Genomic DNA, 108,260 nt, shown 5'->3' with positions numbered 1-108,260 from the left:
ATATGCTCGCGGTCGTGGTCGACGACCACGACATGGGGGTCACGCACGTGATCCGTGGCGACGACCATCTCAACAACGCCTTTCGCCAGCTGCCGATCTACCGCGCGATGGACGCGATCGCCAAGGAAGCCGGCGGGGAGGGATGGCCCGATCCGGTCTACGCGCACATCCCGCTGATCCACGGCAGCGACGGCGCCAAGCTTTCCAAGCGCCACGGCGCGGTGGGCATCGAGGCCTATCGCGACGAGATGGGCATCCTGCCCGAGGCGCTCGACAATTACCTGCTGCGGCTCGGCTGGGGGCACGGCGACGACGAGATCATCGCGCGCGAGGACGCGATCCGCTGGTTCGACCTCGACGCCGTGGGCAAGTCGCCGAGCCGGTTCGATCTCAAGAAGCTCGAGCATCTCAACGGTCATTATATCCGCGCCAGCGACGATTCGCGGCTCGCAGAGCTAGTGGCGGAGAAGCTCGACTTCGACCGTGACGACACGCGTCGCATCTCGCTCGCCGCGGCGATGCCCGCGCTCAAGCCGCGCGCGGCCAACCTCAACGAGCTCGCCGAGGGTACCGCGTTTCTGTTCGCAACGCGTCCGCTGGCGATCGACGCCGATGCCGCGCCGCTGCTCGCCGGCGAGGCGCCCGCGCTGCTGGAACGCCTGCACGCCGCGCTTGACGCAGTGCACAACTGGGATACGGAGACCACCGAAGCCGCGGTGCGGCAGGTGGCCGAGGCCGCCGGAGTCAAGCTGGGGCAGGTCGCCCAGCCGCTCCGCGCCGCGCTCACCGGGCGCAAGACCTCGCCCGGCATCTTCGACGTACTCGTCCTTCTAGGGCGCGACGAGAGCCTGGCTCGGATCGCGGACCACAAAGCCTGACAGGAGATCATCCATGACCGAAGCAGCCCAGTTCGCCCTGTCGGGCAAGGAGCTCGAATATCCGGTGCTGTCGGGCTCGGTCGGCCCCGACGTGGTGGATATCCGCAAGCTGTACGCGCAGACCGGCGCCTTCACCTATGATCCCGGCTTCACCTCGACCGCCTCGTGCCAGTCCAAGCTGACCTATATCGACGGCGACGAGGGCGTGTTGCTCCACCGCGGCTATCCGATCGGCGAGCTGGCCGAGCAGTCGACCTTCATGGAGGTCTGCTACCTGCTGCTCAACGGAGAGCTCCCGGACCAGGGCGAGCTCGACCATTTCAGCCACACCATCACGCGCCACACCATGGTGCACGAGCAGCTGGCGCAGTTCTTCCGCGGCTTCCGTCGCGACGCACACCCGATGGCGATCATGTGCGGCGTCGTCGGCGCGCTGAGCGCCTTCTACCACGACTCGACCGACATCCACGATCCGCAGCAGCGCATGATCGCGTCGCATCGGCTGATCGCCAAGATGCCGACGATCGCCGCGATGGCGTACAAGTACAGCGTCGGCCAGCCCTTCCTCTACCCCGACAACTCGCTGAGCTACACGGGCAACTTCCTGCGCATGACGTTCGGCGTGCCGGCCGAGCCCTATGAGGTGAACCCGGCGGTCGAGCGCGCGATGGACCGGATCTTCATCCTCCACGCCGATCACGAGCAGAATGCCTCGACCTCGACGGTGCGGCTCGCCGGCTCGTCGGGCGCCAACCCCTTCGCCTGCATCGCGGCGGGCATCGCCTGCCTGTGGGGTCCGGCGCACGGCGGCGCCAATGAGGCGGCGCTCAACATGCTGCACGAGATCGGCACGCCCGAGCGCATCCCCGAGTTCATCGCGCGCGCCAAGGACAAGAACGACCCGTTCCGGCTGATGGGCTTCGGCCACCGCGTCTACAAGAACTACGACCCGCGCGCGACCGTGATGCAGAAGACCGTGCGCGAGGTGTTCGAGGCGCTCAACGTGCAGGACCCGCTGTTCGAGACCGCGCTGCGGCTCGAGGAGCTGGCGCTCAGCGACGACTATTTCGTCGAGAAGAAGCTGTTCCCCAACGTCGACTTCTACTCGGGCGTGATCCTCTCGGCGATCGGCTTTCCGACCAGCATGTTCACCGTGCTGTTCGCGCTGGCGCGCACCGTCGGCTGGGTGGCGCAGTGGAACGAGATGATCACCGACCCCGACCAGAAGATCGGCCGCCCGCGTCAGCTCTACACCGGGCCGACGCAGCGCAGCTACGTGCCCCTGGCGCAGCGCTGAGCCGATGCGCCTCCGGCCGGTCCTGATCGTGCTCGGCGCCCTGATGGCGCTGATGGGTGTGCTCTGGATCGGCCAGGGGCTGGGCTACATCCATTGGCCGCGGTCGAGCTTCATGCTCGACCAGCGCGTGTGGGCCGATTACGGCAGCGCGCTCGCGGTCGCCGGGCTGCTGCTGATCCTGCTGGCGCGGCGACTGCGCCGACCCTGACGCGAGATCCGGCACTACCCACCTCGGGTCACTGCTCCCAGCGCAGGTCGCTCCATGGCTGACAGGATAGATATCGGGGCGCCTGGGCTCGAGCGACGTGTCGGCCCAGATCCTCCCGAGGTCGCGCGGGCGGCGCTGGTCGCGCATGTAGCGCGTGAACGCCTTGGCCAGCGCCAGCTCGACGCCCGCGACGCTTTTATCGTCGCCGCGCTGGCGCGTATCGGCGAGGTGGGCGCGACGCTCACGCGCGCCATACGCGTATCCGGCCGGTCGAGCGCGCGCCTGATCGCCCTAGAAGGGCGAGATCGCCTCGATCACTTGCTGGCCCCAGCGCGGCTGCTGCACGTCGGTGATCTGGCCGCGACCGCCGTAGCTGATCCGGGCGTCCGCGATCTGGCTGCTGAGCACGCTATTGTCGCGCGCGATATCCTGCGGGCGGACGATCCCGCTGACGAGCAGCTGGCGCAGCTCGAAGTTGACCCGCACCTCCTGATGGCCGCGGATCACCAGATTGCCGTTGGGGAGCAATCCCACCACCGTGGCCGCGACCACGGTGTTGATCTGCTCGCTCCGCGACGTATTCCCCGTCCCGGTACTGCCCGAGGCATTCTTCGTGTCGATCAGCGAGGCCGGGTTGGCGCCCGACGGCAGGACTTTCTTGAGCGTACTCTCCAGCCCAAGGAAGTTGGGCAGGCCGACGCTGTCGTTGCCGCTCCGCGCGCGGCTCGACTTATTGTCGAGCGTCGCACTGTCGGCGATGCTGATCCGGACGGTGAGGATATCGCCGACCTGCGAGGCACGCTGGTCGTGGAAGAAGGCGCCGGCGCCGGTGCGGAACAGGGAGGCGCTGCCGTCCGGTTCCGTCATCGTCGCCGGGTCCCGACCATATCGCGCCCGGTCGCCGAGCGAGGGCGTGACCGTCGGCGCGACCGGGGTCTCCGACGGTTCGATCTTCGGCGGCTTGCCGATCGCCTTGAGCCGCCCGACCGAGCCGCAGCCGCCGAGCAGCGGCACGATGGCGGCGAGTAGCAGGACGCCGCGGCAGGGCTGCAGTCTCATCACATTGTTCCTTCTATCAACCGGCGACCGCGACGCGACCTGGCGCCTCGGCACGTCCCGAGAGCGTGCGCTTGGTCGAGTCGCAGAGGACACGGACCGGCTCGCCTCGCGCGGCGGCGTTGAGCGCCTGGCCCTGTGTGCTGATCGTCAGCGCACCGCTGCGCAGCACGACCGTCACCGGCTCACCGCGCTGAATCACCAGGGGCACGCGCACGTCGCCCTCGCGCACCACTGCGCCGGCGGGGAGCCGGCGCGCCGCAGCGCGGCCGACGATGTTCGCCGCCGCCAGCGCGCCCCGCATCGGCGGCGAGTCCCCCGCTCCCCACGGACGCAGATCGTCGGCGCCGATCACCGCTCCGGCGGCGACCGGCTGGACCAGCACCACCGGCGCGGCCGGCGCGACCGACTGCGCCACCGAGGGCGCGCTCGTTAGCGGTAAGAGGACGACGACGAGGCCAGTGACGCGGACTCGCATCACCGTCACCGCAGCTGAGTCGTGGTCGCGAGCATCTCGTCCGCGGTCTTCACGATCCGGCTGTTCATCTCATAGGCGCGCTGCGCGCTGATCAGCGCGGTGATCTCGGCGACCGGGTTGACGTTCGACGCCTCGAGATAGCCCTGTTTGAGCGACCCGAAACCCGGCTGACCCGGGTTGGCGACGGACGGCTGCCCCGATGCCTCGGTCTCCTGGAACAGGTTGGAGCCGAGCGCCTCGAGCCCCGCCTCGTTGACGAAGGTGGCGAGATCGAGCTGACCGACGTCCTGCAGCTGCACCTGGTCGGCGAGCTTGACCTGGACGAGGCCGGTCGGGCTGATCGAGACATCGGTGGCGCCGTTGGGGATGGTGATGTCGGGCTGGACGCGATAGCCGTCGGTCGTCACCACCTCGCCCTGGTCGGAGAGCTTGAACGCGCCCGATCGCGTATAGGCGACCTCGCCGTTGGGCAGCGCGATGCGGAAATAGCCCTGGCCCAGGATCGCCACGTCGAACTTGCTCTTGCTCTCGGTGGTCGCGCCCTGCTCGAGCACGCGATAGACGCCTGCCGCGCGCACGCCGCTGCCGAGCTGGATGCCGGCGGGGACGCGCGTGCCGTCGGCGCTGGTCGCCGCGCCGGGCCGGCTCACCTGCTCGTACAACAGGTCCTCGAATTCGGGCCGCTGCCGCTTGAACGCGGTGGTGTTCATGTTGGCGATATTGTTCGCGATGACATCGACGTTGGTCTGCTGTGCCAGCATGCCGCTGGCAGCGATCGACAGGGAGCGCATCATATTATCCTGTTACAAGGGTGGCTGGTCGGTAGGTCAGTCGGGCTTGGCAAGTCGCGAGATCGCCAGTTTGCGCAGCGAGTCGATGTTGGCGGCCGCCTCGCTGGTGCGCTGATACGCGCGCAGCACCTCGATCATGTTGGTCGTCTCGATGATCGGCTGCACGTTCGAGCCTTCGACGCCGCCGCTGCGCAGCCGCGTCTCCGTCGCGGCGAGCAGCCGCCCACCGGCACCGGTGAGCAGGCCGTCGCCGCGTTCATTGACTCGCATCTCGTCGAACTGGGTCACCGCTAGCCGTGCGATCGGCCCGGAACTGGCGGAGACGGTGCCGTCCTCGGCGATGGCGAGGCTGCCCTGCTCCTCCGCGGGCACCGCGATATGTCGGCCGTTCTCGTCGAGCAGCGGCGCGCCCGCAGGTGTGCCCAGCTCACCGTTGGTGAGCAAGGTGATGAAACCCGCCCGCGTGTAGGCCGTCGTTCCCGTCGCGTCCTCGACCGAGAGATAGCCCGGTCCGTCGATCATCACGTCGAGCGGGTTGCCGGTCGGCTGGAAGGCACCTGCGCGGCTATCGTGCACCTGCCCGAAATCGAGCACGAACGACAATCGCCTCGCATCCTCGATCGGGGCGCGGCGGACGCGCTCGACGTGCTCGCGGAACACCTCCTGCTCGCGCTTGAAGCCCACCGTGCTGCTGTTCGCCATATTGTTGGCGGTGACGTCGAGTTGACGCCGCAGCGCGGCCTGGTGGCTCAGCAGTACATAGGTGGATACGTCGGATCCCATCCGTCTCTCTCGCCCGTCAGTCCATGTCCGGACCCCGTCCCGCGGCCGCCGCGGCTGGTGTCGCTGCGAACATCGCACCAAAAACCAGCGCGTCGCGGCAACCGCCCGAGGCTCGCCCCTATAATAGGACCAACCGCGCCGGTTGGTGGCGCACCTCTCGAAATTGCGCGGCCAAGCAAGAGGTATGACGTGGCAGAACGAGCCGACGTGTTGAGATTCGACCGGTCCCGCGGCACGGCGGCGCCGGCGACGGAGCCGCGCGACGAGCGACGGCGCGTGCTACTAGCCGCGATCGTCGCGTTGGCGGCTCTGCTGGTCATCGGAGGCGGGCTCGCGCTCGCCGGCGTGTGGCCGTTCAATGGCACCGACGACGCGGCCGATCATCCGACCGGCCAGGCGGCGAGCGCGCGCTACGTCGACGTGCCGCCGATGGTGGTGACGTTGCGCAGCGCCGATGGCCGGCAGCATTTCCTCAAGCTGCACTTCGTCATCGTCGCCGCCGACGCGTCCCAAGTGGGCCGGATCACCGCCGGAATGCCGCTGATCCTGGACACGCTACAATCATTCCTACGCGAACTCCGGCCGGAGGATCTCAGTGGCTCGGCCGCGGTGTTCCGAGTGAAGGAGGAGATCCTGGTTCGGCTGCACGAGGCGCTCGGCCGCGACGGAGTGAGCGAGGTGCTGATCCAGGACCTGATCGAGCAATGACGCGCACGACCGACGGCCGCGACGACCGCCCCACCCCCACGCGCGCAGAGCAACCCGTCCCGGAGCGTTCCGCCGCATCGTCGCCCCGACCAGGCAGCGCGCCCGCGGCCCTCCGCCCAACGCCGACGGACAAGCCCGCGCCCGCGGCGAAGGGGCCGGCGGCGCGGGGCGTGACGCCACCGCCGGCGCCCGGCACGACGGCGCAAGGCCCCTCCCCGGCGGGCGCGAGAGCGACCGACCCCGCGCCGCCGCCTGCTCCGCCTCAGCCCGTCGATGCCGTTGCAGCGCTCGCCGCGGACACGTCCCGCGGCGACGACGCGTCGGACACGTTCGACCAGGCGAGTATCGACGCCCTGTTCGGCATCGAAAGCGCGCCGCGACCGACCCGGCGTACCGGACTGCGGGCACTGATCGAGGCGGACGTCGCCAATCACGAGCGGCTGCCGATGCTGGAAGTGGTCTGCGAGCGCATGGTGCGCACGCTCGGCACCAGCATGCGCAATCTGACGGCGGACTCACTCGACGTGCACGCCGAGCGCGTCAACACGATGCGCTTCGCGGAGTTCATGAACCACCTGCCGCTGCCCGCGATGATCGGCGTCTTCCTCGCTAAACAATGGGGGAATTACGGGCTGATGACGGTCGATTCCTCGCTCGTCTACGCCGTCGTGGATTCCCTGCTCGGCGGGCGGCGCGCACCCAGCGCGATGCGCATCGACGGGCGCGCCTTCACCGCGATCGAGACGCATCTCGTCGGGCGGATGATGCAGCAGACGCTCGACGATTTCGCCCAGTCGTTCGAGGCGATCGAGCCGGTCGACTTCGCGCTCGAACGAGTCGAGGTCACGCCTCGCTTCGCCGCGATCGCGGCGCCGACCAACCTCACCGCGGTCGCGAGCTTCCGGATCGACATGGAGGGTCGCGGCGGTCGCTTCCACCTCGTTCTCCCGCACGCCACGATCGAGCCGGTGCGCGACAAGCTGATCGAGCGCTTCGTCGGCGAGAAGATGGGGCGCAACACGATGTGGGAGAGCCACATCGCCGAAGAGCTGCTCCACACCGAGATCCAGGTCGACGCGGTGCTGGGCGAGCGCGAGCTGCGGATCGAGGAGTATCTCGCGCTCACAGAAGGCAAAACGATCACGCTCGATCGCGCTCCCGGCGACGCCGTCGCGATCGAATGTAGGGGCGTCCCGCTGGCGACCGGTACGATCGGCACGCATAGCGCGCTCGCCGCGATCCGGCTCAACACCGAGATCGGTCAGGTGGCGTCGTGATCGACCTCTCCTTCATCACGAACGTGATCACCTCGCTGTTCTGCGCCGCGGTGCTGGTGCAGACCGTACGGCTCTCGCGCGCGGTGCACAAATTGCGCCACGCCGGGCTGATCGAGGTCGTCGCCTCGCTCGAGTCCGCCACCGACACGTCGCAGCGGGCGCTCGGTGAGCTCACCCAGGTATTGCAAACGGGGGGCCCATCGCTCGACGCCGCGGTGCGCGGCGCGCGCGACCTGCGCGCGCAGCTCGTCACCTTGCGCGACGAGCTGTCGCTGATGATCGATATCGGAAACGGCGTCGCCGAGCGGATCCTTGCAGCGGCGAACGACGCGCGTGGCTCGGCCGGCGACGCCCGTGGGATGGTGGCCAATGACGCGGCGGCACCGAAGCCTGAGAGCGCTTGCGTGCCGGCAGGCAGGCACCGCCGTGACCACCCAGGCTCGCCGGGTACGGCCGCCCGCGCGCTGCCCGGCGAACCAGCGCGAGCCGAAACTCTCCCCGGTTCGAAAGGCGGCGAGGTGGAAGCGGTCACCAGCGGCACCGGCGTGCCGGCTGCCGTCGTCTCCAGCGACGACGTACGGGAGGCGCCATTCTCCGCGGACATGCCGCTCAGCGCCGCTGCCAAGGATCCTCAGTCGTGACCCAAAAGACAATTCCCATCTCGGCGGGCGCGGGTAGCGCCGCTTCAAACACCCTTGCCCCTTCTGGCGCGGCTCCGACGTCTCCGCGCGGCTGGACCAAGCGGCTGATACGCCCCTCGCTCCTGACGCTCACCGCCGGCGCGGCCGCGGCATCGACGATCGCGCACGCTCTGGCGGGCACGGCGGCACCCGAGACGGTGAGCGACAATCGCTTCGGCAACGCGATCGCGCAGAGCATCAGCGAGCGTGATCAGGCGATCGCGCGACGCACCCGCGCGGCGGAGCTCCGCGAGCAGAGCGCGCTCGCGCTGGAGCAGCGCGTTCAGGCGCAGCTGGGCGCGCACCGCGGCGGTGTCGCGCGTGACGACCAGGCCGGCGGCTACAGCGACACGCCCCAGCCGATCGAGGATCTCGCGCGTGTCTATCAGACGATGAAGCCCATCCGTGCCGCCCCCGTCTTCGCCGCGCTCGATATCGACCTGCAGGCTCAGGTCGCGCGACGGATGCGCGGGCGCTCGTTGGCGCTGATGATGGGAGCGATGACGCCCGCTGCCGCGCTTCGGCTCAGTACCGCGCTCGCCGGGCGCGCCGCGCCCGAGATGCCGGTGGCGCAACAGCGCGTCGCGAGCGCGGCCGGTCTCGTGCTCCCCTCCGCCGGCTCGCGTCCTCCGTCACCGCGGCCGGTGCCCGCCACGCCGTCGCCGGCCGCGCGAGCGGAAGCGGCGCGACCTGGATCGGGCACGCCGCGCGTGAACGTGCCCCGTATCGCGGCGCCGCTCGTCGCGCCCGGTGACACCCTCACCCCGTCTGGCAGGTCAACTGGCCCGGTGTCACGACCCGCCAGCTAGTGTAGCATCCCCTGTGCTTGTTCCAGCCAGACAGCGCGGTGGAACCTCGTCGCTGCCAAGCATCGCCTGATCAAGAGTCGCGTGATCAAGGGTCGCGTGACGGGGCCGCACAGTTGAGCGATCGGCAGACGTCGTCACGTGGACCGATCGATCGTTGGGCAAGCCGCGACCGACACTTTGCCATGTGCCGCTCTGGCCGCGCATGCGACGGTGCCGACACAGGAACCAGCGGACGGGACCAGCGGCACATGGCAGGAAGAGAGCCTGACTCGTCGCGGTGAAAACGCGACGGGCGCGAGCTGGACAAGCGGGAGCCGCTCGGCCCTCACTCTACAGTGATCGTGTCTGTCGCGATTCTCAGCCGCGGCGTCGTGATGTCGCTCGTCGCCACTCGCCGGAAGTCGCCGTCGCCCCCGCCTCGATTTGCCGACCTCATATACCCGGCGAATCTGAACCACCGGCAGATCCGACCAACCGCGGTCGGCGGATCGCTCGGTCAGATCGGTTCGCTGGTTACTTCCAGGATCAAGACCTGACGCGCATCGGTCATACCGGCGCGCTGGAGCGCGCGATTGACCACTCCGCTCATTCGCTCGACATTGATCGGCACCAGCGGGGCGCACTCGGCACGGTCGAAGTCGACCAGTGCGATGAGCAGCGCCGACCGTGCCTCGGGCCGCTGCAGGTAGAGCCGCAACGCAGCGTCGCTATTGGCCGCCTGAAGAGCCAGCCGAACCCGCACTCGCCCCGCGATCGTGCCGCCCTCGAACAGCGGCAGCTCGATGGGATCGACGTATACGATCGGACGATCGGTGATGTAACCGCGGATCTCGGCGCCCCGATCGGCCGCGACCAACAGGAGCGGCAGCAAAGCTTGCAGCAGCGAGCGTCTCACGCGATCCTCCGAAAGCGGGGCGGCGCGACCACGCACCGCCTATCCGCTCCTATGATAGGACGACCAACTCGATGGATGCGTCAATGACCGGTCGAAACCTTCCACCACGTTACCGGGTCATCACCCGCGACAGTGAGGCCGCATCGCCGCCGGTCGGGCCAAGCGATCGGCGGTGGGACGATGGAGCGTACGACGGCGAGCCGCTACCGGACGCACGCGACATCATCGAGGATCGCCCGTCCTGGCCGCTCATCGGCTTGTTTCTCGCCGCTACCGCGGCCGGCGGCACGGCTGTGGCGCTGCTCGGCCTGATCCCGGACGTGCTGTCGTGAGGGCGCGTCTCGGCGCCGCGCTCGCACTGGCGCTCGCCGCTGGCGGTGCGACCGCACAGACCGGTGGCGCGACTTTCGCCCCGACGCTCGCGCGGCTGCCGTCACCCAGCGGCAAGGCCGCCTGGCCCATCGTCGCCGACGCGGAGTCCTGGCACGCGCTGAGCGTGTCCGCCAGCGAGCGGCAGCCGGCGCGCTGGGCGTTCGCGCGCAGCCTGATCGGGCAAAACCGCGGCGCCGAGGCGGTCGGCGTGCTCGACACGATGCGCCAGGACGAACCCGATCTGCTGCTGCTCGACTCCTTTCGTCTGGCCTATGGCGCCGCGCTGACGCTGACGCATCACGACGTCGAAGCGCTGGTCGCTCTCGCGCCGCGGGCGGGCGGGACAGGTAGCCCCAGCACCGAGCGCTGCGCATGGCGTCTTCGCGCGCTGGCGGAGCTGCGCCAATATGAGGCGGCGCGGTCGCTGATCGGCTGCGCGACCCCGGCGCTGATGGAACGTCCGGTCGCGGCGAGGTCTCCGTTCACGCTCGCGATCGCGACGATCGCGCTCGAGACGGGGCGGCCCGAGGCCGCGGCCGCGGTGCTCGCGGGCATGCCACCCGACCATGCGGGCGCCACGCTGCTGCGCGCGCGCGCTCAGGCGCAGCTCGGCCAATATGCCCCGGCGAAGACGCTGTTCGGTAAGGTCGAGCGTGAGGGCTCTGCGGTCGATCGCGCCGCGGCGCGGCTGGGCCTGATCGAGGTCGGCCTGGCCGGCGGCGAACTCGCCCCCGACGCGGCGATCAGACAGCTCAACACGCTCACCTTCTCCTGGCGCGGCGACACGGTGGAGGAGCGCGCGCGCGCGCTCACCTTCCGGCTCGCGGCGGAGCGCGGTGACCACGCCGGCGCCTTGGCCGCGGGCGCGGCGCTGCTCCGCTATTTCGACGTGACCCGCCGACCGACCGCTTTCCGCGACGCGGTGCAGCATGAGCTCGAGGCGCTGATCGATCCCGGCGCCACCATGCCGCTGCCGCGCAGCGCGACCCTGCTATGGGACTATCGCGACATCGTCCCGTCGGGCGCGAGCGGCAACCAGCTGATCGAGCGCTTCGCACAGCGGCTGATCCAGGCGGGCCTCTACCAGCAGGCCGCCGACCTGCTCGCCTATCAGCTGCGCTACCGCACCAGCGACATCGCGCAGGGGCCCTTGTCCGCGCGCGTGGCGACGCTGCAGATCCTCGCCGGCAAGGCCGGTGAAGCGGTGACGCTGCTGCGGACCACCGCGCGCGGCGACTACACGCCCGCGATGATCTCGGAGCGTCAGCGTATCCAGGCGATCGCGCTGGCGCAGCTCGGGCGGGTCGACCAGGCCGTGGCGATCCTGGCCGAGGTGCCGAACAACGCGGCGCTGCGCAGCGAGATCCTGTGGAAGCAACGGCGCTGGGCGGATCTCGTCGCCGCCGACGAGTCGCTGCTGCCGCGCACGACGGGGCCGCTCAGCGAGGTGGAGCAGACCATCGTGCTGCGGCACGCCATCGCGCTGGCGATGCTAAGTCGGATGAGCGACCTGGATACGCTGCACCAGCGCTACGCCGCTGGTTTCGAGGCCAAGCCGAGCGGCCAGGTCTTTCGCCTACTCAGCGGACCGCTCGGCGGGGGCAGCGGGCCACGGTTGGAGGAGGCGCTCGCGGCGCTGCCGAGCGTCAGCCCCATCGACGCGCTCGCACCGCTGCTGGACGCGTCGGTGGCAACGGAGGCGCCGACGACCTGACGGTCACTCTCGCGGCGCCGACCGTGAATCTGGGTCAGTGCCGGCGCAGCGGAGATACGTGGCGAGCGGACGAGACGCCCGGTCTCGGCCTTCGCGCCGCGCTGCTGGCGCCTGCGTCCGCGCGCAGGCGGGCGAGCGCGACCTGTCGACAGGCGAGCACGCTCAGCCGGGGCGCTCGCTCGTCACCGATTTAGCCCCGCGCGGCTACCCCGCCCGCGCGGCGCCGAGCCGGTCCTCCACCGCCAGCGCGCCGAGCAGCACCGCGCCGAGCGGGCCAGCATTGCCGCCGAGCGCCGCCGGGACGATGAACGTGTCCATGTCCGTCACCTCGGGCAGCGCGATATAGCCGTTCAGATTCGCCGCGGTCGCCGCGCGAAGCCGTGGGAGAAGCCAGGGGTTGCCCACCATCACTCCACCGCCCAGCACGATGCGGCGCGGTACGCCGGTGAGCGTCAGCGTCGCGAGCAGCGTCGACAGCGCACCCACCACCGTGTCCCAGGCGGGATGGTCGGCGCCGAGCTCCTCGCCCTTGACACCCGTGCGCGCCGCGATCGCCGGACCGGCGGCGAGCCCCTCGACGCACGCGCCGTGATAGGGGCAAGCGCCGATCCAATCGTCTCCGGCGACGCGCGGCGGCCGGATATGGCCGAACTCGGAATGAGTCAGGCCGTCGACCGGGCGGCCGTGCGCGATCATGCCGGCACCCACGCCGGTGCCGACGGTGACATAAGCGAGGTCGGGCAGCCCCTGACCCGCGCCCCAGCGTGCCTCGGCCAGCGCGGCGCCGACCACGTCGCTGTGGAAGCCGACGGGCACGTCGTAGCGCGCGCCCAAGCGACGGGCGACGTCGGTGTTGGCCCAGTGCGGCTTGGGGGTCGAGGTGATCCTGCCATAATCGCCTGAGTGCGGGTCGATCGAGACCGGACCGAAACTCGCTACCCCGATCGCCGCGAAGCCGCGCCACTGGTCGAGCGCCGCCTCGAGCGCCGGCAGCGTCTCCTCCGGGCGCGTGGTCGGCACGCGTATCTCCTCCAGGATCGCGTCCGGCCCGCGCGAGAGCACCGCGATGCACTTCGTCCCGCCGAGTTCAACGCCCGCGATCAGCGGCAATTGCGCCATTCAACTTTCCTCCTGCACCGCGGCGTCGACCCGCCGCAGCATGTCCGTGAACTGCTCGAGCTCGGCCGGGGTGAAGCGGCCGAAGATGCGTCGCTCCAGCGCCTTCGCCTCGGGCGCGACCTGAGCGTAGAGCGCCTCGCCGGCCGCGCTCAGTCGCAGGTGGTGCGAGCGCCGGTCGGTGTCGTTGGGACTGCGCTCGAGCAGCCCGCGACCGGTCAGCGCGATCGCGGCGCGGCTCACGGTCACCTTGTCCATCCGGCTGCGCTCGCCCAGCTCCACCTGCGTGATCGGAGCGTGCTCCGCGATCAGCGTGACGAGCCGCCACTCCGGGATCGATAGCCCGAACAGCGCGTCATAGGCGCGCGCGATGCGGTCGCTCACCCGGTTGGAGGTGACGGACAATAGGTAGGGCAGGAAGCGATCGAGATGGAGGCGGTCGGCCATGAACATGCTGCGCTAACACGGGACGGCGTCGAGCGGAACCGGAATGGAAATGTTGCATTCACGTGACGATGGTATGACCGCCATAAGTAGGATGATGGGCGGCGCCTCGGGAGGTGCGTGACGACGGAGTGAGCGATGACGCTGGTGCGGGCGAATGGGATCGAGATCGACGTGGAGGAGAGCGGGCCGCCTGACGGGCCGGCGGTCCTGCTGATCATGGGTCTGGGCGCACAGCTGGTGCGCTGGCCGCCCGCGATGGTCGAGGCGCTCGCCGCGCTGGGCTATCGCGTGATCCGCTTCGACAACCGCGACGTCGGCCTCTCCACCAAGTTCGATCATGCCGGCGTACCGAGCATCGTCTGGACGGTGATGCAGAAGCAGTTCGGCCGCGTGCCGCCCGTTCCCTACACGCTCACCGACATGGCGGCCGACGCGATCGGCGTGCTCGACTCGCTCGGCGTCGAGCGAGCGCATCTCGTCGGCGCCTCGATGGGCGGGATGATCGCGCAGCTGGTCGCGGCGGGCTGGCCCGAGCGCGCTGCCTCGCTCACCTCGATCATGTCGACCACGGGCCATCCGGGTTGCTCGCGGCCGTCGATGCGCGCCACCGCGCTGCTGCTGCGCCACCCGCGCAGCGACGACGTCGAGGCGATCGTCGCGCATGGGACGCTGGCGGGACGCGCGGTAAGCGGTCGCTTCCCGATGGAGGACGCGCTGATGGCGGAGCGGATCCGTGCCGAGACGCTGCGCAACCGCTGCCCGACCGGCTTCCTGCGCCAGATGGCCGCGATCGTCGCGGACGGCGATCGGACGGATCGGCTGCGGGCGATCGAGGCGCCGACCTTGGTGATCCACGGCAGCGACGATCCGCTGGTCCCGCCCGCTGGCGGGCGCGAGACCGCGCGCGCGATCCCGGGCGCGCGGCTGCTCGAGATCGAGGGCATGGGGCATACGCTGCCGCCCGAGCTGATCGATCCGATCGTCGCCGCCATCCACGACCATGTGCGTACCGGCGCCACGCCGCGGGTCGCTCGCGCCGCCTGAAGCGCGAGGCCGTTGACGGCACCGCCCCGTGCGCGTCAAGGCACGAACATGTCGCTGAACTTTTCGCTGATCGAGGCGCGCCGGATCGCGCTCGCGGCGCAGGGTTTCGGCCGGCGGCTGCCCGACCGTCCCGGCGCGGCGCAGCTGCGCGGCACCGCCGAGCGGCTCGGCCTCTTCCAGATCGACAGCGTCAACGTGCTGACGCGCGCGCATTATCTTCCTGCCTTCGCACGGCTCGGCGGCTATGATCGCGCGTTGCTGGAGCGCGACGCCTGGGGGCCGCCGCGCCACCGGCGCCTGTTCGAGTATTGGGCGCACGAGGCGTCGCTGCTGCCGCTCGAGCTCCATCCGCTGCTGCGCTGGCGGATGGCGCGCGCCGAGCGCGGCGAGGCCGGCTATGTGCGGCTGCGCCGCTTCGCCGGCGAGGATCGCGCCCAAGCGATGGCGGTGCTCGAACGCATCGCCGGCGAGGGACCGCTCACGGCAGCGGACTTCGAGAATGGCGCGAGCCGGAGCGGCTGGTGGCAGTGGAGCGACACCAAACACGCGCTCGAATGGCTGTTCTGGTCGGGACGGATCACCACCGCGACCCGTCGCGGCAGCTTCGCGCGCGTCTATGATCTGCCCGAGCGTGTGCTTCCCGCCGCTCTGCTGGCGCTGCCGACCCCCTCCGCGGAGGGCGCGCAGGCGGGGCTGATCGAGCGCGCCGCGCGCGCGCTGGGTGTCGCCACCGTGGCCGACCTGCGCGACTATTATCGGCTTCGCCCGGAGGAAGGCGACCATGCCATCGCCACCTTGGCCGAGGCGGGCGTCCTGCTGCCGGCGCGGGTCGAGGGTTGGTCGCAACGCGCGTGGCTTCACCGCGACGTCGCACCGCCGCGGCGGGTGCGACGCGCGGCGCTGCTCGCGCCGTTCGACCCGCTGGTGTGGGAGCGCGCGCGCACCGAGCGGCTGTTCGGCTTTCGCTATCGGATCGAGATCTACGTGCCGCAGGAGCGCCGACAGCACGGCTATTACGTCCTGCCCTTCCTGCTCGACGAGGCACTGGTGGCGCGGGTCGACCTCAAGGCCGAGCGCGCCGCGGGCGTGCTGGTGGCGAAACGCGTGACGCTCGAGCCGGGCGCGCCCGTCGACACGATGCCGCGGCTGCTCGTCGAACTGGAGCGGATGACGGCGTGGCTCGGGCTGGAGCGCGTCGTGGTAGGCGAGGTGGTGAGCGGCGACTGAGCCGGTGGGGTGGACAGCCCCCGCCCTCACCCCGGCCGTCATCCTGAGCTCGTCTCAGGATCCACCGTGCCGCGGACCCAGGTGCGGCAGCCCCGGCGAGGCCGTGGATCCTGAGACAAGCTCAGGATCACGCCGGTGGTGAGGGCAGGACGAGGTGGCGAGACATCACCGTTTCTGCACATGCCGACACTCAGCGACCGCCTCACTCCACCGTGACGCTCTTGGCCAGGTTGCGCGGCTGGTCGACGTCGGTCCCTTTCGCCACCGCGACGTGATAGGCGAGCAGCTGCACCGGCACCGCATAGACCAGGGGCGCGATCAGCGGGTGAACCTTGGGCATGGTAATCGTCGCGACGCAGCCCTCGCCCGCCGCCTCGACGCCGTCATAGTCGCTGATCAGCAGCACCTTGCCGCCGCGCGCCTGGACCTCCTGCATGTTGCTGACGGTCTTGTCGAACAGCGGTCCGGTCGGCGCGATCACCACCACCGGGACATGCTCGTCGATCAGCGCGATCGGGCCGTGCTTCATCTCGCCCGCGGCATAGCCCTCGGCGTGGATGTAGCTGATCTCTTTCAGCTTCAACGCGCCCTCGAGCGCGAGCGGATAGTCGGTGCCGCGCCCGAGATAGAGCACGTCGCGTGCGCCCGCGACCGTGCCCGCGATCGCCTCGATCGACTCGTCATAGGCGAGCGCGCCGTTGATCGCGGCGGGCGCCTCGGCGAGTTGGCGGACGATGTTGCGCTCCTCCGCCTCGGTCAGCCGGCCCTTGGCCTTGGCGAGGTTGGCGGCGAGCGCGGCGAGCACCGCGAGCTGGCAGGTGAAGGCCTTGGTCGAGGCGACGCCGATCTCGGGGCCGGCATGCGTCGGCAGCAGCAGGTCGGCCTCGCGCGCCATGGTGCTGGTTGGCACATTGACGACCACCGCGATCACCTGCTTCTCGGCGCGCGCGTGGCGCAGCGCGGCGAGCGTGTCAGCGGTCTCGCCCGACTGGCTGATGAAGAGCGCGAGACCGCCCTCCTCCATCACCGGCGCGCGATAGCGGAACTCGCTCGCGACATCGAGGTCGACCGGCACGCGCGCGAACTGCTCGAACCAATATTTGGCGACCATCCCGGCGTAGAAGCTCGTGCCGCACGCCACGATCGTCACCCGGCGGATGCCGGAGAGATCGAAGTCGGGGATCGGCAGCGTGATCCGCCCCTCGAAACGCTGCAGATAGCTGCGCAGCGTCTGCGCGACCACGATCGGCTGCTCGTAGATCTCCTTCTGCATGAAGTGGCGGTGGTTGCCCTTGTCGATCAGCGCGCCGGTCACGCCCGAGATCGTCACGGGCCGCTCGACCGGCTTGTTCTCCCGGTCGTACACCTGCGCGCCGTCGCGCGTGCAGACGACCCAGTCGCCCTCGTCGAGATAGGCGATCCGCTGGGTCAGCGGCGCGAGCGCGAGCGCGTCCGAGCCGAGATAGGTCTCGCCGTCGCCGTGGCCGACCACCAGCGGCGAGCCGAGCCGCGCGCCGATCAGCAGCTCGGGATGGCTGCGGAACAGGATCGCCAGTGCGAACGCGCCGTGGAGCCGCGGCAGCACCTCGCGCACCGCGTCCTCGGGCGCGGCACCAGCCTCGACCTTCTCGCTGATCAGGTGCGCGACCACCTCGGTGTCGGTCTCGCTGGTGAAGACGCGGCCGCGCGCGATCAGCTCGTCGCGCAGCGCCTTGAAGTTCTCGATGATACCGTTGTGCACCACCGCCACCTCGGCGGTGGCGTGCGGGTGCGCGTTGTTGGTGGTCGGGCCGCCGTGCGTGGCCCAGCGCGTGTGCGCGATGCCGGTATGGCCGGGCAGCGGATCGGCGGCGAGTTCGCGCTGCAGGTTGATCAGCTTGCCCGAGGCGCGACGCCGCGCGATCGCGCCGTCGACGACCGTGGCGATGCCCGCCGAGTCATAGCCGCGATACTCGAGCCGCTTGAGCCCGTCGAGCAGGCGATCGGCCACGTCGTCGTGGCCGAGGATACCGACGATACCGCACATCTTATTGGCCGCCCTTCTTCGCCTTCATCGACGCGCGGAAGCGCGCCGCCCAACCCGCGCGCTCTTCCTGCCGACCTCGCGCCAAGGCAAGTGAATCCTCCGTAACATCCCGGACAATAACGGAACCTGCCGCGACGATGGCGCCGTCGCCGATCGTCACGGGGGCGACCAGCGCCGAGTTGGAGCCGACGAACGCCCCTGCCCCGATCACCGTCCGGTTCTTGAGATAGCCATTGTAGTTGCAGGTGATCGTCCCGGCGCCGATGTTGGCCTTGGCGCCGACCTCGGCGTCGCCGATATAGCTGAGGTGGTTGGCCTTGGCGCCGGCGTGCAGCACCGCGTTCTTCACTTCGACGAAATTGCCGACCTTGGCGCCGGGTTCGAGCACGGCGCCCGGCCGCAGCCGCGCGTACGGGCCGACCTCGACCCCGCCCGCGACCTGAGCCCCCTCGATATGGCTGAAGGCGTGGATCACCGCGCCGTTGGCGACCGTCACGCCGGGGCCGAAGACGACGTTCTGCGCGATCGTGACGTCGCGGCCGATCACCGTGTCGTGCGAGAACCACACCGTCTCGGGTGCGAGCAGGGTCGCGCCCTCCGCCATCGCGCGCGCGCGGCGCGCCTGCTGCCACGTCGCCTCCACCGCGGCGAGCTCGGCGCGGCTGTTGACCCCCGCGACCTCGTCCGCCCCCGCCTCGATCACCGCGGCCCGCCCCGACAGTTCGACCACGTCGGTGAGATAATATTCGCCCGCCGCATTGGCGTTGCCGAGCCGTCCCAGCAGCGCGAACAGCCGCTCACCGCGCACCGCCATCAGCCCGGTGTTGCACAGGTCGACCGCGCGCTCGGCGGCGCTGGCGTCCTTATATTCGACGATCCTATCGAGCCGGTCGCCGTCGGCGGCGACGATCAGCCGGCCGTAGGCGCCGGGGTCGGCGGGGCGGAAGCCGAGCACCACCACCTCGGGCGAGTCGGCGGCGTGGAGCCGGTCGAGCATCGCCCGCATCGTCTCCGCGCTGACCAGCGGCACGTCGCCGTAGAGGAGCAGCACGTCGCCCGCGAAGCCCGCCAGCGCCGCCTCCGCCTGCATCACCGCATGCCCAGTGCCGAGCTGCTCGGCCTGGTGCGCGGTCGCGGCGCCGAGCGGTGCCACCGCTGCCTCGACCTGCTCGCGCCCCGCGCCGACCACGACGACGGTGCGCTCGGGCGCGAGCATCGCGGCGCTGGCGAGCAGGTGGAGCAGCATCGGCCGTCCCGCGATGGGATGCAGCACCTTGTGCAGATCGGACTTCATCCGCGTGCCCTTGCCCGCGGCAAGGACGACGATCGCGACGGGGGCGACGGGGGCGACGGGCGGCTGGCTCGACATCACCGTGCCCTGCCACCCTTTGCTTGCCAATTCCAGTACGAGGCGGCAACGCGGCGCGCGCATGACCTCCTTCCCTTTCCCGATCGTCGGCTTCGACCTCGACGGCACCCTGCTCGACACCTCGGGCGACCTCGCCGCGGCGACCAACCACGCGCTCGCCTCGGTGGGGCGGCCGACGCTCAGCGTGGAGCAGGTCAAGCCGATGATCGGTGGCGGGGCGCGTCACATGCTCGCGCAGGGCATGGCGGCGACCGGCGGCTGCTCGGAGGAGGAGCTGGCGGTGCTGCACCGGCGGCTGCTCGACTATTATGAGGCGCATCTCACCGTTCATACTCAGCCCTACCCGCGCGTGATCGAGACGCTCGACGCTCTCGCGGCGCGCGACGTGCGGCTCGCGGTGGTGACCAACAAGCTCGAGCATCTCGCGCGCCAGGTGCTCGACCAGCTCGACCTGACCGATCGCTTCGTCACGATCATCGGCGGCGACACGATGGGGCCGGGCAACGGCAAGCCCTCGCGGCGACCGATTGACGCGATGGTGGAGCGCTGCGGCGGCGGGCGCGCGGCGTTCGTCGGCGATTCGATCTACGACATCCAGGCCGCGCACGCCGCCGGACTGCCCGCGGTGGCATGTCGCTTCGGCTTCCTGATGCAGCCCATCGAGGAGCTCGGCGCCGAGGCGATCATCGACGGCTTCGACGACCTCATCCCCACGCTGGAGCAGCTATGACCGAGACCACCTCCCTGGCACAGGTGCGCCCGCTCTTCCTGCTCGCGCTGATCGCTGCGACGATCGGTGCGGTCACGCTCGCGCTGATCCCGCATCCGCCGCAGGTCGCCGATGTCAGCGACAAATGGCAGCATATGTTCGCCTTCGGCACGCTCACGATCCTCTCGGTGCTGACCTTCCCGGCGACCTCGCTGCTCCGGATCGGCGAGCGCCTCTCCTTCCTCGGCGCGCTGATCGAGGTGTTCCAGTCGATCCCCTCGCTTCACCGCGACTGCGACGTCATGGACTGGCTCGCCGACACGCTGATCATCGTCGCGGTGCTGACGGTGATCGTGGTCGCTCGCCGTCTCGGCGCGCGCGCGCCCGCTGCCCAGCCGCGACGAACTGCGCTACACCGGCGCGCGTGATCGACGAGATCCCGCTCCGAACCTGGCTGGCGGTCGCGATCGCGGTCGCGACCGCCGCGGTCGTGCTCGTGCTCGCGGACGACTATCAGACCGCGCTCGCCGCGCTGGCGGGCTGCGCCGCGCTGGTGGTCATCATCGCCACCATCCCCGAGGAGCTGCCGGCCGACGTCGTGCCCGAGCCGACCCGCGCCGAGGTCCCCTATGAGGCCGCGCTCGAGGCGATCGCCGAGCCGGTGCTGGTGCTGCGCGGCGGGCGCGTGGTGGTGGCCAACGCCGCCGCGCGCGCGCTGCTCGGCCAGCATATCCTGGGCGAAGACGCGCGAGTCGCGATCCGTCATCCCGGCGCGGCCGAGCACCTCGCCGAAGGGGCGGAGCATCCCGTCGACCTGGTCGGCATCGGCACGCTCGATCAGCGCTGGCAGATGCGCACCGCCGCCCTTGGGCCCGAGCTGCGGCTGGTCCATCTCGTCGACCAGACCGGGCAATATGCCGCCGAGCGGATGCGCGTCGACTTCGTCGCCAATGCCAGCCACGAGCTGCGCACCCCGCTCGCCTCGATCCTCGGCTATGTCGAGACGCTCGCCGACGCCGCGGGCGAGGATCCCGGGCTGCGCCAGCGCTTCCTCGGCATCGTCTTCGACGAGGCGCGGCGAATGGAGCGGCTGGTCGAGGACCTCATGAGCCTATCGCGGATCGAGGCGGAGAAGTTCCGCCTGCCGCGCGCCGAGGTCGACCTCGCCGAACTGGTGCAGGACGCGTGCGACACGCTCTACACCACGCACGGCAACCGCGGCGACGACATCCGGCTGGAGCTGGCCGAGGACGTGCCGCGCGTCATCGGCGACCAGGCGCAGCTGTCGCAGCTGGTCCACAATCTGGTCGGCAACGCGATGAAATACGGCCGCGCCGGCACGCCGGTGGAGGTGACGCTGAGCGGCATCGACCGCAATGTCTGCCTCGTCGTGGCGGATCAGGGGGAGGGCATCGCGCCCGAGCACCTGCCGCGCCTGACCGAGCGCTTCTACCGCGTCGACCCCGGCCGCAGCCGCTCGCTCGGCGGCACCGGGCTCGGTCTCGCGATCGTCAAGCATGTCGTCGAGCGCCACCGCGGGCGGCTCGACATCGCCAGCCAGGTCGGGATCGGCACCCGCGTGGCGGTGACGCTCCCTGCCGCGGCACCGTCGCCGCTCAACTGAGGGCGACACCGGCGCCGCTGTCATCAAGACGTAACTGTCGTGTCACATTGGCGGCGTCACCGGGGTCGCCGTGTCGGCCGCCCGCTCGGGGGAATGATGTCGCGCCTCGTCCACGCGCTCGCGGCCAGGAGGCCGGCGACGCTGCCGCACCTCGTGCTGGCGGCGATGGCGCTCGTCGGGCTGGGCGGCTGTGTCGACCAGGCCGCGGGCGGCGCGGCGGGGTCGCGCGACCAGATCCGCATCGTCGGGTCATCCACCGTCTACCCCTTCACGACGCTGGTCGCCGAGCAGTTCCTCGCCAATATGCCGGGCGCCAAGGCGCCGGTGATCGAGTCGACCGGCACCGGGGCGGGCATGAAATTGTTCTGCGCCGGCCTCGGAGCGGCGCACCCGGACGTGGAGGACGCGTCGCGGCGGATGCACCGCGCCGAATATGAGACCTGCGCGCACCAGGGCGTGGGCGCGGTGCTCGAGGTCCAGGTCGGCATCGACGGTATCGCGCTGGCGGAGTCGCTGCGCGGGCCGGGCATGGCGCTGACCGCGACCGACCTCTACCGCGCGCTCGCCGCCGCGCCGGGCGGCCGCCGCAACACCGCGAGGCTGTGGCGCGACGTCGATCCGGCACTGCCCGCGATCCCGATCCAGGTCTACGGCCCACCGGCGACCAGCGGAACGCGCGACTCCTTCGTCGAGCTGATCATGGCGCCGGGCTGCGAGGCGGTGGAGCCCGACACGCGCGCGCTGCGCGAGCGCGCGGCCGAGCTGTTCGCCGCGCGCTGCCACCGGCTACGCGACGACGGCGCCTATATCGACGCGGGCGAGAACGATAATCTGATCGTCCAGAAGCTGCGTGCCAATCCCGACGCGATCGGCATCTTCGGCTATGCCTATCTCGAGGAGAATGCCGGCGCGGTGCGCGGCGTGACGCTCGGCGGGGTCGCGCCCAGCTACGCCAGCATCGCCGACGGCAGCTATCCCGGTGCACGACCGCTCTACCTTTACGTGAAGAAGGCGCACCTGCGCGCCATCCCCGGGCTGCGCGCCTTCCTGCGCCAATATGCTGCGCTGTGGGGCCGGCAGGGCCCGCTGGTGCGACGCGGGCTGATCGCCTCGCCCGAGCCGGTACAGCGCCGCGCCGCCGCGGTGATCGCGCAAGAGATCGCGCTCGATCCGGCGGAGCTGCGCTGATGTCGCCGCTCGCGCTCGCCTTCGTCATCACGGCGCTGGCGCTGATCGGCTGGGTCACCGCGCGCGCGCGCGCCGCGCGCTTCCGCCGCGGCACCACACGCCGCTTCAGCTCGCTGCCGCAGCATCACGGCTGGTTCGTCGCGATGGGCACCCTACTGCCGGCGCTGCTCTTCCTCGCCGTCTGGCATCTCACCGCGCCCGCGCTGGTGACGGAGGCGGTGCTCACGACGCCCGGCGCCGCGACGCTGCCACCGCCGGGGCTCGACCGCGTCGCGATCCTGGCGGAGGCGCGCAACCTCGCTGCTGGGCGCAGCTATGGCGCCTTCCATCCGCTGTCCGAGCAGCTCGCCCCGGCCTATGCCGCCGCTCAGAGGCGCTACGACTGGATCGCCACCGCGGTGGCGCTGCTGCTCGCCTTCGTCGGCGGCGCGCTCTCCTTTCTCCGCGTGCGCCCCGGCTTCTCGGCGCGCACGCACGTCGAGCGGGTCATCATGGGGGCGCTGCTCGGCGCCTCGCTGATCGCGATCGTCACCACGATCGGCATCATCGTCTCGCTGCTGTTCGAGAGCGCGCGCTTCTTCCACGTCGTGCCGATCAGCGACTTCCTCCTCGGCACGCACTGGAGCCCGCAGGCGATCGACCCGCGCGATCCCGGCGCCTCGCTCGGCGCGGTGCCGTTGTTCTGGGGCACCTTCTTCATCGGCGCGGTGATCGCGATGGCGGTGGCGATCCCCTTCGGGCTCATGAGCGCGATCTACCTCACGCAATATGCACGTCCCGCGACGCGGCGCTGGGTCAAGCCGATGTTGGAGATTCTCGCGGGCGTGCCGACCGTCGTCTACGGCTATTTCGCCGCGCTGACGGTGGCGCCGGCGGTGCGCGACCTCGGCGTCGCGCTCGGCGTGAGTTGGGCTTCGTCCGAGAGCGCGCTCGCCGCGGGTGCGGTCATGGGTGTGATGATCATCCCCTTCGTCTCCTCGATGGCGGACGATTCGCTCGCCGCGGTGCCCGCGGCGATGCGCGACGGCAGCCTGGCGATGGGCGCGACCAGCTCCGAGACGATCCGACAGGTCCTCCTCCCCGCCGCTTTGCCCGGCGTGGTCGGCGGCGTGCTGCTGGCGGTGAGTCGCGCGATCGGCGAGACGATGATCGTGGTGATGGCGGCGTCGGGCGTGGCGACGCTGACGCTCAACCCCTTCGCCAGCGCCACCACCGTGACCAAGCAGATCGTCGACCTGCTCACCGGCGAGGCGGCGTTCGACTCTGCCAAGACGCTCGCCGCCTTCGCGCTGGGGCTGACGCTGTTCGTCATCACCTTGCTGCTCAACGTCGTCGCGCTGATCGTGGTACGGCGCTACCGCGAGGCTTATGAGTAAGTCGCTGGTCCCCGGAGCGCCGGTGAGCGCCGCCGCGCCGGCGGAGCGGCGCCCGACCGACTGGCGCACCGCGTCGATGCAGCGGCGCGTGCGGCAGCGCTATGCCGCCGAGCGACGCTTCCGCCTGCTCGGGCTCGCCGCGGTGGTCGCCTCGGCCGCCTTCCTGCTGTTCCTGCTCGCGTCGATGCTGGCGCGCGGCGCCGGCGGCTTCGTCGAGACGCGAATCGCGCTGCCGCTCGACCTCGCCCGCGCCGGGCTGAGCGTGACCCCAGCGCAGCTGCGCGGACCGCGCGCCGACCTCGCGCTCGCCGGCGCCGGGCTGGAAAGAGCGGTCGATGCCGCGGCGGGGACCGTCTTCCCCCGCGCGGGCGGCGCCGTGCTGCTGTCCGACGCGGCCTGGCTGCGCGTGCGCGAGGCGGTGAAGCGCGACCCGAGCCTGCTCAGGCGCCGCGTGACCATCGAGGTGCCGGTCGCCTCTCGGCTCGACATCGCCTTCAAGGGCGGGGGCACGCGCGCCGAGCGCGCGCTCGCGCGGTCGCTCGCGCCGCATCTCTCGCGCGGGCTCAACCGCGACTTCCTCGGCGGCGCGGACTCGACCGACCCGACCCGCGCCGGCATCTGGGGTGCGCTCAAGGGATCGCTGCTGACGATGCTGGTAACGCTGCTGCTCGCCTTCCCGATCGGCGTGCTCTCCGCGCTCTACCTCGAGGAATATGCGCCGCGGAACCGCTGGACCGACCTGATCGAGGTGTCGATCAACAATCTCGCCGCCGTGCCCTCGATCATCTTCGGGCTGCTCGGGCTGGCGGTCTTCCTCGGCACCTTCCACATGCCGCGCTCGGCCGCGCTGGTCGGCGGGCTGACACTGGCGCTGATGACCACGCCGGTGATCGTGATCGCCGCGCGCAACGCTGTCGGGGCGGTGCCCCCCTCGATCCGCGACGCCGCGCGCGCGCTCGGCGCCTCGCCGGTGCAGGTCGTCTTCCACCACGTGCTGCCGCTGGCGCTGCCCGGCATCCTCACCGGCACGATCATCGGCATGGCGCGCGCGCTCGGCGAGACCGCGCCGCTGCTGATGATCGGCATGCGCGCCTTCATCGCCGCCCCGCCCGAGCGGCTGACCGACCCGGCGACCGTGCTGCCGGTGCAGATCTTCCTGTGGTCCGACGACGTGCAGACCGGCTTCATCGAGAAGACCTCGGCCGCGATCATCGTGCTGCTCGTCTTCCTACTGGCCATGAACGGCCTCGCCATCTACCTCCGCAACCGTTTCGAGACTCGCTGGTGATGAGCAACGCCCCGCCGAAGATGACCGCGAGCGGCGTCGACGTCTTCTACGGCGCGAAGCAGGCGATCCGCGACGTCAGCATCGACGTGCGCCAGGAGGACGTCACCGCCTTCATCGGCCCGTCGGGCTGCGGCAAATCGACTTTCCTGCGCACGCTCAACCGGATGAACGACACGATCCCGGGCGCGCGCGTGTCAGGCGACATCCGGCTCGACGGCGAGGACGTCTATGCCAAGGCGATGGACGTGGTGCAGCTGCGCGCCCGCGTCGGCATGGTGTTCCAGAAGCCCAACCCCTTCCCCAAGTCGATCTTCGAGAACGTCGCCTACGGCCCGCGCATCCACGGTCTGGCGCGCTCCAAGGCCGATCTCGCGCAGATCGTCGAGCGCTCGCTCACTCGCGCCGGCCTCTGGAACGAGGTCAAGGACCGGCTCGGCGACTCGGGCACCGCGCTGTCGGGCGGGCAGCAGCAGCGGCTGTGCATCGCGCGCGCGATAGCGGTCGACCCCGAGGTGATCCTGATGGACGAGCCGTGCAGCGCGCTCGATCCCGTCGCCACCGCGCGGATCGAGGAGCTGATCCACGACCTGCGCGGGCGCTACGCGATCGTCATCGTCACGCACAACATGCAGCAGGCGGCGCGGGTGAGCCAGCGCACCGCCTTCTTCCACCTCGGCCAATTGGTCGAATATGGCGACACGTCCGACATCTTCACCAACCCGCGGGAGGAACGGACGAAAGACTATATCACCGGGCGCTACGGCTGAGAGACGGGACAGGACGGATGGCGAACAGCCAGGAACATACGGTCAAGGCCTTCGACCAGGACATCGGGCAGCTGCGCGGGCTGATCTCGCAGATGGGCGGGCTGGCGGAGCGCGCGATCGCGGAGGCGATGGTGGCGCTGCAGCGCGGCGACGCGGAGCAGGCCGCACGCGTGGCGGCGGGCGACCGCCAGATCGACGCGCTCGAGGCCGAGGTGGAGCGCACCGCGGTGCGCATCATCGCGCTACGCGCGCCGATGGCGGACGACCTGCGCGAGGTGGTCGCCGCGCTCAAGATCGCGGGCGTGGTCGAGCGCATCGCCGATTATGCCAAGAACATCGCGCGCCGCGTGCCGCAGATCGAGAGCGAGCATCGCATCGACCCGATCTCCACCCTACCCGCCATGGCCAAGATGGCGTCCGGGATGGTGCATGAGGTGCTCGACGCCTTCGCCGCGCGCGATCCCGACAAGGCGATGGCGGTGTGCGAGAGCGACCGCGCGCTGGACGATTTCTACGACAGCATCTTCCGCACGCTCGTGACCTATATGGTCGAGAATCCGAAGACGATCAGCCAGTGCGCGCACCTGCTATTCGTTGCCAAGAACCTCGAGCGGATCGGGGATCACGCCACCAACGTGGCGGAGATGGTCTATTTCGCGGCGACGGGGACGCGACTGACCGAGCGCGACAAGCTTCATCACGGGGGAACCATCTGATGGCCAAGGCCCGCATGCTGCTGGTGGAGGACGACGCCAGCCTAGCCGAACTGCTCGTCTGGCATTTCACACGCGAGCATTTCGCCGTCCAGCACACGATCGACGGCGAGGAGGCGCTCCTCATGGCCAAGGAGACGCCGCCCGACATCGTGCTGCTCGACTGGATGGTCGAGGGCATCTCCGGGATCGAGGTATGCCGCCGGCTGCGCCGCGCCGCCGAGACGCAGAACGTGCCGATCATCATGCTCACCGCGCGCGGCGAGGAAGAGGATCGCGTCCGCGGGCTGGAGACGGGCGCGGACGATTACGTGACAAAGCCCTTCTCGCCGCGCGAGCTGGTGGCGCGCGTCGGTGCGGTGCTGCGCCGTGTCCGGCCCGCGCTGGCGGGCGAGCAGCTCACCTATGCCGACCTCGAGATGGACACGGTCGGCCACAAGGTCCGCCGCGGCGGCGAGGTGGTCGCGCTCGGGCCGACCGAGTTCCGCCTGCTCAAGCATTTCCTCGAGCATCCCGGCCACGTCTTCTCGCGCGAGCGGCTGCTCGACAGCGTCTGGGGGCATGACAGCGACATCGAGAGCCGCACCGTCGACGTCCACATCCGTCGTCTGCGCAAGGCGATCAACGAGGGTGGTCGGCCCGACATCATCCGCACTGTCCGCTCGGCCGGCTATGCGCTCGATACGGGACATTGACGCACAATTTCCGGTAGTTGTAGCGAAAAAGCTCGTATTCCTGAGAGCGCAGGAGACCAGGGCGGTGGAGCGCCGCACCGTCGACCCGGGGTTCGTGGGTTCGCTGGAACACGCGATCTCAAAGGTCTCGCCGGCGCCTCTTCTTCGGTGCGCCGGCGCAACGAGGGACCTTTTCTCGTCGCCAGTTCGTTGCCCGACCCGCGTGACTTAACGCGTTTCTGACCGAACGCACGGCAGGAGAGAGAACATGAAGACGATCCTTCTGGCAGCAGCCGCCATCATCGCCGTCCCCACGGTGGCGATCGCCCAGGACACTCCGCAGCAGACGCCGCAGACGGGCACGATGCAGCCCGACACGACCACCGCGCCCGACGCGACCGCGCCGGCCGACGCTGCGCCGGCGCCGTCGGCCGACACAACCGCCGACCCGGCGATGAGCCAGCAGCAGGCGCCGATGCAGAGCGCACCCTCGACCGGCGATGCCGCGATGCCGCCCTCGGCCAGCCCCGCCTCGCCCCAGCCCGCGATGGGCGGCGCGGCCGGTACCGAGACGGCGGGCGGCTACCAGCCGTCGCAGCCAGCGCTGTCGGGCACGCCGCAGCCGGGCGCGACCGTACGCTTCCAGCCCGCCGCCTCGCCCGACCAAGCCTATCCGGCGCCCGCGGCCAAGTCGGAATATCCGATCTGCAAAAAAGGCCAATATGACGGGTGCATGCAGGCGAGCGACGCTGGCGGGAAGAAGCGGATGCGGGCGCGCCGTCGCTGATATCTGAGGTTGCCGGCTTCTCGCCCGGGCCCGCATGTGACTAGGAGAGGCGCTCCGTCGTACGAGGGAGCGCTCTCTCACCTCCATTCGCTTCGATGACCGCGCCGCCATCGTCACCGGCGCGGGGGTGGCCTCGGCCGCCACGATGAGCTCGGGCCCGCTCGACGTGGCGCGCGATCGTCGGTGCCGGCGCGGGCGTCTTCCAGGCCAGCCACATCACGCTGTCGCAGGGCGTGCTGCTCGAGGGCGAGTCGCTCTCACCTGAGGGGAGGCGGCGCATCGGACCGCGATCACCGACCGCGCCGGAGAGATAGGGCCGGGCCGGGTGCGGCGCCGGCGCTGCTGATCGGGGCGCAGCTCACCCGCGAGTGAGCGACTTGTCTGCTCTCGCGCGGCTGGGCCCGATCATGCCGATTGTTGAGGGGGAGCGGGCATCACTTCGCTCGAGGCGACACGCCTTCCGGTCGCGACGCTGATCTACTCCTCCACGAGCTTCATCAACCGTCGCTCCACCGGCGCGAGCACCGGGCCGAGCTCATGCCCGCGGCGGATCACCTGCCCCGCCTCGCCCACCAGTGCCCACATGCCCTGGCGGTGCCGCAGCGCGGGGCGCTTCTCGACACGGAACTCGGGCCGCTCGGCGGTGCGGCGGAAGGCGCTGAATATCGCGGCATCGCGGCCGAGATCGATCGCGTAGTCGCGCCAGTGGCCGGCCGCGACCATGCGGCCGTAGAGATCCAGGATACGGTTGAGCTCGAGCCGATCGAATCCGATCTGGCTCGGGCGCGCGGCGCCGGGAAAGGGCGTGACGATCCCCATCAGGCGCGGTCACGCTCCGGCACGTCGCCGCGCTCGGCGATCAACGCGTCGAGCCGTTTCTTCATCGCTTCCAGCTCACAGCGCAGGATCTCGACCTTCTGCGTCGCGGGGTCGAACACCTCGCTGCACGGCGTCCCATAGGGTACGAAGCGCGGCTCCGGGGCAGCGCCGCCCTCCACCATCGTCGGCCGCGCCGGGATGCCGACCATCACCGCGCCCGCGGGAACGTCGCGCGTGACCACCGCATTGGCACCGACCCGCGCGCGCGGGCCGACCAGGATCGGGCCGAGCACCTGCGCGCCCGATCCGATGATCGCGCCCTCCGCGATCGTCGGGTGCCGCTTCCCCGCGACACCATTGTCGGGGCTGGTGCCGCCGAGCGTGACACACTGGTAGATGGTGACGTCGTCACCGATCTCCGCGGTCTCGCCGATGACGACGAAGCCGTGATCGATGAAGAAGCGCTTCCCGATCCTGGCGCCGGGGTGGATGTCGATCGCGGTAAGCAGACGCGAGACATGGTTCACCACGCGGGCGGCGAGGAACCAGCGGCGACGATACAATCGATGCGCGACACGGTGGAAGCCGAGCGCCCAGACCCCTGGGTAGGTGAGGATCTCGAGCCGCGAGTGCGGGGCGGGATCGCGCGCGCGGATCGAGTCGAGATATTCGGTCAGTCGCGCCATCCGTGTCCCCGCCGGCTCCCCTTGACGCCGGCGGAGCCGACGATCGAGCATGATTGTCCGCCACAGATAAGGCCAAGCGGCGGCGGTTTCCATAAGCAGTGCTGGGGCGCACCGAACTCGAATTCCCTATCGCGGTTGTAGACGATCGTCCAAGTCCTTAGCATCGGCCTCACAGCGGGCGCGATCAGGAAGGTGCATGCAGTTACTCTCTCAGCTGGATGTCGCCGGCCTAATCCCGTTCATCGCCGTCGGTTTCGGTGCCCAGCTGGTCGACGGCGCCCTCGGCATGGCCTTCGGCGTGATCTGCAACACGCTGCTGGTGGCGGTGATGGGCGTCGCGCCCGCTCGCGCCTCGGCCAACGTTCACATCGTGGAGACCTTCACCACCGCCGTGTCGGGGATCAGTCATGCCCTGCACGGCAACATCGATCGCGGGCTGTTCCTGCGGCTGCTGATCCCCGGGGTGATCGGCGGGGTCACCGGCGCCTATCTGCTCACCAACCTCGACGGCAACACGGTCAAGCCATTCGTTCTCGGCTATCTCATCGCGGTCGGCGTCTACCTGCTGATCCGCGGGCTGGTCTTTCCGCCCAAGGTGAGCAAGCCCAAGGTGGTCGAGCCGCTCGGGCTGATCGGCGGCTTCATGGACGCCGCGGGAGGCGGCGGCTGGGGGCCGATCGTCACCTCGAACCTGCTGGTGCAGGGAGTTGAGCCGCGCAAGGTGGTCGGCACGGTGAGCGCGGTGGAGTTCTTCCTGACCGCGGTGGTCTCGGCGACCTTCATCTACCATCTCGGTGTCAAGGACTTCGCCACCGCGACGACCGGCCTGCTGATCGGCGGCGTGTTCGCGGCCCCGCTCGGCGCGCTGTTCGCAAAGCGCATCCCGATGAAGGTCATGCTGGTGCTGGTCGGCACCGTGCTGACGATCACCAGCACCTACGGCTTCGTGCGCGCCGTCCTGATGTGAGGTCGTCGCCCCGGCGCGTCGGTAACGCCGGGGCAACAGGTCAGGCGCTGACCGCATGGACGGTTCCCACCGCCTTCATCACCGAGGCGACCCGCACCGCGGACTGGATCACCTCGGCGGTGACTCCCGCCTTCTTGAGCACCTGCTCGTGGCTGTCGATGCACATGCCGCAGCCGTTCATCGCGCTGACCGCGAGGCTGAACAGCTCGAAGTCGACCTTGTCGATGCCCGGCGCGGCGATCACGTTCATGCGCAGCTTGGCGGGCATGCGCTGGTATTCGTCGTTACCGGCGAGGTGGGTGAAGCGGTAATAGACGTTGTTCATCGCCATCACGGCCGCGGCGGCGCGCGCCGCGTTGGCCGCCTCGGGCGACAGCTTGCCGGCCACCTCGGCCTCGGTCGCGTCGACCAGCGGCTTGTGCCCCGAGCCGTGCGCGCAGGCGAGCAGCAGACCGTATTTGCGCTGGTCATTGAGGACCGTCTCGTTGAGCAATGAGCCGACGTTGAGCCGGATGTCCTTGGCGAAGTCGGGCAAGGTGCCCGCGAATTCCTTGAGTGCCATGTCTCTCTCTCGGACGTGAGTCGCCCCGGCGCGACCGGCCCTCGCGAGGTCGCGAGGGGTCAGCCGCCGCCGGGGCGACGGATTTGTGAAGGAGGCGGGACGCGAGGCCCTGCCCCCGGATCGATCAGGCCGCGACCTGGAGGACGTCGTCGCCCTTGTTCCAGTTGCACGGGCACAGCTCGTCGGTCTGCAGCGCGTCGAGCACGCGCAGCGTCTCGGCCGGGTTGCGGCCGACGTTGAGGCCGTGGACCTGCACCGCCTGGATCACGTTGTCCGGATCGACGATGAAGGTGGCGCGAAACGCGACATGCTCGTTCTTGTCGAGGATGCCGAGTGCCTCGGCCAACTTGGCGCCGTTGTCCGCCAGCCAGGGGAAGTCGGCCGCGGCGAGATCCGGGTCCGACTTGCGCCACGCCAAGTGGACGTGCGCGGTGTCGGTCGAGGCGCCGATCAGCACCGCGTCGCGGTCCTCGAAGTCACCCTTGATCTGGCTGTAACCGACGATCTCGGTCGGACACACGAAGGTGAAGTCCTTCGGCCAGTAGAACAGCACCTTCCACTTGCCGGGATGGGCGGTGGTGAGGTCGAGCGTCTCGCCGGCCGGGAGCGCGCTGGTGCCCTGCTGGACGGGGACGGTGATGGCGGGGAAGGTGTCGCCGATGGTCAGCATGGAAGCCTCCTGATAAGAAAGGGAGTTCCAGCCATCCTCTCACGCGCGGGCGGTGGGCCGCCTCTCGTTGACCCGTCAGTAAGGGGGTTCGCGTGATCGATCAAGTCGGTTATTGCGAAGCGGTTGATCGATCGAGGCGATAAATGGCGGCCATCTACCTTCCCACGCTGAAGCAGCTTCAGTATCTCGTGGCGCTCAAGGATCACGGCCATTTCGGTCGTGCCGCCGAGGCCTGTTTCGTCACCCAGTCGACGCTGTCGGCAGGGTTGCGCGAGCTGGAGACGCTGATCGGCGTGACCTTGGTCGAGCGTACCCGGCGGGTCGTCCGCTTCACCCCGCTGGGCGAGCAGATCGCGGGCAAGGCACGTACGGTGCTGCGCGAGGCCGAGGAGCTCGGCGACATGGCGCGCGCGGCGGGGCGACCGCTCTCGGGCGAGATGCGGATGAGCGTGATCCCGACGATCGCGCCTTTCCTGCTGCCGCGCGTGCTGCCGCGGTTGCGGCGCGACTATCCCGATCTCAAGCTGTTCCTGCGCGAGGAGCCGAGCGGCCCGGCGTGCGAGGCGCTCCACAACGGGCGCACCGACTGCGTCCTGCTCGCTCTGCCCTATAGCTGCGGTGAGGTGACGACGCTGCCACTGTTCGACGACCATCTCTTCCTCGCTTTCCCCGAGGGTGAGATGCCCGCGACGCCCGCGGCGGTGAGCCCGGCCGAGATCGACGAGACGCGGCTGCTGCTGCTCGAGGACGGCCACTGCCTCAAGGATCACGCGCTCGCCGCGTGCAACCGGGCCGAGCTGCGCGCCGAGGCGACGATGCTGGGCACCTCGCTCCACACGATGGTGCAGATGGTCGACAATGGGCTGGGCGTGACGATGCTGCCCAAGATCGCGCTCGACGCGGGCATCCTCGAACATACCAACGTCGCCGCGCGCCCGCTCGACGCGGCGCATCCGGTGCGCACGCTGGCGCTGGTGTGGCGCCGGGCGTCGCCGCGCGAGCGCGACTTTCAGCTGCTCGGCGAGGTGCTCAAGGCGGCCGGGTGAACCGAGCCCTCCTCCGTCATCCTGGACTCGTTTCAGGATCGACGGTGCCGCTCACACTGACAGACCGGATCGTGCGGCACGGTGGATCCTGAGACGAGCTCAGGATGACGCTATATCGTAGGTGATCCTGTCCCACTTCTCGCCCAGATCGGGTCGAACCATGGATTGACCGATCTCCCGCTGAGGCGCAGCGTCCATGGTCCGGAGCTCGCCGATGGTCGGGCAAGATCGCCGCCACGGCACTCCAGGTTGGAGGGTTGTCGCATGGCTTATGCAGACCGGGTCCCCAGTTCGAGACGCCTCACCACCCTCGCCGCGGTCGCCGCGATCCATGGCCTGATCGGCTATGTGTTCGTCAGCGGCATGGCGGCGAGCTTCGTCCGCGAGGTCACGACCGAGTTGACGATCCGCAACATTCCGGTGGAGACGCCGCCGCCGCCTGATCCGGCGCCGCAGCCGACGCAGATCGCGTCCAAGCAGCAGCCGACCCAGACGATCGTCACGCCCGAGCCGGTCGTTCAGACCGCGGTCGACACGTCCTTCACGGTCGAACCGGTCACGCCCATCATCCCGATCACGCCGATCATCGGTGGTGGCAGCGGCACCGTGGCGATCACCCCGCCCCCCCCGCCGCTGAGCAAGGCGAGCGGCGTCCGCGCGCGCGGCGATCGCACGCAGTGGATCTCGACGGAGGATTATCCGCCCTCCTCGATCCGCGCCGGCGAGCAGGGGGTGGTCTCGATCGCGCTCCAGGTCGACGCCGCCGGCAAGGTCAAAGCGTGCAACGTCACCGCCACGAGCGGACATGACGCACTCGACCAGGCGACGTGCCGGCTCTATCAGCGCCGCGGCCGATTCACCGCGGCGCTCGACGACACCGGCACCCCGGTCGCGGCGACCTACACCGACCGGGTCCGCTGGGTGCTGCCGCGGTGAGGTGAGCGGAAGCGGGGGCGTTTCACAAGACTGTTCCCCGGCGCAGGCCGGGGTCCAGCCGAGAAGGCGTAAGCGGGTTCTCCCAGCGTCTCGCAACTGGGCCCTAACCTTCGCCGAGGCGCTAGCGGCAGTGGAACGACCTCTACTCCCAGCGCGCCGCCGCCTCCCCGTCGCCGTGGCGCGCCTCGACCCAGCGCGCCGCACCATTCACCGTCTCGCGCTTCCAGAAGGGTGCGTCGGTCTTGAGCCGATCGATCAGATAGGCGCAGGCCTCCAGCGCCGCGCCGCGATGCGGTGCGCAGGTGCCGACGAAGACGATCCGCTCGCCCGGCGCCATCGCCCCGACGCGGTGAACGATCGTGGCCGCGCTGAGCGACCAGCGCGCGCTCGCCGCCGCGGCGAGCCGCTCCAGCGCCGCCTCGGTCGCTCCCGGGTAATGCTCCAGCTCGAGCGTGGCGACCCCGTCGTCGCCGCGCACCAGCCCGGTGAAGCTCGCCACCGCGCCATCGCGCTCGAGCGCCGCGAGCTCGGCCGCGACCTCGATCGCGGCGGTCGAGACAGTGACGCGGATCACCCGCCCGTCACCGGCGGGAAGATCGCCACCTCGCGCGCGCCCGCGATCGACGCGTCCATCGGCACGAACGCCTGGTCCACCGCGGCGCGCAGCCGCGCCGGTTCGCCGAAAGCGGTGGCGTGGCGCTCGCTCGCGGCGGCGAGCCAGGCGACGAGCTCGGCCACGGTCGTCACCGACGATGGCGGCGTCACCTCCTCCTCGCCGATCCCGACCCGCTCGCGCACCCAGGCGAAATACAGCAGCCGCATCGCGCTCAATCCATGTGCCGCAGGCCGACGCGGAGATAATCCCACCCCGTCACGATCGTCAGCGCCGCCGCGCCCCAGAGGCTGGCGAGCCCGACCTGATGGACCCACACCGCCGCGGGTACCGCACCCGAGAGGATCAGCGCGCCGAGCGACACCAGCTGCAGCGTCGTCTTCCATTTCGCCAACCGGGATACCGGCAGCGACACCTGCAGCCCGGCGAGGAACTCGCGCAGCCCGCTCACCGCGATCTCGCGCAGGAGGATCACCAATGCGGCGATGATGTGGACGCCCGTGATCACCGCGACATCGTCGTGGCGCGTCCCGACCAGCATCAGGATCACCGCCGCGACCATGATCTTGTCCGCGATCGGATCGAGGAACACGCCCAGTTTCGAGACGGTGCCCTGCGCGCGCGCCAGGTAGCCGTCGAAATAGTCGGTGATCCCCATGAGGCAGTAGAGGCAGAAGGCCACCGCGAAGCCGGCCTGCCAGCTCGGCCACCACAGGAAGGCGACGAGCAGCGGCACCATCACGATCCGCGACAGGGTCAGGAGATTGGGCAGCGACAGCATCGCCCGCCGACGTGGACCGCGCGCGCTCCCGGCGCAACCCGCGCCCGCGAAAAACAGCGTTTGGAACGCGCGCCCCCAGAGGCTATGGCCGCGACAGATACCAACTATCCGAAGGGCCTGGTCCCGCGTCATGATCAATGCCCTCGGGCTGCTCAAGCGGCGGCGCTTCCTGCCGCTGTTCACCACCCAATTCCTCGGCGCCTTCAACGACAATCTGTTCAAGACCTCGATGGTGCTGTTCGCCACCTACGAGATCTTCGCCGATGAGACGCAGGAGAGCTTCTTCAACGCGCTGAGCGCGGCGCTCTTCATCCTGCCCTTCTTCCTGCTCTCGGCGCTGGCCGGACAGCTCGCCGACACGATGGACAAGGCGCGGATCATCCGTATCGTCAAGACCGTGGAGATCGCGATCATGGCGGTCGGCACCGCCGGGCTGATGCTGGCGCGCACCGGCGCGGTGACGCTGCCGCTCGTGCTGATGCTCACCGCGGTGACCGGACTGGGCGTCCACTCGACCTTCTTCGGCCCGATCAAATACGCGATCCTGCCGCAGCATCTCGACGAGGACGACGTGCTGGGCGGCACCGGGCTGGTCGAGGCGGGAACCTATCTCTCGATCCTGCTCGGCACGATCGTCGCGGGCTTCGTCTATCGCTCCACCGCGCTGGTGGCCGCGCTGACGATCGCGGTGGCGCTGCTCGGCTGGCTCACCGCCCGCGCGGTGCCGGCGGCGCCGCGGCTCGGGCCCAAGCTGGCGATCGACCTCAACCCATTCCGCGCCTCGTGGCGGCTGATCGCGGGGACGATGCACATCCCCCGGCTGTTCTTGGCGATCTGCGCGATCAGCTTCTTCTGGACGATCGGCTCGGTGCTGATCATCGTCTTCCCGCCGCTGGTGAAGAACGTGCTGACCGCCGACGCGAGCGTCGCCAGCCTGGTGCTGGCGGTCTTCTCCGTCGGCGTCGCGATCGGCTCGATCGTGATCAACCTGCTGCTGCGCGGCCAGATCTCGGCGCGCTACTCGCCCGCCTCGGTGATCGCGATGGGGCTGGCGGTGCTCGGCTTCCGCTGGGTGGTGGGGCTGTGGACGCCGGCGGCGCCCGGACACCTGTTCGACATGGCTGGATTCCTGCACCAGCCCCATGCCGCGCTGGTGCTGCTGGCGCTGCTCGGCGTGGCGATCTTCGGGGGCATGTTCGTCGTGCCGCTCTACGCCTTCCTGACCACCACCGTGACCAAGGACCATACCGCGCGCACCGTGGCGGCGAACAACGTCGTCAATGCCGGGGCGATGACGATCGGGTCGATCGTGGTAGCGGCGATCACCGCCATGGGCGTGACGCCGGCGCAGCTGTTGCTGGTGGTCGCGGGCATGTGCGTCGTCTCGGCCTGGATCGCGCAGCGGCTGCACCGCGCCTGCGACTGAGGCGGGGCCGTCCCGGCATCACTCAACGTTCGCTGGACATGACGGTCGACGCGAGCACAGCCTCGCGAGCGATTTGTCGAGGTGGCGGACAACTGTTCTCACCTGCCTGCTCGGCGGGGCTGGCGGACGCGCGAATGTTGCGAATGTTGCGAATGTTGAGTCACTCGCGCGGTGCTCGCGAATGTCGAGCCACGCATGAGCATGCGCGTGACAGGTTCGATCTCGGCACCGGCGTGGGTCGGCGCGCGCGGGCGTCGGCGATGAGAGAGAGAGAGCGCGAGCGAACAGACTGACACGGCGCGCGCGTGTAGGACAGTGCGGCTGACCGGGCTCGCGAAGCCGAAGCGCTGTGGGTCGAACGACCCCACCTCATCCGCTGCCGTCATCCAGAACTCGTTTCAGGATCACCCGTCCCGCGCACTCGCGCGGTGAGGCGCTGTCGGGTTGATGGACACCGAAACGAGTCCAGGATGACGCCAGCTGAAAAGGCGTCAGCACCAGCGAAGGGCAGCGCGCGGCCCGCCGCTTGTCGCGCCCTCCATAATCCGCTATATGACAGAGGTCCGGTGGGCTGGGGCTCGCGGAGGCATGGCGCGACAGGCACGTCCTCTCGCGCCTTTTCGCTTATGGGCGGCGTCTCCTCGCACCTCGTGCCGACGCGGATGTCGCGCGCGGCATGCGGCCGCCGCGACGGTGATGGCCAAGACCAGCGGACACAACCGCTTGGCCGGAAACACGACTAGGACGAACAATTTTATGGCCTCTACGGCAACTCCCTCGCGCGATGAATTCGCGGCGCTGCTCGATGACATGTTCGGCGGTGCCGACAGCTTCGAGGGCCGCGTGGTGCTCGGCACCGTGACCGGCATCGAGAACGACCTGGCGGTGATCGACGTCGGTCTGAAGAGCGAGGGCCGCGTGCCGCTGCGCGAGTTCGCGCCGGCGCCGGGGCAGAAGGCCGAGCTCAAGGTCGGCGACGAGGTCGAGGTCTATGTCGACCGCGTCGAGAACATGCATGGCGAGGCGATGCTCAGCCGCGATCGCGCGCGCCGCGAGGCCGCCTGGGACAAGCTCGAGCTCGAGTTCAGCAAGACCGCGCGCGTCGAGGGCGTGATCTTCGGCCGCGTCAAGGGCGGCTTCACCGTCGACCTCAACGGCGCGGTGGCGTTCCTCCCCGGCTCGCAGGTCGACATCCGCCCGGTGCGTGACGTCACGCCGCTGATGGACATCCCGCAGCCGTTCCAGATCCTCAAGATGGACCGCAAGCGCGGCAACATCGTGGTGTCGCGTCGCGCGGTGCTGGAAGAGACCCGCGCCGAGCAGCGCTCGGGCCTGATCCAGTCGCTCCACGAGGGCCAGATCATCGACGGGGTGGTGAAGAACATCACCGACTATGGCGCCTTCGTCGACCTGGGCGGCATCGACGGCCTGCTCCACGTCACCGACCTCAGCTACAAGCGCGTCGGCCATCCGAGCGAGATGATCAACATCGGTGACACCGTGAAGGTGCAGATCATCCGCATCAACAAGGACACGCAGCGTATCTCGCTGGGCATGAAGCAGCTCGAGAGCGATCCGTGGGACGGCGCGTCCTCCAAATATCCGGTCGGCGCCAAGCTGTCGGGCCGCGTCACGAACATCACCGAGTACGGTGCGTTCGTCGAGCTTGAGGCAGGCATCGAGGGCCTCGTCCACGTGTCCGAGATGTCGTGGACCAAGAAGAACGTCCATCCGGGCAAGATCGTGTCGACCTCGCAGGAGGTGGACGTGGTGGTGCTCGAGGTCGACGAGGACAAGCGTCGGATCTCGCTGGGTCTGAAGCAGGCGCAGAACAACCCGTGGGAGGCGTTCGCCGCCGCGCATCCGATCGGCTCGACCGTCGAGGGCGAGGTCAAGAACGCGACCGAGTTCGGCCTGTTCATCGGCCTGGACAACGATGTCGACGGCATGGTCCACATGTCCGACATCGCCTGGGGTGTCTCGGGTGAGGACGCGCTCAACCTCCACCGCAAGGGCGAGACCGTCCAGGCGGTGGTGCTCGACATCGATCCGGAGAAGGAGCGCATCTCGCTCGGCATGAAGCAGCTCGAGCGCGGCGGCCCCGTCGCGGCGGGCGCAGGCGATCGCCTGGGCAAGAACCAGGTCGTCACCGTCACCGTGCTCGAGGTCCGCGACGCGGGTCTCGAAGTGCAGCAGGGCGACGACGGCGCGACCGGCTTCATCAAGCGTACCGACCTCGGGCGCGACCGCGACGAGCAGCGTCCGGAGCGCTTCCAGGTCGGGCAGAAGTTCGACGCGATGGTCACCGGCTTCGATCGCTCGAAGAAGCCCACCTTCTCGATCAAGGCGATGCAGATCTCCGAGGAGAAGCAGGCGGTGGCGCAGTACGGCTCGTCCGACTCGGGCGCGTCGCTGGGCGACATCCTGGGCGAGGCGCTCAAGGCGCGCGACACCAAGAAGTAAGCCATGTCCGGCACCGCGAGGTGACGTGCGAGGGGATCGGCCGCGAGGCCGGTCCCCTTTCTCGTGGGATGGTAGCGCTCAACCGTCCGGCACTGACCCATAATGCTAAAAACGACCAGATCGGTGCTATCGCGCATGGAGGCTTATCTGTATCAGCCCGGCTCGATTGGTATACGCCGGAAGTGGACGCAGGATGATACGCTCTGAGTTGGTGCAGCAGTTGGCCGCCGGGAATCCGGAGCTGGCGCAGCGCGACGTGGAGGCGATCGTCGCCACCTTCTTCGACGAGATCACCGCGCGGCTGGCGAGCGACGGCCGGGTCGAGCTGCGCGGCTTCGGCGCCTTCTCCACGCGCGCGCGCGACGCGCGAGTCGGCCGCAACCCGCGCACCGGCGAGACCGTCGAGGTCGACGCCAAGCGTGTACCCTTCTTCAAGCCAGGCAAGGAGATGCGCGTCCGCCTCAACGTCGGCGAGTGACGCGCCGGGTTGACGCGGTCCGTCGCAACCGCTTCGTGGGCGACGATGGGCGGACGTGGCGGAATCGGTAGACGCTGGGGACTTAAAATCCTCTGCCATCGGCGTGCGGGTTCGAGTCCCGCCGTCCGCACCATCCTCGGGCGAGCGAGCGCGGCGGCGCTGCTGTTCACGACGGCGAGCTGCGGGCGGCGCGCCGATGTCGGGCCTGTCGTCGTCAGCGTCATCGGCGGTGCCCCCCGGCTCGCTGGACGCGACCGCACGCGCCTGACCGAGCCCGACCGGTTGCTCACCGACTCGCTCGCCGAGGGCCTCGTCCGGCTCGACGCCGCGGGACAGGTCGAGGCCGGCGCGGCCGAGCGCTGGATCGTCACCGACGAGGGGCGCAGCTACATCTTTCGCCTGCGCGACGCGCACTGGCCCGACGGCGCGCCGGTACGTGCGGCGCAAATGGTGGCGCTGCTGCGGCGCGAGATCAACCCGCGCTCGGGCAACCGGCTCGCTCCCTATCTCACCGCGGTGTCGTCGATCGTCGAGATGACCCCCGAGGTGATCGAGGTGGAGCTGGCGCGACCCAGGCCCGACCTGCTGAAGTTGTTCGCCCAGCCCGAACTCGCGCTGGTGCGCGACCGGCCACGGCCGGCGGGCGGCGCGGGTCCGTTCCGCCAGCGTCGCGACCGCGGGGGCGGGCTGCTGCTCACCCCGGCGCTCGATCCCGATCGCGACCCGGAGGAGCCGGGCCCCGCTCCCGAGGATAACGTGCTGCTTCGCGGCGAGCGCGCGGCTACCGCGATCCTGCGCTTCGTCGAGCGCCAGTCCGACCTCGTCTCCGGCGGCACGATCGCCGATTGGCCGCTGCTGCGCGCCGCCAACCCAGCGCCGATCAACGTCAAGATCGACCCGGCCGCGGGGCTGTTCGGGCTGGCGGTGCTGCGGCGCGACGGCTTCCTCGCCGATGCCGCCAACCGCGGCGCGGTCGCCATGGCGTTCGACCGGAGCGACCTGGTGGCGAGCGTCTCGACCGACTGGGCGACGCGCGAGACCCTGCTACCCGAGCAACTCGACTCCGCCGCCCCTCCCGCTAATCCCGCGTGGAGCACCGTCCTGCCCGAGCAGCGTCAGACGGCGGCGCGCGCGCGCGTGAGCGGTTGGCGGCTTGCCAGCGGCGCGGCACCGACGCTGCGGCTCGCGCTGCCGGGCGGTGCGGGTGGCACCTTGCTGTGGGCACGGCTCGCGCGCGACCTCTACGCGATCGGGGTGCGCCCGATCCGCGTCGCCGCCGACGCGGCAGACGCCGACCTGCGTCTGATCGACGCGGTCGCGCCTTATGACAGCGCGCGCTGGTACCTCGGCGAGTCCTGCGTCGCCTGCTCGGACGAGGCGCGCGGGGCGATCGAGGCGGCGCGGCTCGCCGACACGCTGGATGCGCGCGCGCGCGCGAGTGCCACCGCCGACCGCCTGCTGACCGACGACGTCGCGTTCATCCCGCTCGCGCGGCCGTTCCGCTGGTCGTTGGTGGCGCTGCGGCTGCGCCAGTGGCAGACCAACGCGCGCGCCTGGCACCCGTTGAACCGGCTGCGCGCCGACACCAACTAAGTTCCATGAACGCTCGCCCCACCCCGCTCACCGCGCCGCTGCTCGATTCGCTGCCGACCGGGAGCGATCCCGCCTCGGTGCGCCGCCGCGTCGAAGCGATGGAACAGCTGCTCGAGGGCCTGTTCGTCATTCCGGGTATCAACCGTCGCATCGGGCTCGACGCGATCGTCGGGCTGGTCCCGGTGGTCGGCGATCTCATCACGGCGGCGATGGGCATGTGGATTGTCTGGGAAGCGCGCAATCTCGGGATGAGCCGCGCCGCGCTGTTGGGCATGACGGCCCGGATCGGCTTCGACACCCTGCTCGGCGCGGTCCCGCTGATCGGCGACGCGGCCGACCTGATGTATCGCTCGAACACGCGCAACGTGAAGCGGATCAAGCGCTACCTCGACAAGCACCATCCGGCGACGGTGACGGTCACGCGCTAAGGCTCAGCGCGGTCGCGGGCGGAACACCGTTCCACCGCACAGCGGGCGCGGTGCGCCGGTGGTGCCGGGGAAGCTGATCGGCAGACCGTGCAGCGTGCGCACGGCCATGAAGGCGAAACCCTCCGCCTCGAGCGAGTCGCCGTTCCATCCCAGCACATCGACGGGCTCGACCGGCAGCCCGGTCTGTTCCGCGATCATCCGCATCAGTGTCGGGTTGAGTCGGCCGCCGCCGCCCACCAAGAGCCGCCGCGGCGCGCGCGGCAGCAGCCGCAGTGCCACCGCGACGCTCGCCGCGGTGAAGGCGGTCAGCGTCGCCGCGCCGTCCGCCAGGCTCAGCCCGCGCGCCGGCTGGATCGTGAAATCGCTGCGGTCGAGCGACTTGGGATAGGACGCGTCGAAGAAGGGGTGATCCAGCATCGCGCCGAGCACGCTCTCGTCGACCCGCCCGGCCGCGGCGGTGGCGCCGTCGCGGTCGAAGCGTTCGCCCGCCTCCTGCTCCATCCAGCTGTCGATCAGCCCGTTGGCGGGACCGGTGTCGAACGCGGCGAGCGGGGTACCGTCCACCACCAGGGTGATGTTGGCGACGCCGCCGAGGTTGAGCACCGCGACCGGCTCGTCGAGCGCGGCGGCGCGCGCGGCGTGATAGACCGGCAGCAGCGGCGCGCCCTGTCCGCCCGCGGCGACGTCGGCGGAGCGGAAGTCCCCCACCGTGGCGATGCCGGTGACGTCGGCGAGCGTCTGGCCGTCACCGATCTGCCAGGTCCAGCCGCGGTCGGGGCGATGCGCGACGGTCTGCCCGTGGAAGCCGATGACCTCGACCTCGCCCGCCGTGACCCCGGCGTCGCGCAGTAGTTTCTGCACTGCCAGCGTGTGCGTTCGCGTGATCAGCTCGGTGGCGGCGACGATCGGCGGGCTCGCGCGCGGGCGCTGGAAGCCGAGCGCGAGCTGGGTCGCGGCGGCGAGCTGCGCGCGCGCCGGATCGGAATAGGGCTCGCCGTGGAACGCCACCAGCCGCGCGGCGCGCTCGCCGTCGGTCTCGATCAGCGCCGCGTCGATGCCGTCGAGCGAGGTGCCCGACATCAGCCCGATCGCCAGCATCCTGTCTGTCTCCCGCCCGTTCACTGCGCGCTCCTATCGCCACGTCAGCGGTGCTGGCAAATCGGGCCGTCGCGCATTATGTGCGCGGCGTCTCATGGCAACTCTACTCCCCTCCCCGCCGCGCGTCGGCATGGTCTCGCTCGGCTGTCCGAAGAATCTGGTCGATTCCGAGCGGATTCTGACCCAGCTGCGCGCCGACGGCTATCAGATGTCGCCCGATTATGCCGGCGCCGACGTCGTGCTGGTCAACACGTGCGGCTTCCTCGACTCGGCCAAGGAGGAGAGCCTCGAGGCGATCGGCGAGGCGATCGCCGAGAATGGCCGCGTGATCGTCACCGGCTGCATGGGCAAGGAGGCGGAGGCGATCCGCCAGCGCTTCCCCGACGTGCTCGCGATCACCGGCGCGCACGAATATGAGCAGGTGGTCGAGGCGGTCCATGCCGCCGCGCCCGCCGCGATCAGCCCCTATGTCGATCTGATCCCCGACGCCGGTCTCAAGCTGACGCCGCGCCACTACAGCTATCTCAAGATCTCGGAGGGCTGCAATCACCGCTGCTCCTTCTGCATCATTCCCTCACTGCGCGGCGACCTGGTCAGCCGCCGCCCCGACGCGATCCTGCGCGAGGCCGAGAAACTCGTAGCGGCGGGGACGCGCGAGCTGCTGGTGATCAGCCAGGACACGTCCGCCTACGGCATCGACATCCGTGACCAGCCGCGGCGCTGGAAGGACCGCGAGGTGCGCCCGCACATGACCGATCTCGCGCGCGAGCTCGGCCAGATCGCGCCCTGGGTTCGCCTCCACTATGTCTATCCCTACCCGCACGTCGATCAGGTGATCCCGCTGATGGCGGAGGGGTTGGTGCTGCCCTATCTCGACATTCCCTTCCAGCACGCCGCGCCCGCGGTGCTGCGACGCATGAAGCGTCCTGCCAACGACGCCAAGGTGCTCGGCCGCATCCGTGGGTGGCGCGAGACCTGCCCCGACATCGCGATCCGCTCGACCTTCGTGGTCGGCTTTCCCGGCGAGACCGAGGCCGATTTCCAGTATCTGCTCGACTGGCTCGACGAGGCGCAGCTCGATCGCGTCGGCGCCTTCCGCTTCGAGTCCGTCGCCGGGGCATCGGCGAACGACCTCCCCGACCCGGTACCCGAGGCGGTCAAGGAGGAGCGCTACGCCCGCATCATGGAGAAGACCGCGGCGATCTCGGCGGCCAAGCTCGCCGCCAAGATCGGGCGCACGCTCGAGGTGATCGTCGACGCGGTCGACCCGGCGAGCGGCGGTGCTACCGCGCGCTCACAGGCGGACGCGCCCGAGATCGACGGGGAGGTGCAGCTGCGCGACGCCGGCCACCTTGTCCCCGGCGATATCGTCCGCGTCGCGATCGAGGACGCCGACGAGCATGATCTGTACGGCGTGCCGGTTGCGGCTTGACGGCACCGCGCGCACTGGTATGAGGCGCCCTCGCTTCGGCGAATGCCCTTGGGGCGGAGTAGCTCAGCTGGTTAGAGCAGCGGAATCATAATCCGCGTGTCGGGGGTTCAAGTCCCTCCTCCGCTACCACCATAGTCGCCGATATCGCACAATGCAGAGCTCCCGTCGCCGCCGTTGGCGCCGGGTGAGGTCTCGCATGGGCGGGCGTCATCGCGCGCCGCCTGTCGCTTCGTCCCTACCGTCGAACCTCGCGGCTGACATCGCCGCGCAGCCTCTCACCTGTCCGGCCACCGTCGGCTGCTATAGTGCGGGAAGGTCGCCGCCGATCTCGTCCGTCGCATAGCCGAGCGCCGCGGCGACGCGATCCACTGCGGGCTCCCATTCGAGTAGCGCCGCGGCGTAGCGATCGGCGCGGTCGGCCCGTACCGCGACATGGGGATTCGTGAGCATCGTCGATGCGGCGAGGTAACGCCGGCGCAGCCTCCGACTCTGCTCCCTTCCCCGGCACGATCACCTATCGCAGCGCCGCGTTCGAGCGGATCTGGGGCATCCCGCTCGACCAGGGCAAGACCCTGATACGAGAATGGCTGGAGGACATCCATCCGGACGACCGTGCACAGGTCGAGCATGCGCTCGCCACCGTGGCGCGGGGCGAGGTCGTCCAGTTCGAGTATCGGCTGATCCGTCCGGGCGGTGGAGCGCTGCGCTGGCTTCGCGACACCAGCTCCCCGATCCTCGACGAGACCGGCGGCGTGCGCCAGATCGGCGGCATCACCGAGGATTGGACCCAGGGAGATGTCCGTCACGTCTACATCGTCTCGGGCCGCCCCGCCGATGCGCGCCAGCTCGGCGGGATCGTGCGATCGCTCGGTCTGCACGCGCGCACCTTCGAGAATGCCACCACGTTCCTCGACTTCGCCGCGGTGCTGACACCGGGCTGCGTGCTCGTCGACCTGCGCCATGCGCGGAAGGAGTGTCTGGCCGTGCCGCGCGAGCTGAAGGCACGGTCGATCGCGCTGCCGACGATCGTGCTCGACTCGCCCGATGCCGACCGCGATGCCGTGCTCGCGGCGATGAAGGCCGGTGCCGACGATTATCTGATCCTCGACGACGAGGCGGCATTCCGCAGCGGGCTCGAGGCAGCGCTCTAGGAGGTACGCGGCATCGCTCGCCCGAGCGGGGCCGACGAGACCGCGAGCGCGCGGCTGGGCCGGCTTACTCCCCGCGAGCGCGAGGTGCTGGGCTGCCTGGTCGACGGTAACACCAACGAGATGATCGGCCAGCGGCTCGGGATCAGCCCGCGGACGGTGGAGCTGCATCGCGCCCAGGTGATGAGCCGGCTGAACGCCGGCACGCTGGCGGAACTCGTCCAGATCGCGATGGGCGCCGGGATGACCTCGTCGACCTCCTGCGCGGAGACGAGACGGATTTCTACCCAGGGTTCGTCCGGGTTACGGCTTCGACCTCGCTCGGCCCAGATCGGTGCCGTCGTCATCCGAGAGCGAGGTCTGACATGAGTTCCCCTGACGCAGAAGCCGCCGCAGAGTACTCCATGCGATCTGCGGCTTATGAGAAGCCGCGTTCGCTGTCGCGACGGTCCATTGTAACAAGTCTGCCGCGACCATCGAGCGCGAGAGCGACGGACCGATCCGCACGATCGTCTCGCGCCGATGCCAGGCGTTCAATGAGACGGCGCGGCGTGATCGGACGCGTTAGCGACAGTCCGCGATGCACCCTCATACCAGGGGGCATAAGGGGTGTTTCGGGCCATGCGCCTGGTATAGTCGGGCGCGCCGTCGTCCCACCACACTGGGCCCCGCTCGCCGAGAGCAACTTTCGCGGCCTGAACGCTCGCGCGCGCTGTCCCGAGCCCGCCCTGATCGCCGGACCGCAACGCGGCGGCCACCGCGCGCCGAGCCGCCATCAAGGCGTCTGCGGAGCGTCGGCGCGTCGGCTCGGCGAGGCGTGGGTCGGTGCGGCGCCACAATCTCCCTCGCACCACGATATAGCGAAGGTCAGGCGTCACGAGCGGCGGCGTGTCCGCGCCCATTCCCTCCTGCGGTGACCTGGGCTCGCGTGGACGCGGATCCCGCGCTTTTCTCACTGCGACGACCGCCGACAATTCGTTCCGATCATCAACTGCCTCCCACCGTCAACGACGCGCGGCTGTCGTCGGACTTACCCGTGAGTCCGGGTACTTCATCCAGCTGCCGCAGGTCCGTGAACCGGCCCCGCTCCTCGCGGTATCGCACGATCTCGAACCCATGCCCCCTGAGACCAGGCACGCCGTCGAGTTGGTCAGCCGTGGCTGTGTTCAGGTCGAGCGGGTCACGACTGGTCATGGAAGGCGCAACGCCGCGCCACGGTTTTCGATGCGCCGTGCCCTCGCTCGCCGTCACATCGACGCTCATGATCCGCTCCGCGCTGGTCGAGCCATCCTAACGGCGCACGGCGCTCCCCGGATCCCGGCGCGCGCTCAGCCGCCCTCGACCGTGTGCGAGACGACCACGGTAACGTGCACGACACCGGCGCTCGTGCTCGCCTCGTCGCGCACCGTGACCGTCGCGGTGAGGGGATCGTCGAGCTTGCGGGTGTCGAGCAGGATGCCCACCGCGGAACGTGCCCCGGACTGGCGGGCGGCGTGAATGTTCGCGTGGTGCTCGACCCCTGTTGCAGGCTCACCACCGTCGTGAACGGTTATACGATAGTTTGGCGTAGGAATGGTCTAACAAGGAGTACGCCACCCATCCGCGATCCACAGCAAGGCGCCGGTCGAAGTGTCTAGATCGGGATCAGCCCCGGTCGGTCGCGGCGGCGCCCGGACGTCAGCCGGCGTTCGCGCCGGTTCGCGAGAGAACTCGCCGGCGTGGGCCTGCGACCCGCCGAGCGCGTGAGGTCGTAGCGGCCTCCGCATCCTTGCTCGGCGAGTCGCTCCCGGACGATGGGACCGTGGGTCACACCGGCTCGCTCGGCGCCCAGGGGTCGCGCGCACCGAGCAGCCGCTCGTCGACGTCGAGCACGATCGCGAGGTGACGGCGCTCGAACTCCGGGAGCCGCCGGGGCGTCCCCCGCGCCACGAAGCGCGATAGATAGCTTCGACCGCGCCCTACCTTGAGCGACAGCTGCGCCAGCGTCTCGCCGCGCTGGGCGGCGACTCGGACGAGGGTCTCGCGGGCGCTCATCGCCTTCAGATGGCGGAAACTTCCGAGCCGATCCAGACTTTTCGTTCGCCCTATGTTCCGGCATGCTGGAGGGATGGTTGCCCCGCCCACGACACTCCACGATCTCCGTCGCGTCGAGGGCTCGGTGCGCGTGACGTGCCGTGCATGCGGCGCGGTCAAGCAGCACGACCTCGAGGAGCTGATCATGGATCGCCGCTTCCGGCGCCAGTCGATGGGATGGAGGGCGGTGCGGCGCACGATGATGTGTCGCGAATGCGGCGGGGCGGACACGCGGGTCGACGGCGTGCCCTTCGGCCAGGACGACCTCGAGCGACGCGCACGCCGATCGCAGGCGCTGCTGATGAACCTCGCGCTGGCCGTGCTCGACGACGCCAGCCGGCGCGCGCGGGACGAGGACGTCTGCGTACCTGCGACCCGCCTGGCCCTGCGCGTGCTGCGGCCCTACCTGCCCGACCGCGAGCTGCTGGTGACCTTCTGGATCGCGGCGGAGACCGGGCGCGGCAAGCCGCACGGCCCGGCGCTACAAGCGATGCGCTGGATCGTCACGAAACTGGTCGACGCCGGGCATCCAGTGTGGGCGGAGTTTCGATGAGACACACTACGTCACTGGCATCGAGAAATTAATCACCCGATAGAGAAGCGGCCGCGCCCATCCGTAAAGGACCAGCTGCTGCTGCCGTATTGGGAAGAGCCGGGGCGGTTTACTCCGATCTGGGCGCGGCAAAGCGAGCGATGCCTCAGCATTTCGGGTCAATGAGCGTACATCGCTGAAGAAGCCGAGGGTGCCGTGGGAGCGTCAGGCTCGCCGTTCCCAAGCTTATGCTAGCTGCTCCATGGCGTCCGCCAGACGTACGTGTCTCTCGCGGAAGTCGGCTGTGACGTCGCGCGTCTTTTCGTTGCCGCCCGCCATCTGATATCGCGCTTCGTCGTCGATTACTTCGACGATCTGACGAGCCTGATCGCTATGCTGACGATACGCCGCGACCCGCTCTTCGTCCGTCATCGTGCCCCTCCAGAAGGGACCAGCGCTCGGCCCGATCTCGGCCGCGATCATGTCCTTCGCCCGGTCGCCCAATCTCGACGTCGTCTTCATTCACTCGGTGAGCAGCTCACCGATCGCAGCCGGCTATCAGTCGCCCAGTCGTGTTACAGGCGCCGTTGATGCGCGCGACCCTGGTGCGGACATAGGCGATCTGCTTACCGGTGAGGGCGCCCCCGCCCGCGGCCAGCATCTGATCGACCTCTGCTCGTAAGGCGTTCGCAGCCTCGAGCCGCTGACGCCGCTGTGTCGGCGTTACCGTGTTCGTCGGGATCTCTCGGCCGCCCGGAACGATCGAGGGGATGTACGGCGGCTCCACGATCCCAGCGGGGCTGCGCCACTGAGCCGACGCTGGCACGGCGAGGAGACTGGCCACCAAGCCACAAATGAGAACGCGCATCGCCCACTCCGTCAAACCGAGTCGCCCCCGCTCATCGGTAGCATGAACGGCAGCGTCGCTGTCCTTCATCTCATCCGAAATGGCGTCATACTGCCTGCACGCCGACGCAGTCGCACCGCGCGAAGTCGTCGTAAGCTTCTGATCTCGCGGACTTGCGGACGTGTGCGCCGGCATGGCACCTGAGCGCATGTGCAATCGCTACCGCATGACCGAGACGCAGATCGCGCTGGCGACGCGCTACGGCGTCGCGGTGCCCTTCCCGCCCGACCTCGAGGTGCCGCCGCCTGAGCTCTTCCCCGACCGCGCCGCCTATGTCGTGCGCGAGACCGACGCCGGCCGTGCGCTCGACGCCATGGCCTGGGGCTTCCCGCACCAGGTGCCGGGCAAGCGCATCGACAAGGCCACCGGCAAGCCCGTGCTGCTGACCAAGAAGATCACCAACGTTCGCAATTACACCTCACCCTTCTGGCGCTCGGCGCTCGCCAACCCGCGGCGGCGCTGCCTCGTGCCCTTCACCGCCTTCAGCGAGTATGGCCAGCATCGCGGCGCCGACGGCAAGCTGCCGCTCCACTGGTTCGACGTGCCGAGCCGCGCGATCGTCAGCTTCGCGGGCGTATGGCGCCCGACCGAGCAGGGCGCGGTGTTCGCCTTCCTGACCTGCGAGCCCAACCCGCTGGTCGCGCCGATCCACCCCAAGGCGATGCCGTTGCTACTGCACGAGGAGGACGAGGAGCGCTGGCTCAGCTGCCCGTTCGACGACGCGGTGGCGCTGGCGCAGCCCTATCCGTCGCAGCTGATGGCGGTGGATCGAGTCGAATGAGCCGCACCGCCTCCGCGGCCGCTCAACCGTCGAACAGGTGGCGCGACAGCGGCTCCCACGGACCGCCGCGGTACCAATAGGTCGCTAGCCCGGCGATCACCACCGGCCGCGCCACGAACTCGGCCTTGAGCCGCTCGATCAGTGCGCGCGCCTCGCCCGGATCGACCTTGTTCTGCACCGTCACGTGCGCGCGCCAGCCGGCCTGGTCCTGCGGCGTCAGCAGCCCGCGGAACGAGTCGGCGAGACGCCCGCGGATCGCCTCCAGCGCCGGGCACTCGATGCGATAGGCGACGCCGCGCCCCAGCGAGATCACCCCGGCGAGGCGCGCGCGCGGCGGCGCCACGCCGCGCGTCTCCGCCACCAGCCGCTGGCGCAGCTCGGCCGCGCCACTGGGCGGGAGATGGTGGAACATCGTCAGATGCGCGGCGAGCTGGTTGCGCTCGGGCGGGAAGAAAGCGCGCCGCTGCGAGTCGAGGAAGGCCTGGTCCGCGGCGGCGAACAGGGCGGTCACGATGATCGGCGCTTGAATGGGGGTGGCGGACCCGGTCAAATCTCGATCTGACTGCCCAGCTCGACTACGCGGTTGGTCGGCAGGCGGAAGAACTCCATCGCGCTCTCTGCGTTGCGCAGCATCCAGCTGAACAATTTCTCGCGCCAGATCGCCATGCCCGGACGATCCGACGCGAGCAGTGTCTGGCGACTCAGGAAGAAGCTGGTGTCCATCATGCGAAACTCGGCGCCGCAGCCGTCATAGGAGCGCAGGTGCGCGGGCACGTCGGGCTCCTCCATGAAGCCGTAGCGCAGCACGACGCGGTGGAAGCCCTGCCCCAGGTTCTCGTGGAGGAAGCGATCCTCCTCGGGAAAATAGGGCATGTCGGTGACGCGCACCGTGAGCAGGATGACGCGCTCGTGCAGCACGCGATTGTGCTTGAGATTGTGAAGCAGCGCGTGCGGCACGCCCTCGGGCGTGGAGGTCATGAACACCGCGGTGCCGGGCACGCGCGTCGCCGAGGTGGCGGCCGAGTCGATGAAGATCTTGATCGGCATCGCCGCCTCGCGCATCCGCTCGAGCATCAATTTGCGCCCCTGTGACCAGGTGGTGAGCAGCACGAAGACGATCACCGCGACCAGCAGTGGGAACCAGCCGCCGTCGGGCACCTTGGTCAGGTTCGAGGCGAAATACAGCCCGTCGATCGAGAGGAAGGTGATCTCGAACAGGGCGGTCGCCCAGATCGGCCAGTGCCAGACGCGGCGGATCAGCACACCGACCATGCAGGTCGAGATGAACATCGTCCCAGTGACCGCGATGCCATAGGCCGCCGCGAGATTGGACGACTCGCCGAAGCCGAATACCAGCAGCAGCACCATGATCATCAGCGCCCAGTTCACCGCCGGGATGTAGATCTGGCCCGCCTCCGACGCGCTGGTGTGGGTGATACGGATACGAGGCATCAGCCCGAGCTGCACCGCCTGCTGGACCACCGAATAGGCGCCGGTGATCACCGCCTGGCTGGCGATCACCGTCGCCATCGTGGCGAGGATCACCAGCCATAGCCGCCAACTCTCCGGCGCCATCAGGAAGAAGGGGTTCTCCGCCGCGGCGGGGTTCTCCAGCAGCAGCGCGCCCTGACCGAGATAGTTGATCATCAGCGCGGGCAGCACGAAGCCGAGCCAGGCGTAGGAGATCGGCTTGCGCCCGAAATGCCCCATGTCGGCGTAGAGCGCCTCCGCGCCGGTCACCGCCAGCACCACCGAGCCGAGCGCGAGAAAGGCGAGCGTCCCGTCGTTCGCCGCGAAGCGGACCGCGTACATCGGGTTGAGCGCGTAGAAGATATCGGGTCGCGCGACGATGTGGATACCGCCCATCACCGCGAGCACGACGAAATAGACCAGCATGATCGGCCCGAACAGCCGCCCCACTTTCTCCGTGCCGATCGACTGCATGTAGAAGAGCGCGATCAGGATCGTCACCGCGATCGGCAGCACGAACGAGTCGAAACCCTGCTCCACCGTCGCCAGGCCCTCGACCGCGGACAGCACCGAGATCGCGGGCGTGATCATGCAGTCGCCGAAGAACAGCGCGGTGGCGAGCACGCCGAGGATGACGAGGCTCGGTCCCCAGCGCTTGCCCGCGCCCGAGCGTCGCTGGATCAGTGCGAGCAGCGCGAGGCTGCCGCCCTCGCCGTTATTGTCGGCGCGCAGCACGATCAGCACGTATTTGAGCGTGACGATCAGCATCAGCGACCAGAAGACCAGGCTGATCACGCCGAAGATGTGCAGTGGGTCGACCGCGAGCGGGTGGTGTCCGACGAACACCTCCTTCATCGCGTAGAGCGGGCTGGTGCCGATGTCGCCGTACACGACGCCGATCGCGCCGAGTGCCAGTCGCGCGAGCCCGTCGCCCGCGCCGTGATGGTGACCCGACTGGGCCTGCGCCCGGGTGGCCGGGTCGTCGGTGTTCACGCTCATGCGTTGCCGACCGTGCTCGAGGCGTCGCCCGCGTGTGTACCCATGGTGATGGCGCGCCTAGCACGCGCATCGGGGGCCGGCAACGCGGAACAGATATCGAACGGCGGGGTTGTCGACACGCTACAGGAGATGGTGATGAGCGACGACAACCCCAAGACCCACCCCTTCTCGAACGCCGAGAAGAATCCCGACGACTGGACCACCGGCGACGAGCCGATGACCGGCGCGCAGGCGAGCTACCTGAAGACGCTCAGCGAGGAGGCCGGTGAGTCGTTCGACGACACACTGAGCAAGGCTGACGCGTCGAAGAAGATCGACTCGCTGCAGGAGCAGACCGGGCGCGGCAAGGCCGACTGACCCGATCGCGCGGGCGTCACCCTCCGCGCGAGGGGTCGACGCCCGCGGCGATGAACTGATCGAGCACCAGCACGCGCCGGACCAGCTCACGGCGGTAATCGGTGCCCGGCGCGGAGAGTGCGACGGCGCGCAGCCACAGCGTGCGTGCCTGGGCGAGCTGCCCCGCCCTCAGATAGGCCATGCCGAGATAATATGGCGGCGCCGGATGCTCGGGCGCGAGCCGTGCCGCCTGCCGGAAGGCGAGCAGCGCCGGCGGCGAGAGCCGGTCGCCCGCGTCGGCGGCGAGCGTCACACCCGCCCAGGTCCACAGGATGAAGCTCTTGGGGAGCTTGGACAGGCCGCCCATCACCACCCGCGCGGCCGCGCGGCTGTTGCCGCTGCGAGTCATGGCGTCGGCGGCGACGAGATAGGCGGTGTCCGCGGTGTAGCGGCCGAGCAGGCCGTCCCTCAGCGCGATCTCGTCCGGGTCGATCGGCGCGGTCTCGCTGCGCGGCGACGCCGGTCGCGCGCCGAGCAGCGGCGAACCCTGCCAGGCATAACCGGCACCGCCCAGGCACAGCGCCGCGGCGAGCAGCGTCCACAAGGCGCGGTCGGCACGTAGCAGCGCCAGCGCGGCGAACGCCCCGGCACCGAGCAGCAGCAGCGCGACGAAGCCCATCACTGCTTCTCCAGCGTGCGCGTCTCATGCATCTTGCCCGCCATCTGCGGCGGCATGTACTTCTCGTCATGCTTGGCGAGCAGGTTGGTCGCGCTGAACGAACCATCGGGATTGAAGTGCCCCTCCGCGACCACGCCCGAGCCCTCACGGAAGAGGTCGGGCGCGATGCCGCTGAAGCGTACCGGCGTCGTCGCCTGCCCGTCGGTGACGGTGAAGGCGATCGACACGCCGTCGCCCGCGCGCCGGACCGAGCCGCGCTCGACCATGCCGCCGAGCCGCACCGCTCGGTCGGGCGCGGGCAGCGCGCCGCGCACGTCGCTCGGCGCGTAGAAGAAGGCGGCCTGCCCACGCAGCCCGGACAGCGCCAGCAGCGCCGCCGCGGCGAGCGCGACGAGGCCGAGCAGCACGAGCGTCATCCGCTGCGACTTGGGTGTCACTTCTCGTGCTTCCGCATCGCGCGGTAGCTCAGCCAGCCGACCAGGGCGCCGGCACCGAGCACGAGAGCGTAGGCGGCGATGACGAACGGCCAGGGGTTCACGCCAGCGCTCTCCGCCGCAGCCGCGCCTCGGCCTTGGCGGCGGCGAGGATCGCGCGCATCCGCATCAGGACGATCGCGCCGAACAGGCAGGAGAAGCCGAGTAGCATGAACGGCAGCGGCCATAGCAGCGAACGGTCGATCGTCGACGAGGTCAGCCCGATGCTCGGTCCCTGGTGGAGCGTGTTCCACCACACCACCGAATAGCGGATGATCGGCAGCAGCACGGTGCCGGCGATGCCGTAGATCGCGGGCACGCGCCCGTCGCCGCCGCGCTCGCGGTCGGCGTTGGAGAGCGCGATGTAGCCGAGATAGACGAAGAACAGCAGCAGCATCGAGGTCAGCCGCCCGTCCCACTGCCACCACGTCCCCCAGGTCGGCCGCCCCCAGATCGCGCCGGTGACGAGGCAGAGCGCGGCGAAGGTGGCGCCCGGCACCGCGGCGGCGCGCGCGGCGACCTCGGCGAGCGGGTGCCGCCACACCAAGAAGGCGGTGCTCGCGATCGCGATCGCGCTCCACCCGCCCATGCCGAGCCAGGCGGCGGGGACATGGACGTAGAGGATGCGCACCGTCTCGCCCTGGAGATAGTCGGGCGGCGTCTGGGTCAGCCCGGCCCAGCCGCCGAACGCGACCAGCGCGACCCCCAGCCACCACAGCCAAGGGGTGAGCGGGCGCGCGATCCGCAGGAAGCGGGCGGGATTGGCAAGGGCGTGAAGCGTCGGCAAGGGGCGGTGCGATCGATCGGGTCAGGCGGGTGAATCAGCTAGGCGATGAAGCAGCTTAGCGGCACTAGCGCGATGACGCGAGCGGATCAGTCGCGCGACGAGGGCGGCGCCGCGGGCGGCACGGTACTGGGCGCGCTGACCTGCGCGGTGGTGACCGGCGGGCCCTTGGCGATCACCGCGGCGAGCTCGGTCGCCTGGGTGCACTGGCCCTGGCACAGCGTACGCACGCGCGCGAGATTCTGCTTGGCGCGCTCGACCGCCCCCTTGGCCACCATCGCCTCGCCCTGCCCGGTCAGCGCGGCGATGTCATTGGGCTCGAGCAGCAGCGCCTCGCGGTAGAGCCGGATCGCCTTGCCCGGCAGCGCTCGCGCCTCCGCCACCTGCGCGAGCGCGATGAAGGCCTGGCGGTTGCGCGGATCGACCGTCACCGCGCTCTCGAACAGATCGGTCGCGCCGTCGATGTTGCCCGCGGCACGCGCCGCCCTGCCCTGCTGGAGCAACGCCATGCTGCGCGCGTCGATCTGGTCGTCCGGGCGCTGGCCGTGCAGCGAGGTCGAGATCGACACCAGCGCCAGCGCCGCGGCAGTGGCGACCGAGGTGAAACGCATGAACGGCTCCAGCTTCGACACGATCCCCGGCGCCTAGCATGGCGCCCGCAGCCGCGCGACGAAAAAACCGTCGGTGCCGTCATGTGCGGGGGTGAGCCGGACGCCCCGCCCGCGCGCACGCCCGAACGGCAGCGCGAGCGGCTCGGCATGCCAGCCGGGATGGTCGGTGAGGAAGCGCTCGACCTGGTTCGCCCCCTCGGCGTCGAGCAGCGAGCAGGTGACGAAGACCAGCGCCCCGCCCGGGCGGACCGCCGCCGCGCCGAGCGCGAGCACGTGGCGCTGCGTCGCCGCGTAGCGCTCGAGCCGCTCGGGGCTGAGCCGCCAGCGCGCCTCGGGGTTGCGGCGCCACGTCCCGCTGCCCGAGCAGGGCGCGTCGACGAAGACGACGTCCGCGCTGATGTCGGCGAGCGCGGCTGCCTCCCGCCCGCCGTCGAGCAGGCGACTCTCGATGATTGTCACGCCGGCGCGATCGGCGCGGGGCGCGAGCCGGGCGAGTCGCGCGCGGTCGACGTCGCTGGCGATGATCCGCCCCTCGTTCGCCATCGCGGCGGCGAGCGCGAGGCTCTTGCCCCCCGCCCCGGCGCAGAGGTCCAGCACCGTCATCCCCGGTGCGGCGCCGGCGGCGAGCGTCACCGCCTGGCTGCCGGCGTCCTGCGGCTCGATCAGACCGGCGAGCGGCTTGAGGTCCATACCCGCGGGTAGCCGCAACGCGTCGGCAAGGCCGGGGATCGGCGCGGCGCCGTCGATCGCGGGCGGGTCGCCGCGCAGCCGGTTGACGCGCACGTCGAGCGGGGCGCGCTCCACCAGCGCGGCCTGCTCGCCCTCGTCGAGCCCCGATACCGCGAACCGCTCCGCGAGCCAGCTCGGCAGCACGCCCGGGGTGGCCGCGGGCTCGTCGCCGATCGGCGCAGGGCCGTGCGGCGAGCCGTCGAAGGTGGCGGCGAGCGCGACGTCATGGCGGGCGAGCGCGACCAGCGCGGCGCGCCCGCTCGCCGGCTTCTCGCCGAACGCGCGGACCGCGGCATAGACCAGCTCGCGCACCGCACGACGGTCCTTCGATCCGGCGTAGCGGCGCGTCGCGAAATAGCGCGCGATCAGCGTGTCGGCCGCGGCGCCGCCCTGCTCCGCGGCGGCGACGATCGAGTCGAGCAGCTCGATCGCCGCCTGGGTGCGCGCCGCGGGGGTCACTCAGCGGGTCGGATAATTGGGCGCCTCGCGCGTGATCGTGACGTCGTGGACATGGCTCTCCTTGAGCCCCGCGCCAGTGATCTGCACGAAGCGCGCGCGCTGCTGCAGGTCGCGGATCGTCGCCGAGCCGGTGTAGCCCATCGCCGCCTTGATCCCGCCGACCAGCTGGTGGATCACGTCGCGCGCCGGCCCCTTATAGGGCACCTGCCCCTCGATCCCCTCTGGAACGAGCTTGAGCTGATCGCGCACCTCGCCCTGGAAGTAGCGGTCCGCCGAGCCGCGCCCCATCGCGCCCACACTTCCCATGCCGCGGTAGGATTTGTACGCACGCCCCTGATAAAGAAAGGTTTCTCCCGGCGCCTCCTCGGTCCCGGCGAGCAGCGAGCCGACCATGCAGGTCGATGCGCCCGCGGCCAGCGCCTTGGCAAGATCGCCCGAGGTGCGCAGGCCACCGTCGGCGATCACCGGCACGCCCGCGGCGGCGCCGGCCTCGGCACAGTCCATCACCGCGGTGAGCTGGGGCACGCCGACGCCCGCGACGACGCGCGTGGTGCAGATCGAACCCGGGCCGATGCCGACCTTGATGCCGTCGGCGCCCGCGTCGATCAGCGCGCGAGTCGCCTCGGCGGTGGCGACATTGCCGGCGACGACCTGGACCGAGTTGGAGAGCTTCTTGACGCGCTCGACCGCGCGCGCGACGTCGAGGTTGTGGCCGTGCGCGGTGTCGATGACGATGAGGTCGCACTCGGCGTCGACCAACGCCTCCGTGCGCGCGAACCCCTTGTCGCCGACGGTGGTGGCGGCGGCGACGCGCAGGCGTCCGGCGGCGTCCTTGGTCGCCTCCGGGTACATCACCGCTTTCTCGATGTCTTTCACGGTGATCAGCCCGACGCAGCGATAGGCGTCATCGACCACCAGCAGTTTCTCGATGCGGCGCTGGTGGAGCAGCCGGCGCGCCTCTTCCTTCGCGACACCGGTCGAGACGGTGACGAGGTTCTCGCGCGTCATCAGCTCGGCGACCGGCTGGTTCGGGTTCTCGGCGAAGCGCACGTCACGGTTGGTGAGGATGCCGACCAGCTTGCCGTCGCGCTCCACCACCGGGATGCCGCTGATCCGGTTGAGCTTCATCAGCGCCTGCGCCTGCGCCAGCGTCGCCTCGGGCGCGATCGTGATCGGGTTGACCACCATGCCGCTCTCGAAGCGCTTGACCTGCCGCACCGCAGCGACCTGCTCGTCGACGGTGAGGTTGCGGTGGAGCACACCCATGCCGCCGAGCTGCGCCATCACGATCGCCATGTCGGACTCGGTGACGGTGTCCATCGCCGAGGACAGGATCGGGATGTTGAGCGCGATGTCGCGCGTCAGCTTCGTGCGCGTGTCCGCCGCGCCGGGGAGCACCGCGGACTCGGCGGGCGTGAGCAGCACGTCGTCGAAGGTGAGGCCGAGGCGGATGTCCATGGGGCGCCGAATCCTTGGGAGCGAGGAGTGGCGCGCCATGTAACCGCGTTGCCCGCATCTCGCTAGGCCCCCCGCCCCCCACCGGCTATGATCGCGGCCTTCGATGTGATCGAGCGGGAGAGAGACGGTGACGGTGACGCTGGCTTTGCTATTCCTGGCGCTGGTCGTCTTCTACCTGCTGACGAGCATCAAGATCGTCCGCCAGGGCTATCAATATACGATCGAGCATTTCGGTCGCTATACCGGCACCGCCTCGCCCGGCTTCAACTTCTACCCCGCCTTCTTCTACCGCGTCGGCCGGCGCGTGAACATGATGGAGCAGGTGATCGACATTCCCGGGCAGGAGATCATCACCAAGGACAATGCGATCGTCTCGACCGACGGGGTCGTCTTCTTCCAGGTGCTCGACGCCGCCAAGGCCGCCTATGAGGTGTCCGACCTCTATGTCGCGCTGCTCCAGCTGACGACCACCAACCTGCGCACCGTGATGGGGTCGATGGACCTCGACGAGACGCTGTCGAAGCGCGACGAGATCAACGCGCGGCTGCTCTCGGTGGTGGACCACGCCACCGTACCCTGGGGCGTCAAGATCACGCGCGTAGAGATCAAGGACATCCGCCCGCCCGCCGACATCGTCGCCGCGATGGGCCGCCAGATGAAGGCCGAGCGCGAGAAGCGCGCCAACATCCTCGACGCCGAGGGATCGCGCGCTTCCGAGATCCTGCGCGCCGAGGGACAGAAGCAGGCGCGCATCCTCGAGGCCGAGGGCCGCCGCGAGTCGGCCTATCGCGACGCCGAGGCGCGCGAGCGTGCCGCCGAAGCGGAGGCCAAGGCGACCCAGGTCGTGTCGGACGCGATCGCGGCGGGCGGCACGCAGGCGATCAACTATTTTGTCGCGCAGAAATACGTCGAGGCGGTCGGCAAATTCGCGACCAGCCCCAACGCCAAGACGATCCTCTTCCCGGTCGAGGCGACCCAGCTGATCGGCACGCTAAGCGGGATCGGCGAGCTGACCAAGAGCGTGCTCGCGTCGAAGGAGACGCCGGAGGCGCCGCTCGACCTGCCGCGCTCGGCACTCGACCCGCGGTGACGGGCTGGGGCTGGTTGGGGGAACCGGGCGCGGCGTGGCTCGCCGCCGCGCTGCTGCTCGGCATCGCCGAGCTGGCGGTACCCGGCGTGTTCCTCGTCTTCCTCGCGCTCGCGGCGGCGGTGACCGCGGCGATCAGCTACGCGGTCGCGCCGCTGCCACTGGCGGCGCAGCTGGTCTGCTTCGCGCTGTGGAGCGTGGTGACGGTCCTGGTGGGCCGGCGCTGGTACCGCGACTTTCCCGTCGAAGGGGGCGATGTTCGGCTCAACGACCGCGCCGCCCGGCTGGTCGGCGAGGTGACCCGTTTGGAGAGCGCGATCGTCGACGGGCGCGGCCGCGTCGTGGTGGGCGACGGCAGCTGGCCCGCGCGCGGCCCCGACCTGCCCGCGGGGGCGCGCGTGCGGATCGTCGCCGTGCGCGACGGCGTGGTCAGCGTGGAGGAAGCGTGAGCGCGTGGGCGCATCAGCGCGGGGGGTGCGCTATGCTGCGGTCGGGTCGCGGTGTTGACGTGACGCCAGCAGCCATCCCGGCGTCATCCTGAGCTTGTCTCAGGATCCACTGCTCCGCGAGCGCCCCGGCCTCTGCACGTGCGGGACGGTGGATCCTGAGACGAGCTCAGAATGACGCCTAGTGAAGGGGTTGCGCGAGGTTGCAGCGTCTTCGTTTGCGCCGCTCCACCGCGGCCGCGCCTCAGTGCGTCAGCCCGTACCGCGTCACCAGCGACTCGAACGTCTCGTCGGTCAGCGGCGAGAGGAATTGGCAGCCCGCCACGAGGTCATCCGCCCAGACCACGATCGCGGCGACGACGCCCAGGCCGGGTATGGTCAGCCAGATCGACTCGTCGCGCGACATCGCGGAGAAGGTCAGCAGTCGGCACCCGTGCAGGGAGAGGTCCATGACCTTGCACAGGGTGCGCGCCATGCCGCTCTGCTCGACCGGCGCCTGGACGGCGACGGGGGCGCGGCGTCCGCGACGGACGGGGCGCTCGGCGGGGGCATATTCGGCAGCGAACATGGCGGCGATGCTACGCCGCCATGCCTAACAACCAGTTTACTTACGCAGCGTGAGCCCGCCGCCGAAACGCTTGTTGAAGCGTGCCACCTGGCCACCCTGATCGAGCATCTGACCCTTGCCGCCGGTCCATGCCGGGTGCGCGAGCGGATCGATCTCGAGCGTCATGAGATCGCCTTCCTTGCCCCAGGTGGAGCGAGTCTCGTAGACGGTGCCGTCGGTCATCTGCACCTTGATCATGTGATAGTCGGGGTGGGTGTCTTTCTTCACGGTCACGCTCCTTGGATGGCTGGTTCCGACCAGCCTTGGACAGCAAGCCGCGCGCCCTACAGCGCGCGTGCGGCAAAGTCAAAGTGCGACGGGAGGGTGCTAGGCCGCGGCAGGCGGGTCGGCGATCATGGCGGTGAAGTTGGCCTCGGCGGCGACGGCGCCGTCGATCTTGGCGACCCCGGCGAACTTGCACACCGCGCTGCGCTTCTGCACGAACTCGACCTCGAGCGACAGCAAGACGCCGGGCTCGACCGGCCTGCGGAACTTCGCGCCCTCGATGGCCATGAAATAGACCAGCTTGCCCGAGCCGGCGAGGCCGAGGCTCTCGACCGCGAGCACGCCAGCAGCCTGCGCCAGTGCCTCGACGATCAGCACGCCCGGCATGATCGGACGGCCTGGAAAGTGACCCTGGAAGAAGCTCTCGTTGATCGACACCGCCTTGGTGGCGCGGATCGATCGGTCGCGCACCAGAGTCTCGACGCGGTCGACCAGCAGCATCGGGTAGCGATGCGGCAGCAGCGCCATCACGCGGGTGACGTCGAGCGGGCCGACCGACCCGCCCGACTCACTCTCCGCCCCGCCGGGCGCCTGACCGAGCGGGGCGTCGCTCATCGGCCGGTCGGCGCGCGATTGTTGGTCGCGGGCGCGGCGGCGGCCGGCGCGGCGGCGGCACCGCCGTCCTGCTGACCCGGCTGCCAGTTGGCCGGCGGCGTGATGCCGACGGTCGGCACGGTGCGATCGAGCTCGGCGGTGATCGCCGAGGTGATGTCCGCGGTCGGGTTAGCGAAAAGCGCCGCGTTCGGACGCAGCAGCAGGCTGACGTTCTTGGCGCGCGCCGCGGCGCCCACCGCGTCCTGCAGCTTGGCCGAGATCTGCTCGATCGCGTAGGACTGCGCGCGCGAGGCGGGCGCGGTGAGGCGCTGCAGCTCGGCGTTGGCAGTCTGCTCGCGCGTCTGGATCGCCTGCGCCTGGGTGCGCAGCGAGGCCTCGGTCGCGCCGGGCGCCGCAGCGGCCTTCTGATAGGCCGCGACGAGCGGCTGCAGCTCGGTCTGGATCGCCTGGCGACGCGTGTTCGCCTGGTCGAGCTGCGCCTTATACTGGGTCTGGATCTGCGTGCGCGCGGTCGCCCAGGCCTTGGAGTTGGCGACCGCCGCCTCGGGATCGGCGACGGCGACCCCGCCGACCTGCGCGGTCGCGGCGGGGGCGGACAGCGCCGCCGGCGCGACGAGCGCGGCGGCGAGCAGGAGGTGCTTGAAGGTAGTCATCAGAACTGAGTCCCTACGTTGAAGGTGATGAGCTTCTTGTCGTCGCCGGGCTGGGTCAGCAGCGCCTTGGCGAGATCGATGCGGAGCGGCCCGAACGGCGAGTTCCAGTTGACGCCGATACCGACCGAGAGACGCGGCCGCGCCGAGTCGCCCAGGAACGTCTCGAGGAAGGGCTGTGACGCGATCTGCGGCGTATTGGGTGTCACGCCATTGCAGCCGCCGCTGCTTCCCGGGATGCCAGCGGCGCAGGTGGTGGAAACGCTGAGACCGTCGGCATTGGTGTAATAATAGAGCGGTTGGTTCGCGTTGTTGTACACCGGCAGCGGAAGATACACGGTGTTCCCGTTGGCGTCCGTGGTCGTCGGGAAATTCGCGGTCTTCAGCGGACGAGTGATGCTAAAGAGACTGCCCATCTGCGCGTAGATCGACGGGCGCAGGCCGAGTTCGCGCGCGCCGGAGCCGAGCGGGATCTCGATCTCGAAGCGACCCAGGTAATAAGCGTTGCCGCCGAGCGCGTCGTCGATCACCTGATCGCGATCGGTCACGAGCACCTGAGCGCCGTTGGCGTCGGTGGTGAAATATTGCCGCTTCACGCGCGGGCCGACGCCGCGGATGTCGAAGCCACGGAACTGGGGCTCGCCGAGGTAGAAACGATCGGTGATGCGCACGCGATCGACGCCCTCGCCGCGCGACTTCTCGAGCGAGCGGATGTAACCGCCCTCGCCGACCACCGAGGCGATGAATCCGCCACCGATGTTCCAGAACTTCGAGCCTTCGACACGCGTCCGGACGTACTTCACCGAGCCGCCGAGACCGGCGAAGTCCTGGCTGAAGACGAAGCGCTGGCCCGCGGTCGGCCGCAGCCGGCTGTTGAGGCTGTCGTAGATCAGCGAGTAGCCCACCATCGAGGTGAGTCGATTGCCGAGCGAGTCGCAGAGATAGCGGCCGGCCTTGAGCGGATCGCACTTACCGTTGGTGAAGAAGGAATTCTCGTCCAGCCCGACCTTATCGTAGGAGAAGGTATAGCGGCCGGCGAGCTGCCAATATTCGGTCAGCGGCACGCCGGTGCGGATCTGGAAGCCGGTCGACACCTGGCTGTAGGTGGTGCGGCGATCGGTGCCATAGAAGTTGAACGAATTATAGTCGCGGCGGAACAGGTCGATACCCAGCGCGATATTCTTGTCGAACACGTAGGGCTCGGTGAAGCCCAGCTCGATCGACTTGGAATAGCTGGAGTAGTTCACACCGGCCCGGAGCGTCTGCCCCTTGCCGCGGAAGTTGTTCTGCGTGATGTTGGCCTGGATGATGAAACGCTCCAGGCTCGAGAAGCCGGCGGAGAGCTGGAGCTCGCCGGTGGATTTCTCCTCGACGTTGGCCTCGAGCACGACGCGGTCGGTCGAGCTGCCGGGCGTCTGCTTGATCTCGAACTTGTCCTGGAAATAGCCCAGGCTGTTGATGCGGTCCTGCGAGCGCTTGATCTGGAAGCTGTTGAAGGCGTCCCCCTCGGCGAGGCGGACCTCGCGGCGCACCACCTTGTCCTGCGTCTGGGTATTGCCGGTGATGTCGATCCGCTCGACATAGGTGCGCTGCGCCTGGCCGATATGGAAGTTGATCGACATCGTGTGCGCTTCGGAGTCGCGCTGGTACTCGGGCTGCACCTCGGTGAAGGCGTAGCCGAACAGGCCCGTCGTCTCGCTGAGATGCTCGATCGTGTCCTCGACCAGCTTGGCGTTGTACCAGTCGCCCTTCTTGATGCCGAGCGTGGCCGCCATCTTCTTGCCGTCGAAGTCGCGGATGTCGCTGTCGACGGTGACGTCGCCGAACTTGTAGCGCTCGCCCTCCTCGACCACGTAGGTGATGATGAAGTCCTTGCGGTCGGGCGTCAGCTCCGCCACCGCCGAGGTGACGCGGAAGTCGGCATAGCCCTCGGTCAGGTAGAATTGCCGCAGCTTCTGCTGATCATAGGCCAGCCGGTCCTGGTCGTAGGACGTGCCGGAGGACAGTACGCGGAAGAAGCGCGCCTCCTTGGTGGCCATCTGCGCGCGCAGCTTGCCGTCGTCGAACACCTTGTTGCCGAGGATGTTGATCTGCCGGACCTTCGACTTCGGACCCTCGCTCACCTCGAAGATCACGTCGACGCGGTTCTGGTCGAGGCTGACCATCTTGGGCTGCACGGTCGCGGCGAAGCGGCCCTGGCGGCGGTACAGCTCGATGATCCGCGCGACGTCGGCGCGCACCGCGGAGCGCGTGAAGATCTGCCGCGGCTTGAGCCGGACCTCCTTGCCGATCTTGTCTTCCTTGAGGCGCTTGTTGCCCTCGAAGATGACGCGGTTGATGATCGGGTTCTCGCGCACCCGGATCACGATATTGCCGGTCGCGGCGCCGTCGATCGTCACGTCGGCGAACAGGTCGCTGGCGTACAGGTCCTTGATCGCCTGATCGAGCGTCTCGTTGGTGTAGGGCTGGCCCTGACGCAGCTTGGTGTAGCTCAGCGCGGTCTCCGGCTCGATCCGCTGCGTCCCCTCGACCCGCAGCGTCGTGATCGGGCGCGCGGCCTGCGGCGCGGGCGCGGACGCAGCGGCGGGTTGCACCGCCGGGGTCGCGGCGGGCGCGGGGCGGGTCTGCGCCGCGGCGGCGAGCGGCACGCCGGCCAGCATCGTGCAGCCCAGCAAGGTCGCCGAGGCACGCGCCCGCGAAGTTGAAACGTTCAGCACCGTCACCTAAATCCCACCCGAGAGTATCCGCCGCGCATGCGGGCCGCGTCGCCCTGCCCCACCTTGCTCACCCGATCAAGCCGGCCAGCTGTTGCCACAGCCCGCGGTTGCTCAGGTCGTTGAACGTCACCAGCAGCATCAGCGCGAGCACCGCCGCCAGCCCGCCGCGGAACGCCCATTCGACCAGCTGCGGGGGCGCGGGTTTCCTTCGCACCGCCTCGATCGCGTAGAAGAGCAGGTGACCGCCATCGAGCATCGGCACTGGCAAAAGGTTGATGAACCCGAGATTGATCGACACGAGCGCGATCAGGAAGACGAACTCGTCCGCGCCCAGCGTGAACTGCTCGCCCGACGCCTTGGCGATGGAGAGCGGGCCGCCCAATTCCTTCACCGAGCGCCGCCCGGTGACGATCTGGCCGATCGTCTCGACCATCATGCCGACGATCTGCCCGGTACGGCGCACCGCGACGACCGGTGCCTCGAACACGCCCACCTTCGTGACGACGGGCGCGGTGGGGGCGATGCCGAGCAGACCGACGCGATATTCGTTGCCGAAGCGGTCGCGCTGACGCTGCGTGCCGATGGTCGCCTCGACCGCGGCCGGCCGATCGCCCCGGACATAGTCGACGCGGATCCGCTCGCCCGCGCGGATCTTCACGTAGCGGACCATGTCCTCGAACGTGCCCATCTCGCGCCCGCCGAGCGCGGTCACCCGGTCGCCCGCGCGCAGGCCCGCGGCCGCGGCGGCAGTGCCGGGCAGCGCCTCGCCGACCACCGCGGGCGTGCGTGCGTCGCCGTAGGCCAGCGCGAACCCCGCCAGGATCAGCACCGCCAGCACGAAATTCACGACCGGCCCCGCGGCGACGACGATCGCGCGCTGCCACACCGGCTTGGCCTGGAAGGTTCGCGCGCGCTCCTCGGCCGGCAGCGCGAGCCACTCCGGCCCGGGCTGGCTCGCGGGGTTCATGTCACCGGCGAAGCGGACGTATCCGCCGAGCGGCAGCCAGGCGAGCTTCCAGCGCGTGCCGCGGCGATCGGTCCAGCCGGCGATCTCGCGACCGAAGCCGATCGAGAAGGCCTCGGCATGCACGCCGAACCAGCGCCCGGCGAGATAATGGCCCATCTCGTGGACGAAGACGAGCGGGCCGATCACCAGGACAAAGGCCAGAGCGGTGATCAATACGCCAGGGGTCTGGATCAAGCGACGCAATCCTTCACGCGCTCGCCGGCTCTCCTGCGCGCTTCCGCGTCGATCGCGAGCACCGCGTCGAGCGTTTCCGGCGCGGCCGGGTCATAGCCTTGTAGCGTATCGTCCACGATTGCGGCGATTTCAAGAAAGCCGATCGCGCCCGCGAGGAAAGCGGCCACCGCCACCTCGTTCGCGGCGTTGAGGATCGCCGGCCGCGCGCCGCCCGCCTCGGCGGCGTCGCGCGCCAGCGTCAGCGCGCGGAAGCGCAGCGCGTCGGGCGCCTCGAAGTCGAGCCGGCCGAGCTTGACGAGGTCGAGCGGCGCCATCGGCGTCGCCATCCGCTCGGGCCAGGCGAGGCAGTGCGCGATCGGCACGCGCATGTCGCTCGGGCCGAGCTGCGCCAGCATCGAGCCGTCGACGTAATCCACCATCGAGTGGATCACCGACTGGCGGTGAATCACGATCTCGATCCGCTCGGGCGGCACCGGGAACAGCCGCGCCGCCTCGATCAGCTCGAGCCCTTTGTTCATCATCGTCGCGCTGTCGACCGAGATCTTGGCGCCCATCGACCAGTTCGGGTGCGCCACCGCCTGCGCCGGCGTCACCGCCGCCATCTGCTCGAGCGTCCAATCGCGGAACGGCCCGCCGCTCGCGGTCAGGATGATCCGCCGCACGCTCTCGGGGCGGGTCGGGTCGAGACATTGGAACACCGCATTATGCTCGCTGTCCGCGGGCAGCAGCGTCGCGCCGTGCGCGGCGGCGGCGGCGGTGATGATGTCGCCGGCGGAGACCAGAGGCTCCTTGTTGGCGAGCACCACCGTACCACCGCGCTCGATCGCCGCGAGGGTCGGCCGCAGCCCGGCGCAGCCGACGATCGCTCCCATCGTCCAGTCCGCGCCCGCGGCGGCAGCATCGCACACCGCCTGCGCGCCGCCGGCGACCGCGGTATCGGTGTCGGACAGCGCCTCGCGCAGCGCGGGCAGACAGCGCTCGTCCGCCACCACCGCCAGCTCGGCCCGGGTGCGCCGCGCCGCCGCGGCGAGCCGCTCGACGTCGCCATTGGCGGTGAGCGCGACGACGCGGAAGCGGTCGGGCTCGCGCTCGATCAGGTCGAGCGTCGAGGTGCCGACCGAGCCGGTCGCCCCCAGGATCGAGACGGTCCTCACCCGAACATGCCCAGCGAGAGAACCAGCAGCGCCGCCACGGGGGCCACTGGCACCAGCCCGTCGAGGCGATCGAGCACCCCGCCATGCCCGGGCAGGATATTGCCCGAATCCTTCACGCCCGCGAGGCGCTTCAGCCAGCTCTCGTAGAGGTCGCCGCCTTGCGCCAGCACCGCGAGCAGCGGCGAGGCGAGTGCCAGCACCAGCGGCAGCCCCGCGGCGACATGCAGCAGCGCACCCAGCAGCGCCGCCGCCGCGGCGCCGCCGATCAGCCCGGCCCAGGTCTTGTTGGGGCTGAGCCGCGGCGCCAGCTTGGGCCCGCCGATCGAGCGGCCCGCGAAATAGGCACCGATGTCGCACGCCCACACCAGCGACATCGCCCAGAATGTCTCGAGCAGCCCCTCACCCTGGCGCCGCAGCACCACCAGCGCGAGCACGGGCAGCGCGCAATAGACCACGCCCAGCGCGAGCTGCGGCAGCCGCGTGACGATCGCGACGAAGAAGGCAGCGCCGGCGATCAGCCCCAGCGTGAAGAAAGGCCGCGGCTCGATGATCAGCCAGGCCGGCGCCATCGTCGCCAGCGGCACGCTCAGCGCGAACTGCGCCAGCCGCTTCGTCTTGGGCGCGACCTTCTGCAGCTCGCCCCATTCGGCCATCATCAGCAGCGAGATCACCACCGCGAGCAGCCAGAAAGCGATGTCGCCCAGCACCAGCGCGACGCTCGCCACCGCGATCATCGCGACGCTGGCGATCATTCGCAGCCGCAGGTTGGACGGTGTACGAAGCTTGGCGTCGGGGGTGGGCTCGGTCATGCCGTGCTGGTCACAGCCCGCCGTAGCGGCGCTGGCGCTTGCCGAACGAGTCGAGCGCGGCGGCGAGCGCGGCGGCGTCGAAGTCCGGCCACAGCGTGTCGACGAACAGCAGCTCGGCATAGGCCGCCTGCCACAGCAGGAAATTGGACAGGCGCTGCTCGCCCGAGGTGCGGATCAGCAGGTCGAGCGGGGGCAGGTCCCGTGTCTCGAGCTCGGCCTCGATCGCGGCGGCGTCGATCGTCTCGGGCGCCAACCCGTCGCGCGCGGCCCGCTCGGCGAGGCGGCGGGCGGCGGTGACCAGCTCGGCCTGCGCGCCATAGTTGAGCGCGATCGCGAGGATCGGTCCGGTGTTGGTGGCGGTACGCGACAGTGCGTCGTCGACCAGCTCGACCACGTCGGCGGGGAAGCGACGATAGTCGCCGAGCACGCGCAACCGCACATTCTCGCGCACCAGCTCGGCCAGGTCGTTGCGGATGAAGAATTTGAGCAGCTTCATCAGCGCGCCCACCTCATCCTCTGGGCGGCGCCAATTCTCCGAGGAGAAGGCGTAGAGCGTCAGCGCCTCCAGGCCCATCGCGCGCGCGGCGCGGGTGACCGAGCGCACGGCCTCGACCCCGGCGCGGTGCCCGGCGGCGCGCGGCAGATGGCGCTGCGCCGCCCAGCGGCCATTGCCGTCCATGATGATGGCGACGTGGCGCGGCAGCACCGACGGCGCCTCGCGCGGCATCGCGGCGGTCGCCATCAGCCCTCCCCCTCAGGCGCGCGCGACGTCACTTGTTGAGGATTTCCTTTTCCTTGGCGGCCGAGACCGAGTCGATCTCGGTGATCGTCGCGTCGGTCAGCTTCTGCACCTCGGTCTCGAGGCGCTTGCGCTCGTCCTCGGAGATCACGCCCTTCTTCTCGTCGGTCTTGAGCGCGTCCATCCCGTCGCGGCGAACGTTGCGTACCGCGACCTTGGCCTTCTCCGAATATTGCCCGGCGAGCTTGGCGAGCTCCTTGCGGCGCTCCTCCGTCAGGTCGGGGATCGGCAGGCGCAGCGTCTGCCCGTCATTGATCGGGTTGAGCCCGAGCCCGGCGGACCGGATCGCCTTCTCGACCGGGCCGACGTTGGTCTTGTCCCACACCTGCACCGACAGCATGCGCGACTCCGGCACCGACACGGTCGCGACCTGGTTGAGCGGCATGTGCGCGCCGTACACCTCGACCGTCACCGGATCGAGCAGCGAGGTCGAGGCGCGGCCGGTCCGCAGACCACCGAGATCACCCTTCAGCGACTCCACCGCGCCGTGCATCCGGCGCTCGAGGTCGGCCTTGTCATACGCGGGCATCGGTCGTCTCCATCTGCTTCTGTACCACCGTCGAGACGCCCTCACCGCGGAGCACGGCGGCGAAATTGCCGTGCTCGCGGATGTTGAACACGACGATCGGAATGTTCGAGTCCCGGCACAGCGCCACCGCGCTGGCGTCCATCACCTTGAGATTCTTGGCCAGCACCATGTCGTAGCTGACCGTCTCGTAGCGGGTCGCCTGCGGGTCCTGCTTCGGGTCGGCATTGTACACGCCGTCTACCGAGGTGCCCTTGAACAGCGCGTCGCAGTTGAGCTCGGCGGCGCGCAGCGCGGCGCCCGAATCGGTGGTGAAGAAGGGCGAGCCCACGCCCGCGGCGAAGATCACGACGCGCCCTTTCTCGAGGTGGCGCTCGGCGCGGCGGCGGATGAAGGGCTCGCACACCGAGTGCATCGGGATGGCGGACTGCACGCGCGTGTCGACGCCGATCTGCTCGAGCGCGTTCTGCACCGCGAGCGCGTTCATGACGGTGGCGAGCATCCCCATGTAATCCGCGGTGCCGCGCTCGAAACCCTTGGCCGCGGCGGCGAGCCCGCGAAAGATATTGCCGCCGCCGACGACGATGCACAGCTCATATCCCTGCGCCTTCACGTCCGCGATCTCCTCGGCAACGCGCGCCGTGACGGCGGGATCGATCGCGAGACCACCCTCGCCCATCAGCACTTCGCCGGAGAGTTTCAGCAGGATGCGTTTGTAGCGGGGCTGGGTCATCGGGTCTCGTTGTGCAGGGGGCGGAGCGGCGCGGACCCTAGGCGGCGGGTCCGCGGCTGGCAATGGGTTGACACGGTGGCGAGGGCCGGGAGGGCGGGTGTGTCGAGGCCACAAGATCCCCCCCGCTCACGGCGAGGGGGACCATGCGCAGCATGGTGGAGGGGGCTTCCGCACGCGCTGCACTGCGCCGAGATCCCCCTCCACCACCGGCCTGCGGCCGGCGATCCCCCCTCCCGTGCCGGGGAGGAGTTACCCCACCCAGAACGCAGACCGCCGCCCCGGCACATCGGCCAGGGCGGCGGCGCGTCATCCTCGTCCGACGGTGAGGCGTCAGACCGGCTGCGGCACGCCGGAGGCGGCGGCGACCTCGGCGGCGAAGTCGGACACCTCCTTCTCGATGCCCTCGCCGAGCTGGAAGCGGACATAGTCCACCAGCTTGATCTCGGCGCCGGCGTCCTTGCCCGCCTTGGCGACGACGTCGCTGATCTTGGTCTTGCCGTCCATCACGAACAGCTGGCTGACCAGAGCATGCTCCTTGCGGTACTTGGCGATCGAGCCCTCGACCATCTTGGCGATGATGTCGGCCGGCTTGCCCGACTCACCCGCCTTCTCGGCCGCGATCGCGCGCTCGCGCTCGATCTCGCCCTCGTCGAGGTCCTCCTCGTTGAGCGCCTTGGGGAAAGCGGCGGCGATGTGCATCGCCAGCTGCTTGCCGAGACCCTGCAGCACCTCGTCGGGCGCCGCGCTCTCGAGCGCGACGAGCACGCCGATCTTGCCCAGGCCCGGTGCCTGCTGGTTGTGGACATAGGCCACGACCGCACCCTGGCTCACCGACAGCGAGCGCGCGCGGCGGATCGACTGGTTCTCGCCGATCGTCGCGATATTGTTGGTCAGCGCCTCGGCCACCGTGGTGCCCGACGGCATCTGCGCCGCCTTGATCGCCTCGACGTCGCCGCCACTGGCGAGCGCGATCTGGGTGACCTCGCGGACGAAGTTCTGGAACTGCTCGTTCTTGGCGACGAAGTCGGTCTCCGAGTTGACCTCGACCGCGGCGCCCTTGGTACCGCTCACCGCGACGCCGACCAGGCCCTCGGCCGCGGTGCGGCTCGACTTCTTCTGCGCGGCCGCGAGGCCCTTGGTACGCAGCCAGTCCAGCGCGGCGTCCATGTCGCCCGAGGTCTCGCTGAGCGCCTTCTTGCAGTCCATCATGCCCGCGCCGCTCTTCTCGCGCAGGTCCTTGACCATCGCTGCCGTGATATCGGCCATCGTTTTGTCCTCAGCTGGTTTTTTGCATCGACGCGCGACGATCGGTGAATCGCCGCGCGCCGAGGGAAACGAGGGAGGCCGCGGCTTAGGCAGCCTCCGTGACAATCGTGCGTCCGCGCAGGCGCCGCCCGCGCGGACACGCGGGTCAGGCGGCGGCGGGCTCGGCCGCGGGCGTCTCGACCGTGAGCGCCTCTTCGGCGGGCGGCTCGCTCATCGCGCCCAGGTCGACGCCACGGCCGGCCTGCTGCTGCTGGTTGCCGCGCGTCGCCGCGATCGCGATCGCCTCGCAGTACAGGCGAATGGCGCGCGCCGCGTCGTCGTTGGCGGGAACCGGGAAGGCGATGCCGTCGGGCGACACGTTCGAATCGAGGATCGCGACGACCGGGATGCCGAGCGTGTTGGCCTCCTTGATCGCGAGCTCCTCCTTGTTGGCGTCGATCACGAACATGACGTCGGGGACACCGCCCATGTCGCGGATGCCGCCGAGCGAGAGCTCGAGCTTGTCCTTCTCACGGGTGAGCTGCAGGACTTCCTTCTTGGTGAGGCCGGCGGTGTTGCCCGACAGCTGCTCCTCAAGTGCCTTGAGGCGCTTGATCGAGTTGCTGATCGTCTTCCAGTTGGTGAGCATGCCGCCGAGCCAGCGGTGGTTGACGAAATGCTGGCCGGCGCGGCGCGCCGCCTCGGCGACGGGCTCCTGCGCCTGCCGCTTGGTGCCGACGAACAGCACCTTGCCGCCCGAGGCGACCGAGGAGCTGACGAAGTCGAGCGCGCGCGCGAACAGCGGCACCGTCTGCGACAGGTCGATGATGTGAACGCCGTTGCGCTCGCCGAAGATGTAGGGTTTCATCTTCGGGTTCCAGCGGTGCGTCTGGTGACCGAAATGAGCGCCGGTCTCAATGAGCTGCTGCATCGTGACGACAGGTGCCGCCATAATCTGTGTTCCTTCCGGTTAAGCCTCTGGGAAGCGAGTGACGCGGCCTCCAAGGCCAGCGCACCGGTCGATGATGCTTCCCATGCGGGGTTGAGGGCGCGCCTTAGCCGATCCTTTCCCAAATCGCAATCCGAGAACAAAGGCTTGACACGTGTGAACATAGCTGGAACAAGGAATGGGAACACAGGGTGAACAGCGACAGCGAGGCGGCGTCGTTTCGGTACCGGTGCGGACCAGTACCGATCTGACGTTGATCTCGGAACCCTCTGGAGTCGGAGTGGTTCTACTGGCCGTGTCGCGGAACGGGAGTCGAACGATGTTGAATGTGATGACCTTCGCGATCTTCGCCGGCGCGCTCTCGACCGCCGGCTACGCCATGCATGCCACGCTCGCGCCTAACCTCGACAAGATATTGAGCGCGCTGCGCGGCGAGATGGCGCCGGCGCGGGCCGCCCCGCTCGCCGCGCTGGTCCGCGCCGAGCGCCGCATCGCGGTCAGGCGCTGGGCTGGCTCGGCGACGCCGGCGCTGACGCCGCTCCGCCAGCGCGGAGCTGCCTGACGCGGGCGTAGCTGGCGACGCTGAACGGCATCGCTAGCAGATAAGCGATCCCCGCTGCCGCCGCCGTCTGCCACGGCGCGCTCACCGCGGCGGCACCCACCGCTACCACCACTGCGATCGCCTCGAAGCGAATGTTCGGGCGCAGCCGAAGCGACGTCCAGGAGAAGGTCGCTAGGCTGGACACCATCAACAGCGCGATCAGCACGGTCCACGGCGCCACCAGCCGCGGGTCGCGAAGCAGTGGCGCGTCGGTGACGAACCACAGGAACAAGGGCAGCATCGCCAGCCCCGCCCCCGCCGGCGCGGGCACGCCGGTGAGGAAGCCGGCAGACTTGTGCGGCTGATCGTCGGCGTCGATGTTGGCGTTGAAGCGCGCGAGCCGCAGCGCGCAGAATACCGCGAGCACGAGCGCCGCCATCCAGCCGAAGCGCGGCAGCGCGTGGAGCGACCACAGATACAGGATCAGCGCGGGCGACACGCCGAATGAGATCGCATCGGAGAGCGAGTCGAGCTCGGCACCGAAGCGGCTCTCGCCATGGAGCATGCGCGCGACGCGCCCGTCCAGCCCGTCCAGCACGCCGGCGAGCAGCACCATCGTCACCGCCAGCTCCCAGTGGCCCGAGATCGCGAACCGGATCCCCGACAGGCCGGAGCAGAGCGCGAGCGCGGTGACCGCGTTGGGCGCGACCGCGCGCAGCGGAAGTCCGCCGGGTGGGCGACGCAGCGGGCGGCGGACGGGGCGGCGCATGATTACTGCGCGACGCCGCTGACGCGCTCGGCGCCGAGGCGCGCCAGCACCGTCTCGCCCGCGATCGCGCGCTGGCCCAGCGCCACCTGCGGCGCGAAGCCCTCGGGAAGGTAGACATCGACGCGGCTGCCGAAACGGATCAGGCCGACGCGCTGGCCGGCGGCGACGATGTCGCCGATCTTAGCGAAGCCGACGATGCGGCGCGCGACGAGACCCGCGATCTGGGTGAAGCCGACGCGCCGGCCATCGAAGCCCTCGACGACGAAATGCTGGCGCTCATTCTCCTCTGACGCCTTGTCGAGGTCGGCGTTCAGGAACTTGCCCGAGATGTACACGACCTGGCGGATCGTTCCGGCGATCGGCGAGCGGTTGATGTGGACGTCGAACACCGACATGAACACCGACACGCGCACCATCGGCACCTCGCCGAGATCGCCGATCAGCTCGCGCGGCACGGGCACGCGCTCGATCATCGTGATAAGCCCGTCGGCGGGGGAGACGATCAGGTCATCGCCGATCGGCGTGGTGCGGATCGGGTCGCGGAAGAAGGCCGCGACCCATAGGGTGAGACCCAGGAACGGCCAGAAGAACACCTTGGACACGATCGTCATCAGCAGCGTGATGCCGAAGGCGATCGCGGTGAACTTCTGTCCCTCGGGGTGGACGGCGGGAAAGCGCCACTTCACGGTCGTGGTGACGACCGGCGGCTTGTCGAGCGAAGTCATCGCTTCGTCCTATCGACCGGCGTGCGCGGTGACAACGCGCTTGCTCGCCGGCGTCACCGTCACAGGTTAGTCGTCCGGCACCAGCGATAATGCGCGCCGGCGCGCAGGTCGGTGTAGCTGGTGCGGCTGTCGACACGGATCTTGAGCCGGTCCGCGGCGCGATACGGGCGCGGCCCGCCATATTGCACGCAGTCCTGCCGGAGCGTGTAGCGCTGACCGATGCGGGCGAGGACGCGCGCGCGGCACTGGCCGGCCTTGCTCGAGCCGATCCCGTCGCCCTGATAGTCGCGCAGCGCCACGTTCGGCGCGCCGCGGCACGGCGTGCCGGCCTCGACGTAGGAGCCGCGCGCGAGCGGCAGCGTGTCGGCGAGCGCCGGCACCGGCAGGAGCAGCGCGAGCATGGCGGAGTAGCGGATCGTTCGCATCGCAGCACGAACGGCGTTGCGGCGAAATGGGTTCCGCGGCATGGTGGTCGCCTGGTCCCTCCCTCGTCGGCGTAGGATGGCGGCACCCGCCCGCCACTTCCTGTGAGACGCTACACTCCATCTCGGGCGTCATCCTGAACTCGTTCCAGGATCCACTGCCCCGCAGGCACCGCCGCCGCTGCGTGTGCGGCACGGTCGATCCTAGGACGCGCTCGAGATGACGGCAGGAGAAGGGAGCTGCGCCCCCCCCGGTTGATCCCCCGCGCCCTTCCCCCTATCGACCGCGGCAACGCTTCTCAGCAAGGACACTGGCATGGCCAAGATCAAGGTGAAGACGCCCGTCGTGGAGATCGACGGCGACGAGATGACTCGCATCATCTGGGAGTGGATCCGCGAGCGCCTGATCAAGCCGTATCTCGACATCGATCTCGATTACTACGATCTCGGCATCGAGCATCGCGACGCCACCGACGACGCCGTCACGGTGGAGAGCGCCAAGGCGATCCAGAAGTACGGCGTCGGCGTGAAGTGCGCCACGATCACCCCCGACGAGCAGCGCGTCGAGGAGTTCGGCCTCAAGAAGATGTGGCGCTCGCCCAACGGCACGATCCGCAACATTCTCGGCGGCGTGGTCTTCCGCGAGCCGATCGTGATGAAGAACGTGCCCCGCCTGATCCCGGGGTGGACCCACCCGATCGTGGTCGGCCGTCACGCTTTCGGAGACCAGTATAAGGCGACCGACTTCAAGGTGCCCGGCAAGGGCAAGCTGACGATGAAGTGGGAAGGCGAGAACGGCGAGACGATCGAGCACGAGGTGTTCGACTTCCCCTCGGCCGGCGTCGCGATGGGTATGTACAACCTCGACGAGTCAATCCGCGACTTCGCGCGTGCCTCGCTCAACTACGGCCTCGGCCGCAACTGGCCCGTGTATCTCTCGACCAAGAACACCATCCTCAAGGCCTATGACGGTCGCTTCAAGGATATCTTCGCCGAGGTGTTCGAGAGCGAGTTCGTCGACCAGTTCAAGGCGGCAGGCATCGTCTACGAGCATCGCCTGATCGACGACATGGTCGCCTCGGCGCTCAAGTGGAACGGCGAGTTCGTCTGGGCCTGCAAGAACTACGACGGCGACGTGCAGTCGGATCAGGTCGCGCAGGGCTTCGGCTCGCTGGGCCTGATGACCTCGGTGCTGATGACTCCCGACGGCAAGACGATCGAGGCCGAGGCGGCGCACGGCACCGTCACCCGCCACTATCGCCAGCACCAGCAGGGCAAGGCGACCTCGACCAACCCGATCGCCTCGATCTTCGCCTGGACCGGCGGTCTCAAGTACCGCGGCAAGTTCGACGGCACGCCCGACGTCACCCGCTTCGCCGAGACGCTGGAGCAGGTCTGCGTCGAGACGGTCGAGAGCGGCGACATGACCAAGGATCTCGCGATCCTGATCGGGCCGGACCAGAAGTGGATGACGACCGAGCAGTTCTTCGAGGCGGTTCGCGCCAACCTCGAGAAGAAGATGGCGAGCTGGGCCTGAGGTGAGAGCGGGCGGCGCGCTCCGGCGCGCCGCCCGATCGATCTGCTAACCATATACGGCGAAGGTGGCGGAGCGCGAGGGCGAGCGCCTCCTTCTCCCGCCTCTGGCGCCTCCACCCTGAGGACAGCAGCGCGAGAGCAGGCGGCGACCAGAGGCTCCGGATGCCTCGCTCCCCGAGGCGCCACTCACTTACTCCGACGGGACGGCCCCACCTTCTCTCAGAATGCCGTCGCGAGCCGATCGAGCATCGAGCGCGCCGGGCTCGCGGCAGGCTGCTCCGCCACCTGCGCGCGGTCGAGCCGGGCGACGCGGCGGTGCAGGTCGCTGCTCGCCGCGATCATCGCGCGGGCGCGTTCCGGCAGTGATTCCACCTCGACGGGCTCGGTCGTTGGGGCGGCGCCCAGCCGGCGCGCGGGGTCGATCGCCTGCACCGCGCTCAGCTCGCCGGCGATCACCGCGCGCTGGGTCAGCAACCAGGCGATCACGTGCATCAGCCGCGTGGTGACCTTGAGCGACTCGCAGCTGAACGTCACCCGCTCGATCGGCGCGAGCGACTCGCGCTCCGCGCGCCCGCCCTCGTCGAAATAGTGGCGCGCCTCGTCGGCCAGCACCATGGCTTCCATGTAGACGGTGTCGATCAACCGCCGCTGCATCCGCTCGGCGTCGAGTAGCTGTGCCATACCATTGATTCTGCCACGGACTGCCCCGCGCCGCCAAGCGCGTTGACCATCTTTCGCGCGCGCGCGGGCTCAGGCGATGATGTCGGGGATGATCTGGTCTTCGAGCAGCGTGATCTCGTCGCGCAGCCGCAGCTTGCGCTTCTTCAGCCGCATGAGCTGGAGCTGATCGGCGCTTCCGCCCTCGCTCAGCGCCGCGATCGCCGCGTCGAGGTCGCGATGCTCGAGCCGCAGCGTTCCGAGCCGCGCCACGATCTCCACCTCGTCCGCGTCCGCCTGCATCTGCCGCCACCCCGTTATCTCATGCGCCGCTGTCCCTAGCAGCCGCCCGGGCCCTGTCCCTAGCGCAATCGGCGCGGGCCGCACGAGTCGTCGCATCGCAGCCGCGGACGGTCGATCGCCATCAAAAGACACGCGACTCCTGCCATGATTCGTGGTTTTATCCGGAGTCCCGTTCAACCAAGAAGGAGGCTACTGCCATGCAGACCGCGCACCTCTCGGCCCTGGAAGCGAAGCACGCGACGCTCGAGCAGCGCATCGCCAGCGAGTCGCAGCGACCGGCGCCGAACACGATCGTGATCGCGGACCTGAAAAAGCAGAAGCTCAGGCTGAAAGAGGAAATCGACTCGCTGCATTGACGCGCGCGCGTCCGCGGCACGAGCCGAGAGCAGGGGCCCGGTGGACATCGTCCGCCGGGCCTTTCTCATGCGTCTCCGCTCAACGCGGCCTAGGGTCGCCGAGTGCGCAGCCGACCAGCCCGGCGAGCGGCACCACCAGCGTGTCCTGCCCCGGACGGTCGAGGCGCAGCGTCGCGCTGGGCACCGCGGCCCCGTTGTTGAGGTTGGGCCGCGGCTCGATCGTGAGCTGCACCGTCGCGGTTACGTCACCCGCACGATAGACCGACTCCGCGTTGAGCCCCAGCGCGACGGTGCCCGCCGCCGCCGCGCGTGGCAGGTCACGGGCCACGCCGTCGAGCGCGATCCGCAGCGTCCCCGGGTCGGCGGTGGCCACGGCGGCGAGTCCGCGCACCTGGCCGGTAGAGAAGAGGTAGGCGGCGCAGCCGCGCGCGGGCAGTTCCTGGCGCGGCAGCGTGCTGAGCGGGAGGCCGTCGATCGAGTCGGCCGGGAGGGCCGGCGCGGCCTGGACCAACGCGAGCAGGATGGCGAGCGTCATGACGTTGAGACTATCATGACGAGCCACGCCGGATAAGCCGCGATCGCCAGCAGCGTCCCGAGCGGTAGCGCGTCGTCGCGCGCCAGGGCGCGCCCGCGCAGATACTGGAAGGCGACCCAGCCGAGCCCGACCAGCCCCGCCACCAGCAGCACCGCAGGGAGCAGCCGCCAGCCGAGCCACAATCCGATCGCGCCGAGCAGCTTGGGATCGCCCCCGCCCAACCCGTCGCGCCCGCGCCACCGACGGTAGCCGGCCGCGACGAGCCACAGCAGCGCGAAGCCGGCGACTCCGCCGGTCACGCGCTCGGCGAGGTCGGGCGGGACCCACCAGGCGCTCACCGCACCGCTCAGCGCGAGCGCCGCGACCAGCTCGTCGGGCAGCCAGAAGTCGCTCGCGTCGAGCATCGCGAGCACCACCAGCAGCCAGCCGAACAGCGCCCCCGCCGCCGCGTCCCATCCGGGCGCGGCAAGCCCGGCGGCGACGCCCACCGCGGCGCAGCCCGCCTCGACGAGCAGGTGGCGCTGATCGATCGCGGCGCCGCAGCTGCGGCACTTGCCGCGCGCGACCAAGCCGCTGACGAGCGGCACCAGCTCGTGCGCGGCGAGCGTGCGGCCGCAGGAGTCACACGCCGAGCGACCCGTCAGCACCGAGCGCCCGGCCGGCCAGCGCACCGCGATCGTCGCCAGGAAGCTGCCGACGATCGCGCCGAGTACGCCGAGCAGCGCGGGCCAGACGAGTGGATCAGCCATGGTGGGGCGCTGAGCGGCGGCGCGGATAAGACGTGCTACCAACTATTCGCGGTTCTCCGGCGCGGGCCGGGGTCCAGGTGGAAAGTCCGAAGTGATGAAGTCGCGTCGTCTTCCACCTGGGCGCCGACCTCCACCGGGGAGCAAGAAGGGCGAATGGCGACACGACGGCCTCGCCCGGCGGGTGCCCACTCCGCACCGTTCTCCGCCCGCTCGCTGCCATCCCGCTGGTCACCCGCGACCGCCTAGCGGTTTGTAAACCACCCCGCGAGCGATTAGATGCGGCGCAACATATCGCTCGAGAGGAACCCCGCCATGGCCACCGATCCCGTCGTCATCCTGTCCTATGCGCGCACGCCGATGGGCTCGATGCAGGGTAGCCTGGCGGGGCTGAGCGCGACCGAGCTCGGCGCGGCGGCGGTGAAGGCCGCGGTCGAGCGCGCCGGGGTCGACGCCGCCGCGGTGGAGCGGATCTACATGGGCAACGTGCTCTCCGCCGGTGTCGGCCAGGCGCCCGCGCGCCAGGCCGCGATCCGCGCCGGGCTCGGTGAGCATGTCGAGGCGACCACGCTCAACAAGGTGTGCGGCTCGGGCATGCAGGCAGCGATCCTGGGCAGCGACGCGCTCGCCGCCGGCTCGGTCGATCTGGTGATCGCGGGCGGCATGGAGAGCATGACCAACGCGCCCTATCTCTCCAAGGCGCATCGCGGCGGCGCGCGCATCGGCCACGACCGGCTGTTCGACCATATGTTCCTCGACGGGCTCGAGGACGCCTATGACGCGGGCACGGCGATGGGCGTGTTCGCGGAGGACACCGCGCGGGAATATCAGTTCACCCGCCAGGCGCAGGACGATTTCGCCATCGCCTCGCTCCGACGGGCGCAGGCCGCGCAGCAGAGCGGCGCGTTCGACCGCGAGATCGTCAGCGTCGACGTGGTCGGGCGCAAGGGCACCACGACGGTGAGCGTCGACGAGCAGCCGAGCAAGGGCGACATCACCAAGATCCCGACGCTCAGGCCCGCCTTCGCCAAGGAAGGCACGATCACCGCGGCGAACGCCTCGTCGATCTCGGACGGCGCCGCCGCGCTGGTCCTGACGCGGCTCTCGGTCGCGGAGAAGCTGGGGATCAAGCCGGTGGCGCAGATCGTCGCACATGCCGCGCACGCACATCGCCCCGCGCGCTTCACCACCGCGCCGGTACCCGCGATGAGGAAGGTGCTCGAGCGCGCCTGCTGGAGCAAGGAAGAGGTCGACCTGTGGGAGGTCAACGAGGCCTTCGCCTGCGTCGCGATGGTGGCGATGCAGGAGCTCGCGCTCGACCACGAGGTGGTGAACGTCAACGGCGGCGCCTGCGCGCTGGGTCACCCGATCGGCGCGTCGGGCGCGCGCATCCTGGCGACGCTGCTGGCGGCACTGGAGAACCGCGGGGCGAAGCGCGGCGTCGGGTCGCTGTGCATCGGCGGCGGCGAGGCGGTGGCGATGGCGGTGGAGCTGATGAACTGAGGCGAGCGGGCGGGGGGAGGACGCGCGGTTCAGGCCGCGCGGCATCTTCCCCAGCTTCGACCCCGGCGAATGCCGGGGTCCAGGTGGGGGACGCTCGTGGCCTCACATCGGCCTTCCCACCGGGGCGCCGGCGTTCGCCGGGGCGGTATGCGCAAGGGGCTAGGTCTTATTCCGGCAGCCGCCCCCCTCACCTCACGCGCTGAGCACGTCGTACACCGTGACCTTGCGCCACAGCGGCTCACAGGCGGCGACGAAAGCACGGTGGATCGGATGGTCCTGATAGGCCTTCTGGTCGGTGACGGTGTCGAAGAACATCAGCTCGGACACGTCCCAACTCGAGTCGATCACATCGCGCTGCTCGGTCGGCGCGGGCACGCCGATGTGGAGCCCGCGTAACGCGGGGATGCCCGCCAGCGTGCGCAGTCCCGCGATCAGCTTGGCGCGGTCGGCGGCGTCGCCGGGGTTCTTGAGCCAGAAGAAAACGTGATGGACCACCTTGGCGGGGATCGCGGGAGCGGCGGCCTCGGCCTCGCCCGCCGCGCCGGTCGTCGCCGCAGCGCCGGCGCCGCCGAGCGCCATCATCATCATCAGGTCCCGCCGGCTGCTCTCCACGCGCTTGCTCCCGTAAGTGTCTTGGATGCCGCCCTTGTCCGGAAGCGTACGGGGGCAAGTCAAGGTATTTGGAAGGGGATGACGCGCCAGCTCGTCGGTCCACCCCGGCGTCGACCGGGGTGGAAGCCGCGCGATCCTCTATGCGACCGCCGTCGGTGAGGCAGTTGCTGCGCCGCCCTATCTCCCCATCAGCTCGCGCCGCAGGAAGGCGTCGAGCAGCGCGGCGCGGTTGGCGTCCTCGGCGTGATCGGCGCCGACGGCGTGGCCACCCTCCAGGTACTCGTGGAAATAAACCGGGTTGCCCTTGGCCTTGAGCAACGCCGCGAGCTTGCGCGCGTGGCCGGGATGGACGCGGTCGTCCTTGGTCGAGAGATAGAAGAAGGCGGGCGGGTAGCGGACCCCGTCGCGCACGTTCTGGTAGGGCGAGTAGCGGCGGATAAAGGCCCAGTCGGCGGACTTATCGGGGTCTCCGAACTCGTCGATCCACGAGGCGCCGGCCGACAGGTGCGAGTAGCGCCTCATGTCCTCCAAGGGCGAGCCCGCGATGATCGCGCCGTACAGGTCGGGCCGCTGGGTCAGCGCCACGCCCACCAGCAGCCCGCCGTTGGAACGCCCCGACACCGCGATCTTCCGCTTCGCCGACACGCCGGTGCGGACCAGGTCCTCGGCGACCGCGTGGAGATCGTCGTAGACGTTCTGGCGCCTCTCGCGCAGCCCTGCCTGGTGCCAGCGCGGGCCGTACTCGCCGCCGCCGCGCAGGTTGGCGAGCACATAGGCGCCGCCCTGCTCGACCCAGAAGAGCGCCAGCGGCCCGGCGCGATAGGGCTGACCGGTGAGATAGGTCGGCGTCTGCGCCAGCTTGAACCCGCCATAGGCGTGGATCAGCGCGGGCGCGGGCGCGGCGGCGCCCTTCTTGGTGACCAGGAAATAGGGCACTCGCGTCCCATCGCGCGAGATGGCGAAGCGCTGCGCCACCGCGAACTGGCTCGCGTCGAACCGCGCCGGCAGCGACTGAACGACGCGCGGCGCGCCCTGCTCGCCCGCGAGGTACAGCGTCGGCGGGGTCAGCATGCCCTCGACCGAGACGAAGGTTTCGTCACTGGCGCCGACCTGGGTCGAGAGATGCACCGTGCTGTTGCCCGGCAGCGCCAACGCGCGCCGCGTCCATCTGCCATCGCCGCCGCGGCGCAGCGCGAGCAGCTTGCCCGAGACGTCGTCGAGCAGCTTGACGAACAGCACGCGGTCGCTCGCGCCCGCCTCCTCGATCGCCTGTCGCTCGGTCGGCGCGAGCACCAGCTCGGGGGTCGCGCGGCGGCCCGCGGCGATGTCGGCGAGCGACCAGGCGACCAGCGCACCTGCCGGGAAGCCGAGCGCGCTCTGGCTGAGCCGCGCGACGACGCGGCCGTCGATCACCTCCATCACATCGGCGTTCTTGGGCAGGCCGAGCGGGACGAAGCGGCCGTCGTCGGTGCCGAGCAGCAGGGCGCGGTCGAAGAAACTGTTGCCCACGCTGATCATCGGCCAGCGTCGCGTCGCGTCGACGAAGGCGAGCGGCGTCACTTCCACCGCCGTGATCGGCGACTCATGCACCGGCCGCGCGTCGGCGAGTGGGGTGCCGCGCTTCCATCGCTTGACGATGCGGGGGTACCCCGACTCGGTCAGCGAGCCCTTGCCCCAGTCGGTCGCGACCAGCAGCGTGTCGGCGTCGACCCAGGTGGCGTCATTTTTGGCCTCGGGGACGGCAAAGCCGCCGTCGACGAAGCGGCCGGTGGCAAGGTCGAACTCGCGCACCACCTGCGCGTCGGTGCCGCCGTTGCTGAGCTTGACGAGGCAGCGCGTATAGGCGGGCTCGAGGCAGCTGGCGCCGTGCCATACCCAGCTCTTGCCCTCGGCCTTACCGAGCGCGTCGACGTCGATCAGCGTGCGCCACTTGGGCCTGCCCGCGCGATAGTCCGCGAGCGGCGACACGCGCCAGAGGCCACGCGGGTTGCGCGCGTCGCGCCACAGGTTGGTGACCTGCTGGCCGAGCACCGCGTCCGGATCGGCGATCTGCGCCTCGTCGTCGAGGATCGCGCGCGCGCGGGCGCGGTCCTGCTGGAAGCGCGGGTCCCCGGTGAGCGCCGCCTCGGTCTCGGCGTTCCATGCCTTGACCTGGTCGAGCGCGCGCGCGCCCTCGATATCCTCGAGCCAGCGATAAGGGTCGGCGACGGGCGCCGCGGCGGCGATCAGCGGCAGGAGCGCGAGTGGGAGGAGGGTCTTCATCGCCGCCCTGCGTAACGACGGCGGCGTCGGAGGGGAAGCGGGCGGGTGACGGGGGTTGGTGGTGCGCCCGAGGCAGGCACCCCGCTCCCCTTCTCGCCCGCCGTCATCCCGGACTTGGTCCGGGATCCACTGCTCCGCGCACCAAGGTGCCGATGCGAAGGGGGACGGGTGGATTCCGAACCAGGTCCGGGATGACGGGAGAAGGAGCGCAGAAGAGCGAGAGGAAGGGGCCGCTCCTCTCAGTCCCCCGTCACCTTCACCTTGCCGAGATCGCCCTGCCCCACCGTGGCGCCGGCCATGCTCATCATCGCGTCGAGGCTCTTCTTGGCTTCGAGCCGCAGCCCTTCCTCGATCTCGATCCGCGGGGTGAGGTCGCGCAGCGCGAGGTACAGCTTCTCCATCGTGTTGAGCGCCATATACGGGCATATGTTGCAGTTGCAATTGCCGTCCGCGCCGGGCGCGCCGATGAAGCGCTTGTCCGGCAGCGCCTTCTCCATCTGGTGGATGATGTGCGGCTCGGTCGCGACGATCAGCGTCTCGCCCGGCATCGCCATCGCATATTCGAGGATGCCGCGGGTCGAGCCGACATAATCGGCATGGTCGAGGATCACCGCGGGGCATTCCGGGTGCGCCACCACCGGCGCGCCGGGATACTCGGCCTTGAGCTTGAGCAGCTCGGTCTCGCTGAACGCCTCGTGGACGATGCACACGCCCGGCCACAGGATCAGGTCGCGCCCGGTCTTGCGCGCGAGATAACCGCCCAGGTTGCGGTCAGGACCGAAGATGATCTTCTGCTCGGGCGGGATCTTGGCGAGGATCGTCTCGGCCGAGGAGGAGGTGACGATGACGTCGCTCAGCGCCTTCACCGCGGTCGAGCAGTTGATGTAGGTCAGCGCGATCGCGTCGGGGTGCTGCGCGCGGAAGGCGGCGAACTGGTCGGGCGGGCAGCTGTCCTCGAGCGAGCAGCCCGCGTCCAGGTCGGGCAACACCACGGTCTTCTGCGGCGACAGGATCTTGGCGGTCTCGGCCATGAAGCGCACGCCGCAGAAGGCGATCACGTCGGCGTCGGTCGCCTGCGCCTTGCGGCTGAGGTCGAGGCTGTCGCCGACGAAGTCGGCCAGGTCCTGGATCTCGGGCTTCTGGTAATAATGCGCCAGGATCACGGCGTTGCGCTCCTTGCGGAGGCGGTCGATCTCGGCGCGCAGGTCGAGCCCGGCGAGGCTGGTCGGCTGGTCCATGGGTGCGCAGATGGCCCGGCAGCGCCGCGGGATCAAGTCAGCTGCTGTTGCCGAGCACTTCCTCGAGCGAACGGCTGAGGTCCCAGCGCTCGCTGCTGCCGTCGCGCGGCTCGCCGGCGAAGCGCACCGTGACGGTCACGGGCAGCCCGGCCGCGTCGAGGCTGCCCGCGAACAGCCGCTCCAGCGCGGCGCGGCCGTTGTCGCGCGCCTTGCGCATGTTCTCGGGCTCGCGCGCCTTGGCGGCGACGACCGTGGTCGCCTTGGCCGAGACCATCTTCTGCAGCTCGGCCATCGCGCCGCGCGGCGGCAGGAAGCCGGTGGTGGTGTCGAGCGTGACGCGGCTCTCGTCGACGTTGGGATTGCCGACGACGACGTCGGGCACCTCGACCAGCAACGTGCGCCGGCGCGAGTCGTAGCGGAAGTCGCGCGGCGCCAGCGCGCCGAGGTCGACGAAATAGTCGACGTCGTAGGGCGCCTTGATCAGCCGCACGTAGCGCAGCCAGCCGAACATCCGGGTGGTGGACGCGGTCGACTGCACCGTGCCGGCGAGATGGCTGACGCGCAGATCGCTGCTGCCGTACAGCCGCCCGGCGACCACGCGCGCCACCGCGACGCCGTCATCGTCGGTCGTCACGGTGTAGCGCTCGGTATAATAACGATAGCCGACGAAGGTCGCGACCAGGATCGCGGTGGCGATCGCCAGCGACACCAGCAGCCTGCCCAGCCCGGTCAGGTGATCCGCCACGCGCCCTCCTCCTGTGTCGCCATCCCGCGCCGCTCCAGATCGATCAGATGCGCCAGCACCGAGCGCGCCGCCGCCCCCGCCAGCCGCGGGTCGAGCCCGACGTACATGCGTTCCACCAGCGCGGCGACGCTGCGCGGCGCGGCGGTGAGCAGCCGAACGATCTGCCCCTCACGCTGCTTGCGATGCCCGAGCATGCCGCGCACCAGCCGCCGCGGACGCTCCACCGCCTCGCCGTGACCGGGGTAATAGACGCGGTCGTCGCGCGCGAGCAGCAGTTCGAGGCTGGCAAGATACGCGCCCATGTCGCCGTCGGGGGGCGAGATCACGCTGGTGGCCCAGCCCATCACATGGTCGCCCGAGAACAGCGCCCCGCTCTCCTCCAGCGCGTAGGCGAGGTGCTCGCTGGTGTGGCCCGGCGTGGCGAGCGCGGTGAGCGTCCAGCCGTCGCCGCTCACGCTGTCGCCGTCGGCGAGGACGCGATCGGGGGCATAGTCGCGATCGAATGCGGCGTCGACGGTGGCGCCCTCGGCCGCCTCGCCGCGCACCGTGGCGGCGGCGCCGACGATCGGCGCGCCGGCCGCGGCGGCGAGCGCGCGCGCGGCGGGGGAATGGTCGCGGTGGTGGTGCGTGATCAGGATGGCGCGCACAGAGCGTCCCGCGATCGCGGCGTGGAGCGCGGTGAGGTGCGCGGCGTCGTCGGGACCAGGATCGATCACCGCGACATCGTCACGCCCGACGATATGAGTCTGCGTCCCCGTGTAGGTATAGGCCGAGGCGTTGGGGGCGAGCACGCGAGTGACGAGCGGCTCGAGCGGCACGGCCACGCCGGTGGGAGGAGGCTTCGCCATCGCGCCACCAGATGGCGGCTGCGCGACGGCGAAGCAAGCCGGGGCGAAGCGATCGGGCCGAAGCGGGCGGCGCGGCTCAGTCGTCGTCGTGCCGCGCCATCTCCTCGCGCACTTCGCGCATCGCCTGCTCGATCTCGCGGACCGCGTCGCGGCGCGCCTCGGCGGGCATGTCACGGTTCACGGCGATCTGTGCGCGGGTCTGCTCCAGGCTGGCCAGCGCGGTGCGCATCGCGCCGTCGCGCTGGCCGCGCGCCTCCACCGCCGCCCGGCTCGCCTCGCGCGCGGCGCGCTCGACATGGTCGGTGCAGATCACGGTGACGCGCTGGCCGTCCTGCGTCGCGCTCATCACGAAGCGGGTCGGCTCGCCGCCGCAGCGGCGACTCGCGACAGGGGGCACCGGCGGCATGGGCGGGACCGAGGCGAAGGCGGGCACCGGCGCCAGCGGCGCTACCGGGGGCACCGGCGGGGTGGGTACCGGGTGCGCCGCGATGTCGTCGGCCGCTTCCTGGTCCTCGTAGGTCGTGGCCTCACCGTCGTGCACGATCGTGACGCGCTGGCCGTGGTGACCGGCCGCGGGCGACGGAGGAACGCTAGGGACCGCCGGGGCGGCGGGCGGCTCGGGGAAGCTCGCCATCAGCGACAGCGCGTCGTCGAAGCCGTGGGGGTCGATCCCGACCGCCTCCTCGACTCCGCCGCGCATCCGCTCCGCCGCCTGGGTGCCCGAGGCGGTGAGCCCCAGCGCGCCGAGCGCGATCGTGGCGGTGGCGACGACGCCGAGCGTCGTGCGGGTGCGCGAGGCGCGCGTCCTGCCCAGCATGCGCAGTCTCCCCTTCAGATCCTTGACGGTGTGGAGGTGGCAGGTGGCGGTGACAGCGCGGCCGTGCGCCGCCTTGACGATCGCGCAGCCATAAGCGTGTCGCGACGCGCCGCCGAGCCGCGCGAGCACGCCCGCGTCATTGGCCATCTCCTGGTCGGCGCGGAAAGCGCGGAAGGCGACCCAGGCAAGCGGGTTGAACCAGTGGACCGCGAGTACCGCCAGCGCCACCCAGTTGGCGACGAGGTCGCCGCGGCGGTGATGGCCGAGCTCATGCTCGAGCGCGAGCGCGCGCTCCTCGGCGTCGAAGCGCGCGGCGAAGTCGCGCGGGAAGGCGACGACCTTGTCGAACACGCCGAACGCCACCGGGCCGCTCGCCGTCTCGCTCTGCACGATGGTGATGCCGCCGATCTGGTCGAGCGCGAGGCCGTGGCGCAGCAGCCGGTAGCGGAAGTGCCAGTAATCGGCGACCTGCCACAGCAGCAGCGCGACCGCGCCGGCGGCCCAGGTACCGAGCACGATCGCCGGCAGCAGCGACGCCGTCTGCGGCACCAGCGCGGGCAGCGCGGCGACCGGCTCGAGCGCGCGCGCGATCGGCTCCGCCGCGGGCAGCGACGCGAGCGTCGGCAGCGCCTCGGCGCGCCAGCCGGCGGGCAGCGGCGGCAGCAGCAGCCGCAGCGCGGGGATCGCCCAGAGCGCGTAAGCGACCGGCGCGCCGAAGGTCCGCCGCACCGGCGCGCGCAGCACCAGCACGGCGAGCATGAGCAGCGCCGACGCGAGCAACGTTTCCATGGCCCAGGCGATCATTGCTTCAACTCCCGCAGAAGTGCCTCGATCTCGTTGATGTCCTGCTCGGTGAGCGCGTCGCGCTCGGCGAGATGCGCGACGAGGGGGGTAAGCCGGCCGCCGAACAGCCGGTCGATCAGCCGGCGCGACTCGCCCTCGACATAATCCTCGCGCTGCACCGCGGGGCTGTAGAGGTAGCGGCGGCCGTCGACCTCGTGGCGCACTGCCTCCTTGGCGAGCAGCCGGCCGAGCAGGGTCTTGACGGTGGCAGCGCTCCAGCCGCGCGCGGGATCGACCCGCTCGGCCACCTCCTGGGCGGTGAGCGGGCTGTCATCCCACAGCACCTCCATCACCGCATGCTCGGCATCGCTGATCCGCTCGGCCACGACTCGCTCCTCATCGACTACGGTTGTAATCATGTAGGCGATTACGGTTGTAGTCAATGCGCGAACGAGTGGCGGGATACCGTCATTCCCGATTACTGGCGCGCCTCGGCGAGTTGCTTAACCGACAGAACAATGCGGCGAAATGGCGCGGGGCGTTCCGAAGCGCGACGCGGCAGGGCGCGGTCGAAAGCGTCGTCGTGCCTCGGACGGGTACGGCGCGAGTTCAACGATCTGGCGCTCTCGCGCCCCCCGCTCCGGCAAAAAGCGCTTGTCGGCCTCGCCGTGTTCCTGCGCACGGGGGAACCCACAGCCACGAGCGGGAGGTACATAGACCCAGTCGTCCACGTACAGGAGCACGGCTCGCGCTCACCGAAGTGCCGCGATCGCACCGTTCTCCCAAGGCGTCGCCCCGACGAACGCCGGGGTAACGGTCGCTTCAGATAGGGAGACGCCGCCTCCCCGCTCTCAGCTTACTTCGCCTCCGCCGCCGCGGCGCCGGCACCTTGGAACAGCTCGGCCAGCTCGCCCGACTCATACATCTCCATCATGATGTCCGAGCCGCCGACGAACTCGCCGCCGACATAGAGCTGCGGGATCGTCGGCCAGTCCGAATAGCCCTTGATACCCTGCCGGATCGCCTGGTCCTGCAGCACGTCGACGCTCTCGAACGTGACGCCGAGCCGCTCCAGGATCGCGACCGCGCGGCTGGAGAAACCGCATTGCGGGAACAGCGGCGTGCCCTTCATGAACAGCACCACCGGATTGTTCTTCACCACCGCGTCGATGCGGGCGTTCGTGTCGTCGGTCATCGGTTCAACCCTCTTGTACCGCGCTTATTTCGGAACGGCGGTGGTCAACTGCAAGGCGTGCAACACGCCGCCCATGCGCCCGCCCAGCGCGGCATAGACCGCCTGGTGCTGCCTCACCCGCGGCATGCCAGCGAACGACGGCGCCACGACTCGCGCGGACCAATGGTCGCCGTCGCCGGCGAGATCGGTCATCTCTACCTCGGCATCGGGGATGCCTGCCTTGATCAGCGCGGCGATCTCCGCCCCTTCCATCGGCATCCGTCTTACTCCGACTGCAGCAGCTGGCGCCGCGCCTCGATCGTCTTCTCCTCGAGCGCGCGGCGCACCGCGGACTCCTCGACGTCGACGTTGGCGGCGGTGAGGTCACCGTACACCTTGCGCACCACGTCCTCGTCCCCGGCCTCCTCGAAATCGGCCTGGACGACCGCCTTGGCATAAGCGTCGGTCTCGGCGGGGGTGAGCTGCATCAGCTCGGCGGCCCATTGCCCGACGAGGCGGTTGCGCCGCGCCACGATGCGGAACGCCGCTTCCTCGTCGCGCGCGAACTTGGCCTCGAACGCGCGCTGGCGGTCCTCGAAAGCGGTCATGCTGGTTCCCCACGATGTAGCATACCGGGATAGTGCGCGCGGGGGCGCGGCGCAACGGGCGGGCGGGCGGATGAGCCGCGGGGTCGTCGGCCAATCCGCATTCTCGCTTACCGCGTCGTCCCTCCCTGCGCGGGGAGGATCGACAAAGCTAGTCTTCAACGAGCCCTACGCCCCCACCCGCACCACCAGCTTGCCCACCGCCTCACGCGCCGCCATGCGCGCGATCGCCTCGCCGCCGCGCTCGAACGGGAACACCTCGGTGACGCGCGGCGCGATCCTGCCCTCCGCCCATAGGTCGAAGAGGCGCGCGATATGCGCGCGGTTGCGCTCGGGATGGCGCGTCGCGAACGCGCCCCAGAAGACGCCGCGCACGTCGCAGCTCTTCAGCAACGTCAGATTGAGCGGCAGCTTGGGGATGCCGGCGGGGAAGCCGACCACGAGGTAGCGCCCCTCCCAGCCGAGCGAGCGCAGCGCGGGCTCGGCATAGTCGCCGCCGACGGGATCGTAGACCAGGTCGAAGCCTCCTGGTCCCGCGGCCGCCTTGAAGCTTTCTGCCAGCGCCTTGCTCTGCTCCCTGTCGAACGGCGCGCGGCCGTAGACCAATGTTTCGTCCGCACCGGCCGCGCGAACCGCCGTCGCTTTGGGCTCGCTCGACACCGCGCCGACGACATGTGCGCCGAGCGCCTTGCCCAGTTCCACCGCGGCGAGCCCGACCCCGCCCGCGGCGCCCAGCACCAGCAGCCGCTCGCCCGCGGCGATCCCGCCGCGATCGATCAGCGCGTGGATCGTCGTCGCATAGGTGAGCAGCAGCGCGGACGCTTCCTCGAAGCTGCGCCCTTCGGGCACGGCGTGGAGCGCATCCTCGGCGAAGCGTAGCCGCTCGCTCAACCCGCCCATCATCGTGTTGCCCATCACGCGGTCGCCGATCTGCCAGCGGGTAACGCCCTCCCCGACCGCGTCGATCACGCCCGCGATCTCGCCTCCCGGCGCGAAGGGACGCGGCGGGCGCATCTGGTAGCGGTCCTCTATGACCAGCACGTCGGGAAAGTTGATCGCGCAGGCCTTCACCGCGACCACCACCTCGCCCGCGCCCGCGACGGGATCGGGCAGGTCGCCGATCTCCAGCGTGTCAGGCCCGCCCGGCGCCCTCGACAGCAAGGCCCGCATCGTCCGCTCTCCCGTGCCCGATCCAGGGGCGCTCGACGCCGAGCCGCTCCTCGAAATTCGAAATCACGGTATCCTTTGCCAGCGTGAGGCCGACCTCGTCCAGCCCCTCCATCAGGCAGCGGCGCCGGAAGGGGTCGAGCGCGAAGGTGTAGCGATCCTGGTACGGCGTGGTGACCGTCATCGTCTCGAGGTCGACAGTGACCGGGTCGGTCTTCGCCACCTCGACCAGCCGGTCCACCGCCTCCTGCGGCAGCACCACGGTGACGATGCCGTTCTTGAACGCATTGCCCGAGAAGATGTCGGAGAAGCTCGGCGCGATCACCGCCTGCACTCCCATGTCGGCGAGCGCCCAGGCGGCATGCTCGCGGCTCGAGCCGCAGCCGAAATTGTCCCCCGCGATCAGGATCGGCGCGCCGGCGTAGCGCGGGTCGTCGAAGAGATTGCCGGGCTGCGCGCGCACCGTCTCGAAGGCGCCGCGGCCGAGCCCCGAGCGCGTGATCGTCTTGAGCCAGTGCGCCGGGATGATGACGTCGGTGTCGACGTTCTTGGCACCCCAGGGGTAAGCGGTGCCGCCGACGCGGGTGACGGCCCGCATCAGCGCGCCGGGTTGCTCGGCGGGACCGCTGGCTTGGCGATCGCCGCATAGGCGGCCACGCCGCTCAGCACCGAGCCTGCGATCAGGAACATGAGCACTTTCTTCATGGATTATCCCCTCGGATTATCGCGCCGTCAGCCCATCAGCTCGCGCACGTCGGCGAGCCGCCCGGTCACCGCCGCCGCCGCCGCCATCGCCGGTGACAACAGATGGGTGCGCGAGCCAGGTCCCTGTCTTCCCACGAAATTTCGGTTCGAGGTCGAGGCGCAGCGCTCCCCCGCGGGCACCTTGTCGGGGTTCATCGCGAGGCACATCGAGCAGCCCGGCTCGCGCCACTCGAAGCCCGCGGCGGTGAAGATGCGGTCGAGCCCCTCGGCCTCGGCCTGGCGCTTGACCAGCCCCGAGCCGGGGACGACCAACGCGCGCACGCCGTCGGCGACGTGGCGGCCGTTCGCCACCGAGGCCGCGGCGCGCAGGTCCTCGATGCGGCTGTTGGTGCAGCTACCGATGAAGACATGCTGGATCGGTACGTCCTGCATCCGCATGCCCGGGGTGAGCCCCATGTAATCGAGCGACTTCTGCGCGGCGGCGCGCTTCGAGGCGTCGGCGAAACTGTCGGGCGCGGGGACGCTCCCGGTGATCGGCACGACGTCCTCGGGGCTGGTGCCCCAGGTGAGCGCCGGGGCGATGTCGCTCGCCTCCAGCCGCACGACCTTATCGTAGCGCGCGCCCGCGTCGCTCGGCAGCGTGCGCCACCAGTCAACCGCGCGCGCCCAGTCGTCGCCCTGCGGCGCCATCGGGCGACCCTTGAGATAGGCGAAGGTGGTCTCGTCGGGCGCGATCATGCCCGCGCGCGCGCCGCCCTCGATCGACATGTTGGCGATCGTCAGTCGCCCCTCGACCGACAGCGCGCGGATCACCTCGCCGGTGAACTCGATGACATGGCCCGTACCGCCCGCCGCGCCGATCCTGCCGATGATCGCGAGCACCACGTCCTTGGCGCTGACGCCGTAGCCGAGCGTGCCGTCGACACGGACCTCCATCGTCTTGGAGGGCGAGAGGATCAGCGTCTGCGTCGCGAGGACGTGCTCGACCTCGCTGGTGCCGATGCCGAAGGCGAGCGCGCCCAGCGCGCCGTGCGCCGAGGTGTGGCTGTCGCCGCACACCATCGTGGTGCCCGGCAGCGTGAAGCCCTGCTCGGGGCCGACGACGTGGACGATCCCCTGATTGACCGACAGGGCGTCGATATAGGGCACGTCGAATTCGGCGACGTTGCGGCGAAGCGCGGCGAGCTGCTCGGCGCTCTCGCGGTCGGCGATGGGAAGTTCCTTCCCGGCGGCGTCGGTGCGCGCGGTCGTGGGGAGGTTGTGGTCAGGCACCGCGAGCGTGAGGTCGCGGCGGCGCACACGGCGGCCCGCGGCGCGCAGGCCTTCGAACGCCTGTGGGCTGGTCACCTCGTGGAGCAGGTGGCGGTCGATGTAGATCAGGCAGGAACCATCGTCTCGGCGCTCGACTACGTGAGCGTCCCAGACCTTCTCGTACAAGGTGCGCGAACTTGACATGATCCGCGGCTGTTAACCGAAAAGGCGTGCGCGTCCAAGGCAGAGCGATAGGAAATGTCGTGGGTCTCGGCTGAGGATCGGCGGAACGGGTAAGTGCGTGAGGGGCCTTCCCCAGTGGCGAAGGATCTGAACATGTCGCACCTACCCACCCACCTGCTGGCGTCATCCTGAACTCGTTTCAGGATCCACGGTGCGGCATACTCAGCGGCGCGGCCATCTGCGGGACGGTGGATCCTGAAACGAGTTCGGGATGACGCCGCTTGGGCAGGGGATCGCTTGCCTTTCAAACACCTCATGTTCCTGCGTGCGCAGCAACCCAGCGCCGCGAGCGCCCCACTCTGTGACCCTGGGCTCCTGCGTGCGCAGGAGAACGATGGCGCGCGATGCAAACCTCTCACGCCGTCGCGCGAAGGTCCTCGGTCACCTCGCCATAGGCCGCCACCTCGGCCTCATGTCCCTCCTCCCGGAATGTCTCCGCCAGCGCAGCGGTCTCCCACTCGCGCGTAGCGGGATGTTCCAGCAGCGTCTCGACCCAGCGCGCGCCAGCGGCACCGACGTCGATCCCCCACGCCCGCGCGCGGAACGCCACCGGCGCGTAGAAAGCGTCGACCGCGGTGAAACGTTCGCCTGCCAGCCACGGGCCGCCGAAGCGCGACAGTCCCTCGTCCCACAGCTCGGCGATCCGCGCGACGTCACGCGCCAGCGCGGCCGAGCCCCGCGTCGGTCTGATCCGCTGCCCCACCGTCATCGTCCGCTCGCGCCGCAGCGCGCCGAAGCCTCCGTGCATCTCCGCCACCGCGCAGACCGCCCAGGCACGCGCCGCCTCGTCTGCCGGCCACACGCCGGTATGGCGCTCGGCGAGATACAAAGCGATGCCGAGCGAGTCCCACACCGTCCGCTCGCCGTCACGCAGCACCGGCACCTGCCCGGTCGGCGAGAAGGCGCGGAACGCCTCATGATTATCCAGCGAGGCGAAGGGCTCGATCCGGTCGTCGAAGCCGATGCCGAGCGCGCGCATCAGCAGCCACGGCCGCAGCGACCAGCTCGAATAGTTCCGGTTGGCGGTGATCAGCGTGTAGGTCATCGCGTCAGGCCTCGTAGTGCGCGCTCGTCTTGGCGGCGACTTCGTCGGCCGTCACCCCTGGCGCCAACTCGATCAGGCGAAAGGCGCTGCGATGGTCGGGGCGCTGGAACACCGCCAGGTCAGTGACGATCATGTCGACCACGTCGCGCCCGGTCAGCGGCAGCGTGCACGCCGGGATGAACTTGGGCGCGCCGTCCTTGGCCACATGCTCCATCACCACGATGATCTTCTTGACGCCGGCGACGAGATCCATCGCGCCGCCCATGCCCTTGATCATCTTGCCCGGGATCATCCAGTTGGCGATGTCGCCGCGCTCGGACACCTCCATCGCGCCCAGCACGGTGAGGTCGATATGACCGCCGCGGATCATCGCGAAGCTCTGCTCGCTGCCGAAATAGGCCGATTGCGGCAGCTCGCTGATCGTCTGCTTGCCCGCGTTGATCAGGTCGGCGTCGACCGCGTCGTCATAGGGGAACGGACCGATGCCCAGCATGCCGTTCTCGCTCTGCAGCGTGACGGCGATGCCGTCCGGGATATTGTTGGCGACCAGCGTCGGGATGCCGATGCCGAGATTGACGTAATAGCCGTCGCGCAGCTCGCGCGCGGCGCGCGCCGCCATGCCGTTGCGGTCCCATCCCTTGGCTTCCACCGCCATCACTTCACTCCTTCGGCCGGGCCGCCGCCCCAGCGTTTGTCCTGCGGGAAGGTCTCGTCCCAGCCGGTACCGAGTCCGGTGCCGTAGACGGGATTGGGCAGCACGAACCACCCCTGCCCCCAGTGCGCTTGGATCGGCCCCACGCCGGCGAGCGCGCGGCGGCCGAGCGCGGGCGCCGGGCCGGGCGGGTTGAACAGGTCGGCGAAGTCGCCGAGCTGGTCGCCGACGAGCGCGAGCACGCAATAATGTCTGGCGATCTCCAACCGCCGCGCGTCCTTGCCCGAGCGGCCGTCGACGTCGCCCTTGAGGTAGAGCGTGTCACCGTGACGGAACTCACCCAGCCCCGCGTTGCGGAGCGCCGTGGCGGTGGCACCGGCGTTGTCGGCAGAGCGGTTGCTGTTGATCACCATCGTCACGCCCAGCGCGCGCAGCTGGCGGAAGGCCGCGACCGCGCCTGGTACCGCGACGACCTTGTCGGCGCCGGTCCGCTCCCACCGGTCCCAGCGCTTGGCGTCATAGGCCGCGCCGGTGCGCGCGTCGTTATATTCATAGCCGAGGTTGAGCACCGCGGTCTCGTCCATGTCCAGCACCACCGCCGGCGGCAGTGCGCTGCACGGGATCGTCTCGGCGCTGGCCGCTGTCGCGCCTGGCACGAGCACCGCCGAGTTGGGCCAGCGCGGTAGCGTACCGGCGCGGCGCTCGGTCGGTAGCCGACCGCGACGGTCGCGCGCGCGCTCGACTACCCCGCGGACATAGGCGGTGAGCGCGTTATAGGTCTGCTCGCTCAGCGCCGCGGCCTCGGCCGAGCCGTAGAGATAGGCCATCGCACCCGGCGGCAGCGCGGCGGGCGCGGGCGCCTCGGTCGCGACGCTCGGCGCGCGCGGTGGCGGACGCTCGGGGCGCGCGCTCGCGCACCCGGCGAGCAGCGCCGCGGCGGCGGCCGATAGCAGCAGCCGCGACGTCACGCCGCGCCGGCCGCCGCGCGCGGCCGGGTCATACGGAACTCGATCTTCTTGTCATAGGGCGCGCCGACGATCATCCGCCTCACGTAGATGCCCGGCAGATGGATGTGATCGGGATCGAGCGCGCCGGCCGGCACCACTTCCTCCACCTCCGCGACGCAGATCTTGCCCGCGGTCGCCATCGGCTGGTTGAAGTTGCGCGCGGTCTTGCGGAACACGAGGTTGCCGCTGGTGTCCGCCTTCCACCCCTTGATGATCGAGAGATCGGCGCGGATGCCGCGCTCGAGGATATAGTCCTCGCCGTCGAATGACTTCACCTCCTTGCCCTCGGCCACCAACGTGCCGACGCCCGTCTTGGTGTAGAAGCCGGGGATGCCAGCGCCGCCGGCACGGCAGCGCTCCGCTAGCGTGCCCTGCGGGCAGAACTCCACCTCCAGCTCGCCGCTGAGATACTGGCGCTCGAACTCCTTGTTCTCGCCGACATAGCTCGAGATCATCTTGGCGATCTGGCGCGTGCGGAGCAGCTTGCCGAGCCCCTCGCCGTCGATCCCGGCGTTGTTGCTGGCGACGGTCAGGCCGGAAACTCCCGCGGCCTGGATCGCGTCGATCAGCCGCTCGGGGATACCGCACAGGCCGAAACCGCCGGCACAGATCGTCATGCCGTCAAAGAGCAGTCCGTCGAGCGCCGCCGCGGCGCTGGCATAGAGCTTGTCCACCACCCGCTGTCTCCTCAGAAATGGCCCGGCGCGACGCCGAGCGCGGCGCACAGATCGTCGAGCGCCTGCCCCTCGCCCGTCACCTTGATCGCCGTCATGCCGAGCTGCGCGGCGGCCTTGCAGTTCACCCCCAGGTCGTCGAGGTAGACGCACTGGTCGGGGCGCTTGTTGAGCGTCTCGCACATCATCAGGTAGATGCGCGGGTCGGGCTTGCGGATGCCGACCTTGCTGCTCTCCACCACGTGATCGAAGCGCGCGAGCACTGCCGCCACCGCGGCGAGCACCTGCGGGTCGCGCGGCGTGTCGCCGGCGGGGACGTTGTTGGTGATGCAGCCGATGTGGAAGCCCTCGCGCTTGAGCCAGTCCAGCGCGTGCACCATGCGCGGGCGGACGTCGCCGTACAGCAACGCGAGCACGTCGCGCCCGCGCAGTTCGTGGCCGAGCGCCTTGGCCTCGGCGGCGAAGTCGCGGTCGAACGTGGCGGCATCGATCTCGGCGCGCTCGAATTGCGCCCAGGCGTTGCTGTCGGGATCGGTGGCGTTGAGGCGGCGGATAAGGTCGATCGGCAGGCCGCGCGCGCGCTCCAGCCGATTGAAAGCCGCGAACGGTGACGAGGTGATCACCCCGCCGAAGTCGAAGATCACCGTGTCCCGCATGCGGGCGATCCTTAGCGGTCGGCGCGGCGAAGGCAATCGGGGTGTGCGGTGGATCAGCGATGCAGAGCGGGACGATCGCCGGCCGAGCGGATGACTTGGACGTTCCCGCCGCTTAGGAACTATTACCCCCTATCGTCTTGCCCTTTCGGACGGCTAGGTTCGCCGCATGACCCAGAACCGCACCGGTGGACGCCTTCTCGTCGACCAGCTCGTCGCGCAGGGCTGCGACCGTCTCTTCACCGTGCCGGGGGAGAGCTTCCTGGCGGTGCTCGACGCGCTGCACGACACGCCAGCGATCGACGTGGTGACGTGCCGGCAGGAGGGTGGCGTCACCTTCATGGCCTGCTCCGACGGCGCGCTGACGCATCGCCCCGGTATCGCCTTCGTCACGCGCGGTCCCGGCGCGACCAACGCGGCGATCGGCGTCCACGTCGCGATGCAGGACTCGCAGCCGATGATCCTCTTCATCGGCGACGTGGATCGCTCGACGCGCGACCGCGAGGCGTTCCAGGAGATCGACTTCCAGGCGATGTTCGCGCCGATCGCGAAATGGGCGGCGCGGATCGACGACGCCGCGCGCATCCCCGAATATGTCGCGCGCGCCTATGCCACCGCGATCAACGGTCGTCCGGGTCCGGTCGTGCTGGCGCTCCCCGAGGACATGCTGCTCGACAGCGTGAGCGTGCCCGATCGCGCGCGGGTCGAGCGCGTCGCCCAGGCGGTCGACGAGGACTCGATCGAGCATCTGCGTGACCTGCTCGCCACCGCCGAGAACCCGCTCGCGATCGTCGGCGGCGCCGGCTGGGACGTCGCCGCCGCGGCGGCGATGGCGGACTGGGCGACGCGCACGGGCGTGCCGCTCGCCGCCGCTTTCCGCCGCCAGGACTCGATCGCCAACGACTGCCCGGCCTATGCGGGCAATCTCGGCTACGGGCCTAACCCCGCGCTGGTCGAGCGCGTGCGCGGCGCCGACCTGCTGATCGTCGTGGGCGCGCGGCTCGGCGAGGCGACCACCGACGGCTATCAGCTGGTCACCCCCGACCACCCCGGCCAGCGGCTGGTCCACGTCCACCCCGATCCCGAGGAGCTGGGCCGCACCTACGCCACCGACCTCGCGATCTGCGCCGGCATGGCCGAGTTCGCCGAAGCGCTGGTGCCGCTCGACGGCGGCGTACATCCCCACGCCGCCGAGGCCCGCGCCGCCTATGAGGCGTGGAGCACGCCGCGTCCGCGCGACGGCGTCGCGCTCGATCTCGGCCCGTGCGTCGCGGCGATGCGCGAGAAGCTGCCGGTAGACACGATCATCTGCAATGGCGCGGGTAATTTCTCGGGCTGGTGGCATCGCTACTGGCGCTACGCCGGGCCAGGAACGCAGCTGGCGCCGACCGCGGGGGCAATGGGTTATGGCGTGCCCGCCGCCGTGGCGGCATCGCTGCGACGGCCAGGGCGCAGCGTGATCGCGCTGGCGGGCGACGGCGACTTCCTGATGAACGGGCAGGAGCTCGCCACCGCGGTGCAGCACGGCGCCGACCTGCTCGTCATCCTCGTCGACAACGGGGCATACGGGACGATCCGGATGCACCAGGAGCGCGAATATCCCGGTCGACCGTCGGCGACGCGGCTGGTCAATCCGGACTTCGCCGCACTGGCCCGCGCCTATGGCGGGTGGGCCGAGACCGTGGAGCGAACCGAGGCGTTCGCGCCAGCGCTCGACCGCGCGTTGGCCGAGCGCGGCGTGCGGCTGATCCACTGCCGCACCGACGTCGAGCAGATCACCGCGGGGCTCACGCTGAGCGCGCTGCGGAAGGGTTGAGGGGTCGCGGGTCTTGGGGCCGGCCACCCGGCTTCCAACCTAGCTGACGTCATCCTGAACTTGTTACAGGATCCACGGTCGAGCGTATCCACACTCAGCTGTGTGGGCGGCACAGTGGATCCTGAAACGAGTTCAGGAGGACGCTCTGTGAAGCGGCGCTACCGCCTCTTCACGCTCACGAACGAGGAAGGGCCGCCGCGGTCTCCCGCGACGGCCCTTCACCGACGAGACGCGACGATCAGATATCGTCGCCGAGCGCGCCCTTCACCTTGCCGGCAACCTGCTGGCCCTTGCCTTTGGTCTCCTGCGCGGCACCTTCCGCGGCAAGGCGATCGTCCTCAGCCGTGCGGTCCGCCGGATCCTTGTCAGCGATCGCCTGCTTGGCCTTGCCGACCAGCTCGTTCACGTTGCCTTTGATCTTGTCGGTGAGCTCGCCCATCGTCGTTCTCCGTCTGATGTAACCCGGTGAAGGAACAACGGACCCGAAACGGCGATGTTCCACCGCGTCATTGACGTGAGTCAACTCGCCGCGGCTCAGATCAAGCCGGAGAGCGGGCTCGACGGATCGGCGTAGCGGCGCTTGCCCATGCGGCCGGCGCGATAGCTCATCCGCCCCGCCTCCACCGCCGCGCGCATCGCTGCCGCCATGAGGATCGGGTCCTTGGCCTCGGCGATCGCGGTGTTCATCAGCACGCCGTCGCAGCCGAGCTCCATCGCCACCGCTGCGTCGCTCGCCTGGCCGACACCGGCGTCGACCAGCACCGGCACGCCCGCGCCCTCGACGATCAGCCGGATCGTCACCTGGTTCTGGATGCCCAGCCCCGAACCGATCGGCGCGCCCAGCGGCATGATCGCGACCGCGCCGGCCTCCTCCAGCTGCTTCGCCGCGATTGGATCGTCGGTGCAATAGACCATCGGCTTGAAGCCCTCGCGCACCAACACCTCGGTCGCCTTCAGCGTCTCGCGCATGTTGGGGTAGAGCGTGCGCGCCTCGCCGAGCACCTCGAGCTTGACGAGGTCCCAGCCGCCCGCCTCGCGCGCCAGCCGCAGGGTGCGGATCGCGTCCTCGGCGGTGAAGCAGCCCGCGGTGTTAGGGAGGTACGTCACGCGCTTGGGATCGATGAAGTCGGTCAGCATCGGCGCGCCGGGGTCGCTGACGTTGACACGCCGCACCGCGACGGTGACGATCTCCGCGCCCGACGCCTCCAACGCGGCGGCGTTCTGCGCGAAGTCCCTGTACTTGCCGGTGCCGACGATCAGCCGCGAGCGGAAGGTGCGCCCTGCCACGCTCCATGTGTCATCGGTGAGCGGCGCGGCATGGTCGCCGCCGCCGACGAAATGGACGATCTCCAGCTCGTCGCCGTCCTCGACCTGCACGTCACCCAGCGTCGAGCGCGGTACCACCTCCAAGTTGCGCTCGACCGCGAGTTTCTCGGGCACCAGCCCGAGCGACTCCGCCAGGCTCGCGATCGAGAGCCCGGCGGGGACCCGCTTGTGCTCCCCGTTGAGGGTGATGGTGATGGTGCCGTCGGAATGTGCCATGCGGGCCATCTAAGACTGCCGGGGCGCAGGGGCAACGTTGCGCGCGCGGGTCGCGGATGCAATGACGCCCGCACGAAGGGCAACAGCCCCAGGGAACAGCATGACCGACACCGTCTTCGTCCTCAACGGCCCCAACCTCAACCTGCTCGGCACGCGCGAGCCGGAGATCTACGGCCATGACACGCTCGATGACATCGCCGGCCGGCTCGAGGATCGCGCGCGCGAGCTGGGCCTGCGCGTCGACCTGCGCCAGTCGAATCACGAGGGGCATCTGGTCGAGTGGCTGCACGAGGCGCAGGCGGTCGACGCGCGCGCGGTGCTGCTCAACGCCGCGGCCTATACGCACACCTCGGTGGCGCTGCACGACGCGATCAAGGGCATCAGAACACCGGTGATCGAGGTGCATCTCTCCAATCCACACGCGCGCGAGAGCTTCCGGCACGTCTCGCTGGTGGGCAGCGCCGCGAAAGGAACCATCGCCGGCTTCGGCGCGATGTCGTACATGCTCGCGCTTGAAGCCGCGGCCCGCTTCTGACAGGGAGCGCGCCCTATCTAGGGGAAACAGGGTTGCATGGCTGACATCTCTCACAACGGCGGCGCGATGCAGGTCGACGTCGATCTGGTCCGCCAGCTCGCCGAGCTGCTCGACACCACCCAGCTGACCGAGATCGAGGTCGAGGACGGCGAGCGCAAGATCCGCGTCGCGCGCAAGGCTGCCGCGGTCGCGGCGCCGGTGCATTATGCGCCCGCTCCGGCCGTCGCCGCACCGGCCGCCGGCACGCCGCCGCAGGTCGACACCGCCGGCCCGTCCGCGCCGTCGCACGCCAATGCGGTGCGCTCGCCGATGGTCGGCACCGTCTATCTTGCCGCCGAGCCGAACGCGAAGCCCTTCGCCGCCGTGGGACAGAGCGTCGCCGCGGGCGACACGTTGCTGATCGTCGAGGCGATGAAGGTGATGAACCCGATCACCGCGCCGAGCGCGGGCATGGTCAAGGCGGTGCTGGTCGAAAACGGCCAGCCGGTCGAGTTCGACCAGCCGCTCGTGGTGGTCGAGTAACGCCCTTGCCTCAGATCAAGAAGCTGCTGATCGCCAACCGCGGCGAGATCGCACTGCGGATCCACCGCGCGTGTCACGAGATGGGCATCAAGACAGTGGCGGTGCACTCCACCGCCGACGCCGACGCGATGCACGTCCGCCTCGCCGACGAGGCGATCTGCATCGGGCCGCCGGCGGCGACGGACAGCTACCTCAACATCCCCAACATCATCTCCGCGGCCGAGATCTCGGGCGCGGACGCGATCCATCCTGGCTATGGCTTCCTCAGCGAGAACGCCAAGTTCGCCGAGATCGTCGAGCTGCATAACCTGATCTTCGTCGGGCCGAAGCCCGAGCATATCCGGGTGATGGGGGACAAGGTCGAGGCCAAGCGCACCGCGGGCGCGCTCGGCCTGCCGCTGGTGCCGGGCTCGGACGGTGCGATCAGCGACGTCGGCGAGGCGCAGGCCCTCGCCGAGCAGATCGGCTATCCCGTGATCATCAAGGCCGCGAGCGGCGGTGGCGGGCGCGGCATGAAGGTGTGCCAGTCGCCCGACCAGCTCGAGACGCTGATGCAGCAGGCCGGGACCGAGGCGAAGGCGGCGTTCGGCGACGCCACGGTCTACATGGAGAAGTATCTCGGTAACCCGCGCCACATCGAGTTCCAGGTGTTCGGCGACGGCGAGGGCCAAGCGATCCACCTCGGAGAGCGCGACTGCTCGCTCCAGCGCCGCCACCAGAAGGTGCTGGAGGAGGCTCCCTCCCCGGTGATCACCGGGGAGGAGCGCGAGCGGATGGGCGGGATCGTCGCCAAGGCGATGGCCGATATGGGCTATCGCGGCGCGGGGACGATCGAGTTCCTGTGGGAGAACGGCGAGTTCTACTTCATCGAGATGAACACCCGCCTGCAGGTGGAACATCCGGTGACCGAGGCGATCACCGGCCTCGACCTCGTGCGCGAGCAGATCCGCGTCGCCGAGGGTCACCCGCTGACGCTGCGCCAGGAGGACGTGATGTTCCGCGGCCACGCGATCGAGTGCCGCATCAACGCCGAGGACCCACGCACCTTCGCGCCCTCGCCGGGCCGCGTGACGCAATATCACGCGCCGGGCGGGATGCACGTCCGCGTCGATTCGGGACTGTACGCGGGCTATACGGTGCCGCCTTATTACGACAGCATGATCGCCAAGCTGATCGTCTACGGCACGACCCGGCAGGGCGCGTTGCGTCGTCTTCGCCGCGCGCTGGAGGAATTCGTGATCGAGGGAATGAAGACCACGATCCCGCTCCACCAGGCTCTGCTCGACGACCCGGAGTTCCAGCAGGGGAGCTACACGATCAAATGGCTGGAGGAGTGGCTGGCGCGCCAAGGCGCGTGACCGTGGCAGGCGGCGCCGCGGCGACGATCTACCACAATCCCCGCTGCGCCAAGTCGCGCGAGGCGCTGGCGCTCCTTCGGGACGCGGGCGCCGACGTGACGGTCGTCGAGTATCTGAAGACGCCGCCCTCGCGCGACACGATCGCCGCGCTGCTCGCGCGCGGCGGGATCGCTCCGCGCGACGCGCTTCGTCGCGACGCGCCGGCCGTGGCCGACGACGCCGCCGCGCTCGACCTGATGACGCGCGATCCCGCCACGATCGAGCGGCCGCTGGTCGAGACGGCCAAGGGCGTGCGATTGGCACGCCCGCCCGCGCTGGTGCGCGAGATCCTGTGATCCTCCCCGAGGACACCCGCTGGCGCGTCGAGCGCGCCACCCAGGCCGCGGTGGTGATCGACGCGGACGCCTATTTCCGCGCCGCGCGTCAGGCGATGCTGCGCGCGCAGCACCAGATCCTGCTGGTCGGCTGGGACTTCGACGCGCGCATCAACCTCGCCTATGACGACGACCACCCCGAGGCCCCCACCGACGTCGGCGCTTTCATCACCTGGCTGGTCGATCGCACCCCAGGACTACAGGTCCATATTCTCCGCTGGGACAAGGGCGCGATCAAGACGCTCGGGCGCGGCAAGACGCTGTGGACCCTGCTGAACTGGCGCTACCGCCAGCCGCGCATCCACCTGCTGCTCGACGGCCACCATCCCGTCGCCGCCTCGCAGCACCAGAAGATCGTGGTGATCGACGACTGCCTCGCCTTCTGCGGCGGCATCGACATGACCGACGAGCGCTGGGACACGCGCGCGCACGTCGACGACGACCCGCGCCGCACCTCGCCGGGCGGGCGCGCGTACAAGCCGTGGCACGACGCCACCACCGCCCTGCAAGGACCCGTAGCGGGCGCGCTGGGCGAGCTGTGCCGTACACGCTGGGCGATCGCGGGCGGCGGCGAGATCGCGCCGCCGCCGCCGCGCCAGGGTAGCTGCTGGCCCGAGTCGCTCACCCCCGTCTTCGCCGACGTGGATGTCGCCATATCGCGCTCGCAGCCCGAGTATGACGGGCAGGACGAGCTGCTCGAGATCGAGCGGCTGTACCTCGCGCTGATCGCCTCGGCCAAGCACCGGATCTACGCGGAGAGCCAGTATTTCGCCTCGCGGCGCATCGCCGAGGCGATCGCCGCGCGGCTGGTGGAGGATGATCCGCCCGAGATCGTCGTGATCAACCCGGTGACCGCGCAGGGCTGGCTCGAGCCGGTCGCGATGGACACCGCCCGCGCGCGGCTCGTCACCGAGCTGCGCCGGCGCGACCATCGCGGCCGCTTCCGCCTCTATCACCCGCTCAACGAGAAGGGCACGCCGATCTACTGCCACGCCAAGGTGACGGTGATCGACGATCAGGCGATCCGCATCGGGTCGTCCAACTTCAACAACCGCTCGCTCCGCCTCGACACCGAGTGCGACGTGACCATCACCGACGGCGCAGCGACGATCGCGGCGATCCGCGACGATCTGATCGCGGAGCATCTCGGCGTCGACGCGGCGGAGGTGAGCGAGCGGGTCGAGCGGGACGGGCTGATCGCCACGATCGAGGCGCTGCGCGGCAGCGGGCGGACGCTGGTGCCCTATCAAGTGGACGACCTCAGCGCGGTGGAGAAGTGGCTGGCCGACAACGAGGTACTCGATCCAGAGGGGCCGGGCGAGATGTTCGAGGCGTTCGAGAAGCGCGGGCTGCTGCGGCGGCTGAGACGGAAGCGGCGCTAAGCTCCTCTCCCGCTCTCCGGCCGTCATGCCAGGCTCGACCCGGCATCCATGGTCCCGCACACGCCACCCCCGTGCCGTGCGCAGCCATGGCTTCCGGACTAAGTCCCCGGGGTGACGAGCGACGGACGTGCTCCTGCGCACGCAGGAGCCCAGAGCCTCGGGCGCGCCGCCTGAAAATCCTGTGCTCCTGCGTGCGCAGGAGCACAGGGGCGCTGATCTGGTCCGCCCTCCCGCGCCACACCGTCTGGCCACCGCGGCGCACAGCCGCTATGCGCCGCGGCCATGACCGCCATCACGCCCGAGATCGTCGCCGAGCACGGCCTGTCCCCCGATGAATATGAGCGCGTGCTCAAGGCGCTGGGGCGCGAGCCCAATCTCGTCGAGCTCGGCATCTTCTCGGTGATGTGGTCGGAGCATTGCAGCTACAAGTCGAGCCGCCTCCACCTCAAGAAGCTGCCCACCGAGGGCCCGCAGGTGATCTGCGGCCCGGGCGAGAACGCCGGCGTGGTCGACATCGGCGACGGTCAGGCGGTGATCTTCAAGATGGAGAGCCACAACCACCCCTCGTACATCGAGCCCTACCAGGGCGCGGCGACGGGCGTGGGCGGCATCCTGCGCGACGTCTTCACGATGGGCGCGCGCCCTGTGGCGAACCTCAACGCGCTGCGCTTCGGCCGGCCCGATCATCCCAAGATGCGCCACCTGATCTCGGGCGTGGTCCACGGCATCGGGGGATACGGCAATTGCGTCGGCGTGCCGACGGTGGGAGGCGAGGTGAACTTCCACCCCGCCTATGACGGCAACATCCTCGTCAACGCGATGACCGTGGGCGTCGCCGACACCGACAAGATCTTCTACTCGGCCGCCTCGGGCGTCGGCAATCCGATCGTCTACGTCGGCAGCAAGACCGGACGCGACGGCATCCACGGTGCCACGATGGCCTCGGCCGATTTCGGCGACGACTCGGACGAGAAGCGCCCCACCGTCCAGGTCGGCGATCCGTTCACCGAGAAATTGCTGATCGAGGCGTGCCTCGAGCTGATGGCCTCCGACGCGATCGTCGCGATCCAGGACATGGGCGCGGCGGGGCTCACTTCCTCCTCGGTCGAGATGGCGAGCAAGGGCGGCGTCGGTATCGAGCTGGTGATGGACGACGTGCCCCAGCGCGAGACCGGCATGACGCCGTACGAGATGATGCTCTCCGAATCGCAGGAGCGCATGCTGATGGTGCTCAAGCCCGGCCGCGAGGGTTTCGCGCGCGCGATCTTCGAGAAGTGGGAGCTCGACTTCGCGGTGATCGGCCATGTCACGGACACCGGGCGGATGGTGCTCAAATGGCAGGGCGAGACGGTGTGCGATATCCCGCTCGCGCCGCTCGCCGACGACGCGCCGCTGTACGATCGCCCGCACGTCCCCACTCCTCCGGCCAGGGCGCTGGTCAACATTCCCGACTGCAAGGACCCCGCGGCCGACCTGCTCGCGCTGATGGCCTCGCCCGACATCGCCAGCCGGCGCTGGATCTGGGAGCAGTATGACCACATGGTCGGTGCCGACACGGTGCAGCGCCCGGGCGGCGACGCCGCGGTGGTGCGCGTCCACGGCAGCGACAAGGCGCTGGCGATGACGACCGACTGCACCCCGCGCTACTGTTTCGCCGACCCGGTCGAGGGCGGCAAGCAGGCGGTCGCCGAGGCATGGCGCAATCTCACCGCGGTGGGCGCCACCCCGCTCGCTATTACCAACTGCCTCAACTTCGCCAACCCGCAGCGACCCGAGATCATGGGCCAGATCACCGGCTGCCTCGACGGTATGGCGCAGGCATGCCGCGCGCTCGACTTCCCGATCGTGAGCGGCAATGTCAGCCTCTACAACGAGAGCAAGGCGACGGGCGGCGGCTCGGCGATCCTGCCGACGCCCGCGATCGGCGGGGTCGGGCTGCTCAGGGATTGGCAGAAGAGCGCGACGATCGCGTTCAAGCAGACGGGCGACGTCATCGTCGTGGTCGGCACGCGCCGCGGCGATCTCGGTCAGTCGCTGTGGTTGCGCGAGCTGCACGGGCGTGAGGAAGGTCCGCCGCCGCGCGTCGACTTGGAGTCGGAGCGCCGCAGCGGCGACTTCATTCGCGCGCAGATCGACGCCGGCCATCTCGGCGCGGTCCACGACGTCGCCGACGGCGGCATCGCGGTGGCGATCGCGGAGATGGCGCTGGCGGGCAACATCGGCGCGATGATCGACCGCGCTTTGCCGTTCGAGACCGCCGCCGCGCTTTTCGCCGAGGAGCAGGGGGTCTATGTCGTAACGGTGCACGACCATGCGCTGCTCGACTTCCTCCAGGCCGCGCTCGACAGCGGCGTGGACGCCGACCCGCTCGGGCGCACGATCGGCACGCGCGTGATCTTCGAGCTGCGCGACGGCGATTATTGCGTGCCGCTCGACACGCTGCGCGCGGCGCACGAGGGCTTCTTCCCCAAGCTGATGGCGGGAGAGACGCCGCTCTGAGAACCAGCTCTCCGTCGCCTCCGTCATCCTGAACTTGTTTCAGGATCCACCGTCCCGCGCGCACCTCGACCGTGAGAGAAGCGGCACCGGCGATCCCGAAACGACTTCAGGATGACGGACAGGAACAAGGCGGCGAGTCGGCTGACGCCCACGGACGGCACCGTTGCCAGCCCTGCGCCGCGCGCCTAGCACGCGAACGCCATGACAGCCGCCAACCGCCTCGTCGCGCTCGATATCCTGCGCGGCGTCGCGGTGCTGGGCATCACCGTTGCCAACCTGCCCGGCTTCGCGCTGCCGCAGGCGGCGTATTTCTCGCCGCTCGCCGCCGGCGGCGCGGCGCCGGCGGACCTCACCGCCTGGGCGCTGACCTTCGTGCTGGTCGAGGGCAAGATGCGCGGGCTGTTCGCGGCGCTGTTCGGCGCCTCGCTGCTGCTCGTGGTGGAGCGCGCCGATGCGTCGGGTCAGAACGGCGCCGCGGTCCACCTGCGCCGCATGGGCGTGCTCTACCTGATCGGCGCCGCGCACCTGTACCTGCTGTGGTACGGCGATATCCTCCATCATTACGCGCTGGTCGGCGTCGCGGCGCTGCTGTTCGTCCACGCGCCGACTCGCCTGCTGCTGCTCGCCGCAGCGGCCGCGCTGCTGGTGGCGACGATCGGCGGGGTGGGCCTCGTCAGCGCGGCGGTGGCACCGGCGACCCGGGCGGCAGTGGAGCAGAGCTTCGGTCGGCCGCCGGCCGCCCTGCTACTGAGCGAGATCGCCGCCCTGCGCGGCTCGCTCGCCGACGGCCTAAGGTGGCGCTGGCGCCACGATGCCGGACCGGTCGCGGGATTGTTCGCCAACGGCCCCGAGACGCTCGGCTATATGCTGCTCGGCATGGCCGCTTACCGCGCCGGCTTCGCCACGGGTGCCTGGCCGCGGGCGCGCTACGTCCTGGTCGCCGCGCTGACGCTGCCGCTCGGTACCGCGATCGAGGCGACGCTGGCGACGCGCACCGCCGCGCACGGGTTCGCGGTGCCGGCCGTCGTCACCGCCTCCTTCGCGCTCGGGCCGCTGGTCCACGCACCGATGGTGGGTGGCTATGCCGCGCTGCTGCTCGCGTCGCTCCCCGGCACGCGCGCGGGTGAGCGGCTCGCCGCGCTCGGGCGGACCGCGCTCAGCAACTATCTGCTGTCGAGCCTGGTGCTCGCCGCGATCTTCTACGGATGGGGCGGCGGTCGGTTCGCACATTGGGGGCGAGGCGAGGCCTATCTGCTGCTGCCGCCGCTATGGATGCTGCTGCTGTCCTGGCCGCCCGCCTGGCTGGCGCGCTACCAATACGGCCCGGCGGAATGGCTGTGGCGCACGCTCGCGCGCGGGAGCCTGCAGCCGTGGCGTCGCGTCATGTAGTAAATGCGAACGCGTCGCATTTCGCTTGCGAGCCATTCGCAATTTGTCTAGGCCGACCGCATCCGAGAGGGGAGGCCGCATGGTCGTCTGCGTGTGCAATGCGATTCGAGAGTGCCAGCTGCGCGAGGCCGCGCGATCCGGTGCTGCCACGCCCTGCCAAGCCTATCGCTGCCTCGGACGCTCGCCCAAGTGCGGCCAATGTGTTCAATTCGCTCGGACAATCATCGACGAGGAGCGTGCGGCTGCGTAGCGGTCGCAGCTAATACTCGTCGTAACGCGAGGAATTCTCAGCTTTCTTCCGCGCCAGTTCAGCGGTATTCGGCGTGCCGATCTACTATTGGAGACCGGCATGAAGGGCGACCCCCGCGTCATCGACTTCCTCAACGAGTCGTTGAAGAATGAGCTTACGGCAATCAACCAATATTGGTTGCACTATCGCCTCTTCGATCACTGGGGCGTCTACAAGCTCGCCGCCTTCGAGCGGCACGAGTCGATCGACGAGATGAAGCACGCCGACTGGCTGGCGGAGCGCATCCTCTTCCTCGACGGCCTACCCAACTTTCAACTGCTCGGTCGGCTGCGCATCGGCGAGACCGTGGAAGAGGCGCTCAAGGCCGATCTCGCGATGGAGATCGAGGCGGTGGCGCAGCTCAAGGCGGCCGTCGCTTATTGCGAGGAGGTCAAGGACTTCGTCAGCCGCGAGCTGTTCGCCAACATCCTCGCCAGCGAGGAGGAGCATGTCGACACGCTGGAGCGCCAGTTCGAGAT

The 108,260-nt window shown here is 69.8% G+C and carries 122 protein-coding genes and 2 tRNA genes (2 of these 124 only partly in view); 53 read left to right on the top strand and 71 right to left on the bottom strand.

The window, feature by feature from the left end; translation table 11 throughout:
- The 3 genes in view from gltX to K7957_RS02420 are tightly spaced (at most 13 nt apart) and all read left to right on the top strand, a layout consistent with a single transcriptional unit that may run on beyond the window.
- A protein-coding gene (gene gltX / locus K7957_RS02430) for a glutamate--tRNA ligase (RefSeq protein ID WP_223010389.1) crosses the window boundary here: on the top strand, positions 1-878 show its 3' portion. It extends 562 nt beyond the left edge of the window; the window shows 878 of its 1,440 coding nt (coding positions 563-1,440); the start codon falls outside the window, past its left edge; it ends in the stop codon at positions 876-878.
- A 13-nt stretch (positions 879-891) separates the two neighbouring features.
- Positions 892-2,175, top strand: a complete 1,284-nt coding sequence (gene gltA, locus K7957_RS02425) for a citrate synthase (RefSeq protein ID WP_223010388.1) — start codon at positions 892-894, stop codon at positions 2,173-2,175.
- A gap of 4 nt (positions 2,176-2,179) precedes the next feature.
- Complete coding sequence (locus tag K7957_RS02420) at positions 2,180-2,383, top strand: hypothetical protein (RefSeq protein ID WP_223011150.1); 204 nt, start codon at positions 2,180-2,182, stop codon at positions 2,381-2,383.
- Positions 2,384-2,674: 291 nt separating this feature from the next.
- Here K7957_RS02420 and flgH read toward each other — a convergent pair whose 3' ends face one another.
- The 4 genes from flgH to K7957_RS02400 all read right to left on the bottom strand — a co-directional run bounded on the left by flgH (position 2,675) and on the right by K7957_RS02400 (position 5,491).
- Positions 2,675-3,442, bottom strand: a complete 768-nt coding sequence (flgH, locus tag K7957_RS02415; RefSeq protein WP_223010387.1) for a flagellar basal body L-ring protein FlgH — start codon at positions 3,440-3,442, stop codon at positions 2,675-2,677.
- A gap of 16 nt (positions 3,443-3,458) precedes the next feature.
- Positions 3,459-3,857: a flagellar basal body P-ring formation chaperone FlgA gene (flgA, locus tag K7957_RS02410; protein WP_223010386.1), complete on the bottom strand. Its 399-nt coding sequence runs from the start codon at positions 3,855-3,857 to the stop codon at positions 3,459-3,461.
- A gap of 65 nt (positions 3,858-3,922) precedes the next feature.
- Positions 3,923-4,708, bottom strand: coding sequence for a flagellar basal-body rod protein FlgG (gene flgG / locus K7957_RS02405; RefSeq protein WP_223010385.1), 786 nt, complete (start codon positions 4,706-4,708; stop codon positions 3,923-3,925).
- A gap of 36 nt (positions 4,709-4,744) precedes the next feature.
- Positions 4,745-5,491: a flagellar hook-basal body complex protein gene (locus K7957_RS02400; protein ID WP_223010384.1), complete on the bottom strand. Its 747-nt coding sequence runs from the start codon at positions 5,489-5,491 to the stop codon at positions 4,745-4,747.
- Positions 5,492-5,680: 189 nt separating this feature from the next.
- Here K7957_RS02400 and K7957_RS02395 point away from each other — a divergent pair, with 189 nt between their 5' ends.
- From K7957_RS02395 to K7957_RS02380, 4 genes are all read left to right on the top strand, one after another.
- Positions 5,681-6,199, top strand: coding sequence for a flagellar basal body-associated FliL family protein (locus tag K7957_RS02395; RefSeq protein ID WP_343228276.1), 519 nt, complete (start codon positions 5,681-5,683; stop codon positions 6,197-6,199).
- A gap of 170 nt (positions 6,200-6,369) precedes the next feature.
- Positions 6,370-7,476 (top strand): flagellar motor switch protein FliM, encoded by a 1,107-nt coding sequence (gene fliM, locus K7957_RS02390; protein WP_343228275.1) that lies wholly within the window; start codon positions 6,370-6,372, stop codon positions 7,474-7,476.
- Positions 7,473-8,117 carry a DUF6468 domain-containing protein gene (locus K7957_RS02385; protein WP_223010382.1) on the top strand — a complete coding sequence of 215 codons (645 nt, stop codon included), beginning with the start codon at positions 7,473-7,475 and terminating at the stop codon, positions 8,115-8,117. The genes fliM and K7957_RS02385 overlap by 4 nt, the downstream gene beginning before the upstream one ends.
- Positions 8,114-8,965 carry a MotE family protein gene (locus K7957_RS02380; protein ID WP_223010381.1) on the top strand — a complete coding sequence of 284 codons (852 nt, stop codon included), beginning with the start codon at positions 8,114-8,116 and terminating at the stop codon, positions 8,963-8,965. Before K7957_RS02385 ends, K7957_RS02380 begins: the two co-directional genes overlap by 4 nt.
- A gap of 496 nt (positions 8,966-9,461) precedes the next feature.
- Here K7957_RS02380 and K7957_RS02375 read toward each other — a convergent pair whose 3' ends face one another.
- Positions 9,462-9,860, bottom strand: a complete 399-nt coding sequence (locus K7957_RS02375) for a hypothetical protein (RefSeq protein ID WP_223010380.1) — start codon at positions 9,858-9,860, stop codon at positions 9,462-9,464.
- A gap of 83 nt (positions 9,861-9,943) precedes the next feature.
- Here K7957_RS02375 and K7957_RS02370 point away from each other — a divergent pair, with 83 nt between their 5' ends.
- Positions 9,944-10,192: a hypothetical protein gene (locus tag K7957_RS02370; protein ID WP_223010379.1), complete on the top strand. Its 249-nt coding sequence runs from the start codon at positions 9,944-9,946 to the stop codon at positions 10,190-10,192.
- Entirely contained in the window at positions 10,189-11,946 is a 1,758-nt protein-coding gene (locus K7957_RS02365) for a hypothetical protein (protein ID WP_223010378.1), read from the top strand. The genes K7957_RS02370 and K7957_RS02365 overlap by 4 nt, the downstream gene beginning before the upstream one ends.
- A gap of 204 nt (positions 11,947-12,150) precedes the next feature.
- Here the strand turns inward: K7957_RS02365 and K7957_RS02360 are convergent, their stop codons facing one another.
- A complete protein-coding gene (locus tag K7957_RS02360) occupies positions 12,151-13,065 on the bottom strand; it encodes an ROK family protein (protein WP_223010377.1) in 915 nt (304 codons plus the stop codon).
- Complete coding sequence (locus K7957_RS02355; protein WP_223010376.1) at positions 13,066-13,509, bottom strand: MarR family winged helix-turn-helix transcriptional regulator; 444 nt, start codon at positions 13,507-13,509, stop codon at positions 13,066-13,068.
- A 135-nt stretch (positions 13,510-13,644) separates the two neighbouring features.
- On the opposite strand from K7957_RS02355, the gene K7957_RS02350 reads away from it, so the two are divergent.
- Both K7957_RS02350 and K7957_RS02345 read left to right on the top strand, forming a co-directional pair.
- Complete coding sequence (locus K7957_RS02350) at positions 13,645-14,553, top strand: alpha/beta fold hydrolase (protein ID WP_223010375.1); 909 nt, start codon at positions 13,645-13,647, stop codon at positions 14,551-14,553.
- A gap of 48 nt (positions 14,554-14,601) precedes the next feature.
- Positions 14,602-15,780, top strand: coding sequence for a winged helix-turn-helix domain-containing protein (locus K7957_RS02345; protein ID WP_223010374.1), 1,179 nt, complete (start codon positions 14,602-14,604; stop codon positions 15,778-15,780).
- A gap of 202 nt (positions 15,781-15,982) precedes the next feature.
- On the opposite strand, the gene glmS is transcribed toward K7957_RS02345, so the two are convergent.
- Positions 15,983-17,806, bottom strand: coding sequence for a glutamine--fructose-6-phosphate transaminase (isomerizing) (glmS, locus tag K7957_RS02340; protein WP_223010373.1), 1,824 nt, complete (start codon positions 17,804-17,806; stop codon positions 15,983-15,985).
- A gap of 1 nt (position 17,807) precedes the next feature.
- Complete coding sequence (glmU, locus tag K7957_RS02335) at positions 17,808-19,175, bottom strand: bifunctional UDP-N-acetylglucosamine diphosphorylase/glucosamine-1-phosphate N-acetyltransferase GlmU (protein WP_223011084.1); 1,368 nt, start codon at positions 19,173-19,175, stop codon at positions 17,808-17,810.
- Between the two features lie 61 nt (positions 19,176-19,236).
- On the opposite strand from glmU, the gene K7957_RS02330 reads away from it, so the two are divergent.
- The 10 genes from K7957_RS02330 (at position 19,237) to K7957_RS02290 (ending at position 28,301) form a co-directional block, all read left to right on the top strand.
- On the top strand, positions 19,237-19,905 hold the full coding sequence (locus tag K7957_RS02330) for an HAD-IA family hydrolase (RefSeq protein WP_223010372.1): 669 nt from the start codon (positions 19,237-19,239) through the stop codon (positions 19,903-19,905).
- Positions 19,902-20,312 (top strand): VanZ family protein, encoded by a 411-nt coding sequence (locus K7957_RS20250; RefSeq protein WP_246616617.1) that lies wholly within the window; start codon positions 19,902-19,904, stop codon positions 20,310-20,312. The genes K7957_RS02330 and K7957_RS20250 overlap by 4 nt, the downstream gene beginning before the upstream one ends.
- Positions 20,309-21,508: a sensor histidine kinase gene (locus K7957_RS02325; RefSeq protein WP_343228274.1), complete on the top strand. Its 1,200-nt coding sequence runs from the start codon at positions 20,309-20,311 to the stop codon at positions 21,506-21,508. The genes K7957_RS20250 and K7957_RS02325 overlap by 4 nt, the downstream gene beginning before the upstream one ends.
- A 165-nt stretch (positions 21,509-21,673) precedes the next feature.
- A complete protein-coding gene (locus K7957_RS02320) occupies positions 21,674-22,696 on the top strand; it encodes a substrate-binding domain-containing protein (protein ID WP_425517160.1) in 1,023 nt (340 codons plus the stop codon).
- Positions 22,696-24,072, top strand: coding sequence for a phosphate ABC transporter permease subunit PstC (pstC, locus tag K7957_RS02315; protein WP_223010369.1), 1,377 nt, complete (start codon positions 22,696-22,698; stop codon positions 24,070-24,072). Before K7957_RS02320 ends, pstC begins: the two co-directional genes overlap by 1 nt.
- Entirely contained in the window at positions 24,065-25,360 is a 1,296-nt protein-coding gene (gene pstA / locus K7957_RS02310; RefSeq protein ID WP_223010368.1) for a phosphate ABC transporter permease PstA, read from the top strand. The genes pstC and pstA overlap by 8 nt, the downstream gene beginning before the upstream one ends.
- The gene (gene pstB / locus K7957_RS02305; protein WP_183920539.1) at positions 25,360-26,127 is read left to right on the top strand and encodes a phosphate ABC transporter ATP-binding protein PstB; all 768 of its coding nucleotides are present in this window, start codon (positions 25,360-25,362) and stop codon (positions 26,125-26,127) included. Before pstA ends, pstB begins: the two co-directional genes overlap by 1 nt.
- A gap of 17 nt (positions 26,128-26,144) precedes the next feature.
- Positions 26,145-26,843: a phosphate signaling complex protein PhoU gene (gene phoU, locus K7957_RS02300; protein ID WP_223010367.1), complete on the top strand. Its 699-nt coding sequence runs from the start codon at positions 26,145-26,147 to the stop codon at positions 26,841-26,843.
- Positions 26,843-27,535, top strand: a complete 693-nt coding sequence (gene phoB, locus K7957_RS02295) for a phosphate regulon transcriptional regulator PhoB (RefSeq protein ID WP_132907562.1) — start codon at positions 26,843-26,845, stop codon at positions 27,533-27,535. The genes phoU and phoB overlap by 1 nt, the downstream gene beginning before the upstream one ends.
- A gap of 247 nt (positions 27,536-27,782) precedes the next feature.
- Positions 27,783-28,301, top strand: a complete 519-nt coding sequence (locus K7957_RS02290; protein ID WP_223010366.1) for a hypothetical protein — start codon at positions 27,783-27,785, stop codon at positions 28,299-28,301.
- A gap of 477 nt (positions 28,302-28,778) precedes the next feature.
- On the opposite strand, the gene K7957_RS02285 is transcribed toward K7957_RS02290, so the two are convergent.
- Positions 28,779-29,120 carry a DUF2794 domain-containing protein gene (locus K7957_RS02285; RefSeq protein ID WP_223010365.1) on the bottom strand — a complete coding sequence of 114 codons (342 nt, stop codon included), beginning with the start codon at positions 29,118-29,120 and terminating at the stop codon, positions 28,779-28,781.
- Positions 29,120-29,806: a serine O-acetyltransferase EpsC gene (gene epsC / locus K7957_RS02280; protein ID WP_223010364.1), complete on the bottom strand. Its 687-nt coding sequence runs from the start codon at positions 29,804-29,806 to the stop codon at positions 29,120-29,122. Before epsC ends, K7957_RS02285 begins: the two co-directional genes overlap by 1 nt.
- Positions 29,807-30,002: 196 nt before the next feature.
- On the opposite strand from epsC, the gene K7957_RS02275 reads away from it, so the two are divergent.
- Complete coding sequence (locus K7957_RS02275) at positions 30,003-30,773, top strand: sulfite exporter TauE/SafE family protein (protein ID WP_223010363.1); 771 nt, start codon at positions 30,003-30,005, stop codon at positions 30,771-30,773.
- 40 nt (positions 30,774-30,813) lie between these two features.
- Here the strand turns inward: K7957_RS02275 and ahpD are convergent, their stop codons facing one another.
- Positions 30,814-31,335, bottom strand: a complete 522-nt coding sequence (ahpD, locus tag K7957_RS02270; protein ID WP_223010362.1) for an alkylhydroperoxidase, AhpD family — start codon at positions 31,333-31,335, stop codon at positions 30,814-30,816.
- Positions 31,336-31,459: 124 nt separating this feature from the next.
- Entirely contained in the window at positions 31,460-32,005 is a 546-nt protein-coding gene (locus tag K7957_RS02265; protein ID WP_223010361.1) for a peroxiredoxin, read from the bottom strand.
- A 143-nt stretch (positions 32,006-32,148) separates the two neighbouring features.
- Here K7957_RS02265 and K7957_RS02260 point away from each other — a divergent pair, with 143 nt between their 5' ends.
- Together K7957_RS02260 and K7957_RS02255 are read left to right on the top strand one after the other, a co-directional pair.
- The gene (locus K7957_RS02260) at positions 32,149-33,051 is read left to right on the top strand and encodes a hydrogen peroxide-inducible genes activator (RefSeq protein WP_223010360.1); all 903 of its coding nucleotides are present in this window, start codon (positions 32,149-32,151) and stop codon (positions 33,049-33,051) included.
- 264 nt (positions 33,052-33,315) lie between these two features.
- Entirely contained in the window at positions 33,316-33,987 is a 672-nt protein-coding gene (locus K7957_RS02255; protein WP_223010359.1) for an energy transducer TonB, read from the top strand.
- 142 nt (positions 33,988-34,129) lie between these two features.
- On the opposite strand, the gene K7957_RS02250 is transcribed toward K7957_RS02255, so the two are convergent.
- The 3 genes from K7957_RS02250 to pgsA are packed head-to-tail and all read right to left on the bottom strand — an operon-like array spanning position 34,130 to position 35,381.
- On the bottom strand, positions 34,130-34,561 hold the full coding sequence (locus K7957_RS02250; protein WP_223010358.1) for a molybdenum cofactor biosynthesis protein MoaE: 432 nt from the start codon (positions 34,559-34,561) through the stop codon (positions 34,130-34,132).
- Positions 34,558-34,809 (bottom strand): molybdopterin converting factor subunit 1, encoded by a 252-nt coding sequence (gene moaD, locus K7957_RS02245; protein ID WP_223010357.1) that lies wholly within the window; start codon positions 34,807-34,809, stop codon positions 34,558-34,560. Before moaD ends, K7957_RS02250 begins: the two co-directional genes overlap by 4 nt.
- Before the next feature lie 5 nt (positions 34,810-34,814).
- Positions 34,815-35,381, bottom strand: coding sequence for a CDP-diacylglycerol--glycerol-3-phosphate 3-phosphatidyltransferase (pgsA, locus tag K7957_RS02240; protein WP_223010356.1), 567 nt, complete (start codon positions 35,379-35,381; stop codon positions 34,815-34,817).
- Between the two features lie 130 nt (positions 35,382-35,511).
- On the opposite strand from pgsA, the gene K7957_RS02235 reads away from it, so the two are divergent.
- The 6 genes from K7957_RS02235 (at position 35,512) to K7957_RS02210 (ending at position 41,769) form a co-directional block, all read left to right on the top strand.
- Positions 35,512-36,807 carry an MFS transporter gene (locus tag K7957_RS02235; RefSeq protein ID WP_223010355.1) on the top strand — a complete coding sequence of 432 codons (1,296 nt, stop codon included), beginning with the start codon at positions 35,512-35,514 and terminating at the stop codon, positions 36,805-36,807.
- A 756-nt stretch (positions 36,808-37,563) separates the two neighbouring features.
- A complete protein-coding gene (gene rpsA, locus K7957_RS02230) occupies positions 37,564-39,270 on the top strand; it encodes a 30S ribosomal protein S1 (protein WP_183932067.1) in 1,707 nt (568 codons plus the stop codon).
- A gap of 193 nt (positions 39,271-39,463) precedes the next feature.
- Complete coding sequence (locus K7957_RS02225; RefSeq protein ID WP_223010354.1) at positions 39,464-39,748, top strand: integration host factor subunit beta; 285 nt, start codon at positions 39,464-39,466, stop codon at positions 39,746-39,748.
- A gap of 49 nt (positions 39,749-39,797) precedes the next feature.
- A tRNA-Leu gene (locus tag K7957_RS02220) sits at positions 39,798-39,881 on the top strand.
- A 149-nt stretch (positions 39,882-40,030) separates the two neighbouring features.
- Entirely contained in the window at positions 40,031-41,341 is a 1,311-nt protein-coding gene (locus K7957_RS02215; RefSeq protein ID WP_246616616.1) for an ABC transporter substrate-binding protein, read from the top strand.
- A 5-nt stretch (positions 41,342-41,346) separates the two neighbouring features.
- On the top strand, positions 41,347-41,769 hold the full coding sequence (locus tag K7957_RS02210) for a DUF4112 domain-containing protein (protein ID WP_223010353.1): 423 nt from the start codon (positions 41,347-41,349) through the stop codon (positions 41,767-41,769).
- A 3-nt stretch (positions 41,770-41,772) separates the two neighbouring features.
- Here K7957_RS02210 and K7957_RS02205 read toward each other — a convergent pair whose 3' ends face one another.
- Positions 41,773-42,867, bottom strand: a complete 1,095-nt coding sequence (locus tag K7957_RS02205; protein WP_223010352.1) for an anhydro-N-acetylmuramic acid kinase — start codon at positions 42,865-42,867, stop codon at positions 41,773-41,775.
- A gap of 94 nt (positions 42,868-42,961) precedes the next feature.
- On the opposite strand from K7957_RS02205, the gene rimO reads away from it, so the two are divergent.
- A complete protein-coding gene (rimO, locus tag K7957_RS02200; RefSeq protein ID WP_223010351.1) occupies positions 42,962-44,299 on the top strand; it encodes a 30S ribosomal protein S12 methylthiotransferase RimO in 1,338 nt (445 codons plus the stop codon).
- A 52-nt stretch (positions 44,300-44,351) separates the two neighbouring features.
- Positions 44,352-44,428, top strand: a tRNA-Met gene (locus K7957_RS02195).
- A 171-nt stretch (positions 44,429-44,599) separates the two neighbouring features.
- Here K7957_RS02195 and K7957_RS02190 read toward each other — a convergent pair.
- On the bottom strand, positions 44,600-44,749 hold the full coding sequence (locus K7957_RS02190) for a hypothetical protein (protein ID WP_223010350.1): 150 nt from the start codon (positions 44,747-44,749) through the stop codon (positions 44,600-44,602).
- A gap of 5 nt (positions 44,750-44,754) precedes the next feature.
- Here K7957_RS02190 and K7957_RS02185 point away from each other — a divergent pair, with 5 nt between their 5' ends.
- Together K7957_RS02185 and K7957_RS02180 are read left to right on the top strand one after the other, a co-directional pair.
- Positions 44,755-45,450: a PAS domain-containing protein gene (locus K7957_RS02185; protein WP_223010349.1), complete on the top strand. Its 696-nt coding sequence runs from the start codon at positions 44,755-44,757 to the stop codon at positions 45,448-45,450.
- A gap of 12 nt (positions 45,451-45,462) precedes the next feature.
- Entirely contained in the window at positions 45,463-45,816 is a 354-nt protein-coding gene (locus tag K7957_RS02180) for a response regulator transcription factor (protein WP_343228318.1), read from the top strand.
- A gap of 618 nt (positions 45,817-46,434) precedes the next feature.
- Here the strand turns inward: K7957_RS02180 and K7957_RS02175 are convergent.
- The 3 genes from K7957_RS02175 to K7957_RS02170 form a co-directional block, all read right to left on the bottom strand.
- On the bottom strand, positions 46,435-46,710 hold the full coding sequence (locus K7957_RS02175) for a ComEA family DNA-binding protein (RefSeq protein ID WP_246616614.1): 276 nt from the start codon (positions 46,708-46,710) through the stop codon (positions 46,435-46,437).
- 65 nt (positions 46,711-46,775) lie between these two features.
- The gene (locus K7957_RS20510) at positions 46,776-46,910 is read right to left on the bottom strand and encodes a hypothetical protein (RefSeq protein WP_281422789.1); all 135 of its coding nucleotides are present in this window, start codon (positions 46,908-46,910) and stop codon (positions 46,776-46,778) included.
- A 343-nt stretch (positions 46,911-47,253) separates the two neighbouring features.
- A complete protein-coding gene (locus tag K7957_RS02170) occupies positions 47,254-47,481 on the bottom strand; it encodes a hypothetical protein (RefSeq protein WP_223010347.1) in 228 nt (75 codons plus the stop codon).
- Positions 47,482-47,554: 73 nt separating this feature from the next.
- Here K7957_RS02170 and K7957_RS02165 point away from each other — a divergent pair, with 73 nt between their 5' ends.
- Positions 47,555-48,073, top strand: coding sequence for a hypothetical protein (locus K7957_RS02165; RefSeq protein ID WP_223010346.1), 519 nt, complete (start codon positions 47,555-47,557; stop codon positions 48,071-48,073).
- A gap of 225 nt (positions 48,074-48,298) precedes the next feature.
- On the opposite strand, the gene K7957_RS02160 is transcribed toward K7957_RS02165, so the two are convergent.
- Both K7957_RS02160 and K7957_RS02155 read right to left on the bottom strand, forming a co-directional pair.
- Entirely contained in the window at positions 48,299-48,535 is a 237-nt protein-coding gene (locus tag K7957_RS02160; RefSeq protein ID WP_223010345.1) for a hypothetical protein, read from the bottom strand.
- 55 nt (positions 48,536-48,590) lie between these two features.
- Positions 48,591-48,920: a hypothetical protein gene (locus K7957_RS02155; RefSeq protein ID WP_223010344.1), complete on the bottom strand. Its 330-nt coding sequence runs from the start codon at positions 48,918-48,920 to the stop codon at positions 48,591-48,593.
- Positions 48,921-49,092: 172 nt separating this feature from the next.
- On the opposite strand from K7957_RS02155, the gene K7957_RS02150 reads away from it, so the two are divergent.
- The gene (locus K7957_RS02150) at positions 49,093-49,740 is read left to right on the top strand and encodes an SOS response-associated peptidase (RefSeq protein ID WP_343228273.1); all 648 of its coding nucleotides are present in this window, start codon (positions 49,093-49,095) and stop codon (positions 49,738-49,740) included.
- Positions 49,741-49,762: 22 nt separating this feature from the next.
- On the opposite strand, the gene K7957_RS02145 is transcribed toward K7957_RS02150, so the two are convergent.
- Both K7957_RS02145 and K7957_RS02140 read right to left on the bottom strand, forming a co-directional pair.
- On the bottom strand, positions 49,763-50,269 hold the full coding sequence (locus tag K7957_RS02145; RefSeq protein WP_223011080.1) for a 2'-5' RNA ligase family protein: 507 nt from the start codon (positions 50,267-50,269) through the stop codon (positions 49,763-49,765).
- Between the two features lie 17 nt (positions 50,270-50,286).
- A complete protein-coding gene (locus K7957_RS02140; protein ID WP_223010343.1) occupies positions 50,287-52,209 on the bottom strand; it encodes a potassium transporter Kup in 1,923 nt (640 codons plus the stop codon).
- Between the two features lie 135 nt (positions 52,210-52,344).
- On the opposite strand from K7957_RS02140, the gene K7957_RS02135 reads away from it, so the two are divergent.
- On the top strand, positions 52,345-52,566 hold the full coding sequence (locus tag K7957_RS02135) for a DUF3072 domain-containing protein (RefSeq protein WP_223010342.1): 222 nt from the start codon (positions 52,345-52,347) through the stop codon (positions 52,564-52,566).
- A 16-nt stretch (positions 52,567-52,582) separates the two neighbouring features.
- Here K7957_RS02135 and K7957_RS02130 read toward each other — a convergent pair whose 3' ends face one another.
- The 6 genes from K7957_RS02130 to guaB form a co-directional block, all read right to left on the bottom strand.
- Positions 52,583-53,224 (bottom strand): tetratricopeptide repeat protein, encoded by a 642-nt coding sequence (locus K7957_RS02130; RefSeq protein ID WP_223010341.1) that lies wholly within the window; start codon positions 53,222-53,224, stop codon positions 52,583-52,585.
- Complete coding sequence (gene ccmE / locus K7957_RS02125) at positions 53,224-53,661, bottom strand: cytochrome c maturation protein CcmE (RefSeq protein WP_223010340.1); 438 nt, start codon at positions 53,659-53,661, stop codon at positions 53,224-53,226. The genes K7957_RS02130 and ccmE overlap by 1 nt, the downstream gene beginning before the upstream one ends.
- Positions 53,662-53,758: 97 nt before the next feature.
- Positions 53,759-54,484 carry a heme ABC transporter permease CcmC gene (gene ccmC, locus K7957_RS02120; RefSeq protein ID WP_223010339.1) on the bottom strand — a complete coding sequence of 242 codons (726 nt, stop codon included), beginning with the start codon at positions 54,482-54,484 and terminating at the stop codon, positions 53,759-53,761.
- An 86-nt stretch (positions 54,485-54,570) separates the two neighbouring features.
- Complete coding sequence (locus K7957_RS02115; protein WP_223010338.1) at positions 54,571-55,092, bottom strand: tetratricopeptide repeat protein; 522 nt, start codon at positions 55,090-55,092, stop codon at positions 54,571-54,573.
- Positions 55,093-55,125: 33 nt separating this feature from the next.
- Positions 55,126-56,280 (bottom strand): RsmB/NOP family class I SAM-dependent RNA methyltransferase, encoded by a 1,155-nt coding sequence (locus K7957_RS02110; protein ID WP_223010337.1) that lies wholly within the window; start codon positions 56,278-56,280, stop codon positions 55,126-55,128.
- The gene (gene guaB, locus K7957_RS02105) at positions 56,281-57,738 is read right to left on the bottom strand and encodes an IMP dehydrogenase (RefSeq protein WP_223010336.1); all 1,458 of its coding nucleotides are present in this window, start codon (positions 57,736-57,738) and stop codon (positions 56,281-56,283) included. It abuts the gene before it with no gap.
- A gap of 127 nt (positions 57,739-57,865) precedes the next feature.
- On the opposite strand from guaB, the gene K7957_RS02100 reads away from it, so the two are divergent.
- Both K7957_RS02100 and K7957_RS02095 read left to right on the top strand, forming a co-directional pair.
- On the top strand, positions 57,866-58,828 hold the full coding sequence (locus K7957_RS02100; RefSeq protein ID WP_343228272.1) for an SPFH domain-containing protein: 963 nt from the start codon (positions 57,866-57,868) through the stop codon (positions 58,826-58,828).
- Positions 58,825-59,274 carry an NfeD family protein gene (locus K7957_RS02095; protein ID WP_223010335.1) on the top strand — a complete coding sequence of 150 codons (450 nt, stop codon included), beginning with the start codon at positions 58,825-58,827 and terminating at the stop codon, positions 59,272-59,274. Before K7957_RS02100 ends, K7957_RS02095 begins: the two co-directional genes overlap by 4 nt.
- A gap of 241 nt (positions 59,275-59,515) precedes the next feature.
- Here K7957_RS02095 and K7957_RS02090 read toward each other — a convergent pair whose 3' ends face one another.
- From K7957_RS02090 to rpsB, 13 genes are all read right to left on the bottom strand, one after another.
- A complete protein-coding gene (locus tag K7957_RS02090; protein WP_223010334.1) occupies positions 59,516-59,839 on the bottom strand; it encodes a PilZ domain-containing protein in 324 nt (107 codons plus the stop codon).
- A 36-nt stretch (positions 59,840-59,875) separates the two neighbouring features.
- Positions 59,876-60,106: a 50S ribosomal protein L31 gene (gene rpmE, locus K7957_RS02085; RefSeq protein WP_223010333.1), complete on the bottom strand. Its 231-nt coding sequence runs from the start codon at positions 60,104-60,106 to the stop codon at positions 59,876-59,878.
- 99 nt (positions 60,107-60,205) lie between these two features.
- Positions 60,206-60,718: a 3-hydroxyacyl-ACP dehydratase FabZ gene (gene fabZ / locus K7957_RS02080; protein ID WP_223010332.1), complete on the bottom strand. Its 513-nt coding sequence runs from the start codon at positions 60,716-60,718 to the stop codon at positions 60,206-60,208.
- Positions 60,715-61,371, bottom strand: a complete 657-nt coding sequence (locus K7957_RS02075; protein ID WP_223010331.1) for an OmpH family outer membrane protein — start codon at positions 61,369-61,371, stop codon at positions 60,715-60,717. Before K7957_RS02075 ends, fabZ begins: the two co-directional genes overlap by 4 nt.
- On the bottom strand, positions 61,371-64,091 hold the full coding sequence (gene bamA / locus K7957_RS02070; RefSeq protein WP_425517143.1) for an outer membrane protein assembly factor BamA: 2,721 nt from the start codon (positions 64,089-64,091) through the stop codon (positions 61,371-61,373). The genes K7957_RS02075 and bamA overlap by 1 nt, the downstream gene beginning before the upstream one ends.
- A 61-nt stretch (positions 64,092-64,152) precedes the next feature.
- Entirely contained in the window at positions 64,153-65,286 is a 1,134-nt protein-coding gene (locus K7957_RS02065; RefSeq protein ID WP_223010330.1) for a M50 family metallopeptidase, read from the bottom strand.
- A complete protein-coding gene (locus tag K7957_RS02060; RefSeq protein ID WP_223010329.1) occupies positions 65,283-66,440 on the bottom strand; it encodes a 1-deoxy-D-xylulose-5-phosphate reductoisomerase in 1,158 nt (385 codons plus the stop codon). The genes K7957_RS02065 and K7957_RS02060 overlap by 4 nt, the downstream gene beginning before the upstream one ends.
- On the bottom strand, positions 66,437-67,249 hold the full coding sequence (locus K7957_RS02055) for a phosphatidate cytidylyltransferase (protein WP_223010328.1): 813 nt from the start codon (positions 67,247-67,249) through the stop codon (positions 66,437-66,439). The genes K7957_RS02060 and K7957_RS02055 overlap by 4 nt, the downstream gene beginning before the upstream one ends.
- Positions 67,250-67,259: 10 nt before the next feature.
- Positions 67,260-67,991, bottom strand: a complete 732-nt coding sequence (locus K7957_RS02050) for an isoprenyl transferase (RefSeq protein ID WP_223010327.1) — start codon at positions 67,989-67,991, stop codon at positions 67,260-67,262.
- A gap of 28 nt (positions 67,992-68,019) precedes the next feature.
- The gene (gene frr / locus K7957_RS02045) at positions 68,020-68,577 is read right to left on the bottom strand and encodes a ribosome recycling factor (RefSeq protein WP_223010326.1); all 558 of its coding nucleotides are present in this window, start codon (positions 68,575-68,577) and stop codon (positions 68,020-68,022) included.
- Positions 68,564-69,307 carry a UMP kinase gene (gene pyrH, locus K7957_RS02040; protein ID WP_223010325.1) on the bottom strand — a complete coding sequence of 248 codons (744 nt, stop codon included), beginning with the start codon at positions 69,305-69,307 and terminating at the stop codon, positions 68,564-68,566. Before pyrH ends, frr begins: the two co-directional genes overlap by 14 nt.
- Positions 69,308-69,637: 330 nt before the next feature.
- On the bottom strand, positions 69,638-70,573 hold the full coding sequence (gene tsf / locus K7957_RS02035) for a translation elongation factor Ts (RefSeq protein WP_223010324.1): 936 nt from the start codon (positions 70,571-70,573) through the stop codon (positions 69,638-69,640).
- Between the two features lie 145 nt (positions 70,574-70,718).
- Positions 70,719-71,504, bottom strand: coding sequence for a 30S ribosomal protein S2 (gene rpsB / locus K7957_RS02030; protein WP_223010323.1), 786 nt, complete (start codon positions 71,502-71,504; stop codon positions 70,719-70,721).
- A gap of 316 nt (positions 71,505-71,820) precedes the next feature.
- Between rpsB and K7957_RS02025 the strand changes: the two genes are divergently transcribed.
- The gene (locus K7957_RS02025; protein ID WP_223010322.1) at positions 71,821-72,063 is read left to right on the top strand and encodes a hypothetical protein; all 243 of its coding nucleotides are present in this window, start codon (positions 71,821-71,823) and stop codon (positions 72,061-72,063) included.
- On the opposite strand, the gene K7957_RS02020 is transcribed toward K7957_RS02025, so the two are convergent.
- The 3 genes from K7957_RS02020 to K7957_RS02010 are packed head-to-tail and all read right to left on the bottom strand — an operon-like array spanning position 71,999 to position 74,003.
- The gene (locus K7957_RS02020; protein ID WP_223010321.1) at positions 71,999-72,811 is read right to left on the bottom strand and encodes a CDP-alcohol phosphatidyltransferase family protein; all 813 of its coding nucleotides are present in this window, start codon (positions 72,809-72,811) and stop codon (positions 71,999-72,001) included. The two genes, K7957_RS02025 and K7957_RS02020, sit on opposite strands and share 65 nt — an antisense overlap.
- A 2-nt stretch (positions 72,812-72,813) precedes the next feature.
- Positions 72,814-73,536: a phosphatidylserine decarboxylase gene (locus K7957_RS02015; protein WP_223010320.1), complete on the bottom strand. Its 723-nt coding sequence runs from the start codon at positions 73,534-73,536 to the stop codon at positions 72,814-72,816.
- 59 nt (positions 73,537-73,595) lie between these two features.
- The gene (locus tag K7957_RS02010; protein WP_223010319.1) at positions 73,596-74,003 is read right to left on the bottom strand and encodes a hypothetical protein; all 408 of its coding nucleotides are present in this window, start codon (positions 74,001-74,003) and stop codon (positions 73,596-73,598) included.
- Positions 74,004-74,274: 271 nt separating this feature from the next.
- Between K7957_RS02010 and K7957_RS02005 the strand changes: the two genes are divergently transcribed.
- On the top strand, positions 74,275-75,495 hold the full coding sequence (locus K7957_RS02005; protein ID WP_223010318.1) for an NADP-dependent isocitrate dehydrogenase: 1,221 nt from the start codon (positions 74,275-74,277) through the stop codon (positions 75,493-75,495).
- Between the two features lie 218 nt (positions 75,496-75,713).
- Here the strand turns inward: K7957_RS02005 and K7957_RS02000 are convergent, their stop codons facing one another.
- Together K7957_RS02000 and K7957_RS01995 are read right to left on the bottom strand one after the other, a co-directional pair.
- Positions 75,714-76,175: a DUF1465 family protein gene (locus K7957_RS02000; protein ID WP_246616611.1), complete on the bottom strand. Its 462-nt coding sequence runs from the start codon at positions 76,173-76,175 to the stop codon at positions 75,714-75,716.
- 69 nt (positions 76,176-76,244) lie between these two features.
- Positions 76,245-76,454: a YdcH family protein gene (locus K7957_RS01995; RefSeq protein WP_223010317.1), complete on the bottom strand. Its 210-nt coding sequence runs from the start codon at positions 76,452-76,454 to the stop codon at positions 76,245-76,247.
- Positions 76,455-76,651: 197 nt separating this feature from the next.
- Between K7957_RS01995 and K7957_RS01990 the strand changes: the two genes are divergently transcribed.
- Positions 76,652-76,810: a YdcH family protein gene (locus K7957_RS01990; RefSeq protein WP_183920558.1), complete on the top strand. Its 159-nt coding sequence runs from the start codon at positions 76,652-76,654 to the stop codon at positions 76,808-76,810.
- Between the two features lie 79 nt (positions 76,811-76,889).
- Here the strand turns inward: K7957_RS01990 and K7957_RS01985 are convergent, their stop codons facing one another.
- Together K7957_RS01985 and K7957_RS01980 are read right to left on the bottom strand one after the other, a co-directional pair.
- Positions 76,890-77,345, bottom strand: a complete 456-nt coding sequence (locus K7957_RS01985; protein WP_223010316.1) for a hypothetical protein — start codon at positions 77,343-77,345, stop codon at positions 76,890-76,892.
- A complete protein-coding gene (locus K7957_RS01980; RefSeq protein WP_223010315.1) occupies positions 77,342-78,094 on the bottom strand; it encodes a prepilin peptidase in 753 nt (250 codons plus the stop codon). Before K7957_RS01980 ends, K7957_RS01985 begins: the two co-directional genes overlap by 4 nt.
- Before the next feature lie 312 nt (positions 78,095-78,406).
- Between K7957_RS01980 and K7957_RS01975 the strand changes: the two genes are divergently transcribed.
- The gene (locus K7957_RS01975; RefSeq protein WP_223010314.1) at positions 78,407-79,594 is read left to right on the top strand and encodes a thiolase family protein; all 1,188 of its coding nucleotides are present in this window, start codon (positions 78,407-78,409) and stop codon (positions 79,592-79,594) included.
- Positions 79,595-79,786: 192 nt separating this feature from the next.
- On the opposite strand, the gene K7957_RS01970 is transcribed toward K7957_RS01975, so the two are convergent.
- From K7957_RS01970 to K7957_RS01885, 18 genes are all read right to left on the bottom strand, one after another.
- The gene (locus K7957_RS01970; RefSeq protein ID WP_343228271.1) at positions 79,787-80,206 is read right to left on the bottom strand and encodes a Dabb family protein; all 420 of its coding nucleotides are present in this window, start codon (positions 80,204-80,206) and stop codon (positions 79,787-79,789) included.
- A gap of 177 nt (positions 80,207-80,383) precedes the next feature.
- Complete coding sequence (locus tag K7957_RS01965) at positions 80,384-82,468, bottom strand: prolyl oligopeptidase family serine peptidase (protein ID WP_223010313.1); 2,085 nt, start codon at positions 82,466-82,468, stop codon at positions 80,384-80,386.
- A 239-nt stretch (positions 82,469-82,707) separates the two neighbouring features.
- On the bottom strand, positions 82,708-83,706 hold the full coding sequence (nadA, locus tag K7957_RS01960) for a quinolinate synthase NadA (protein ID WP_223010312.1): 999 nt from the start codon (positions 83,704-83,706) through the stop codon (positions 82,708-82,710).
- A gap of 37 nt (positions 83,707-83,743) precedes the next feature.
- Positions 83,744-84,451, bottom strand: coding sequence for a DUF4230 domain-containing protein (locus K7957_RS01955; RefSeq protein WP_223010311.1), 708 nt, complete (start codon positions 84,449-84,451; stop codon positions 83,744-83,746).
- A complete protein-coding gene (locus K7957_RS01950) occupies positions 84,436-85,299 on the bottom strand; it encodes an MBL fold metallo-hydrolase (RefSeq protein WP_223010310.1) in 864 nt (287 codons plus the stop codon). Before K7957_RS01950 ends, K7957_RS01955 begins: the two co-directional genes overlap by 16 nt.
- 76 nt (positions 85,300-85,375) lie before the next feature.
- Positions 85,376-86,920: a M56 family metallopeptidase gene (locus tag K7957_RS01945; protein ID WP_223010309.1), complete on the bottom strand. Its 1,545-nt coding sequence runs from the start codon at positions 86,918-86,920 to the stop codon at positions 85,376-85,378.
- Complete coding sequence (locus tag K7957_RS01940) at positions 86,917-87,285, bottom strand: BlaI/MecI/CopY family transcriptional regulator (RefSeq protein WP_223010308.1); 369 nt, start codon at positions 87,283-87,285, stop codon at positions 86,917-86,919. The genes K7957_RS01945 and K7957_RS01940 overlap by 4 nt, the downstream gene beginning before the upstream one ends.
- A gap of 470 nt (positions 87,286-87,755) precedes the next feature.
- The gene (grxD, locus tag K7957_RS01935; RefSeq protein ID WP_223010307.1) at positions 87,756-88,094 is read right to left on the bottom strand and encodes a Grx4 family monothiol glutaredoxin; all 339 of its coding nucleotides are present in this window, start codon (positions 88,092-88,094) and stop codon (positions 87,756-87,758) included.
- Positions 88,095-88,118: 24 nt separating this feature from the next.
- On the bottom strand, positions 88,119-88,352 hold the full coding sequence (locus K7957_RS01930; protein WP_223010306.1) for a BolA family protein: 234 nt from the start codon (positions 88,350-88,352) through the stop codon (positions 88,119-88,121).
- A 5-nt stretch (positions 88,353-88,357) separates the two neighbouring features.
- Entirely contained in the window at positions 88,358-88,681 is a 324-nt protein-coding gene (locus K7957_RS01925) for a DUF1476 domain-containing protein (RefSeq protein ID WP_223010305.1), read from the bottom strand.
- A gap of 165 nt (positions 88,682-88,846) precedes the next feature.
- A complete protein-coding gene (locus K7957_RS01920; RefSeq protein WP_223010304.1) occupies positions 88,847-89,848 on the bottom strand; it encodes an NADPH:quinone oxidoreductase family protein in 1,002 nt (333 codons plus the stop codon).
- On the bottom strand, positions 89,811-90,443 hold the full coding sequence (leuD, locus tag K7957_RS01915) for a 3-isopropylmalate dehydratase small subunit (RefSeq protein WP_223010303.1): 633 nt from the start codon (positions 90,441-90,443) through the stop codon (positions 89,811-89,813). The genes K7957_RS01920 and leuD overlap by 38 nt, the downstream gene beginning before the upstream one ends.
- A 134-nt stretch (positions 90,444-90,577) precedes the next feature.
- A complete protein-coding gene (gene leuC, locus K7957_RS01910) occupies positions 90,578-92,005 on the bottom strand; it encodes a 3-isopropylmalate dehydratase large subunit (RefSeq protein WP_223010302.1) in 1,428 nt (475 codons plus the stop codon).
- Between the two features lie 394 nt (positions 92,006-92,399).
- On the bottom strand, positions 92,400-93,089 hold the full coding sequence (locus tag K7957_RS01905; RefSeq protein WP_223010301.1) for a glutathione S-transferase family protein: 690 nt from the start codon (positions 93,087-93,089) through the stop codon (positions 92,400-92,402).
- Positions 93,090-93,093: 4 nt separating this feature from the next.
- Positions 93,094-93,744, bottom strand: coding sequence for a 3-oxoacid CoA-transferase subunit B (locus K7957_RS01900; RefSeq protein ID WP_223010300.1), 651 nt, complete (start codon positions 93,742-93,744; stop codon positions 93,094-93,096).
- Positions 93,744-94,709 carry an HAD family acid phosphatase gene (locus K7957_RS01895; RefSeq protein ID WP_223010299.1) on the bottom strand — a complete coding sequence of 322 codons (966 nt, stop codon included), beginning with the start codon at positions 94,707-94,709 and terminating at the stop codon, positions 93,744-93,746. The genes K7957_RS01900 and K7957_RS01895 overlap by 1 nt, the downstream gene beginning before the upstream one ends.
- Positions 94,706-95,425, bottom strand: coding sequence for a CoA transferase subunit A (locus tag K7957_RS01890; RefSeq protein WP_223010298.1), 720 nt, complete (start codon positions 95,423-95,425; stop codon positions 94,706-94,708). Before K7957_RS01890 ends, K7957_RS01895 begins: the two co-directional genes overlap by 4 nt.
- A gap of 11 nt (positions 95,426-95,436) precedes the next feature.
- Entirely contained in the window at positions 95,437-96,078 is a 642-nt protein-coding gene (locus K7957_RS01885; RefSeq protein ID WP_223010297.1) for an HAD-IA family hydrolase, read from the bottom strand.
- Between the two features lie 166 nt (positions 96,079-96,244).
- On the opposite strand from K7957_RS01885, the gene K7957_RS01880 reads away from it, so the two are divergent.
- On the top strand, positions 96,245-97,891 hold the full coding sequence (locus K7957_RS01880; protein ID WP_223010296.1) for a thiamine pyrophosphate-binding protein: 1,647 nt from the start codon (positions 96,245-96,247) through the stop codon (positions 97,889-97,891).
- 238 nt (positions 97,892-98,129) lie between these two features.
- On the opposite strand, the gene K7957_RS01875 is transcribed toward K7957_RS01880, so the two are convergent.
- Together K7957_RS01875 and thiS are read right to left on the bottom strand one after the other, a co-directional pair.
- Positions 98,130-98,330, bottom strand: coding sequence for a CsbD family protein (locus K7957_RS01875; RefSeq protein WP_223010295.1), 201 nt, complete (start codon positions 98,328-98,330; stop codon positions 98,130-98,132).
- A 95-nt stretch (positions 98,331-98,425) separates the two neighbouring features.
- Entirely contained in the window at positions 98,426-99,433 is a 1,008-nt protein-coding gene (thiS, locus tag K7957_RS01870; protein WP_223010294.1) for a sulfur carrier protein ThiS, read from the bottom strand.
- Positions 99,434-99,533: 100 nt separating this feature from the next.
- On the opposite strand from thiS, the gene aroQ reads away from it, so the two are divergent.
- The 9 genes from aroQ to bfr form a co-directional block, all read left to right on the top strand.
- Positions 99,534-99,968, top strand: coding sequence for a type II 3-dehydroquinate dehydratase (aroQ, locus tag K7957_RS01865; RefSeq protein ID WP_223010293.1), 435 nt, complete (start codon positions 99,534-99,536; stop codon positions 99,966-99,968).
- Positions 99,969-100,004: 36 nt separating this feature from the next.
- Positions 100,005-100,490, top strand: coding sequence for an acetyl-CoA carboxylase biotin carboxyl carrier protein (accB, locus tag K7957_RS01860; protein ID WP_223010292.1), 486 nt, complete (start codon positions 100,005-100,007; stop codon positions 100,488-100,490).
- 5 nt (positions 100,491-100,495) lie between these two features.
- Entirely contained in the window at positions 100,496-101,848 is a 1,353-nt protein-coding gene (gene accC, locus K7957_RS01855) for an acetyl-CoA carboxylase biotin carboxylase subunit (RefSeq protein WP_223010291.1), read from the top strand.
- Between the two features lie 2 nt (positions 101,849-101,850).
- A complete protein-coding gene (locus K7957_RS01850; RefSeq protein ID WP_343228270.1) occupies positions 101,851-102,183 on the top strand; it encodes an ArsC/Spx/MgsR family protein in 333 nt (110 codons plus the stop codon).
- Positions 102,180-103,604, top strand: a complete 1,425-nt coding sequence (locus tag K7957_RS01845) for a phospholipase D-like domain-containing protein (RefSeq protein WP_343228269.1) — start codon at positions 102,180-102,182, stop codon at positions 103,602-103,604. The genes K7957_RS01850 and K7957_RS01845 overlap by 4 nt, the downstream gene beginning before the upstream one ends.
- Before the next feature lie 282 nt (positions 103,605-103,886).
- Positions 103,887-106,103: a phosphoribosylformylglycinamidine synthase subunit PurL gene (purL, locus tag K7957_RS01840; RefSeq protein ID WP_223010289.1), complete on the top strand. Its 2,217-nt coding sequence runs from the start codon at positions 103,887-103,889 to the stop codon at positions 106,101-106,103.
- Positions 106,104-106,304: 201 nt separating this feature from the next.
- On the top strand, positions 106,305-107,492 hold the full coding sequence (locus tag K7957_RS01835; protein WP_223010288.1) for a DUF418 domain-containing protein: 1,188 nt from the start codon (positions 106,305-106,307) through the stop codon (positions 107,490-107,492).
- A 79-nt stretch (positions 107,493-107,571) separates the two neighbouring features.
- On the top strand, positions 107,572-107,742 hold the full coding sequence (locus tag K7957_RS20235) for a (2Fe-2S)-binding protein (RefSeq protein WP_246616609.1): 171 nt from the start codon (positions 107,572-107,574) through the stop codon (positions 107,740-107,742).
- A gap of 99 nt (positions 107,743-107,841) precedes the next feature.
- A protein-coding gene (gene bfr, locus K7957_RS01830; RefSeq protein ID WP_223010287.1) for a bacterioferritin crosses the window boundary here: on the top strand, positions 107,842-108,260 show its 5' portion. Its footprint extends 97 nt past the window's final position; only the first 419 of its 516 coding nucleotides appear in the window; the start codon lies at positions 107,842-107,844; the stop codon falls past the right edge of the window.

It is taken from the genome of Sphingomonas yunnanensis (assembly GCF_019898765.1).
Lineage (GTDB): Bacteria > Pseudomonadota > Alphaproteobacteria > Sphingomonadales > Sphingomonadaceae > Sphingomonas > Sphingomonas yunnanensis.
The sequence above is the reverse complement of the archived record's forward strand: the minus strand, read 5'-3'. Positions and strand labels throughout refer to the sequence as shown.

What these genes read in the sequence shown, in the direction of transcription:
- gltA (WP_223010388.1), top strand. Translation starts at nt 892, where the DNA reads ATGACCGAAGCAGCCCAGTTCGCCCTGTCGGGCAAGGAGCTCGAATAT.
- K7957_RS02420 (WP_223011150.1), top strand. Translation starts at nt 2,180, where the DNA reads ATGCGCCTCCGGCCGGTCCTGATCGTGCTCGGCGCCCTGATGGCGCTG.
- flgH (WP_223010387.1), bottom strand. Translation starts at nt 3,442, where the DNA reads ATGAGACTGCAGCCCTGCCGCGGCGTCCTGCTACTCGCCGCCATCGTG.
- flgG (WP_223010385.1), bottom strand. Translation starts at nt 4,708, where the DNA reads ATGCGCTCCCTGTCGATCGCTGCCAGCGGCATGCTGGCACAGCAGACC.
- K7957_RS02400 (WP_223010384.1), bottom strand. Translation starts at nt 5,491, where the DNA reads ATGGGATCCGACGTATCCACCTATGTACTGCTGAGCCACCAGGCCGCG.
- K7957_RS02370 (WP_223010379.1), top strand. Translation starts at nt 9,944, where the DNA reads ATGACCGGTCGAAACCTTCCACCACGTTACCGGGTCATCACCCGCGAC.
- K7957_RS02360 (WP_223010377.1), bottom strand. Translation starts at nt 13,065, where the DNA reads ATGGCGCAATTGCCGCTGATCGCGGGCGTTGAACTCGGCGGGACGAAG.
- K7957_RS02355 (WP_223010376.1), bottom strand. Translation starts at nt 13,509, where the DNA reads ATGGCCGACCGCCTCCATCTCGATCGCTTCCTGCCCTACCTATTGTCC.
- K7957_RS02350 (WP_223010375.1), top strand. Translation starts at nt 13,645, where the DNA reads ATGACGCTGGTGCGGGCGAATGGGATCGAGATCGACGTGGAGGAGAGC.
- K7957_RS02345 (WP_223010374.1), top strand. Translation starts at nt 14,602, where the DNA reads ATGTCGCTGAACTTTTCGCTGATCGAGGCGCGCCGGATCGCGCTCGCG.
- glmS (WP_223010373.1), bottom strand. Translation starts at nt 17,806, where the DNA reads ATGTGCGGTATCGTCGGTATCCTCGGCCACGACGACGTGGCCGATCGC.
- glmU (WP_223011084.1), bottom strand. Translation starts at nt 19,175, where the DNA reads ATGTCGAGCCAGCCGCCCGTCGCCCCCGTCGCCCCCGTCGCGATCGTC.
- K7957_RS02330 (WP_223010372.1), top strand. Translation starts at nt 19,237, where the DNA reads ATGACCTCCTTCCCTTTCCCGATCGTCGGCTTCGACCTCGACGGCACC.
- K7957_RS20250 (WP_246616617.1), top strand. Translation starts at nt 19,902, where the DNA reads ATGACCGAGACCACCTCCCTGGCACAGGTGCGCCCGCTCTTCCTGCTC.
- K7957_RS02320 (WP_425517160.1), top strand. Translation starts at nt 21,674, where the DNA reads ATGGCGCTCGTCGGGCTGGGCGGCTGTGTCGACCAGGCCGCGGGCGGC.
- pstC (WP_223010369.1), top strand. Translation starts at nt 22,696, where the DNA reads ATGTCGCCGCTCGCGCTCGCCTTCGTCATCACGGCGCTGGCGCTGATC.
- pstA (WP_223010368.1), top strand. Translation starts at nt 24,065, where the DNA reads ATGAGTAAGTCGCTGGTCCCCGGAGCGCCGGTGAGCGCCGCCGCGCCG.
- pstB (WP_183920539.1), top strand. Translation starts at nt 25,360, where the DNA reads ATGAGCAACGCCCCGCCGAAGATGACCGCGAGCGGCGTCGACGTCTTC.
- phoU (WP_223010367.1), top strand. Translation starts at nt 26,145, where the DNA reads ATGGCGAACAGCCAGGAACATACGGTCAAGGCCTTCGACCAGGACATC.
- phoB (WP_132907562.1), top strand. Translation starts at nt 26,843, where the DNA reads ATGGCCAAGGCCCGCATGCTGCTGGTGGAGGACGACGCCAGCCTAGCC.
- K7957_RS02290 (WP_223010366.1), top strand. Translation starts at nt 27,783, where the DNA reads ATGAAGACGATCCTTCTGGCAGCAGCCGCCATCATCGCCGTCCCCACG.
- K7957_RS02285 (WP_223010365.1), bottom strand. Translation starts at nt 29,120, where the DNA reads ATGGGGATCGTCACGCCCTTTCCCGGCGCCGCGCGCCCGAGCCAGATC.
- epsC (WP_223010364.1), bottom strand. Translation starts at nt 29,806, where the DNA reads ATGGCGCGACTGACCGAATATCTCGACTCGATCCGCGCGCGCGATCCC.
- K7957_RS02275 (WP_223010363.1), top strand. Translation starts at nt 30,003, where the DNA reads ATGCAGTTACTCTCTCAGCTGGATGTCGCCGGCCTAATCCCGTTCATC.
- ahpD (WP_223010362.1), bottom strand. Translation starts at nt 31,335, where the DNA reads ATGGCACTCAAGGAATTCGCGGGCACCTTGCCCGACTTCGCCAAGGAC.
- K7957_RS02265 (WP_223010361.1), bottom strand. Translation starts at nt 32,005, where the DNA reads ATGCTGACCATCGGCGACACCTTCCCCGCCATCACCGTCCCCGTCCAG.
- K7957_RS02260 (WP_223010360.1), top strand. Translation starts at nt 32,149, where the DNA reads ATGGCGGCCATCTACCTTCCCACGCTGAAGCAGCTTCAGTATCTCGTG.
- K7957_RS02255 (WP_223010359.1), top strand. Translation starts at nt 33,316, where the DNA reads ATGGCTTATGCAGACCGGGTCCCCAGTTCGAGACGCCTCACCACCCTC.
- moaD (WP_223010357.1), bottom strand. Translation starts at nt 34,809, where the DNA reads ATGCGGCTGCTGTATTTCGCCTGGGTGCGCGAGCGGGTCGGGATCGGC.
- pgsA (WP_223010356.1), bottom strand. Translation starts at nt 35,381, where the DNA reads ATGCTGTCGCTGCCCAATCTCCTGACCCTGTCGCGGATCGTGATGGTG.
- K7957_RS02235 (WP_223010355.1), top strand. Translation starts at nt 35,512, where the DNA reads ATGATCAATGCCCTCGGGCTGCTCAAGCGGCGGCGCTTCCTGCCGCTG.
- rpsA (WP_183932067.1), top strand. Translation starts at nt 37,564, where the DNA reads ATGGCCTCTACGGCAACTCCCTCGCGCGATGAATTCGCGGCGCTGCTC.
- K7957_RS02225 (WP_223010354.1), top strand. Translation starts at nt 39,464, where the DNA reads ATGATACGCTCTGAGTTGGTGCAGCAGTTGGCCGCCGGGAATCCGGAG.
- K7957_RS02210 (WP_223010353.1), top strand. Translation starts at nt 41,347, where the DNA reads ATGAACGCTCGCCCCACCCCGCTCACCGCGCCGCTGCTCGATTCGCTG.
- K7957_RS02205 (WP_223010352.1), bottom strand. Translation starts at nt 42,867, where the DNA reads ATGCTGGCGATCGGGCTGATGTCGGGCACCTCGCTCGACGGCATCGAC.
- rimO (WP_223010351.1), top strand. Translation starts at nt 42,962, where the DNA reads ATGGCAACTCTACTCCCCTCCCCGCCGCGCGTCGGCATGGTCTCGCTC.
- K7957_RS02190 (WP_223010350.1), bottom strand. Translation starts at nt 44,749, where the DNA reads ATGCTCACGAATCCCCATGTCGCGGTACGGGCCGACCGCGCCGATCGC.
- K7957_RS02185 (WP_223010349.1), top strand. Translation starts at nt 44,755, where the DNA reads ATGCGGCGAGGTAACGCCGGCGCAGCCTCCGACTCTGCTCCCTTCCCC.
- K7957_RS02175 (WP_246616614.1), bottom strand. Translation starts at nt 46,710, where the DNA reads ATGAGCGTCGATGTGACGGCGAGCGAGGGCACGGCGCATCGAAAACCG.
- K7957_RS02170 (WP_223010347.1), bottom strand. Translation starts at nt 47,481, where the DNA reads ATGAGCGCCCGCGAGACCCTCGTCCGAGTCGCCGCCCAGCGCGGCGAG.
- K7957_RS02165 (WP_223010346.1), top strand. Translation starts at nt 47,555, where the DNA reads ATGGTTGCCCCGCCCACGACACTCCACGATCTCCGTCGCGTCGAGGGC.
- K7957_RS02160 (WP_223010345.1), bottom strand. Translation starts at nt 48,535, where the DNA reads ATGATCGCGGCCGAGATCGGGCCGAGCGCTGGTCCCTTCTGGAGGGGC.
- K7957_RS02155 (WP_223010344.1), bottom strand. Translation starts at nt 48,920, where the DNA reads ATGCGCGTTCTCATTTGTGGCTTGGTGGCCAGTCTCCTCGCCGTGCCA.
- K7957_RS02150 (WP_343228273.1), top strand. Translation starts at nt 49,093, where the DNA reads ATGGCACCTGAGCGCATGTGCAATCGCTACCGCATGACCGAGACGCAG.
- K7957_RS02140 (WP_223010343.1), bottom strand. Translation starts at nt 52,209, where the DNA reads ATGAGCGTGAACACCGACGACCCGGCCACCCGGGCGCAGGCCCAGTCG.
- K7957_RS02135 (WP_223010342.1), top strand. Translation starts at nt 52,345, where the DNA reads ATGAGCGACGACAACCCCAAGACCCACCCCTTCTCGAACGCCGAGAAG.
- K7957_RS02130 (WP_223010341.1), bottom strand. Translation starts at nt 53,224, where the DNA reads ATGGGCTTCGTCGCGCTGCTGCTGCTCGGTGCCGGGGCGTTCGCCGCG.
- K7957_RS02115 (WP_223010338.1), bottom strand. Translation starts at nt 55,092, where the DNA reads ATGCGTTTCACCTCGGTCGCCACTGCCGCGGCGCTGGCGCTGGTGTCG.
- guaB (WP_223010336.1), bottom strand. Translation starts at nt 57,738, where the DNA reads ATGGACATCCGCCTCGGCCTCACCTTCGACGACGTGCTGCTCACGCCC.
- K7957_RS02090 (WP_223010334.1), bottom strand. Translation starts at nt 59,839, where the DNA reads ATGTTCGCTGCCGAATATGCCCCCGCCGAGCGCCCCGTCCGTCGCGGA.
- fabZ (WP_223010332.1), bottom strand. Translation starts at nt 60,718, where the DNA reads ATGAGCGACGCCCCGCTCGGTCAGGCGCCCGGCGGGGCGGAGAGTGAG.
- K7957_RS02075 (WP_223010331.1), bottom strand. Translation starts at nt 61,371, where the DNA reads ATGACTACCTTCAAGCACCTCCTGCTCGCCGCCGCGCTCGTCGCGCCG.
- K7957_RS02055 (WP_223010328.1), bottom strand. Translation starts at nt 67,249, where the DNA reads ATGACCGAGCCCACCCCCGACGCCAAGCTTCGTACACCGTCCAACCTG.
- K7957_RS02050 (WP_223010327.1), bottom strand. Translation starts at nt 67,991, where the DNA reads ATGGCGACCGCCGCGATGCCGCGCGAGGCGCCGTCGGTGCTGCCGCGC.
- frr (WP_223010326.1), bottom strand. Translation starts at nt 68,577, where the DNA reads ATGCCCGCGTATGACAAGGCCGACCTCGAGCGCCGGATGCACGGCGCG.
- pyrH (WP_223010325.1), bottom strand. Translation starts at nt 69,307, where the DNA reads ATGACCCAGCCCCGCTACAAACGCATCCTGCTGAAACTCTCCGGCGAA.
- tsf (WP_223010324.1), bottom strand. Translation starts at nt 70,573, where the DNA reads ATGGCCGATATCACGGCAGCGATGGTCAAGGACCTGCGCGAGAAGAGC.
- rpsB (WP_223010323.1), bottom strand. Translation starts at nt 71,504, where the DNA reads ATGGCGGCACCTGTCGTCACGATGCAGCAGCTCATTGAGACCGGCGCT.
- K7957_RS02025 (WP_223010322.1), top strand. Translation starts at nt 71,821, where the DNA reads ATGTTGAATGTGATGACCTTCGCGATCTTCGCCGGCGCGCTCTCGACC.
- K7957_RS02020 (WP_223010321.1), bottom strand. Translation starts at nt 72,811, where the DNA reads ATGCGCCGCCCCGTCCGCCGCCCGCTGCGTCGCCCACCCGGCGGACTT.
- K7957_RS02015 (WP_223010320.1), bottom strand. Translation starts at nt 73,536, where the DNA reads ATGACTTCGCTCGACAAGCCGCCGGTCGTCACCACGACCGTGAAGTGG.
- K7957_RS02010 (WP_223010319.1), bottom strand. Translation starts at nt 74,003, where the DNA reads ATGCCGCGGAACCCATTTCGCCGCAACGCCGTTCGTGCTGCGATGCGA.
- K7957_RS02005 (WP_223010318.1), top strand. Translation starts at nt 74,275, where the DNA reads ATGGCCAAGATCAAGGTGAAGACGCCCGTCGTGGAGATCGACGGCGAC.
- K7957_RS02000 (WP_246616611.1), bottom strand. Translation starts at nt 76,175, where the DNA reads ATGGCACAGCTACTCGACGCCGAGCGGATGCAGCGGCGGTTGATCGAC.
- K7957_RS01995 (WP_223010317.1), bottom strand. Translation starts at nt 76,454, where the DNA reads ATGCAGGCGGACGCGGACGAGGTGGAGATCGTGGCGCGGCTCGGAACG.
- K7957_RS01990 (WP_183920558.1), top strand. Translation starts at nt 76,652, where the DNA reads ATGCAGACCGCGCACCTCTCGGCCCTGGAAGCGAAGCACGCGACGCTC.
- K7957_RS01985 (WP_223010316.1), bottom strand. Translation starts at nt 77,345, where the DNA reads ATGACGCTCGCCATCCTGCTCGCGTTGGTCCAGGCCGCGCCGGCCCTC.
- K7957_RS01980 (WP_223010315.1), bottom strand. Translation starts at nt 78,094, where the DNA reads ATGGCTGATCCACTCGTCTGGCCCGCGCTGCTCGGCGTACTCGGCGCG.
- K7957_RS01975 (WP_223010314.1), top strand. Translation starts at nt 78,407, where the DNA reads ATGGCCACCGATCCCGTCGTCATCCTGTCCTATGCGCGCACGCCGATG.
- K7957_RS01965 (WP_223010313.1), bottom strand. Translation starts at nt 82,468, where the DNA reads ATGAAGACCCTCCTCCCACTCGCGCTCCTGCCGCTGATCGCCGCCGCG.
- nadA (WP_223010312.1), bottom strand. Translation starts at nt 83,706, where the DNA reads ATGGACCAGCCGACCAGCCTCGCCGGGCTCGACCTGCGCGCCGAGATC.
- K7957_RS01950 (WP_223010310.1), bottom strand. Translation starts at nt 85,299, where the DNA reads ATGGCGAAGCCTCCTCCCACCGGCGTGGCCGTGCCGCTCGAGCCGCTC.
- K7957_RS01945 (WP_223010309.1), bottom strand. Translation starts at nt 86,920, where the DNA reads ATGATCGCCTGGGCCATGGAAACGTTGCTCGCGTCGGCGCTGCTCATG.
- grxD (WP_223010307.1), bottom strand. Translation starts at nt 88,094, where the DNA reads ATGACCGACGACACGAACGCCCGCATCGACGCGGTGGTGAAGAACAAT.
- K7957_RS01930 (WP_223010306.1), bottom strand. Translation starts at nt 88,352, where the DNA reads ATGCCGATGGAAGGGGCGGAGATCGCCGCGCTGATCAAGGCAGGCATC.
- K7957_RS01925 (WP_223010305.1), bottom strand. Translation starts at nt 88,681, where the DNA reads ATGACCGCTTTCGAGGACCGCCAGCGCGCGTTCGAGGCCAAGTTCGCG.
- K7957_RS01920 (WP_223010304.1), bottom strand. Translation starts at nt 89,848, where the DNA reads ATGCGGGCCTTGCTGTCGAGGGCGCCGGGCGGGCCTGACACGCTGGAG.
- leuD (WP_223010303.1), bottom strand. Translation starts at nt 90,443, where the DNA reads ATGCGGGCCGTCACCCGCGTCGGCGGCACCGCTTACCCCTGGGGTGCC.
- leuC (WP_223010302.1), bottom strand. Translation starts at nt 92,005, where the DNA reads ATGTCAAGTTCGCGCACCTTGTACGAGAAGGTCTGGGACGCTCACGTA.
- K7957_RS01905 (WP_223010301.1), bottom strand. Translation starts at nt 93,089, where the DNA reads ATGACCTACACGCTGATCACCGCCAACCGGAACTATTCGAGCTGGTCG.
- K7957_RS01900 (WP_223010300.1), bottom strand. Translation starts at nt 93,744, where the DNA reads ATGGCGGTGGAAGCCAAGGGATGGGACCGCAACGGCATGGCGGCGCGC.
- K7957_RS01885 (WP_223010297.1), bottom strand. Translation starts at nt 96,078, where the DNA reads ATGCGGGACACGGTGATCTTCGACTTCGGCGGGGTGATCACCTCGTCA.
- K7957_RS01880 (WP_223010296.1), top strand. Translation starts at nt 96,245, where the DNA reads ATGACCCAGAACCGCACCGGTGGACGCCTTCTCGTCGACCAGCTCGTC.
- K7957_RS01875 (WP_223010295.1), bottom strand. Translation starts at nt 98,330, where the DNA reads ATGGGCGAGCTCACCGACAAGATCAAAGGCAACGTGAACGAGCTGGTC.
- thiS (WP_223010294.1), bottom strand. Translation starts at nt 99,433, where the DNA reads ATGGCACATTCCGACGGCACCATCACCATCACCCTCAACGGGGAGCAC.
- aroQ (WP_223010293.1), top strand. Translation starts at nt 99,534, where the DNA reads ATGACCGACACCGTCTTCGTCCTCAACGGCCCCAACCTCAACCTGCTC.
- accB (WP_223010292.1), top strand. Translation starts at nt 100,005, where the DNA reads ATGGCTGACATCTCTCACAACGGCGGCGCGATGCAGGTCGACGTCGAT.
- purL (WP_223010289.1), top strand. Translation starts at nt 103,887, where the DNA reads ATGACCGCCATCACGCCCGAGATCGTCGCCGAGCACGGCCTGTCCCCC.
- K7957_RS01835 (WP_223010288.1), top strand. Translation starts at nt 106,305, where the DNA reads ATGACAGCCGCCAACCGCCTCGTCGCGCTCGATATCCTGCGCGGCGTC.
- K7957_RS20235 (WP_246616609.1), top strand. Translation starts at nt 107,572, where the DNA reads ATGGTCGTCTGCGTGTGCAATGCGATTCGAGAGTGCCAGCTGCGCGAG.